General features: G+C 44.0%; 98 protein-coding genes, 2 tRNA genes and 1 pseudogene (1 of these 101 running past the window's edge). 69 read left to right on the top strand and 32 right to left on the bottom strand.

Annotated elements, in window-relative coordinates:
• Positions 1-5 precede the first annotated feature (5 nt).
• The 16 genes from amrS (at position 6) to DOZ58_RS08135 (ending at position 24,185) form a co-directional block, all read left to right on the top strand.
• Positions 6-836: an AmmeMemoRadiSam system radical SAM enzyme gene (amrS, locus tag DOZ58_RS08210; protein ID WP_371414199.1), complete on the top strand. Its 831-nt coding sequence runs from the start codon at positions 6-8 to the stop codon at positions 834-836.
• A gap of 9 nt (positions 837-845) precedes the next feature.
• Positions 846-2,360 (top strand): metallophosphoesterase, encoded by a 1,515-nt coding sequence (locus DOZ58_RS08205; protein WP_111887863.1) that lies wholly within the window; start codon positions 846-848, stop codon positions 2,358-2,360.
• Positions 2,361-2,494: 134 nt separating this feature from the next.
• The gene (locus tag DOZ58_RS08200) at positions 2,495-3,880 is read left to right on the top strand and encodes a sigma-54-dependent Fis family transcriptional regulator (RefSeq protein ID WP_111887862.1); all 1,386 of its coding nucleotides are present in this window, start codon (positions 2,495-2,497) and stop codon (positions 3,878-3,880) included.
• A 138-nt stretch (positions 3,881-4,018) separates the two neighbouring features.
• Positions 4,019-5,077, top strand: a complete 1,059-nt coding sequence (locus DOZ58_RS08195) for a 2,3-butanediol dehydrogenase (RefSeq protein ID WP_111887861.1) — start codon at positions 4,019-4,021, stop codon at positions 5,075-5,077.
• 222 nt (positions 5,078-5,299) lie between these two features.
• On the top strand, positions 5,300-5,587 hold the full coding sequence (locus DOZ58_RS08190; RefSeq protein ID WP_111887860.1) for a thiamine-binding protein: 288 nt from the start codon (positions 5,300-5,302) through the stop codon (positions 5,585-5,587).
• The gene (locus tag DOZ58_RS08185; protein WP_111887859.1) at positions 5,562-6,335 is read left to right on the top strand and encodes an ABC transporter permease; all 774 of its coding nucleotides are present in this window, start codon (positions 5,562-5,564) and stop codon (positions 6,333-6,335) included. Before DOZ58_RS08190 ends, DOZ58_RS08185 begins: the two co-directional genes overlap by 26 nt.
• On the top strand, positions 6,332-7,315 hold the full coding sequence (locus DOZ58_RS08180; RefSeq protein WP_111887858.1) for an ABC transporter substrate-binding protein: 984 nt from the start codon (positions 6,332-6,334) through the stop codon (positions 7,313-7,315). The genes DOZ58_RS08185 and DOZ58_RS08180 overlap by 4 nt, the downstream gene beginning before the upstream one ends.
• Positions 7,281-8,048 (top strand): ABC transporter ATP-binding protein, encoded by a 768-nt coding sequence (locus tag DOZ58_RS08175; RefSeq protein WP_242988644.1) that lies wholly within the window; start codon positions 7,281-7,283, stop codon positions 8,046-8,048. Before DOZ58_RS08180 ends, DOZ58_RS08175 begins: the two co-directional genes overlap by 35 nt.
• A gap of 323 nt (positions 8,049-8,371) precedes the next feature.
• On the top strand, positions 8,372-8,674 hold the full coding sequence (locus DOZ58_RS08170; RefSeq protein ID WP_111887856.1) for a DUF6506 family protein: 303 nt from the start codon (positions 8,372-8,374) through the stop codon (positions 8,672-8,674).
• 48 nt (positions 8,675-8,722) lie between these two features.
• Positions 8,723-9,091: a Lin0512 family protein gene (locus tag DOZ58_RS08165; protein WP_242988643.1), complete on the top strand. Its 369-nt coding sequence runs from the start codon at positions 8,723-8,725 to the stop codon at positions 9,089-9,091.
• An 87-nt stretch (positions 9,092-9,178) separates the two neighbouring features.
• Entirely contained in the window at positions 9,179-10,135 is a 957-nt protein-coding gene (locus tag DOZ58_RS08160; RefSeq protein ID WP_162624588.1) for a thiamine pyrophosphate-dependent dehydrogenase E1 component subunit alpha, read from the top strand.
• Positions 10,132-11,103: an alpha-ketoacid dehydrogenase subunit beta gene (locus tag DOZ58_RS08155; protein ID WP_111887854.1), complete on the top strand. Its 972-nt coding sequence runs from the start codon at positions 10,132-10,134 to the stop codon at positions 11,101-11,103. The genes DOZ58_RS08160 and DOZ58_RS08155 overlap by 4 nt, the downstream gene beginning before the upstream one ends.
• Positions 11,104-11,212: 109 nt before the next feature.
• Positions 11,213-12,214 (top strand): ATP-NAD kinase family protein, encoded by a 1,002-nt coding sequence (locus DOZ58_RS08150; protein ID WP_111887853.1) that lies wholly within the window; start codon positions 11,213-11,215, stop codon positions 12,212-12,214.
• A gap of 16 nt (positions 12,215-12,230) precedes the next feature.
• Positions 12,231-13,550: a dihydrolipoamide acetyltransferase family protein gene (locus tag DOZ58_RS08145; RefSeq protein ID WP_111887852.1), complete on the top strand. Its 1,320-nt coding sequence runs from the start codon at positions 12,231-12,233 to the stop codon at positions 13,548-13,550.
• Between the two features lie 13 nt (positions 13,551-13,563).
• Positions 13,564-14,970 carry a dihydrolipoyl dehydrogenase gene (gene lpdA / locus DOZ58_RS08140; protein ID WP_111887851.1) on the top strand — a complete coding sequence of 469 codons (1,407 nt, stop codon included), beginning with the start codon at positions 13,564-13,566 and terminating at the stop codon, positions 14,968-14,970.
• 422 nt (positions 14,971-15,392) lie between these two features.
• Positions 15,393-24,185, top strand: a complete 8,793-nt coding sequence (locus tag DOZ58_RS08135; protein ID WP_111887850.1) for a GH36-type glycosyl hydrolase domain-containing protein — start codon at positions 15,393-15,395, stop codon at positions 24,183-24,185.
• 158 nt (positions 24,186-24,343) lie between these two features.
• Here DOZ58_RS08135 and panD read toward each other — a convergent pair whose 3' ends face one another.
• The 7 genes from panD to uraA all read right to left on the bottom strand — a co-directional run bounded on the left by panD (position 24,344) and on the right by uraA (position 31,160).
• Complete coding sequence (gene panD, locus DOZ58_RS08130; protein ID WP_111887849.1) at positions 24,344-24,727, bottom strand: aspartate 1-decarboxylase; 384 nt, start codon at positions 24,725-24,727, stop codon at positions 24,344-24,346.
• 10 nt (positions 24,728-24,737) lie between these two features.
• Complete coding sequence (gene panC, locus DOZ58_RS08125; protein ID WP_111887848.1) at positions 24,738-25,580, bottom strand: pantoate--beta-alanine ligase; 843 nt, start codon at positions 25,578-25,580, stop codon at positions 24,738-24,740.
• 3 nt (positions 25,581-25,583) lie between these two features.
• The gene (panB, locus tag DOZ58_RS08120; RefSeq protein ID WP_111887847.1) at positions 25,584-26,420 is read right to left on the bottom strand and encodes a 3-methyl-2-oxobutanoate hydroxymethyltransferase; all 837 of its coding nucleotides are present in this window, start codon (positions 26,418-26,420) and stop codon (positions 25,584-25,586) included.
• A 20-nt stretch (positions 26,421-26,440) separates the two neighbouring features.
• Positions 26,441-27,298 (bottom strand): Rossmann-like and DUF2520 domain-containing protein, encoded by an 858-nt coding sequence (locus tag DOZ58_RS08115; RefSeq protein WP_111887846.1) that lies wholly within the window; start codon positions 27,296-27,298, stop codon positions 26,441-26,443.
• A gap of 489 nt (positions 27,299-27,787) precedes the next feature.
• Positions 27,788-28,711 carry a CorA family divalent cation transporter gene (locus tag DOZ58_RS08105; protein ID WP_111887844.1) on the bottom strand — a complete coding sequence of 308 codons (924 nt, stop codon included), beginning with the start codon at positions 28,709-28,711 and terminating at the stop codon, positions 27,788-27,790.
• Positions 28,712-28,715: 4 nt separating this feature from the next.
• The gene (locus DOZ58_RS08100; RefSeq protein WP_111887843.1) at positions 28,716-29,486 is read right to left on the bottom strand and encodes an NYN domain-containing protein; all 771 of its coding nucleotides are present in this window, start codon (positions 29,484-29,486) and stop codon (positions 28,716-28,718) included.
• 333 nt (positions 29,487-29,819) lie between these two features.
• On the bottom strand, positions 29,820-31,160 hold the full coding sequence (gene uraA, locus DOZ58_RS08095) for a uracil permease (protein WP_111887842.1): 1,341 nt from the start codon (positions 31,158-31,160) through the stop codon (positions 29,820-29,822).
• A gap of 182 nt (positions 31,161-31,342) precedes the next feature.
• Between uraA and DOZ58_RS08090 the strand changes: the two genes are divergently transcribed.
• Both DOZ58_RS08090 and DOZ58_RS08085 read left to right on the top strand, forming a co-directional pair.
• Positions 31,343-32,203 carry a shikimate dehydrogenase gene (locus DOZ58_RS08090; protein WP_162624481.1) on the top strand — a complete coding sequence of 287 codons (861 nt, stop codon included), beginning with the start codon at positions 31,343-31,345 and terminating at the stop codon, positions 32,201-32,203.
• Positions 32,204-32,216: 13 nt separating this feature from the next.
• A complete protein-coding gene (locus DOZ58_RS08085; protein WP_111887840.1) occupies positions 32,217-32,741 on the top strand; it encodes a shikimate kinase in 525 nt (174 codons plus the stop codon).
• Between the two features lie 61 nt (positions 32,742-32,802).
• Here the strand turns inward: DOZ58_RS08085 and DOZ58_RS08080 are convergent, their stop codons facing one another.
• On the bottom strand, positions 32,803-33,117 hold the full coding sequence (locus DOZ58_RS08080) for a hypothetical protein (protein WP_204355492.1): 315 nt from the start codon (positions 33,115-33,117) through the stop codon (positions 32,803-32,805).
• Between the two features lie 331 nt (positions 33,118-33,448).
• Between DOZ58_RS08080 and DOZ58_RS08075 the strand changes: the two genes are divergently transcribed.
• Positions 33,449-33,535, top strand: a tRNA-Leu gene (locus tag DOZ58_RS08075).
• 5 nt (positions 33,536-33,540) lie between these two features.
• A tRNA-Lys gene (locus tag DOZ58_RS08070) sits at positions 33,541-33,617 on the top strand.
• A 174-nt stretch (positions 33,618-33,791) separates the two neighbouring features.
• On the opposite strand, the gene DOZ58_RS08065 is transcribed toward DOZ58_RS08070, so the two are convergent.
• Positions 33,792-34,790, bottom strand: a complete 999-nt coding sequence (locus tag DOZ58_RS08065) for an N-acetylmuramoyl-L-alanine amidase (protein ID WP_111887838.1) — start codon at positions 34,788-34,790, stop codon at positions 33,792-33,794.
• A gap of 405 nt (positions 34,791-35,195) precedes the next feature.
• Between DOZ58_RS08065 and DOZ58_RS08060 the strand changes: the two genes are divergently transcribed.
• From DOZ58_RS08060 to yvcK, 21 genes are all read left to right on the top strand, one after another.
• Positions 35,196-36,005: a type II toxin-antitoxin system PemK/MazF family toxin gene (locus tag DOZ58_RS08060; RefSeq protein ID WP_111887837.1), complete on the top strand. Its 810-nt coding sequence runs from the start codon at positions 35,196-35,198 to the stop codon at positions 36,003-36,005.
• 373 nt (positions 36,006-36,378) lie between these two features.
• On the top strand, positions 36,379-36,540 hold the full coding sequence (locus DOZ58_RS18535; RefSeq protein ID WP_162624480.1) for a hypothetical protein: 162 nt from the start codon (positions 36,379-36,381) through the stop codon (positions 36,538-36,540).
• A 111-nt stretch (positions 36,541-36,651) separates the two neighbouring features.
• The gene (locus tag DOZ58_RS08055) at positions 36,652-37,821 is read left to right on the top strand and encodes an SAM-dependent methyltransferase (protein ID WP_111887836.1); all 1,170 of its coding nucleotides are present in this window, start codon (positions 36,652-36,654) and stop codon (positions 37,819-37,821) included.
• 140 nt (positions 37,822-37,961) lie between these two features.
• Positions 37,962-39,077, top strand: a complete 1,116-nt coding sequence (locus DOZ58_RS08050) for a DNA repair exonuclease (protein ID WP_111887835.1) — start codon at positions 37,962-37,964, stop codon at positions 39,075-39,077.
• On the top strand, positions 39,077-41,389 hold the full coding sequence (locus tag DOZ58_RS08045; RefSeq protein WP_111887834.1) for an ATP-binding protein: 2,313 nt from the start codon (positions 39,077-39,079) through the stop codon (positions 41,387-41,389). Before DOZ58_RS08050 ends, DOZ58_RS08045 begins: the two co-directional genes overlap by 1 nt.
• 117 nt (positions 41,390-41,506) lie before the next feature.
• Positions 41,507-41,857: a hypothetical protein gene (locus DOZ58_RS08040; protein WP_111887833.1), complete on the top strand. Its 351-nt coding sequence runs from the start codon at positions 41,507-41,509 to the stop codon at positions 41,855-41,857.
• Complete coding sequence (locus DOZ58_RS08035) at positions 41,854-42,270, top strand: ATP-binding protein (protein WP_111887832.1); 417 nt, start codon at positions 41,854-41,856, stop codon at positions 42,268-42,270. The genes DOZ58_RS08040 and DOZ58_RS08035 overlap by 4 nt, the downstream gene beginning before the upstream one ends.
• 18 nt (positions 42,271-42,288) lie before the next feature.
• The gene (locus DOZ58_RS08030) at positions 42,289-43,632 is read left to right on the top strand and encodes a [Fe-Fe] hydrogenase large subunit C-terminal domain-containing protein (RefSeq protein ID WP_111887831.1); all 1,344 of its coding nucleotides are present in this window, start codon (positions 42,289-42,291) and stop codon (positions 43,630-43,632) included.
• Between the two features lie 109 nt (positions 43,633-43,741).
• A complete protein-coding gene (locus DOZ58_RS08025) occupies positions 43,742-44,074 on the top strand; it encodes an AraC family transcriptional regulator (RefSeq protein ID WP_111887830.1) in 333 nt (110 codons plus the stop codon).
• Positions 44,075-44,803, top strand: a complete 729-nt coding sequence (locus DOZ58_RS08020) for a PHP domain-containing protein (protein ID WP_111887829.1) — start codon at positions 44,075-44,077, stop codon at positions 44,801-44,803. It abuts the gene before it with no gap.
• A 394-nt stretch (positions 44,804-45,197) separates the two neighbouring features.
• Positions 45,198-45,668, top strand: coding sequence for an NAD(P)H-dependent oxidoreductase subunit E (locus tag DOZ58_RS08015; RefSeq protein WP_111887828.1), 471 nt, complete (start codon positions 45,198-45,200; stop codon positions 45,666-45,668).
• 9 nt (positions 45,669-45,677) lie between these two features.
• Complete coding sequence (locus DOZ58_RS08010) at positions 45,678-46,235, top strand: ATP-binding protein (RefSeq protein ID WP_111887827.1); 558 nt, start codon at positions 45,678-45,680, stop codon at positions 46,233-46,235.
• The gene (locus DOZ58_RS08005; protein WP_111887826.1) at positions 46,235-46,633 is read left to right on the top strand and encodes a ferredoxin; all 399 of its coding nucleotides are present in this window, start codon (positions 46,235-46,237) and stop codon (positions 46,631-46,633) included. The genes DOZ58_RS08010 and DOZ58_RS08005 overlap by 1 nt, the downstream gene beginning before the upstream one ends.
• A 19-nt stretch (positions 46,634-46,652) precedes the next feature.
• Positions 46,653-48,452 carry an NADH-quinone oxidoreductase subunit NuoF gene (gene nuoF / locus DOZ58_RS08000; protein ID WP_111887825.1) on the top strand — a complete coding sequence of 600 codons (1,800 nt, stop codon included), beginning with the start codon at positions 46,653-46,655 and terminating at the stop codon, positions 48,450-48,452.
• A gap of 19 nt (positions 48,453-48,471) precedes the next feature.
• The gene (locus tag DOZ58_RS07995; protein ID WP_111887824.1) at positions 48,472-50,223 is read left to right on the top strand and encodes an NADH-dependent [FeFe] hydrogenase, group A6; all 1,752 of its coding nucleotides are present in this window, start codon (positions 48,472-48,474) and stop codon (positions 50,221-50,223) included.
• A 98-nt stretch (positions 50,224-50,321) separates the two neighbouring features.
• Entirely contained in the window at positions 50,322-52,535 is a 2,214-nt protein-coding gene (locus tag DOZ58_RS07990) for an ATP-dependent RecD-like DNA helicase (RefSeq protein WP_111887823.1), read from the top strand.
• A gap of 2 nt (positions 52,536-52,537) precedes the next feature.
• Positions 52,538-53,287 carry a ComF family protein gene (locus DOZ58_RS07985; protein ID WP_111887822.1) on the top strand — a complete coding sequence of 250 codons (750 nt, stop codon included), beginning with the start codon at positions 52,538-52,540 and terminating at the stop codon, positions 53,285-53,287.
• 109 nt (positions 53,288-53,396) lie between these two features.
• Positions 53,397-54,305 carry a UDP-N-acetylmuramate dehydrogenase gene (gene murB, locus DOZ58_RS07980; RefSeq protein ID WP_111887821.1) on the top strand — a complete coding sequence of 303 codons (909 nt, stop codon included), beginning with the start codon at positions 53,397-53,399 and terminating at the stop codon, positions 54,303-54,305.
• Positions 54,306-54,309: 4 nt separating this feature from the next.
• Positions 54,310-55,041 (top strand): PHP domain-containing protein, encoded by a 732-nt coding sequence (locus tag DOZ58_RS07975; protein ID WP_111887820.1) that lies wholly within the window; start codon positions 54,310-54,312, stop codon positions 55,039-55,041.
• A gap of 9 nt (positions 55,042-55,050) precedes the next feature.
• Complete coding sequence (gene rapZ / locus DOZ58_RS07970) at positions 55,051-55,923, top strand: RNase adapter RapZ (protein WP_111887819.1); 873 nt, start codon at positions 55,051-55,053, stop codon at positions 55,921-55,923.
• Between the two features lie 131 nt (positions 55,924-56,054).
• Positions 56,055-57,065: a gluconeogenesis factor YvcK family protein gene (gene yvcK, locus DOZ58_RS07965; RefSeq protein WP_111887818.1), complete on the top strand. Its 1,011-nt coding sequence runs from the start codon at positions 56,055-56,057 to the stop codon at positions 57,063-57,065.
• Here the strand turns inward: yvcK and DOZ58_RS07960 are convergent.
• Positions 57,053-57,310, bottom strand: a complete 258-nt coding sequence (locus DOZ58_RS07960) for a hypothetical protein (protein ID WP_111887817.1) — start codon at positions 57,308-57,310, stop codon at positions 57,053-57,055. The two genes, yvcK and DOZ58_RS07960, sit on opposite strands and share 13 nt — an antisense overlap.
• On the opposite strand from DOZ58_RS07960, the gene whiA reads away from it, so the two are divergent.
• Positions 57,294-58,316, top strand: coding sequence for a DNA-binding protein WhiA (gene whiA / locus DOZ58_RS07955; RefSeq protein ID WP_111887816.1), 1,023 nt, complete (start codon positions 57,294-57,296; stop codon positions 58,314-58,316). The two genes, DOZ58_RS07960 and whiA, sit on opposite strands and share 17 nt — an antisense overlap.
• Positions 58,317-58,486: 170 nt before the next feature.
• Here whiA and DOZ58_RS07950 read toward each other — a convergent pair whose 3' ends face one another.
• From DOZ58_RS07950 to DOZ58_RS19165, 5 genes are all read right to left on the bottom strand, one after another.
• Entirely contained in the window at positions 58,487-59,104 is a 618-nt protein-coding gene (locus DOZ58_RS07950) for a sigma-70 family RNA polymerase sigma factor (protein ID WP_111887815.1), read from the bottom strand.
• Positions 59,105-59,323: 219 nt separating this feature from the next.
• Positions 59,324-59,548, bottom strand: a complete 225-nt coding sequence (locus tag DOZ58_RS07945; protein WP_111887814.1) for a DUF2922 domain-containing protein — start codon at positions 59,546-59,548, stop codon at positions 59,324-59,326.
• Positions 59,549-59,585: 37 nt separating this feature from the next.
• On the bottom strand, positions 59,586-59,804 hold the full coding sequence (locus DOZ58_RS07940; RefSeq protein WP_111887813.1) for a DUF1659 domain-containing protein: 219 nt from the start codon (positions 59,802-59,804) through the stop codon (positions 59,586-59,588).
• 152 nt (positions 59,805-59,956) lie between these two features.
• Positions 59,957-60,352 carry a holin family protein gene (locus DOZ58_RS07935; RefSeq protein ID WP_111887812.1) on the bottom strand — a complete coding sequence of 132 codons (396 nt, stop codon included), beginning with the start codon at positions 60,350-60,352 and terminating at the stop codon, positions 59,957-59,959.
• A gap of 122 nt (positions 60,353-60,474) precedes the next feature.
• Positions 60,475-61,530 (bottom strand): PocR ligand-binding domain-containing protein, encoded by a 1,056-nt coding sequence (locus tag DOZ58_RS19165; RefSeq protein WP_111887811.1) that lies wholly within the window; start codon positions 61,528-61,530, stop codon positions 60,475-60,477.
• 559 nt (positions 61,531-62,089) lie between these two features.
• On the opposite strand from DOZ58_RS19165, the gene DOZ58_RS07925 reads away from it, so the two are divergent.
• The 6 genes from DOZ58_RS07925 to DOZ58_RS07900 all read left to right on the top strand — a co-directional run bounded on the left by DOZ58_RS07925 (position 62,090) and on the right by DOZ58_RS07900 (position 70,836).
• The gene (locus DOZ58_RS07925) at positions 62,090-62,683 is read left to right on the top strand and encodes an RNA polymerase sigma factor (protein WP_111887810.1); all 594 of its coding nucleotides are present in this window, start codon (positions 62,090-62,092) and stop codon (positions 62,681-62,683) included.
• Positions 62,683-63,798 (top strand): hypothetical protein, encoded by a 1,116-nt coding sequence (locus tag DOZ58_RS07920; RefSeq protein ID WP_111887809.1) that lies wholly within the window; start codon positions 62,683-62,685, stop codon positions 63,796-63,798. The genes DOZ58_RS07925 and DOZ58_RS07920 overlap by 1 nt, the downstream gene beginning before the upstream one ends.
• An 890-nt stretch (positions 63,799-64,688) precedes the next feature.
• Positions 64,689-67,589 (top strand): hypothetical protein, encoded by a 2,901-nt coding sequence (locus DOZ58_RS07910; RefSeq protein ID WP_111887807.1) that lies wholly within the window; start codon positions 64,689-64,691, stop codon positions 67,587-67,589.
• Positions 67,590-68,895: 1,306 nt separating this feature from the next.
• A complete protein-coding gene (locus DOZ58_RS18670; RefSeq protein WP_204355491.1) occupies positions 68,896-69,069 on the top strand; it encodes a hypothetical protein in 174 nt (57 codons plus the stop codon).
• A gap of 238 nt (positions 69,070-69,307) precedes the next feature.
• The gene (locus DOZ58_RS07905) at positions 69,308-69,517 is read left to right on the top strand and encodes a hypothetical protein (protein WP_111887806.1); all 210 of its coding nucleotides are present in this window, start codon (positions 69,308-69,310) and stop codon (positions 69,515-69,517) included.
• A gap of 1,169 nt (positions 69,518-70,686) precedes the next feature.
• Positions 70,687-70,836: a hypothetical protein gene (locus DOZ58_RS07900; protein ID WP_242988641.1), complete on the top strand. Its 150-nt coding sequence runs from the start codon at positions 70,687-70,689 to the stop codon at positions 70,834-70,836.
• A gap of 683 nt (positions 70,837-71,519) precedes the next feature.
• On the opposite strand, the gene DOZ58_RS07890 is transcribed toward DOZ58_RS07900, so the two are convergent.
• Genes DOZ58_RS07890 through DOZ58_RS07880 form a run of 3 tightly spaced genes read right to left on the bottom strand, consistent with a single transcriptional unit; the run spans position 71,520 to position 73,394 of the window.
• Positions 71,520-72,935: an IS66 family transposase gene (locus DOZ58_RS07890; protein ID WP_242988640.1), complete on the bottom strand. Its 1,416-nt coding sequence runs from the start codon at positions 72,933-72,935 to the stop codon at positions 71,520-71,522.
• Complete coding sequence (gene tnpB / locus DOZ58_RS07885) at positions 72,904-73,068, bottom strand: IS66 family insertion sequence element accessory protein TnpB (protein ID WP_162624475.1); 165 nt, start codon at positions 73,066-73,068, stop codon at positions 72,904-72,906. Before tnpB (DOZ58_RS07885) ends, DOZ58_RS07890 begins: the two co-directional genes overlap by 32 nt.
• On the bottom strand, positions 73,065-73,394 hold the full coding sequence (locus DOZ58_RS07880; RefSeq protein ID WP_111887798.1) for a hypothetical protein: 330 nt from the start codon (positions 73,392-73,394) through the stop codon (positions 73,065-73,067). Before DOZ58_RS07880 ends, tnpB (DOZ58_RS07885) begins: the two co-directional genes overlap by 4 nt.
• Positions 73,395-73,472: 78 nt before the next feature.
• On the opposite strand from DOZ58_RS07880, the gene DOZ58_RS07875 reads away from it, so the two are divergent.
• Complete coding sequence (locus DOZ58_RS07875) at positions 73,473-74,486, top strand: IS66 family transposase (RefSeq protein WP_256372220.1); 1,014 nt, start codon at positions 73,473-73,475, stop codon at positions 74,484-74,486.
• A gap of 710 nt (positions 74,487-75,196) precedes the next feature.
• Here the strand turns inward: DOZ58_RS07875 and DOZ58_RS07865 are convergent.
• The 7 genes and pseudogenes from DOZ58_RS07865 to DOZ58_RS07840 all read right to left on the bottom strand — a co-directional run bounded on the left by DOZ58_RS07865 (position 75,197) and on the right by DOZ58_RS07840 (position 78,899).
• The gene (locus DOZ58_RS07865) at positions 75,197-76,120 is read right to left on the bottom strand and encodes an Rpn family recombination-promoting nuclease/putative transposase (RefSeq protein WP_111887804.1); all 924 of its coding nucleotides are present in this window, start codon (positions 76,118-76,120) and stop codon (positions 75,197-75,199) included.
• A gap of 46 nt (positions 76,121-76,166) precedes the next feature.
• Entirely contained in the window at positions 76,167-76,565 is a 399-nt protein-coding gene (locus DOZ58_RS07860; RefSeq protein WP_111887803.1) for a hypothetical protein, read from the bottom strand.
• A gap of 266 nt (positions 76,566-76,831) precedes the next feature.
• Positions 76,832-76,993, bottom strand: a pseudogene (locus DOZ58_RS19265) (transposase); the annotation flags it as partial.
• A 39-nt stretch (positions 76,994-77,032) separates the two neighbouring features.
• Positions 77,033-77,926 (bottom strand): Rpn family recombination-promoting nuclease/putative transposase, encoded by an 894-nt coding sequence (locus tag DOZ58_RS07850; RefSeq protein WP_256372211.1) that lies wholly within the window; start codon positions 77,924-77,926, stop codon positions 77,033-77,035.
• Positions 77,927-77,937: 11 nt separating this feature from the next.
• On the bottom strand, positions 77,938-78,054 hold the full coding sequence (locus tag DOZ58_RS19085; RefSeq protein ID WP_256372210.1) for an Rpn family recombination-promoting nuclease/putative transposase: 117 nt from the start codon (positions 78,052-78,054) through the stop codon (positions 77,938-77,940).
• Between the two features lie 40 nt (positions 78,055-78,094).
• Positions 78,095-78,328 carry a hypothetical protein gene (locus tag DOZ58_RS07845; RefSeq protein ID WP_111887801.1) on the bottom strand — a complete coding sequence of 78 codons (234 nt, stop codon included), beginning with the start codon at positions 78,326-78,328 and terminating at the stop codon, positions 78,095-78,097.
• A gap of 346 nt (positions 78,329-78,674) precedes the next feature.
• Entirely contained in the window at positions 78,675-78,899 is a 225-nt protein-coding gene (locus tag DOZ58_RS07840; RefSeq protein ID WP_111887800.1) for a type II toxin-antitoxin system RelE/ParE family toxin, read from the bottom strand.
• A gap of 568 nt (positions 78,900-79,467) precedes the next feature.
• Between DOZ58_RS07840 and DOZ58_RS07835 the strand changes: the two genes are divergently transcribed.
• Positions 79,468-79,806 (top strand): ATP-binding protein, encoded by a 339-nt coding sequence (locus DOZ58_RS07835; RefSeq protein WP_305781831.1) that lies wholly within the window; start codon positions 79,468-79,470, stop codon positions 79,804-79,806.
• A gap of 93 nt (positions 79,807-79,899) precedes the next feature.
• Here DOZ58_RS07835 and DOZ58_RS07830 read toward each other — a convergent pair whose 3' ends face one another.
• The 3 genes from DOZ58_RS07830 to DOZ58_RS07820 are packed head-to-tail and all read right to left on the bottom strand — an operon-like array spanning position 79,900 to position 81,774.
• Positions 79,900-81,315, bottom strand: coding sequence for an IS66 family transposase (locus tag DOZ58_RS07830; RefSeq protein WP_242988637.1), 1,416 nt, complete (start codon positions 81,313-81,315; stop codon positions 79,900-79,902).
• On the bottom strand, positions 81,284-81,448 hold the full coding sequence (tnpB, locus tag DOZ58_RS07825; protein ID WP_162624475.1) for an IS66 family insertion sequence element accessory protein TnpB: 165 nt from the start codon (positions 81,446-81,448) through the stop codon (positions 81,284-81,286). The genes DOZ58_RS07830 and tnpB (DOZ58_RS07825) overlap by 32 nt, the downstream gene beginning before the upstream one ends.
• Positions 81,445-81,774, bottom strand: coding sequence for a hypothetical protein (locus DOZ58_RS07820; RefSeq protein WP_111887798.1), 330 nt, complete (start codon positions 81,772-81,774; stop codon positions 81,445-81,447). Before DOZ58_RS07820 ends, tnpB (DOZ58_RS07825) begins: the two co-directional genes overlap by 4 nt.
• 350 nt (positions 81,775-82,124) lie before the next feature.
• On the opposite strand from DOZ58_RS07820, the gene DOZ58_RS07815 reads away from it, so the two are divergent.
• The 4 genes from DOZ58_RS07815 (at position 82,125) to DOZ58_RS07805 (ending at position 83,936) form a co-directional block, all read left to right on the top strand.
• Positions 82,125-83,135 (top strand): Rpn family recombination-promoting nuclease/putative transposase, encoded by a 1,011-nt coding sequence (locus DOZ58_RS07815; RefSeq protein ID WP_111887797.1) that lies wholly within the window; start codon positions 82,125-82,127, stop codon positions 83,133-83,135.
• A gap of 243 nt (positions 83,136-83,378) precedes the next feature.
• Positions 83,379-83,549, top strand: a complete 171-nt coding sequence (locus tag DOZ58_RS19260; RefSeq protein WP_371414198.1) for an AbrB/MazE/SpoVT family DNA-binding domain-containing protein — start codon at positions 83,379-83,381, stop codon at positions 83,547-83,549.
• A complete protein-coding gene (locus tag DOZ58_RS07810) occupies positions 83,467-83,655 on the top strand; it encodes a hypothetical protein (RefSeq protein ID WP_371414224.1) in 189 nt (62 codons plus the stop codon). The genes DOZ58_RS19260 and DOZ58_RS07810 overlap by 83 nt, the downstream gene beginning before the upstream one ends.
• A complete protein-coding gene (locus DOZ58_RS07805; RefSeq protein ID WP_242988636.1) occupies positions 83,652-83,936 on the top strand; it encodes a PIN domain-containing protein in 285 nt (94 codons plus the stop codon). The genes DOZ58_RS07810 and DOZ58_RS07805 overlap by 4 nt, the downstream gene beginning before the upstream one ends.
• A gap of 445 nt (positions 83,937-84,381) precedes the next feature.
• Here the strand turns inward: DOZ58_RS07805 and DOZ58_RS19080 are convergent, their stop codons facing one another.
• Positions 84,382-84,627, bottom strand: coding sequence for a transposase (locus DOZ58_RS19080; RefSeq protein ID WP_256372209.1), 246 nt, complete (start codon positions 84,625-84,627; stop codon positions 84,382-84,384).
• Positions 84,628-84,808: 181 nt separating this feature from the next.
• Between DOZ58_RS19080 and DOZ58_RS07795 the strand changes: the two genes are divergently transcribed.
• The 10 genes from DOZ58_RS07795 to DOZ58_RS07745 all read left to right on the top strand — a co-directional run bounded on the left by DOZ58_RS07795 (position 84,809) and on the right by DOZ58_RS07745 (position 105,818).
• Positions 84,809-85,126 (top strand): type II toxin-antitoxin system RelE/ParE family toxin, encoded by a 318-nt coding sequence (locus tag DOZ58_RS07795; RefSeq protein ID WP_204355490.1) that lies wholly within the window; start codon positions 84,809-84,811, stop codon positions 85,124-85,126.
• Positions 85,119-85,481 carry a helix-turn-helix domain-containing protein gene (locus DOZ58_RS07790; RefSeq protein WP_111887795.1) on the top strand — a complete coding sequence of 121 codons (363 nt, stop codon included), beginning with the start codon at positions 85,119-85,121 and terminating at the stop codon, positions 85,479-85,481. The genes DOZ58_RS07795 and DOZ58_RS07790 overlap by 8 nt, the downstream gene beginning before the upstream one ends.
• 526 nt (positions 85,482-86,007) lie before the next feature.
• Positions 86,008-86,856 carry a transposase gene (locus tag DOZ58_RS07780; protein WP_162624474.1) on the top strand — a complete coding sequence of 283 codons (849 nt, stop codon included), beginning with the start codon at positions 86,008-86,010 and terminating at the stop codon, positions 86,854-86,856.
• Between the two features lie 19 nt (positions 86,857-86,875).
• Entirely contained in the window at positions 86,876-88,414 is a 1,539-nt protein-coding gene (locus DOZ58_RS07775) for a YifB family Mg chelatase-like AAA ATPase (protein ID WP_111887793.1), read from the top strand.
• Positions 88,415-88,422: 8 nt separating this feature from the next.
• Positions 88,423-89,544 (top strand): DNA-processing protein DprA, encoded by a 1,122-nt coding sequence (dprA, locus tag DOZ58_RS07770; protein ID WP_111887792.1) that lies wholly within the window; start codon positions 88,423-88,425, stop codon positions 89,542-89,544.
• A gap of 168 nt (positions 89,545-89,712) precedes the next feature.
• The gene (locus tag DOZ58_RS07765; RefSeq protein WP_111887791.1) at positions 89,713-90,309 is read left to right on the top strand and encodes a polyhedral envelope protein; all 597 of its coding nucleotides are present in this window, start codon (positions 89,713-89,715) and stop codon (positions 90,307-90,309) included.
• 72 nt (positions 90,310-90,381) lie between these two features.
• Positions 90,382-92,382: a hypothetical protein gene (locus tag DOZ58_RS07760; protein ID WP_162624473.1), complete on the top strand. Its 2,001-nt coding sequence runs from the start codon at positions 90,382-90,384 to the stop codon at positions 92,380-92,382.
• Between the two features lie 238 nt (positions 92,383-92,620).
• A complete protein-coding gene (locus tag DOZ58_RS07755) occupies positions 92,621-97,786 on the top strand; it encodes a leucine-rich repeat protein (protein WP_111887789.1) in 5,166 nt (1,721 codons plus the stop codon).
• Positions 97,787-97,954: 168 nt separating this feature from the next.
• Complete coding sequence (locus DOZ58_RS07750; RefSeq protein ID WP_111887788.1) at positions 97,955-101,611, top strand: X2-like carbohydrate binding domain-containing protein; 3,657 nt, start codon at positions 97,955-97,957, stop codon at positions 101,609-101,611.
• A gap of 322 nt (positions 101,612-101,933) precedes the next feature.
• Complete coding sequence (locus DOZ58_RS07745; protein ID WP_162624472.1) at positions 101,934-105,818, top strand: hypothetical protein; 3,885 nt, start codon at positions 101,934-101,936, stop codon at positions 105,816-105,818.
• Positions 105,819-105,998: 180 nt separating this feature from the next.
• Here the strand turns inward: DOZ58_RS07745 and DOZ58_RS07740 are convergent, their stop codons facing one another.
• The 3 genes from DOZ58_RS07740 to DOZ58_RS07730 form a co-directional block, all read right to left on the bottom strand.
• On the bottom strand, positions 105,999-106,496 hold the full coding sequence (locus DOZ58_RS07740) for a hypothetical protein (RefSeq protein ID WP_111887786.1): 498 nt from the start codon (positions 106,494-106,496) through the stop codon (positions 105,999-106,001).
• 198 nt (positions 106,497-106,694) lie between these two features.
• Positions 106,695-107,990, bottom strand: coding sequence for a glutamate-5-semialdehyde dehydrogenase (locus DOZ58_RS07735; RefSeq protein WP_111887785.1), 1,296 nt, complete (start codon positions 107,988-107,990; stop codon positions 106,695-106,697).
• 13 nt (positions 107,991-108,003) lie between these two features.
• A complete protein-coding gene (locus tag DOZ58_RS07730) occupies positions 108,004-109,101 on the bottom strand; it encodes a tyrosine-protein phosphatase (protein WP_111887784.1) in 1,098 nt (365 codons plus the stop codon).
• A 110-nt stretch (positions 109,102-109,211) separates the two neighbouring features.
• On the opposite strand from DOZ58_RS07730, the gene hemW reads away from it, so the two are divergent.
• From hemW to dnaJ, 5 genes are all read left to right on the top strand, one after another.
• Positions 109,212-110,390 (top strand): radical SAM family heme chaperone HemW, encoded by a 1,179-nt coding sequence (gene hemW / locus DOZ58_RS07725; protein WP_111887783.1) that lies wholly within the window; start codon positions 109,212-109,214, stop codon positions 110,388-110,390.
• Between the two features lie 149 nt (positions 110,391-110,539).
• Positions 110,540-111,574, top strand: coding sequence for a heat-inducible transcriptional repressor HrcA (gene hrcA, locus DOZ58_RS07720; RefSeq protein ID WP_111887782.1), 1,035 nt, complete (start codon positions 110,540-110,542; stop codon positions 111,572-111,574).
• 8 nt (positions 111,575-111,582) lie between these two features.
• Positions 111,583-112,146 carry a nucleotide exchange factor GrpE gene (gene grpE / locus DOZ58_RS07715; protein ID WP_111887781.1) on the top strand — a complete coding sequence of 188 codons (564 nt, stop codon included), beginning with the start codon at positions 111,583-111,585 and terminating at the stop codon, positions 112,144-112,146.
• 115 nt (positions 112,147-112,261) lie between these two features.
• Positions 112,262-114,091 carry a molecular chaperone DnaK gene (dnaK, locus tag DOZ58_RS07710; protein ID WP_111887780.1) on the top strand — a complete coding sequence of 610 codons (1,830 nt, stop codon included), beginning with the start codon at positions 112,262-112,264 and terminating at the stop codon, positions 114,089-114,091.
• Between the two features lie 409 nt (positions 114,092-114,500).
• Positions 114,501-115,343, top strand: partial view of a molecular chaperone DnaJ gene (gene dnaJ, locus DOZ58_RS07705; protein ID WP_111887779.1) — the 5' portion only. 330 nt of this gene lie beyond the right edge of the window; 843 of the gene's 1,173 nt are visible here — the first part of the coding sequence; the start codon lies at positions 114,501-114,503; its stop codon lies beyond the right edge, outside the window.

Genomic DNA, 115,343 nt, shown 5'->3' with positions numbered 1-115,343 from the left:
AAACTGTGAGTAAAATAGCATGTCGGCTTTGTCCCCATCATTGTAAACTGGATGAGGGTGAGATTGGGTTCTGCCGGGCCCGGATTAATCGGTCTAAGGTCATTGAGGATCTGAATTACGGTGTGGTTACAGCCATCGCCTTGGATCCCATTGAAAAAAAACCATTACGCCATTTTTATCCGGGATCAAAAATTTTGTCGGTGGGGAGTTTTGGCTGTAATTTAAGGTGTTCATTTTGTCAAAACTACGAAATTTCGATGGCCGGATTGGGAGAAGCCCATGGCCGTAAAATGAGTCCACAAGGCCTGGTAGCCAATGCTCTCAGATTGGTGGGCGAAGGGAATATCGGGCTGGCTTATACCTATAATGAACCCCTGGTGGGTTATGAATTTGTACGAGATTGCACCCAGGAGACAAGAAAGAACGGGTTAAAAAATGTGGTGGTAACAAATGGCTACTTTTGCAAAGAAATTCTTCGGGAAATCCTCCCGGATATCGATGCGGTGAACATTGATCTAAAAGCATTCAATGAAACGTTTTATAAAAAGATCAGCGGCGATCTGGAAACGGTCAAAAAAACCATCAAATTAGCCAGTCAAACCACGCATGTCGAGGTGACCACGCTAATTGTCCCCGGAGAAAACGACAGTGACGACGAAATCCGGGCATTATCCCAGTGGCTGGCTTCGGTGGGGCGAGGTATTCCCTTGCATTTGTCCCGTTTTTTTCCACAATATGAAATGTTGGATCGGAACGCCACCGATATTTCCAGGATTTATCATCTGGCTGATATTGCCAGAGAATCGTTGGAATTTGTTTATGCTGGAAATTGTTGAGGCAAGCCAATGGGAAATAAACGATCAAAAAAATCAAATCGCTTAGAAAAGCAATTAAAAGAAATACAACAACAAATCAGTCCGGTTGCGGTACCAGTATCTGAGTGTCAAATGAATTTCTTCTCCGAAAAGGAAACCTACACCTTTTTCCTGGACCCGGTGCTTGCCACCATGCCCCAGGTGGAAGACGCTAAAATCCTCAGGCACGCAAAAGATGGCTATGGGGGATGGATTGCAGAGTCGAATCAGGAACCGGAGATGCGGCTGGATCTGATGTCGGCTGACAATCAGTACCCGGCTCAAAACCAAGCGAAACAGTTGCTCCATTTTTTTGCCATAACCGATATTCACATCACCGATGCTGAGCTTCCGGCCCACGGCATCTATTCAAAACACGGCGGCGGAATCGTGTCGGTATATTCAGAAATGCTGCACTATACCACCCACGTCCTGGATGGGGCCATTCATTCAGTTAATGCCATCCACCATCAAAATCCCTTTAATTTTGGTTTATCGATGGGTGATAATACCAACAATGCCATTTTTAACGAACTGCGGTGGTCGATAGACATTTTTGACGGTAAAGAAATAAATCTGGACTTTGGGATTAATCCCAATCCCCGGATTGGTCCGCGGAGGGATTTCTACGACGATTTTATGGCTGTCGGTCTGAATCGGCAGATTCCCTGGTATCAGATTATTGGTAATCATGATCATATCTGGCCGGATAAACCTAAAGAAGCCCTGACTGATGATCCCAGTCGACGGTTTCTGTCCCGAACCGAATGGATGCAGGAATTTTTTAACACTGAAACGACACCGATTGGTCATGGGTTTAAAGCCGAGAATCTAAAAACCGGTTTTGCCTGCTATAGTTTTGAGCCCCAAGAAGGGGTTCCCATCAAGGTTATTGTGCTGGATAACACCCAACGGGATGACGATCCCAACGTTAAAGGCTATGCCCATGGCTCCCTGGATCAGGAGCGTTTTGATTGGTTGATGGGCGAACTTGAGACGGGTCAGCGTGAGGGAAAGCTGATGATAATCGCCGCCCATATCCCCATTGCAGTGGAATACCAGGAACCCTTAACGAAGCCGTTTATGTCCTGGAGCACGATTTCACCGGTGTCAGAACAGGAACTGATAAAAATGCTCCACGCCTATCCCAATTTGATCCTCTGGGTCTCTGGGCATCGTCATCGCAATACCATTACTCCGGTAATATCCCCAGATACTAATCAGCCGGAACGCGGTTTTTGGGTGGTCGAAACGGCTTCCCTGCGGGACTTTCCACAGAATTTTCGAACCTTCGAAATCCTCAAAAACAGAGATGAAACGATTTCGATTGTCACCAAAAACATCAATCCAACCATCAAAGAAGGATCCTTTGCCAGTATTTCCCGCTCTTATGCGGTGGCTGCTCAGCAAATATTTAATGGCCGCACCGAACTCTTACCCAGCGGTTCCTATAATGGCGAATTACGGGTTAAGCTAACAAAAACCATGGCCGAAACGATCGGGTAGCATCAGAGCGCCGCATTCCATCAAAAAAGTGTTTGGGCCATGTAAAAAGCAACAGGTGTCAGTCCGAAAAACGTTTGTTTCAGTTATAATGTGGCGTTTTTAGTTGAACTGGTGATTCATGTGGAGGTAAATTCATGGATATAAAGATGTTGATGGAAAAATTAAAAAACGGCGATACACTCACGCGAGAAATGCGATATGAGATTTTGGAGTCTTATAAATTAATTGATGTGGCATGGGATTCGATCCTTAACGGTTTGATAATCATTGATACTGATTTGAGAGTAAAAAAGTTCAATCACAAAATTTCAGAACTGTTTCAAATGCGTGAAGATGAAATCTTTAAGCTGGACATGAGCCATGTATTAAAAGATATAGATGTGGTAGACAATATTTTTATCAATAAACGAAAATTCGCGTATTCCGATATAACGCTTATTATCGGATCAAGAAAGATCGATTGTTTTATGGATATTACCCCGGTCGCTTTTAACGAAAAAGTAATTGGAGCTGTGCTTGTGATCAGGGAATCAAAACAGGTGCGCAAAGAAATTAATAAATTGGTGGGTTTTCGGGCCAATTATACCTTTGATAAGATAATTACCAAAAATAAAACGATGCTGGAGCTGATCAACACCGCCAAGAGAATTTCGAAAACAGACTGTTCGGTGCTCATCGAAGGGGAAAGCGGCACTGGAAAAGAACTGTTTGCTCAATCCATCCATAACGAAAGCCAACGCCGAAATGGCCCTTTTATTGCGATTAATTGTGCGGCCATTCCAAAGGAGCTGGTTGAGAGCGAGTTTTTTGGCTATGAAACGGGTTCATTTACCGGTGCCATTAAAGGCGGAATGCCAGGAAAATTTGAGCTGGCCAATGGCGGAACGCTGTTTCTCGATGAAATCGGTGAAATACCGATGGAAATACAGCCAAAATTATTACGCGTTTTGGATGAAAAGAAAGTGATGCGAATTGGCGGAAATTATCAAAGGAAGCTTGATGTTCGGATTATTGCGGCAACCAATCGGAATTTACTCAATGAAATGTCCAAGGATGCCTTTAGGCAGGATTTGTATTTCAGGCTTAATGTTATCAACCTGAGATTGTTGCCACTTAAAAGAAGGCGCGAAGATATTCTGGTGCTTGGTCAATATTTTCTGGAACAGTTAAATCAGGAAAACAGTGAGGTTAATAAATATTTCACTGATAAATTTGTAAAAAAACTTCAGGCGTACAAGTGGGAAGGAAATGTCAGAGAACTAAAAAATATTGTCCAGCGGGGTTACTATATGTCAATGAGTGATCAGATTGACGATATTGAGGCGCTGGCAAAAGAAAAAGAGGATCATTATCATAAGAGTGAAGGCGAAACGCTAAAAGATTTGGAAAGAAACAGCATTGAACACGCGCTGCTTCTTAATAAAGGAAATGCCGTAAAGGCGGCCGAAGAGCTCCGCATCAGTAAGGCCACCATCTATCGAAAAATAAAAGCCTATGATATTCATGTCCATAGTGTCTAAGCTTTTTTAAATCCTAAGATCTGGCATGATAATTGCTATAAACATAGATTCAATATCAAATGAATTCGATTGGAGGTTAAGGTTATTCAGGTTTTGATATTGGATTTATGTGAAAGATCAGATTGAAAGGAGAAAATAATGAAAGCCGCAGTATGGTATGGAAAAAAAGATGTCAGAGTGATGGATGTTCCTGAGCCTAAGTTACCGGGAGAAAATTTTGTAAAAATTAAAGTCGAATGGTGTGGAATATGTGGTTCTGATTTACATGAGTATCTTGCAGGGCCAATCTTTATACCAACGACGACACCTCATCCACTAACTGGTGGAACGGCCCCAATTACGTTAGGGCATGAATTTTCAGGCACGATTGTTGAGGTTGGTTCTGATGTGAAAAAATTCAAAGTTGGTGACAAGGTTGCTCCAGATGCCTGTCAGGTTTGTCATGAATGCAACCCCTGTAAATTAGGGAAGTACAATGTCTGTGAAAAACTGGCGTTTACTGGATTGATGACGGATGGCGCTTTTGCAGAGTATGTTGTTGTTCCGGACTATACCTTATATAAGATGCCGGATGAAATGTCTTTTGAAGCAGGTGCATTAATCGAACCACTTTCTGTTGGCATTCATGCCGTACGTTCCGGTCCACTAATTGAAGGGGAAAGTGTCGTAATTTTTGGCGCCGGAACAATCGGACTCTGTACACTTCTTGCTGCTAGAGCCGCCGGTGCTGGAAAAATCTATGTCGTGGAAGTGGCCAAAGCGAGAAAAGAATTTGCTGCAAAAATGGGCGCTCACGAAGTTCTGGATCCGACCGAAATCGATATCAAGGCCCGGATTTTGGAATTGACAGACGGAATCGGCCCAGATGTTGTTTTTGAATGTATCGGAAGCGATAAGGTAACTCCGACAGCCATTGAAGTGGCAAGAACGGGTGGGAAAATTATTCTTAGTGGGATCTATGAAAGAGAAACCAGCCTTCAGATTAATACGATTGTATTCACGGATAAGACCGTAATTGGTTCATTAGCTTATGCCGGAGATTTCAAAACAGCCATTGATTTAGTATCTGACGGGCGGATTGATATTTCGCCGCTGGTGACAGGAAGAATCGGTATTGATGATATTATTGAAAAAGGATTTGAAGAGCTCGTTAACAGAAAAGATGAGAATGTCAAAATCATTGTAAAACCATATTGATGACTGTTTACATGTTTTAACACAATTTTTTTCTCGAAATGAGATTTATGTCTCATTTCGAGAAATTTTGTGAGACAAATAAGAAGTGACAGCAAGAATAAAACCAGTAAAGAAAAAAATGTGGTAAAATAATAATTGTTGGCACGAAAAGTGCTTATTTAAAATACAACGAATCAGATCTTTGATTCGTTGTATTTTAAATATGTCATGGAGGTGAGAATTTTGGCAAAAGTGAATCTAAGCTTACAGGTTTTACCGGTGGTACCGGATTGTGAAATTTATTATGTCGTGGACCAGGTGATTGAAATGATCAGTCAGACCGGGCTTAACTATGTCGTTGGTCCCTTTGAGACATCCATTGAAGGTGAGCTCGATGATCTTCTGGATATTGTTAAGCGGGCCCAGTCGATCTGCATCAAGCACGGTGCCGAGCGGGTGGTTTCAATCGTGAAAATTGATTACAAGGAAGAAGGCGTCACAATTGATGAGAAAGTATCAAAATATCAGTGACAAGCTTATCCCCATTATTTTTATTCTGGCCATTCTGATCTTGTGGGAGTTGGTAGTTAACCTGGGTGTCGTGGAACGCTACACCCTGCCATCACCCTCGGATATCGTCAATGCCCTGATCGTCAATGGGTCAGATATTATGATGCACACCGGGGTAACCTTTTTTGAAGGGATGACCGGTCTTCTGGCGGCTGTTTTTTTAGCACTGATTATGGCCGTTGCGATGGATCAATTTCCGATGGTAAAAAAAGCAATCTATCCGGTTTTAGTGATCTCGCAAACGGTGCCAATAATCGTTATTGCACCGCTGCTGGCGATGTGGTTTGGCTTTGGAATTGCCCCAAAAATATTTGTGGTGGTGCTGGTTTGCTTTTTCCCTATTACGGTCAACCTGATTGAAGGTCTTCAAAGTGTCGATGGAGAACTCATTAATCTGGTTCGATCCATGGGTGCCACAAAAGGGCAGATCTTTGCAAAAATAAAATTCCCCAGTGCTCTGCCCTATTTTTTCTCAGGTCTTAAAATTGCGGCTACCTATAGTATTATGGGAGCGGTCATCGGGGAATGGCTGGGCGGGAAAGCCGGGCTGGGGGTTTATATGTTAAGAGCAAGGCATGCCTTTGCACTGGACCTGGTTTTTGCGTCAATCGTGGTAATTGTAATCTTGTCGATCATATTATTTTACGGCATTGCGGGGATTCAAAGAGCCCTGATGCCCTGGGAAAAATTAAAGGAGGAAGAGGAATGAAAAGAAAATTATTACTGCTGTTATTACTGCCAATAGGAATTATTCTGATTGCTTTAACAGGGTGTACACCCAAAAGTGAAGAAAAGATTACCGTGGTTCTGGATTGGGTCCCCAATACCAATCATACCGGTTTATATGCGGCAAAGGAGTTGGGCTATTTTGAAGAAGAAGGTCTGGAAGTTGAGATTATTCAACCAAGCGAAGGTGGCAGCGCCGATTTGATTGCCGCCGGACAAGGAGAGTTTGGGGTCAGCTATCAGGAACAGGTGACCTATGCCAGAACCGCTGCTAATCCGCTGCCGATTAAAGCCATTGCGGCTGTTATCCAGCATAACACTTCCGGTTTTGCTTCGCCGGTGGATCGCAACATTCTTAGTCCTAAAGATTTCGAAGGAAAAAAATACGGCGGCTGGGGTTCCCCCATGGAAGTCGCCACCTTAAAGGGGTTGATGGAAGGGGATAACGCCGATTTTAGCAAGCTTGAAATCGTTGATATCGGCGCGATGGATTATTTCGCTGCTGTTAAAGATCATGTCGATTTTACCTGGATTTTTTATGGCTGGGCCGGGGTTTCTGCCGAGCTTAAGAATGAGCCGATTAATTTTATTAAACTTCAGGATGTCGATAAAAACCTGGATTATTATACCCCGGTGATTATTGCCAGTGAAGACTATCTAAAAAGTAATCCGGAAACAGCTAAAAAATTCTTGCGGGCAGTGACGAAAGGCTACCAGTATGCGATTGAAAATCCTGAAGCGGCAGCAGATCTATTATTGATCGACAACCCTGAAATTGATCGGGCGTTGGCGGTGTCGTCGCAGCAATATCTAGCTGGTGAGTATCAGAGTGATGCCGAAAAATGGGGTGTCATGAGTCTTGACATTTGGGAAAACTATGGGAAATGGATGAATGATCAGGGCTTGCTGGAGAACCAGTTAAAAGCCGATGAGGCCTTTACGAATGAATACCTACCAGAATAATTGTGTTCTTAAAGTTGCGGGAGTAACCAAGGAGTATAACCATAAAAATATCATCGAAGATATTCATATCGATCTCAATCAGGGTGAATTTGTCTCGGTGTTGGGTCCCAGTGGCTGTGGCAAAAGCACGCTCTTTAACGTTATTGCCGGGCTACTAAAACCAGAAGCAGGGAGGATTATTATAAACGGCAAAGAGGTTACGGGGGAAACCGGTGTGGTCAGCTACATGTACCAGAAGGATCTGCTGCTGCCTTGGCGTAACGTCATTGACAATGGCATCTTACCCCTGGAAATTCGTGGAATACCCAAAAAAGAAGCCCGCGAAAAGGTGAAAGAGATGCTGGCGGTTTTTCAACTGGAGGAAGATGGAAAAAAATATCCGATCCAATTGTCCGGCGGGATGAAACAACGGGTGTCACTGCTGCGGACCACGATGTTTTCAAAGGAAATCATGCTATTGGATGAACCCTTCGGGGGGCTGGATGCCATTACCCGGCTGAAAATGCAGGAGTATCTGCTGGAAATACTAGCAAAAATCAAGGGTTCTGTTTTATTTATTACCCATGATATCGACGAAGCCATCTTCCTGTCCGATCGGATCTATATCATTAACGGATCACCCGCCCATATCGTTGAAGAAATAGCGGTGCCGGTTAAACATGCCAGTCCCGAGGTGATGATGACCTCCCCAGAATTGCGCAAACTGCGCAGCGACATTTTAAAACGATTATAAAAATCTGCGGGCGAGCATTGCTCGCCCCAACGAACCGGGGCTGTCAGATTAAACAATCCAAACAGCATCCTTTTGTAGGGGCGGTTATTAACCGCCCGTAAGAAAAGCAGTCTCAATTTTGAGACTGCTTTTCTCATTATGAGATTCAAATTCTCATAATGAGAAAAGAAACACCGAACAATTTGCGAAAAAAATCACCTGTTCTTTCAAAAAACCGAAATTAGCACCATCTTAAGTAAACGTTTAAATAAAAGAGTGGGTCAGCATTTTTGGCACGAAAATTGCTCTATATCTAAGCAACTTGAAAACAAGGAGGTTTGTATATGGCGTTAAAGGCAGCATTTATTTTTATTGCTCCCAATGCCGATCCGGCCATTCATCGGTCGACGGTTGAAACAGAAGCAGTAACACTGATTTCGGTGGGTGTCTCATCTTACGAAGGTGCAGTTGAGACAGCAAAAAAGCTGGTGGATGAAGGGGTTGGCGCCTTTGAACTATGTGGCGGGTTTGGACATCGGGGAACGGCAATGATTAGCGAAGCCGTCAAAGGAAAAGCTGCGGTTGGTGTGGTTCGATTTGATAGCCATCCTGGTTTGGAGAATAAAAGCGGGGATGATATTTTTTAGTGAAAGATTAAGCATCTGTTAAGATGCGAAGGTGAGAAAAGGTGGGAGGTGATTCGGATTAAAAAGTTCATCATTGAATTTGGAATGGGGATGGATTTTCATGGACAGGATGTCAACAAGGCGGCAGCAAAAGCCATTAAAGACGCCATTTCCCGAAGTTGCCTGATCGGGCTCCATGAGATCCATGGATTAACGGAAGAGAATCTCAATGAAAAGATGATGATTGAGGCAATTATTGGCGTATCGCGGCCCCAGGATTTGGATCAGGAAGCGCTCAAAAAACTCTTCCCGGTGGGAACGGTAACCATTGTAGCAGAGAAAGGAGGACTAACAACTGCCGGACTTTTTTTCCCCGGTTTTGGCGATGCCAATAACACGATTGAAGCAGCGATTGTGTGTGTGACAGTGAGTGTGTAGATTACCCTTGTGATTGTAAAGATTCCCAAGTAAAGCAGATAAAAAGGAGGAATTATTTTGAAAATTTCAAACGAAACGATCATTGAAATGTATGAAAAAATGGTGAAAATCAGGAAGTTCGAAAATAGAGCCATGAATCTTTTTGCTGAAGGTCAGGTTGGTGGATTCGTTCACCTTTATATTGGTGAAGAAGCAGTCGCAACAGGTGTATGTGAAAGCTTGCGGGATGATGATTATATTACCAGCACCCATCGTGGTCACGGACATATTTTAGCCAAGGGCGGTGACATGAAATATATGATGGCGGAACTCTTTGGCAAAGAGTCCGGTTATTGCAAAGGCAAAGGTGGTTCCATGCATATTGCTGATGCAACTAAGGGCATTCTTGGAGCAAATGGGATCGTTGGTGCTGGTCATAACATTGCAACGGGTGCTGGACTCGGTATTCAGTACCGGGGAACCGATCAGGTTTGTGCTTGTTTCTTTGGTGATGCCTCGACGAACCAAAGTACCTTCCATGAAGGCTTAAATTTAGCCAGTACCTGGAAACTGCCGGTTATCTTTATTTGCGAAAACAATGGCTATGGGATTTCTGTAAGCCAGGCCAGACATCAGAATATCACCGATATCTCCCAGCGGGCTGTTTCTTATAATATTCCCGGAATTACGGTAGATGGGAATGATGTCTTTGCGGTGTTTGAAGCAGTTGCTGAAGCGGTCGCCAGAGCCCGCAAAGGGCAGGGGCCAACCCTAATTGAATGTAAAACTTACCGCTGGCGTGGTCATTTCGAAGGTGATCCGACGGTTTACCGACCAGAAGGAGAACTGGAACAATGGAAGAAGAAAGACCCAATTCCCAGAGTGGAAAAATATATCCTTGAAAATAAGGTCATGACGCAGGAAGAAATGGATAAACTCAATGAAAAAATTGACGCTTTAGTTGAAGAAGCTGTTGATTTTGCTCTGGCCAGTAAATTCCCAGATGTATCATCTGCTGTCGAAGATGTTTACACCGATATAGTAGAGGAGGGACGATCAAGATGAGAGAACTTACTTACGGTCAAGGAATCAAAGAAGGTATGCGGATAAAAATGCTGGAGAATCCGGATGTATTTATTTTCGGAGAAGATGTTGGTCTTTTTGGGGGATGTTTTGGGGTAACAGCAGGTTTGTTTGAAGAGTTTGGTGAAAAAAGAGTCCGGGACACACCCATCTCTGAAGGCGCTATTATTGGTGCTGCTGTCGGTGCTGCCGCAGTGGGGTTGCGACCAATTCCAGAGTTAATGTTTGTTGACTTTGCCACCGTTGGGATGGATCAGTTAGTAAACCAGGCCGCTAAAATGCGTTACATGTTTGGTGGAAAATTAAAACTTCCGATGGTCGTGCGTTTGCCTTCCGGCGCCGGCGTGGCAGCCGCAGCCCAGCATTCCCAATCTCTGGAAGCCTGGTTTACTCATGTGCCCGGTCTTAAGGTGGTCTATCCCTCTAATGCCCAGGACGCGATTGGTTTAATGCTCACTGCCATTGATGATGATAACCCGGTAATCTATTTGGAAAATAAAACCTTGTATGCCGTTACCGGCCAGGTAGAAGATGAAGTTAAACCGATTCCTTTGGGAAAAGCGAATATCAAACGGGAAGGAAATGACGTCACCATTATTACCTATGGTAAACAGGTGTACGATGCCTTAAAAGCCGCCGAAATGCTGGAAAAAGATGGCATTGATGTGGAAGTCATCGATTTACGCTCCCTTTATCCGCTGGATACGGAAGCAATCTTTGAATCGGTCAAGAAAACCCATAAGGTTGTGATTGTTTCCGAAGAGGCAAAACGCGGCAGTTATGCGGGAGAATTGGCAGCCATTATCGCTGACGAATGCTTCTATGAATGTGATGCACCGATTAAGCGGGTCTGCGCCCTCAATACCCCAGTACCCTTTAGCGGAATTCTGGAAGCCTACATGTTGCCAAATGCCGACGACGTCGTTCAGGCAGTTAAATCGTTGTTTTAACCAGTAACATATTAACATGGCATAAGCGCCATGGTTCTGGGAATAATGGAGTGAACAGCGATGATATTATTTCCAGAATTTTTTAAAGACAGAAAAAGGTGGTGGACTTATGAATTCAATCGGTATAATTGCTAATCCTGCCTCAGGGAAGGACATCAGACGACTGGTTGCTCATGCAACGGTTATTGATAACAATGAAAAAATAAATATTGTCGAGCGCATCATTCTCGGGGCCCAGCAAAATGGGGTGGAAAAGATATATATGATGCCAGATCCTTACAATATGGGTTATCGGGTGGAGGATAAGCTTAAAACCTCCGGCGAGCTGAAATGTGAAATTGAAGTGTTCGATTTCTTTAAAGAGGATACCGTCGAAGACACGTACAAAGCGGTCAGGTTGATGAACAAAAAAAACGCGGGTTGCATTGTTACCCTGGGGGGCGATGGCACCAATCGGGCGGTGGCCAAAGACATTGGGGATATTCCGATGATTTCGATCTCCACTGGTACGAACAATGTCTATCCGGACATGATTGAAGGAACCATTGCCGGCATTGCCGCAGCAGTGGTGGCTTCCCATAAATTTGAAAAAGAAGTCTATTCAAATAGAGACAAGATTATAGAAATTTACGCAGCGGGGCAACTTAAGGACATTGCGCTCATCGATGCGGTTATTTCCCGGGATGTCTTTGTCGGTTCCCGGGCCATTTGGAAGGTTGAAGATATTGAAAAAATATTTGTCGCCCGAAGTCATCCGGCATCGATCGGTTTTTCGTCGGTGGTCGGGGGGAAAATTATTATCACCGAAGAAGATGATTTTGGTGCCTATATCAGCATTGATAAAGATGCCCCTAAAATAAAGATTCCCATGTCAGCAGGGATTGTTTTAGCGATTGGCACCAGTACACCCGTGATTTTAAAGTTTAACGAAGACTATACTTTTACCACCTATTGCCGGGGAACCATTGCCCTGGATGGGGAACGGGAAATCGAATTTCATAAGGATCAGGCCTTTACCTTTAAAATCAGTCGGAACGGGCCATGGCATGTGGATGTTAAAAAAGCCATCGAAGTGGGCCAAAAAAACGGTTTTTTTATGGTTTTGGAATAAAAAGGAGGATTGGATTATGGCTAAGTTTTTAGTGATGCCCAAGCTCGGATTGACGATGACCGAAGGGAACATTGCCAACTGGCGAAAAGTTGAAGGTGACAGCGTGACGATGGGCGAAATTATCTTTGATGTGGAAACAGATAAAATTACCAAGGAGTTTGAATCCCCGGGAGAAGGGATAATCAGAAAGATACTGGTATCCGAGGGAACCGTGGAAGTGTTAAAACCCATTGCCATCATCGGAAAAGCCGACGAAGATATATCGGCCTTGTTGGCTGAAGCAGAAAAGGCGGTAGCCAGTCCGGTAGCCAGCGCGACAAAACCAGATGCTCCCGAACCGCCAAAGGCTGAGCAAGCCCCAGTTAAACCGGCTACCGGTGGCCGGGTTAAAGCGTCTGCCCGAACCAAGAAAATAGCGGCTGAATTAAAGATTGACATCGCCCAGGTAACCGGTACCGGTCCTCAAGGCGCCATTACTGAAAAAGATGTCAATGAATTTGCCGAAAAAGTTAAAACAGCTCAACCAAAAATTTCCCCGACGGCCGGCGTGATTGCGGCCGGTTTAGGCGTCGATCCGGGACAGATTAATAAAGATGGTCGGATTATGAAGGCCGATGTGCTGGCCTTTAAACAAAACGCCGATTTCCTTAAATATGCAGATCCTCAGGAATTTACCAAGCCGATGTCAGCGATGCGAAAAATTATTGCCAGTCGGATGTCAGCCAGTCAGGAAACAGCGGCGACGGTTAACTATAACCAGCGGGTGGATACCACCGCGATGAAACAGCTTCGAGAAGAATTAAAAAGCACCGCAAAAATAACCTATACCGATATTTTGGTGAAGATATTATCCCGAGTGCTGTTGGAGTTCCCACTTCTCAACAGTGCCATTGTTGGTACTGATATTGTCACCCGAAATTATGTAAATATTGGCGTGGCCGTGGCGCTACCGGATGGCTTGATTGTTCCAGTAGTAAAGTTTGCCAATAAATTAGATCTGGGTGCCATTTCGACCGAAATCAAGGCGCTGGCTGAAAAAGCCCGAAACAATGAACTGGAAACCGATGAAATAACCGGAGGAACCTTTACCCTTACCAATATCGGTATGTTTGGCATGGAATCCTTCACACCGATTATCAATCAGCCCGAGGTGGCGATACTGGGAATCAATACCATTATTGATACGCCGATGGTCGTTGAGGGTCAGGTGGTCATTAAACCGATGATGAATCTGAGTTTGACGGCTGATCACCGGGTGGTGGATGGTTCTGTGGCAGCCCAATTTGTTGCCCGACTTAAAGAGCTGATTGAAAAACCCGGATTGCTGCTGTTATGATGGAGGTAGAATCATGAAGATTGTCATTATTGGCGGTGGCCCGGGCGGTTATGTGGCAGCCATCCGGGCAGCTCATTTAGGCGCGGAGGTAACTCTGATTGAAAACAAGTTCTTAGGTGGAACCTGTCTCAATGTTGGCTGTATCCCCACAAAAGTGCTTTTGCATACCACCGAACTCCTGGATGTTCTGAAAAACGATGCCAAAGAACTGGGAATCACAGTTTCTGGTTATGAAGCCGACTGGAAAACACTCCAGAAAAGAAAGACAAAAATTATAAAAAAATTGGTGGGTGGCGTGAAGGCCCTGTTAAAGAACAACACCATTACCCAAATAATGGGAACCGGCGTTTTTTTAAATGATCATCAAATTAAAGTTTCTTATAATATCAATCAAGACGAAACAAGCAAAGATGAAGAAGTCATCGATTTTGACTTTGCCATTATCGCAACGGGTTCAAAACCCGTAATTCCGCCGATCCCGGGAAGTGTTCACCCCGATGTGATCACCAGTGATGCGGCCTTATCACTTGAAGCGGTTCCCGAGAGCTTGTGTATCATCGGTGGCGGCGTCATTGGTTGTGAATTTGCTACCATCTACAATGCTTTTGGTTGTAAGGTTACGATCATCGAAATGTTGCCGGACATTGTTGCCACTATGGATCGGGATATTGTTAAACCGCTAAAAGATAAATTAATCAAAGATGGCGTGGAAATTTTTACCAGAACAAAGGTCGAATCAATTAAGGAAGGTCCTGACGGCTTGGCGGTTACGACCAGTTCCCAAGCGGGAGAAAAAATTGTGACAGCTCAAAAAGTGCTGCTCTCGGTGGGCCGAAAACCAGAACTTAGTACCCTGGAACTGGAAAAGGCCGGCATAAAAACGGAGCGAGGCGCAATCAAGGTCAATCAGAAAATGCAGACGAATAAGCCGCATATTTATGCGGTGGGCGATTGCAATGGCGGGGTCATGCTTGCTCATGTGGCATCGGCCCAAGGGATATTTGCAGTAGAAACCATTGTCGGAATCCGGTCACAGATTGATTTTAAAACGATCCCCTATTGTGTTTATACCAAACCGGAACTGGCTGGCGTGGGGCTCACTGAGGCCGAGGCCAGAGAAGCGGGTTATGACGTAAAGGTCGGTAATTTCCCCATGGCCGTCAATGGCAAAGCGATGATCATTGGCGAAACGACCGGGCTGGTCAAATACGTTACGGATGCTGCTACCGGCGAAATCCTGGGACTGCACATGGCCGGTCCCCGGGCCACTGATCTGATTGTCGAAGGAGCTCTGGCGATTCGCCTGGAAGCAACGGTAGCAGAACTTAAGTCCACCATCCATGCTCACCCCACCGTTGGCGAATCGCTGATGGAAGCCGCCCACGCCGTAAACGGCGAAGCGATCCATTTAATGAGATAAGTTATTAAAGTCAGATAAGTACTGAAAGAGGCTGATCCCGCTCTGAAACGAGCGCGATCAGCTTCTTTTTTTTAAAAAAAAAGGTCAGATATGGAAAAGTTTCACATTAATTTACTTTTATTTAACTTCTTTTTATTGTTTATTTGTAATTTTAAGGTTAATAAGCGATATAAGAGGTATATACTTAAGTGTAAAGATTTTTTCCTATTATAAAAATTAGCTATGAGAGACTATTTGATAAACAGATAACGTAGTACCGACAATTGTTACATCATGTTGTTTGCATCGGAGCGAACAGGCAATCGCCTGTCCGATCCCGCAGCAAACAACAGATTAACAATTGGTCGGTACGGTAGGTTTATGACAGTGTTTGACTTTATGCTTCGTAATGGGTTTTAAATCACGAAAGGATTTGTGAATCAATGGACGTTTATTTAAGATTATTAATTGAGGGCACGGTATTGATTGGCTGTATCCTGTTTTTATTATGGATTTTTTTGATGAAATCGGGGAAATCACCCCGACTCAACATGCGCGATGCATCGCTCTCAAGTGAAGAATTAGAAGGACACGCCAAAAAAATTGCCATCGAACATGCGGTATCGGTAAAGAAAAGAGCGATTAAATCGCCAAGTGTCAGGATGAACGATAACTATAAATTCATTTTGAATGTGTATCAGGATCTGAGTGCCGATCTCCAGAAAAAGATGGCCGTACCACCGGCTTCAGAGTGGCTGCTTGATAACTTTTATATCATTGAAAAGCAGGTTAAAGGAATGCGTCGGGACTTGAAAAAATCCGATTATAACCGCTTGCCGATTCTTAAGTCGGGTCCACTCAAGGGACAAATTCGGATTTTCGCGGTGGCGGTAGAGCTTGTTGCTCATACCGACGGTCAGATCGATGAAAAAATACTGACCGATTATTTAAAGGCCTACCAGTCCCACGCCGTTCTTTTTGACCGGGAAATTGTTGCGCTGCCAATGATGCTTACCCTGGCCCTGATTGAAAACATTCGGGAACTTTGTGAAGAAATAAAAAAAACCCAGAGTCAGTGGCATAAGGCTGATAAGATTTTTACTAAATGGCTGGAAAATGATGGCGATGAACCAAAGAAAACGATCAAACTCTTCGAAGACAGCCTAAAAAGCCAGGATGAAGCCAACCCCGCTTTTGTAGAGCATTTATTCTATCGGCTGAGGCGTTCCGGTCGTAGTTATGCCGAAGTTCTACGGATCATGGATGAAAACTTAAATAAACTCGGTGCCACCACCGAAGAAATCACCCAGAAAGAACATGGGGCCCAATCCGTTAATACGATATCGATGGGCAATACCATCACCAGTCTTCATTTTTTCTCTTCCCTGGATTGGTCCGAGCTCTTTGAAACGGTTAGTATGGTCGAACAAATTTTAAAAAAGGACCCCGATGGAACCTATCCTCTGATGGATATTGCCACCCGGAGTCATTACCGGACCAAAGTGGAAGAATTGGCCCTGGGATTTGGGGTCTCAGAAATTTATCTGGCCAAAGAGGCGATCTTGTTTGCCGAAGAAGCCTTTGCGGACCGGGACCAATCTCAATTGGAAAATCCCGCCATCCAGAAAACCTGGCATGTCGGGTATTATCTGATTGGCAAGGGCCTTAAAAGCCTGGAAAACAAAGAAAAAAAGATTAACAGCTTTAGACCAAAAGCAGAAAGCATGGGCATAAAAAATCCGGGCATCCTCTATTTGGGTTCCATGGGTCTGATTACGCTGCTTTTTTTATTGGCGGCCGTCCGTTACGCGACGATTACGGCATCCTCACATCTGGTCCTGTTTTCGGTGCTGGTCATTATTGCGGTGCTGATTCCGGCATCGGAAATTGCCGTGGATGCGGTCAATTGGATTGTTTCCCATGCCTTAAAACCGGCCTTTTTCCCAAGACTTCAATTAAGAGAAGGGATTCCCAAAAGCATGAGCACGATTGTTGCAGTGCCAACTCTGCTTTCCGATCAGAAACGGGTCAAGGAATTATTGGCGGGTCTGGAAAGCCATTATCTTTCCAACCGGGAAGATAATCTCTACTTTGCCCTGGTCGGAGCATTTAGCGATGCCGACAAATCGGCGATGAAAGATGATCCCGAGATTATAAAAACCGCTCTGGCGGGTATCAATGCGCTTAATTTAAAATATGCCCCGGTGGGCAGTGATAAGTTTTATTTTTTCCACCGCGACAGTCAATATAATGAAAAAAATGATAAGTGGTTTGGATGGGAACGAAAAAGAGGGGCTTTGATGGAATTTAACGACCTGATTATGGGTGCCACCGATACCAGTTTTGTCTATGCTTCGGCAAAAAAACCGCCCTTTGACTATGTCAAATACGTAATCACCCTGGACAGCGACACCATTTTGCCAATGGGAATGGCTAAAAAAATGATTGCTACGATGGCACACCCCCTAAATCAACCGGTTATCGACAAGCAGCGCGGGGTCGTGGTCGAGGGCTATGGTTTGATGCAGCCACGAATCGAAGTGGAGAACGAAAGCTCAAATAAATCCCTTTTCTCCCGCATTTTCACTGGTCAGGAAGGAATTGATCCCTATGCCACCGCTATTTCCGATGTTTATCAGGATCTTTTTGGGGAAGGGATTTTTGTTGGCAAGGGCATTTATGATTTAGCGGTGTTCCAGACCATCATGAAGGATGCCATTCCCGACAATACCATTCTTAGTCATGATTTACTGGAGGGTTCATATGTGCGAACGGGCCTGGTTACCGATCTCAAGCTGGTCGATTCCTACCCGTCAAAATACAATTCTTTTTCGGCCCGGCTGCACCGTTGGGTTCGCGGGGACTGGCAATTGGTACCAATTCTATTTCGTAAAATTTTTGACCGCCGTCACGATAAAATATTCAACCCCCTATCGCGACTGTCGAAGTGGAAAATGTTTGATAATTTAAGAAGAAGTCTGGTACCACCAGCATTGATGCTACTCGTCTTTTTGAGCTTTTCAATTCTCCCGGGAAGTATTTTTTTCTGGTTTGGCTTTTTCCTGCTACCGCAGATCTTTTCGCTGGTGATGGGGATCATTGGTTATCTTGTATCGGCCCGATTTGGCAACGACCGGATCAAGCGGTATATGCCGGTGATGTTCGGTCTCAAAGCGGTATTGATGCAGTTCTTACTGGTATTAATCTTTTTGCCCTATCAGGCCTGGCTGATGAGCCATGCCATTATGGTAACCCTGACACGGGTTTTTATTACCCGAAAAAACCTGCTGGAATGGGTAACGGCTGATGATACCGAAAAATTTCAGAAAAATTCACTGATCAGTTATGTTTTTACCATGAAGGCGGCGCTGCTACAGGCACCGATACCTGTCATTCTGGCCCTCTTTTTTAAACCGGAAGCACTGCTGCTTAGTCTGTTTTTCTTTGCCATTTGGGTTGTCAGTCCTGTTATAGCCTGGTTTATCAGTAGGGATCACCAGCAAAAGGTGCTTACACTGTCGGAGCCTGAGTCTTCTGAACTGGGCCGGATCACCCGCAAAACCTGGCGCTATTTTGAGGATTTCTCGAATGCTAAAAGTCATTATCTGATTCCTGACAATTATCAGGCTGACCCACCTAGAGGTATTGCCCAGCGAACATCACCGACCAACATTGGTCTGGGTCTGCTGGCACCACTGACAGCCAGAGACTTTGGCTATATCGGAACCGGGCAAATGATGGCGCTGATTGATAAAACCGTTGATACCATTGAAGGGCTGGAAAAATGGCAGGGTCATTTACTTAACTGGTATGATACCCTAACCCTAAAACCCCTGCGTCCGGCCTATATTTCAACGGTCGATAGCGGAAATTTTCTTTGTTACCTGGTTACCCTGAAACAGGGGCTTTTGGACTACCTTAAAAGTCCTCTGATTGATTCACGGTTTTTAAGTGGAATCCGGGATACCCTTCATTGCGTTGGAAAAACCGATTATGCTGTCGATGGGAAAATCCCTATGAGAGACAACGTAGAGACAGCGGTGGATTTAAAAAAATGGCATCATACGCTAGAGACCCTGATCAAGGCCGACGCCATGGCAGAACTGGATGAAGGTGTCTGGAAAACAAAAATCGTTGCGATGATCACCCTGTTCAACACCGAAATGACAACCTTCCTGCCGGGCATCGGGTTGCTTAATAAAATGCCGGAGCGTTTGATGGATATGGCTGCGGCCAAAAAAGAAGCAGCAAGTGATGCGGTGTTTGAGGATCTTAAAAATTTCAAAATCCGCTTAACCGATAATGCCGACCTGATTGATTTGCCAAAGCATCATCAGCAAACCGTTGCCATGGTCAACCGCTTGCTAGAAGCTGTTAAAAAATGGGACCAGGACGATTACCGTGAGGAACTAGCCTGGCTGGAAGAAACAAAGATCGCCCTCAGTGCTGCTGCGACAGCAAGTCAGGACTTTGTGGATCAGTATACCAACTTACTCAGACGGATCGATGCTCTCGTCGATGCGATGGAATTTCTACCACTGTATGACAAGAAAAAGGAATTGTTCAGTATCGGGTTTAATCTGGAAGACAATAAGCTGACCAATTCATTTTATGACCTGTTGGCCTCAGAGGCCCGTCAAACCAGCTATATCTGTATTGCCAAAGGCAAGATTCCGGCCTCACACTGGTTTAAACTGGGACGGGCACTAACGAATGTGGACCATTACAAAGGCTTGATTTCCTGGACAGGCACCATGTTTGAATATTTAATGCCCCTTTTGATTATGAAAAGCTATCAGAACACCTTGCTGGACGAAACCTATTCTTTTGTAATAAAAAGTCAGATGAAATACGGCGATCAGCGGGAAATGCCTTGGGGCACATCCGAATCCGGCTACCATGCGATGGATAAACACCACGATTATAAATACAAGGCCATCGGAGTTCCCTGGTTGGGGCTTAAACGGGGCTTAATTGATGATGCTGTGACTGCGCCCTATGCCACTTTCCTGGCATTGATGGTTAACCCGGAAGCAGCAATTAAAAATATTAGAAGGCTAAAGGCCGATGGTCTGGAAGGACCCTATGGTTTTTATGAAGCTGCTGATTATACCCCGGAACGACTGGGTTTTGAAACAAAGCGGGCATTAGTAAAAAGTTTTATGGCTCACCATCAGGGAATGAGTTTAATGGCACTCAACAATTGCGTCAATCACAATATCATGCAAACCCGTTTTCATAATGACCCGGAAATCCATGCCGCCAGATTGCTGCTTCAGGAAAAAGTCTCTTCTGATCTGATCTTTACCAAGGGAACAAAGGAAAAACTGGTGCCCTACAAGGGCAAGATCGCCAAAGAGATAAGTGCCGTGCGACGCTTTACAAAACCAAATACCATTCTACCCAAAGCCCATATTCTTTCTAACGGCAATTATTCGGTGATGATTACCGAGCGGGGAACTGGTTATAGTAAAAGCAAAATGGCAGCGGTAACAAGATGGCGCGAAGACAGCACCCTGGATCAATATGGCACGTTTTTCTATTTAAAAAATGTCGAGAGTAAAGCCGTCTGGTCGGCGGCCTATGGCCCGCTTAATCAAAAGCCTGATCAATATGAGGTCGTTTTTACTGCCGATAAAGCCACCTTCAAGCGTACTGATGGTGATATTGAGACGAAAACTGAGGTGGTTGTAGCCTCTGGTGATAACGTCGAAATCAGACGAATCACCCTGAAAAATAACGGCAAAAAAGCCTGTACCCTGGAATTGACCAGCTATTTTGAACTGGTTATGGCAACCCAGGCCGGAGATATTGCCCACCCGGCTTTTGGTAATCTCTTTATTAAAACAGAAATAGAGCATCATAGAAAATGCCTCATTGCCACCCGACGGCCCCGATCAGACAGTGATAAAAGCGTGTGGCTGGCCAATGCCATTGTGACCAACAGTAATCTAGAGGGCGAGATCCAGTACGAGACTGATCGGATGCAGTTTATCGGCCGGGGCAACAACTCCCAAAATCCGGTGGTCATCAATCAGGACAGACCTCTGTCGAGCACCAGTGGACCGGTGCTCGATCCGGTCATGAGTACCCGGATCAAGGTGACCATCGAGGCCGGAAAAACCGCCTCATTTTCGTTTGTCACGGCCTTTTGTGAAAGCAAAGAATCGATTCTTAACCTGATTGATAAATATCATACTCCCAGTGCGATCGAAGGTGCTTTCAAATTGGCCTTAACAAGGAGTCAGGTGGAAACCCGATATCTCAATTTAGATACTGACGAGTCCGAACTTTATCAGGATATGATCTCTCATCTTGTTTTTTTAAGCCCGACAAAGATGATGAATCAGGAAATAATCCTTAAAAATACCCAGGGTCAGTCGGCCTTGTGGAAATATGGCATTTCCGGAGACAATCCCATTGTAGTGATCGATTTATCTAACATCGACCAGGTCAAGTTATTGGTTGAAGTTTTAAAGGCGCATGAATACTGGCGTCTGATGGGCTTAAATGTGGATCTGGTGATCTTAAGTGAAGAGGAATACTCTTACTCACTGCCCTTATATGCCCTGATTTCTGACATGGTCTTATCCAAACAAACCCACGAAATGCTAAAAACTAGTGAGGATCTCTTTATTCTGGAAAAAAATAAAATAGCAGCGACCGACATACCTCTGCTCTATGCTGTTGCCCGGGTTATTTTAAAAGGCGGTATGGGAACGCTCCGGGAACAAATTGAATGCGTTTATCAATCCGTCGCGGCTAAACTGATTCCTGAAAAAATCGTGGCAAGCAGCAAGCCGATTAATTACTCGGTGTCACAAACTGATGAACCGGAACGTTTATATAATAATGGCATTGGCGGCTTTAAAAAGGACGGCAGTGAGTATATCATCCATCTGAAAAATGGTGAAAATACCCCGGCACCGTGGGTGAATGTGATCGCTAACCAAAGCTTTGGCTTTATGGTTTCTGAATCTGGCTCCGGTTATGCCTGGTATCAAAACAGCCGGGAAAACAAACTCACCCCCTGGTCAAATGATGTTGTCTCCGATCCCCCGGGAGAAGTGGTTTATCTGGGCGATGGCGACACTGGAGAAATCTGGACCATCACCCCACTACCGATTCGGGAAGCGGAAGATTATACCATTAAGCATGGCTTTGGCTATACTAATGTTGAACACGCCAGTCATGGTATCAAACAACGGATGATTCAGTTTGTTCCAACAACAGATGCGGTAAAAATAAGTCTGATTAATTTAAAAAATGAATCGAATCAGGAACGACATATAACCCTGACTTACTATATCAGGCCCGTACTGGGAGTCAGTGATCAGGCGACAGCCCTGCACATCAATACCGAGCAGGATAATTCCGGCGCCCTATTAATAAGAAATCCCTATAATGAAAGCTTTCCGGGCGAAGTACTGTTGCTTGATGCATCAATCGCTAAACGATCGGTGACCAGTGATCGTAAAGCCTTTTTGGGTAATGGGAATATGTCCCGACCAGAAGGTCTGGCCAATATAAGTCTTGACGGGGTTTTAGGTGCCGGCTTTGATCCCTGCGGGGCCATTCAGGTGAAAATTACCCTGGGACCTAATGAGCGGAAGGATGTTGCCTTCCTGATGGGAATCGGAAACAATCAAAGTGAGGTAGAGGTACTGAGCCAGAAGTATCGTGAGTTGCGAAATGTTCAGGAGGCGCTAAACGAAGTCATCGGTTTCTGGAAAAGCAAGTTAGGAATAATAAAGGTGGAAACACCAATAGCTTCGATCAATCTGATGTTGGATGGATGGCTTCAGTATCAGGTTATTTCCTGCCGATTGTGGGGAAGATCAGGGTTTTATCAGGCTGGTGGCGCATTCGGGTTTAGAGATCAACTCCAGGATGCCTTATCCATTGCTAATTTATGGCCGGAAATTACCCGGGCTCAAATCCTGCTCCATGCCAGTCATCAGTACGTTCAGGGCGATGTTCAGCATTGGTGGCATGAGCCCCTGGGTTTGGGAACCCGGACCCATTTTTCGGATGATCGATTATGGCTGCCTTATGTCACCGCCGAGTACATCCGCATCACCGGCGATCACCAAATTTTAGAAGAAGATGTGAATTTTATCGAAGAGCCGGAACTAGGTGAATTTGAAGATGAAAAATGCGGTGTTCCCTGGAAAATTAAAACCACAGCTTCTTTGTATGAACATTGTCTGCGGGCCCTTGAAATTTCCCTGAAATTTGGAGAACATGGACTGCCGCTGATGGGCTCCGGGGACTGGAATGACGGAATGAACACCGTTGGTAATAAGGGCCAAGGTGAAAGTGTCTGGTTAGGCTGGTTCCTGATTGCCAATCTGGACCTGTTTATGCCTATTTGTAAAGAAAAGGGCGACCTGGAACTGGCCCAAAAATATGAAAGTGTTAAAGAGAAAATGATGGCGGCCATTGAAAAAACAGCCTGGGATGGGAGCTGGTATCGCCGGGCTTATTTCGACAATGGCGATGTATTGGGGTCGGCTGGGAACAGTGAGTGTAAAATCGACTCCATTGCTCAAAGCTGGTCGGTTATTTCCGGAGCCGGAGAAGCCGGACGGTCCCTTACTGCGATGAAGTCACTGGATGATTACCTGGTTAGCCGTGAAGACGGCCTGATTAAGCTGCTGACACCGCCTTTTGATCAGTCTGAACTGGAACCCGGATACATCAAGGGCTATATTCCGGGAGTTCGTGAAAATGGCGGACAATACACTCATGCAGCGGCCTGGGCCATCATTGCCTTTGCCAAACTGGGCGATGGCGATAAAGCCTGGGAGCTGTTTGAACTGATTAACCCGATTAATCACACCACCAACATGCGGGACTATACCCGTTATAAGGTAGAGCCCTACGTGGTGGCAGCCGATGTCTATTCCACTTATCCACATACCGGTCGAGGCGGTTGGACCTGGTATACCGGTGCGGCCGGTTGGATGTATCGGGCGGGTCTTGAATACATTCTGGGTTTCCAGAAAAATGGTGAGACCATTGTTATGGACCCTTGTATTCCCAGAACATTGAAAGAATATCAAATTTGCTATCGCTACCAGGAAACAAACTATCACATAAACGTAAAAAATCCAGATGCGGTCAATAAAGGCGTTAAAATCATCTCAGTAGATGGAATCGTCTCTACCAGAAATGTTATCAACCTGGTCAATGATAAAATAAATCATGAGGTTGACGTGTTAATGGGATTATAAACTCCGGCGTTACGGAATAAACTTAAAGCGAGGTATGAAAAATAATAGCTCGCTCAGACTGTCAAAAAAAGATAACCCAGTACCGACAACAAAGCCAGGTATGATTAATCATACCTGGCTTTGTTGTCGAAACTTTATTAAGAATGAATGTTTGAGAACTAATGACTCTGGCCATGAACCTCATGATCCTTAAGTGCGGTCACATGATTGTCATCATCCAGAATTAGAACCCGAGGTTTAAAGTTGAGCGCTTCTTTCCGGTCCATCATCGCATAGGCGATGATGATCACCTTATCGCCCTTATGAACCAGTCGCGCCGCAGCGCCATTGACACAAATAATACCGCTGCTCCGTTTACCCACAATTGTATAGGTTTCAAAGCGTTCACCGTTATTGACATTGACCACCTGAACCTTTTCACCGGGAAGAATATCGGCCTGTTCCAGCAGCTTTGCATCGATGGTGATGCTACCGACATAATTGAGGTCAGCCTCAGTGACTGTTGCCCGATGGAGTTTTGACTTAAATAGGGTGATATACATAAATTACCTCTTAATCTAAAATGATATTATCAAGCAGCCGGGTTTTCTCAAAGCGAACCGCCACGGCTGCCAGGGTTGGTGATGTGATGGTCTCAATGTTTGCCAGGGTTTCAAAGTCCAGGATTTCAACATAATCAATATGAGTAAGGGGCATCGAATTGATGTGGTTGACAATAACTGCGGTTAAAACTTTGACTGAGCGTTCGCCAGCTTGATAAAGGGCCTTAGCCGCAGCCAGCGATTGACTGAGAACCAGAGCCTGTTTTCGTTCCTCCGGATGTAGCAGCACATTTCGGGAACTCATCGCCAAACCATCCGCTTCACGGACAATCGGACAGACCGCAATCTGGACAGGCAGATGTAAATCCCGAACCATTTTTTTTATCACTGCCACCTGTTGGGCATCCTTCTGGCCAAAGTAAGCGATGTTGGGGTTGATGAGGTTAAAAAGGATCGTCACCACGGTCGTCACGCCTTTAAAATGAGTCGGTCGGGACTGACCGCAGAGTTTTTTGGTGATCTCACCCTCGACTTCCACAAAGGTGGAAGCGCCCGCCGGGTAGATCTCGGCCGGATCAGGAAAAAACAATAGATCGGTTCCGGCGGCTTCGGCAAGACGGGAATCTCTTAAAAAATCGCGGGGGTAGGCATCCAGATCTTCGCCCGGGGCAAACTGGGTGGGGTTGACAAAGATACTCAAGACAGTTACGTCATTATGTGCATGCGCGGCTTTGATTAGCGAAAGATGGCCGTCGTGAAGATAGCCCATGGTCGGGACAAAACCGATCGTTTTATCGCCACCAATAGCTTCAAGATAAGTCTTTAGTTCCGTTATTGTTTTGGCAATCTTCATGGTTTATTGCTGCAATTCATTGATGATGTCATCATCAATAGTGAAGGTATGCTTTGCTTCCGGGAACTGAGTCGTCTTTACCTCGGTGACATAGCTCTTGACAGCCTCTTGAATGGTCGCATTCAGTGCCGCATAGCGCTTGGAAAACTTCGGCGATTGACCAGAGTACATCCCCAGTAGATCATGAATTACCAGCACTTGACCGTCGCAGTAGCGACCGGCACCGATGCCGATCGTGGGAACGGATATTTTTTTAGTAATCAGGGACGCCAATTTTTCCGGAATCCCTTCCAGGACAATCGCAAAAACGCCCGCTGCTTCCAGTGCCAGAGCATCATCAATGACTTTTTGAGCCTTTGTAATATCCTTGCCCTGAACCTTAAATCCGCCGAACATGTTAACTGACTGGGGCGTCAGACCGATGTGTCCCATGACCGGAATCTGAGCCTTAACAATGGCCTTGACATTGTCAACCTGATCGATACCGCCTTCAAGTTTGACGGCGTGAGCCTTACCTTCCTGAATCAACCGGCCGGCATTGCGAACGGCGTCTTCAACCGAAATGTGATAGGATAAAAAGGGCATATCGCCGACAATCAGGGCGTTTTCGGCACCCCGGGCAACGGCTTTGCAATGGTACACCATGTCGTTCATGGTCACTTCCAGGGTCGATTCATAGCCCTGAACCACCATGCCCAGAGAATCGCCCACCAGAATCGCATCAATGCCGGCATCGTTGACGATTTTGGCCATTGAATAATCATAGGCCGTTAGCATCGTGATTTTTTCCTGATTTGCTTTGGCTTGTAAAAAAGAGCTGACAGTAAATTTACTTTTCATTAGTTACTTCCTTTATTTTTTTATTTTAGTCGATTTTTCAAATGATCATAGGTGTTACCATCAATCCGTTTGTCCTTGATCATCTCAATGGTCGCTAAACCCATGGTCTGGTAGAGCGTCAGAAATTCCGGGGTTTGCGTCTTAATCGCTTCGGTGTGTTTGGCGATGGTGTTTTCATCGCCCCGAACCAGAGGGCCGGTGAGGGCATTGACCGTTCCAGATTTTTCGATGTTTTCCAGCGTAGCGGTGATCAGCGGCATAAAGGCTCGGGTGATTTCGTCGTCGGCAATTCCGGTGCTTTTTAGCAGTAAAAAACCCGAATCAATCAGGGTCACCAGATAGTTGGAGAGGATACAGGCAGCGGCATGGTAGAGCACCTTATCGCCCTTGTCAATCACGGAATAGGGATTGACGGTGAGCTTAAGGATTTTTTGTACAGCGGCCAGACCCTTGTCATTGCCTTCGAGGGTAAAAACCGTTTGCTTTAAATTTTGAGACGCCGTGAGAGGATCAGAAAAACTCATGATCGGATGAAGTGAACACAAACCGCACCCTGAAGCTGAAAGCGGATCAAAAAGATCGGTGGACAGAGCGCCGCTGGTATGGACAAGAGTATGACGCTCGGTTAAGCAGGCAGCTTGGACGAGTTGATTGATAACCGCAGGAATCTGATCATCGCCAGTGGTGATAAAAATCACTTCACTTGCGGTTATAAGGCTGGGAAGGTTGAAAAAAATAGCGGAGTCAGTCGCTTTGGCCGCGCATTGAGAGGAGGTCTCACTGCGGCTTAGGTAACCCGATAGGGTCAGACTATTTTGTGTAAAAAAAATACCCATGGCGGTGCCGACTTTACCGGCACCAATAAATCCGATTTTCATGCGTTTCACCTGTTAGTAGTATTTGGCTATGACCGCAAAGAGCAGAGAAACACATGACACGCAAACCTGTGGCTGTTGAAAATTCGGGTTGTCGGTACTCGGGTTGACAAAACCGGAAGGCAGCAGTTTAAATTTGCGCAAAGAAAAAAGGTCCTCTGCGCTGAAAATAAACAACTGCAAAAAGACCTATCATTACATTATAAAATGCAAAAAAGTATCGCTTTATTCAGTCTCTATCACCAGGGATTAGAGCAGGTTTTTTAATTTTTAATTTAGTTTTTATGCGTTATTCATGTGCAGCTCTTAATGATGCCACCATGGGGGTATGATACAACATGCCGAATAATAATGCAAGCGTTTTTTTTGACAAAGCTACCGGGCTAGAATCCTGGATATCAGTTTAGCAGATCCCGATTTTCTTAACAGCCGTCTTTCAAGATCCTGAATTATTTGGGGGAAGAGTAAATTGGCTAAAAAAAACAAGTGGTTCTAAAACCACTTGTTTTTTTTGAAATACAACAGTGTACCCATCACCACGACAACACATAAAACAATCACGAAAGGATAACCGTATTCCCAATGAAACTCCGGCATCATGATGTTCATGCCGTACCAGCCGACAATTAGCGTCAAGGGCAGAAAAATGGAAGTAACCACAGTGAAAATTTTCATGACTTTATTTAAGTTAATGTCCAACTGGGCCTGGTAGGCTTCCCGGACTTGGGTACCATAATCCCGGAGGTTCAACACATTAGTAAAGAGCCGATTGACCCGATTAGTGAGAATTTTAAAATAGCGCAGTTCCTTTTTATCAATCAGGTTATTTTCATTTTCTTCGATGGCTTCGGATATTTCAACGAGCTGTTCATAATACTGCTTAAGGTTGAGAAGTCGCTTCCGGAAGGTAACAAGATAATCAACCAGATCATCTTTAATAGAGACAATAAATTCCTCCTCTAGACTGGTAATCTCCTCTTCAATGGATACCAGTACCTCGCGATCATCAATCGTGATTTTATCAAAAAACAAATGAAAAAATTTACCCAGGCTCTGAATCTTAATCCCCTCGGTTTGGCTGGTGACGACAATGTCATTAATAAAATCAATTCGATCGGATACAAAAACCAGTAAATCCAATCGGAAGTAAATACCAATACGTTTTGGCTTATAATCTTGAGCGATGGTCATAGGAAGGTTCAGCGTAATAAAATCGTAGCCGTCGTAGCTATCAAGCTTTGATGATCGATTATTCAGGCATTCATCAACAAGTCGGTCGCTGATTCCCAGGCGGCCGCTGACTGCCGGAAGTGACTGGAAGTCAAGCAGACAGAGATGGATCAGGTGATTCTTTTTGTCGATCTGCTCAAGGGATGCCGATGTAAAGGTAGCGTTTTCAAGAAGATAGACCAGCATCAGACTACCTTTGCTTCGCTTTGTTTCGAACGACGTAATGGGAATTCTGGTTTTTGCTGGTTCGGCGGGCTTCGATTTCGAATTGATGCAAGGATAAAATTAGCGGGCGCAGTTTTGAGTGGCCATAATTCCGGGTGTCAAAATCTGGATAGCGGTTATTAAGTCGGGACCCAACCTCCCCCAGATTTGCCCAACCATCTTCATCGGAACTTTCGGTGATGATGGTTTTAAGTGACTGAATGAGTTCCTTTTTATTGGCCATGCCTTCTTTATGAGTACTTAGTTTACCGTTGGGAATGCTTTCAGATTGTTCCGCCTCGGCAGCGGTGGTGTCGGGATCACTGGCTAGAACTTCCAGATATTTAAATTTTTCACAGGCTGAGATAAAGGGGGTGGGCGTTTTCTTTTCGCCCATTCCCACTACGTACATACCCGCTTCCCGGAGTCGGGTCGCCAGCCGGGTAAAGTCACTGTCGCTGGAGACAATGCAGAATCCATCCACGTTATTGGAATAAAGAATATCCATGGCGTCAATGATTAAAGCTGCATCGGTAGCGTTTTTTCCGGTGGTGTAACTATATTGTTGAATGGGGGTAATAGAGTAGTTTAGTAATACTGTTTTCCAGGACCCCAGTTGAGGTTTGGTCCAGTCACCGTAGATGCGCTTAAAGGTGGGCATGCCAAGGTTGGAGATTTCATCAAAAATATACTTGATATATTTATCCGATACATTATCTGCGTCAATTAAGACCGCAATTTTCATATCATTTTTCATGGGTCACCCTTCTATTTCTATCATCGATTCGTTTTTTGAGTTACTTATTACTACCAGTATAATAGAAATCGCGCTTTTTTACAACCAGCAGCGGCCATAAAAAAACTGATCATCCTGATCAGTTGAAGTTGTCAATAAACTACCGTACCGACAATTGTTAATCTGTTGTTCGCCGCGGAATCGGACAGGCGATGCCATGTCCGCTCCGATGCGTACAACATGATGTAACAATTGTCGGTACTGGGTTATCTTTTGAGACAGTTTGAACTGATCATCATGATCAGTTCGTAGGGGCGGGTAGTACCCGCCCGCAAACCGTAATTTATCAGTGACCTAGGGTTGGTCATATAGGTGTTCTTCTTCGCGGTCATTGGTCAGCTTTAGTTTGTCCAGGATAAAGAAGATAAGGCTTAGAATCATCCCGATAACGGCGGCCAGAACCATGCCTTTGAGTTGGATTGTGCCAAAGTTAACAGCGATGCCGGATAATCCCACCACGAAGACCACTGAAGTCAGGGCCAGATTACGGGATTTGCCATAATCAACCTGAGCATCAACTAGAATACGGATCCCGGCAGCACCGATCATCCCATATAAAAGGAAGGAAATTCCGCCGATGACCGGGCCGGGAATGGTGGAGATCAGCATCGATAATTTACCGACAAACGAGCAAATGATTGAAATAATCGCAGCACCGGCAATAACCTGAACCGAGTAGACCTTGGTGACGGCCATCACGCCGATATTTTCGCCATAAGTAGTGGTTGGTACGGAACCAATAAAACCAGATAACATCGTCGAAAAATTATCCGCAAATAAAGAACGGTGTAAACCCGGATCTTTCAAGAGATCTCGTCCGACGACCTTGCTCGTGACAATCTGGTGACCAATGTGCTCAGAAGCAATAACCAAAAGAACGGGCAAAATGATAATAATCGCTTCTAAATTAAATTGTGGGAGCTGGAAGTTTGGTAATGAAAACCAGGGTGCCTCAGCCACCGCAGCAAAGGTAGCAGGGCCAACCACACCAGTAATCAGAGCAGCTAGGTAACCGGCAACAATGGCGATCAGGATGGGAATAACTGCCAGAAATTTCTTAAACATAACCGATCCAAAAACCGCAAAGGCCAGGGTAACCAGAAAAACAATGACATTTTCAGGAACGATGGCAGTAACCACTTGTTCATAAAGGCCGGAAGCTTCATCAAGGACATAACTGGTGCTGCTGACAATACCAGCGGTGCTGGCAGCCGTGCCGGCTAATTCCAGACCAATCAGTGCCACCACCGGACCCATGGCCGCAGGGGGGAGCACCACGTTGATCCACTCAATCCCGAACTTATAAATAATTCCAGCCAGGATACAGCCGCATAAACCAACGACCACGAAACCGCCGAGTGCATAAGAATAACCCCAGGTGGCAATAACAATGCCGGCTGGTGCTAAAAAGGCAAAACTGGAACCCAGATAAGCCGGGGCCTTCCCCTTGGTGATAAACATAAATAATAGCGTACCTACACCATTCATAAAAAGGACAATGGCCGGGTTGATGCCAAAGAGGAAGGGCACTAAAACGGATGCACCAAACATGGCAAACATATGCTGCAAGCTTAACGGCACCAGCATTTTAAAGGGCACCTTTTCCTCCACTTGTATAATTCTTCGACTCTCCAAAATATTTCCTCCGATCTTTTTTTTCCTTAGAGATTATAACACAGGAATGATGAGGCGCAAAGACTTTATCCAATAAAGGCATAATAATAAAAAAATAAGAAGAAGGATGTCTGTGATTATTTACCAGATATCCAAGCTGTGTTACAATGCAAATAAATCGAAAAGAATTAAGGAGTGCGCGAATGAAGATTTCAGTTGATACGAAAATATATGCCGTCATCGGCGACCCGATCGCCCAAAGTTTATCCCCCCAATTACACAACGGATTATTTAAAGAAACCGGTGTGGATGCGCTATACCTCCCAATTGCGGTCAAGTCTGAGGATTTAAAAAAACTGGTGGACGGACTTAGACTGATGAACTTTGGGGGATTAAATGTGACTAAACCGCATAAGATCGACATCATAGAAGCGCTGGACTATTTGGACCCCCTGGCAGAAAAAATTGGTGCGGTCAATACGGTGGTTTATTGTGATAAAAAAATGGTGGGTTATAATACCGATGGGTTTGGTTTTATCAAATCGATTGAAAAAAGAGTTAGTAAAATCCCCAAAGAGACACTAACCATTCTGATTTTAGGGTGTGGGGGAGCCGTTAAATCAGTGGCCATGGCCTTGGCCGATTGGGGAATCAAAAAAGTCATCATCGCCAATCGCACGGAAGAAAAAGCAAAAGAATTGGCAAATTTGATTAATGAGAGCTGGCCGGGGAAAGCACAGGCCATTTCCATGGCACCTGAGGCGCTAAAAAAAGCTGTCGATGAAGCGATGGTGGTGGTCAATGGAACCAGTGTGGGGATGGCAGAGTCGGCACAACAATCGCCGCTGCCTAAAGAACTGCTTAGAAAAGAGTTATTAGTTTATGATATGATCTACAGTCCACCGGTAACGCAACTGCTAAAAGAGGCGAAAGAAATCGGCGCCGAAACTCAAAATGGTTTGGACATGCTTTTGTACCAGGGGTTGCTGGCTTTTGAATTATGGACGGGGATTTTTCCAGATCCAGTCTTTGGAAAAAAACTATTATTGAAAAAAAACGATTAGAGGAAGGAATAAGATGAACAGCAAAAAAAAATCCATTGCCCTGATTGGGTTTATGGCAACCGGAAAATCCACCCTCGGCCCGATGCTGGCCCGGGAACTGGAATATGATTTTATCGATACCGATGCCATGGTGGTCGCAAATATGGGTATCGAAATAGCTGAAATTTTTAGCCAATTCGGGGAAGACACCTTTCGTGATGCCGAGCATGAAGCGTTAAAGAAGGCTTTATCCATGGAGCATCGGGTGATCTCTACTGGTGGTGGAATTATTTTATTCAAAAGAAACCGCAAATTATTGTCTGAACAGGCTTTTGTGGTAAGTCTGTCAGCCCAGCCGGAAACGATCTATGGTCGAGTTAAAGACGATAATACCAGACCGTTACTAAGATGTGAAGATCCGCTGCTACGAATTAGACAATTGTTGGCCGAGCGGCAGGCTTATTACGATGTCTGTGATTTTAAAATTTCAACAGAAACCTGGTCGACCGAAGAATGTTGTCAGAGAATAGAAAAAGCCTACTACTTAAAGAACGATTAAATAAGAACGACGAAAAAGTAGGAAAAAAATACACCGATCGGATAATCGGTGTTACAATTTATTATTTCATGGCTTTCAGATCACAAATATAGCAATCAGTCAATCGTTGAACGGCGGCGGGGTTTTTAACCGGCCAGGTGGTTTCCAGTGCCTCGCAATGCCCCGTGGAGGTTTCTTCATCAAATATAAAATCAATACAGCCGTTGCATTTTTTATCGCTTGTTTTCTTGATTAATTCAAGAACCGACTCATTTACAAACTCTCTGAATTCCTTATAAGCGATTGTTTTATGGTTTTCAAACATACTCATCACTTCACCTTGCTTTCTGGAAATAGGATTACGGGAAAGGGCATTAAGTTCTTTGTTAATAACCAATCCGCTATTTACCTATAGTACCCCATAAATTGAAAAAAACAAGATAATATTTTGTCGTGTTTTCATTTTTACAAAATAATTTAAAATTAAAAATAATGTTTGATTTTTTTTTTAAGCTGTGCTATTATGTATGACAGTGTCCTGTGAATCGCTTAGTTGAAGAGTTTAGTATTCAGAAGCAAGTTAAAAAACAGGATAATCTTTATTTTTACGCCGAAGTGATGGAATTGGCATAAGCAGAGAGCCCAAATCTGTGATTTGGCGTGAATCGCTTAGTTGAAGAGTTTAGTATTCAGAAGCAAGTTAAAAAACAAGATAATCTTTATTTTACGCCGAAGTGATGGAATTGGCAGACGTGACGGACTCAAAATCCGTTGTGAGTGATCACGTGCGGGTTCGAGTCCCGCCTTCGGCACCACTATCGCTCCCTTAGCTCAGTTGGCTAGAGCACCTGACTCTTAATCAGGGTGTCCAGAGTTCGAGTCTCTGAGGGAGCACCAATAATAGCGCATAACAGAGCCGTTTGAAGGCTCTGTTTTTTTATTTGTCAAAAAATTATCCTAAAATTTCCGAAGCTAATAGAGGTACTTTTGTGGTTTTTTTGTGGTACCTTGATAGGGCGGGGCAGAGTAGGGGAAACTAAAAAAAGACCACCCCGAAGAGTGGCCATAATTTTAAAACCAATCATAAATGCCTTGTGCAACGACCTCACCAAATGCTGAAGCATTGGTCAATAACCCGATGTCAGGACGAATACCCCCAGTCTCAAAGATGCAAGCGGTCATGCCGGTGTCGGCAACTTCCCAATCGTCTCGCTGGATCACACCACGGGTACTGAGTCCGATACGAACTTGAGCTGAAGCAATCAGGCAGTTTGCAATCTGGATTCCGTCGCCACTCCCTGGGTAGACAATTGGCAGCGTCCCGGACGGGGCTTTATTATAATCACAGTGCAGTGATACGTAAACATCAGCCCCCCATGAATTCGCCTGAGCGACACAGGCAGCAATGTTTTTGTCGTTATCAGTATCAGCATCCGTTAATACTGTAAAGCCCAGCGCTCTTAGTCTGGCTGCTGCCTCCTTCCCGATCGCTAGCATCAGACCAGCTTCCGTGTAATTCCCGTCCACGCAGCCAGAGTCCCAGACGCCGTTTGATTGGGTGCCGTGACCGACAGCAAGGTACACCTTCCCTGACTTTCTTCCCTGAGCCGGTTGAGCGGGTACTGGTTCTGGCGTAGGTACAGGGATCGGAGCCGGTGCAATCGTAAAGGTGGATCGATGATCGTCCACGCTTATCGGTTCATCTGATTTAAGTAGGCGTATTGCTTCAATTCTCAAACCACCGCCAGTTGTTCCCGCTGTTTCTCCATTTCTGGCGAAATCCAACCATCCGACATTCTGCACATGAACCTGGTAATTAAGATTTTTGCATTCAATCTCAATTGCTTCGATTCTTAAGCCCCTACCAACGGTACCGGCAATCTCATCTTCCTGAACCCAATCCATCCAGCCGATGTTCTCAACGTGGACACGATATCGCTTTACGCCCTGGATTCGAATTGCTTCGATTCGTAGTCCCTGGCCGACTGTTCCCGCTATGCGCCCTTCCTGGACCCAAGCGCTCCAACCTTTATTTTCGATGTGCACTTGATACAGTAGTGTATCTGCCATACTTACTCACCTTCCTTTCTAATTGATAAATGGAGTTAGTCGGAAAAAGATGTCACTTGTTTTAAGATTGGGCCCATTACCATGCCTGTTTCATTTTTTGAGGTGATTGAGAACCTCCCGCGTTGGCAGGTCGATTATTACCGACTTGCCAATATTTTGGCGGCGTGGGCATTTGAAAATAGCTTGTAAAAACAGGAGAATTCTCTTGTTTAGAAATATCTGAAGATAGTATGTCGCCAAGAATGTAGAAAAAGATGTGGTTGTGATCCGGAAACAAAAAGCCGCTGAAATAGGAAAAGTAGTTGAACTGAGAGAGGGATTCTAATAATTCCTGTTTTAAATTATAATTATATGCTATATAATAAACTTATCAGGTTAATGAAATAGAAAGCGGAGTGTTTTAACATGGGTATTAATAAATCGAAAGAAGAACTCAGAGAACATAAAGACGCGGCGATCAAAAAGTTGGATTTTGTATTGGAAAGTATCATTAATTCTAATAATCCGAGTAAGGCGGATAAGTTATGTTATTGGATTAAAACATATGCTAATTTTATTAATTATGAACAGCGTTTTGACCCTAAAAAACTGCGAAGATATAAGCGTGGGGAGATAATAAAAATTGATTTAGGTTTTAGGGTAGGTAGTGAAGAAGGAGGGTTGCATTATGCGATAGTTTTGGATAAAGATAATAACTTATCTTCACCTACATTAACCGTGATCCCTTTAACATCACATAAGAAAACAAAAGAACCTTACCAATTTAGAGATAGTGAAGTTTTTTTAGGCAATGAATTGTTCAATAGCTTGAACTTGAAATTATCCGAGGAAAAAAGACTAAGCGAATACAAAACAAAAACTCTTTTAGAAAATTTGGCGTTATTTGAAACATCTCTTGAAAAAGTATCCAGCCAAATATCTTTTGAGAAAATTGATGGAATTTTCAAAGATGAGATTGTCAAAATGCAGAATAAATTAGATGAAGTTAAGAAGCATGATATCTTGATTTCAAAAATTGAAAGAGAAATAGGGCGAATGAAATTGGGCAGCATTGCTCTTATTAACCAGATAACAACAATTAGTAAAATAAGGGTTTATGATCCCAAAACAAATGACGATGTGTTGAGTCGAGTTAAATTGTCAAATGATAAACTTAATTTAATAGACGACTGCGTTAAGAAATTATTTACAAACATTGACAAAACAATTAAATGAGGTATAATAATTATACAAACATAGCCGTTTACCGGCAGTATAAAAGACGCAGCCGTTTACCGGCAGCAATCATTAACGCCTCACAGAAATGTGGGGCGTTTGTTGTTTTTAGTATTTACTGTGCTGAACGTAAAACTAAGAAAGTAACAAAATAGCCTCAGTGCTACCGATACCCGGGTATAAATCACGATATAGGAAGGTGTTTGTTTACTTAAACGATTGTTTTGTTAACCATCGGCAATAATTAAAGCGTAATAAACGCTTGAGTAGGCGTTGAGTAACTGATATAATTACACGCAGCTAATATTAACCAGTTAATATTAACTAAAACGACGCGACACGATCGCGTCAAAACGAATGAGGAGCAGAGCAAATGGAATCAAAAGAAAAAAATGCATGTTCTTATTTAAACTGTGGTTTTAATGTCAGCGGACGATGTCCGGATATGGACGTATTAAAAAATCCCTACAAAGAAACCGGCTGTATTTTTTATAAAAATAAGAATATTCAGACAAACGATAGCAAAAGCGAGTAATAAAGAAAACACCGAAAGGTGTTTTTTTTATTCCGAAACAATCAAATCCAGCTATAAATTTTACCCAACCCGTGATAGGATATTGACAATAAGAAAAATATGAGGTATACAATGAACAATTTGATATCAGCAGTTGAGGCTTGTTTTAATCCCCAAATTTATAAGATCACCCTCAGCAAACCAAAGTCAAAAACGAGTGACTATAAAAAAATCGTTATTAGTCAAATAAAGGAAGTCTACCATCTGGAAAAGTTCACGGCTACCCAGGTGTTTAATGATAATCTTTCCCTTGAACAGTTTAAAGATTTCCTTGGTCAAGCCCTGGAAAATGAATTTTTGCAGTATAATGGCTGGGATGATCAGTATGAATATATCATTCAAATCAGCAAAAAGGGGCGACCATCGGTGACTAAAAAAGCCGTCAAGGAAGCTCCGGAAAAAGCCTTAACCCATAACCGCGAAAAAAACTATATTCTTTCGGAAGGTACCGTCATAAAGCCACTGGTCGATATGGGGATCTTCACCAAAGAAGGCAAGGTCGTTAAGACGATGTACGATAAATTCCGTCAAATTAATCGTTTTGTGGAAATCATCGACGACGAAATTAAAAATTTTGACCCGGGAACCGAGCTCAATGTCATCGACTTTGGCTGCGGAAAATCCTATCTGACCTTTATTTTATACCATTATCTCACCGAAATAAAAAATCTCAATGTACGCATCGTCGGCCTGGATTTAAAGCGTGATGTCATTGACCGCTGCAACGATAGTGCCAGGAAATACGGTTACGACCACCTTTCTTTTGAATTGGGGAATATCGATACCTATCAAACCACCTTTCCGGTCGATATGATTATCACCCTTCATGCCTGCGACACCGCCACTGATTATGCCCTGTACAATGCCATTAAGTGGAATGCCAAACTGATTTTTTCGGTACCCTGCTGTCAGCACGAACTAAATGCCCAAATAAAAACCGAACAACTGAGTCTGTTGACAAAATATGGCATCATCAAAGAACGGACCGCCGCCCTGATCACCGATGCCATCCGGGGCAGCCTTTTAGAAGCGTGCGGCTACAAAGTTTCGCTGCTGGAATTTGTGGATCTGGCTCATACCCCTAAAAATATCCTGATCCGGGCCAAAAAAACCACCGTCACAGAAAAACGAAAAGCACAGGCCCTCGCCGAAGTAAATAATGTGCTCCAGACATTTTCCTTGACTCCGACCCTCTATTCACTTCTCGAAAGCGATGAAATCATTAATTCTAAGAAAAATTAAATGTAACATTTGTCAAAAGATGATATAATAAAAAATCAGTTAGAAGATAGTAATCGTAAAACAAACTAAAGTAAGGTGTTACCGACAATTGTCAGAAACCCTAAAATAAGAAAAAATTTATAGATGAGGAGGCAAAGAGGATGCTGACACGCTTTGTACATACCGGAGATTTTCATTTAGGTCGCCCCTTTACCTTTTTGCAGCAAGGAAACTATTACGGTAAAAATAAAAGAAAAGAATTATGGAAAGCCTTTGACGAGATGATTGCATATGTTAAAGAAGAGGGCGTACCGCTTCTGCTTATTGCCGGAGATTTATTTGACAGTGTCAATGTTCTGACCATGGATATAAAACGAGCCGCCGAAGGATTGGCGAGTCTTGATAAAACCTGGGTGGTTATGATCAGCGGAAACCACGATTATCACGGTGACAGCTCACCCTACAAGAAAGTGGAATGGTCCAGCAATGTCTACATCTTTAAAGAAGATGTCTTTCGGTCCGTTTACATCAAAGAACTCAATACTGAAATCTATGGCATGTCCTGGGTAAAAAACGAGTACCGGGCCTTTCCCGAGCGCTCCTTTAATAGTATTAAGCTTAACGACACCCGCTATAATATCTTAATGGCCCATGGCGAAGTTGCCAGTCAAAGTCATTATCTGCCCATTGATTTAAGAATGGTTGAGAAGAAGGGGTTTGACTTTATCGCATTGGGACACATTCACAAACCGGGGCTGACACCGGGGGGCGTCGCTTACTGCGGATCACCAGTGCCCCTTAATTTTGGTGAAACCGGAGAACGGGGATTTTTAATCTCCCAGGTGGATAACGATTATGTCAACCAGACCTTTATTACCAGCAGCGGGTTTAATCCCCTCGATTCACGGAAGTATGAAACCATCGAAATTCAGATTTCCCCGGAAGATTCCTATCAGGATATTATAAAAAAAGCGATTGACTGCGATAGCGAAACAAATCGTCTAAAAAATTACTACCGGATCCGCTTTAGCGGCTACATTAACCCGGAAATCCAAATGGATTGGATCAATGATGATTTAGAAGAATCCTTTTATTACATTGAAACCGACACGGCCGATTTAGAGCCGGATATTGATCTGGAACTGCTGATCCGGGAAAATAAGCATAACCCGATTGGTCAGATTCTTAGCGAACTGGAAAAAATAGAAGAACCGGAAATCCGGAAGAAGGCAATCATTTATAGCATTGAAGCGATGATTAGTGAGGGGGTTTTATAATGCAAATAAAAACCTTGTCAATTAAGGCCTTTGGAAAATTTAAAGACCAGACACTTACGCTCAAACCGGGACTCAATCTGATTTATGGGAAAAACGAAGCCGGGAAAACAACCGTTCAGACCTTTATTCAGGGGATGTTTTTTGGGTTTTATAAACCCTACCGTAAAAAGAAAACCTACAGCGAAGAATATGAAAAATATATGCCCTGGAATCAATTTGATTACAGCGGTGCGCTGGTTTATGAGATGGATGACCGCGAAATCCGCCTGGAGCGGAATTTTCTAAGAGCCAAAGACTCCTTATTCATTTACGATAATCGTACCGGAAAAATAATTAATGATCAATTTAAATACGATGGCGTCATCCGCCAGCATCTGCCTCTGGGAAACACCGGGATGACCACCGTTGTTTACAATAATACTGTCAATATGCGTCAGAACCTCCATGACTACGAATCCGGGAACCATCAGGATGAAATCCGGGATTCCTATATCGAAATGCAGAATTCCAGCGGCATCGAAATTAATTTTAAAGGGATCGTCCGACGACTGGAAGAAAAAAAGAATCAGATTGGTCGTTCCGGTCAGAGTAAGTCAAGAATTGGTACGGCGATTAGGGAACGGGATGAACTAAAGGAATTATTAAAAGAAGCCGAAGCCGCCTATGCCAAGGTGGCCGAAAATCAGGAAAAGATTACCCGGAATCAAAAGATCATGAAACGCATTGAAGCGGAAAATGAGTATTTGAGCCAGGAATCGGTGGTTAAACGAAAAAAAGAGCTGCTGCAAAGCTATGAAAAGATCAACAAACTTGAAAAAGAAAATAATCGCCTGTCAAAAATCATCAAAGAAGACCAGGTTTTTGAAGACTACAGTTACAAGATTCTGGAGGGCTTAAAAGCCATTAAAAATCAGGGCGAACGGCTTGGCGATCAGATGGACTACATCGAAAAAGAAATGGCCGACGCCTCTGAACATCTCAAAGCGATTAGGCAGAAAGAAGCCGCAAAGCGCAGTGCTCTGGCGGGTCATACCTTAGAAGGAATTACCGAAGATTATGAGCTTTATAAAAAAGAGCAAGGTGAAGTAGAAGCCGTCGATAAAAAATCAAACATTATCATCAACATCATTGCTACCCTGGTAACCCTGGTGGGAATGGGACTGGTGGGGCTTGCTAATATGGGGTTGATGGGAAGTAACCAGGGAATCGAAAACCTGTCTTTAACCCTGGGCGTGACCCTGGCAATTGTCGGTGTAGTGGGACTGAGCTTTGGGGTTTCGGCAACCCTTAAAAAACGGCAGATTCTAAGAGAAAAACAATTAATTCCCATTCAGGATGAAATCCTGGCAAAGTATCAATTAAAAGACGGCCCCAGTTTTGACAGTTTTTATAAAAAAGTTGTTCGTAACCAGAAAGAGTTAGAACAACTACAAAACGAAGGGGAATTAATCATTGTTCAGCACTCGCGGCACCAGGCCGGTTATGAAGTGCTCTTTGAGCAACGCCGCGGAATTATGCGGGAGCTCGACAAAAAGCTGGCCCAGTATGAGGTAAAAGACATTGCCGAATATTCCGAACGCTGCGAAAAAGCGCAGCAGTTAGAAGAACTCAAAATCCGTTTTAACGGCAATTTGCGGCTGCTGGAGAATCTTCTTGAGACCGTCAATGGTGGAAAAACAGAGGATGGACAAGCGGTTTGGCACAAAGCTTCTCCGAAATCCGAAGAGCTCTTAAGTCTGGGGAAAGAAATTGCCCGGTTGGAAGGTGAGAACAATGCGCTTACCGATGGCATCGGTCTGCCGGTGGAAATCCAGGAGACCATTAAATCGCTGGACGCCCAAATTCAAACCTTTGATACTGAAATTCAGGCCTGTAACGCCGCCCTGGAAGTACTTGAAACGATCCAGCAAGACTGTCATTTAGAGTCTGCGCCGGAGCTTAATAAAAATATCGGTGCGGTTTTAGAAACCATCACCCAGCATTATAAAGGGGTAAAAATAGATGAAGCCATGAAACTCAAGGTGGTCGATCCCAAAGGTGGCGATTTTAAGGATGCCGAGCAGTTAAGCGCCGGAACCATGGATCAGGTTCATTTTGCCTTCCGCTATGGAATTGGGGAACGAATCAGTCACGAGATGCCTTTTATTCTTGATGAACCCTTTGTCCGGTATGACAAACAGCGAAAAACCGAAGCCCTTAAACTGCTGTGTGAACTGAGCAGTAAACGTCAGATCATTCTTTTTACCTGTGACGACGATGAAGAAAAGCTATTAAAATCATTGGGAGCGGCCTATCATAAAATCAATCTATAAGATCACTAAGTGGGTATGACCCAACAAAAAAATAGAAATAAAAAACCCTAAAGACCTTGCAAAATGCAAGAGAAATCCTTTACAATAAGAATGATAACGAAATAAGGAGAACCTTTGATGAAATTAAGCCTAGTAAAAGACCTTCTTGAAGCGGTTGTTTTAGCTGGTGAGAGCCATCTGGATGAAGAAGTCCAGTCCGGATTTGGCTGTGATCTCATGAGTGATGTGCTGTGCTTTGCCAAAGAAGATGCTATTTTACTCACCGGTCTTGTCAACAAACAGGTGCTAAACACGGCTGACATGGCCAATATGAACAGTATCATTTTTGTCAGAAACAAAATGCCCAGCCAGGAAATGATTGAGATCGCAAAAGAACGGAATCTTTTAGTAATGTCGACCAAGTATATCCTCTTTGAAAGTTGTGGGATTCTCTATAAAAACGGCCTAAAGGGAGCGCACCTCCGATGAGTTATGAACTCGTCTTTGACGTCAGTCGGGGGGATTTTGATACTGCCGGGGAAGCGTCACGAAAGATCAAACGGACCCTGCAGCAATTGGGTGTTCCCAATAAGGTCATCAGGAAGGTATCGATTGCCGGTTATGAAGGTGAAATGAATTTGGCCATTCATTCATCCGGAGGAAAAATTATTTTGGAAGTGGGGGAAGCAGAACTGGTGCTGACCATTGAAGATACCGGGCCGGGTATTGCCAACATTGATCTGGCGATGACTGCAGGTTGGTCAACGGCCGGGGAAGAAGTCCGGCAAATGGGCTTTGGTGCCGGAATGGGTTTACCCAATATGAAAAACAACGCCGACAATTTTGCCATTTCTTCAAAAATTGGAGAAGGTACAAAAATTGTCATGAAATTTTTAGTCTAAACAGGAAGAAGGTCACATATGGAAAAATTACTTCATTCTGTATACCTTGATGATGAAAAATGTCTGGGCTGCACGACCTGCCTCAGAAGCTGTCCGACTGGTGCCATCCGAGTTCGGGGCGGCAAGGCGATTATCAATGAGTCAAAATGCATTGATTGTGGTGAGTGTATTCGGATCTGTCCCCATCATGCCAAACTGGCAAAAACAGATCCGTTGTCAAAAAAAGATAATTATAGTTATACAGTCGCTTTGGTGGCGCCGGCCATCATCGGTCAGTTTAAACCCAAATATTCGATCACCCAAATTCTCTCGGCGATTAAAGCCCTGGGTTTTGATGAGGTGGTGGAGGTTGCCTATGGTGCAGAAGTGGTTGGCCAGGCCCTCAAGTATGAGTACCACGCCAAACGCTACCCAAGACCGCTTATTTCTTCAGCCTGTCCGGCGGTCGTCAAGCTGATTCAGGTGCGTTTTCCGGAGCTTACAGACAATATCTGCCGATTGAAATCGCCGATGGCAATGACCGCCCGACTGGTCAGAAAACGGATCAGAGAAGAAGGGAAATATAAAAATAGTGATGTCGGCGTATTTTTTATCACCCCCTGTGCGGCAAAGGCCACGATGGTCAATAATCCGGCCTCCAGTGAATATGATAAATACGATCTGATTGATGGTGCGATTGCCATTAAAGATATTTACAGCGATATTTTAAGCCACATTGGTAACTGTCCGATTCAGGAAGGTATTCATAATACCACCCCGGAATCATGCTCCTGGGCATTATCCGGTGGTGAAAGCGATTACCTTAAAAACAAAAACGTGCTTCATGTTGATGGCATTCAAAATGTGATTAGTGTCCTTGAAGAAATAGAGTGCGGTAAACTCGACACGATCGAGTTTTTTGAAGGGTTGGCCTGCATCGGCGGTTGTGTTGGTGGTTGCCTGACCGTGGAAAATAATTATGTCGCCAAAATGTACATTCAGGACCGGGCCAATAAGATGAAGCAGACCTCAATAATACACATGTCCGATGACTACGTAAAAAATGTTTATAACTCCGGGATGATGCACATTAAAGAACGGATACTACCCAGAAGTCCCGAACCCCTGGACCAGGATATCAATAAAGCCATCGAAAAAATGAAGCAGATCGAAATTCTCGAAGCCAAGCTGCCCGGGCTGGATTGCGGTTCCTGCGGTTCCCCGGGCTGTCGGGCTCTGGCCGAAGATATCGTTACCGGAAAGGCCAATGAAATTGACTGCGTTTTTGTCTTAAAAGACCGGGTCAGGGATCTTTCGGTTCTGACAAATGAATTACGGCAGGTGGAACATCCCACCGATAAACCGCTAATTAAAAAAGAGTAAAAAACCACTTAACAATTCGTCCGGGCGAGGGTCAGACCCTTGGTCATCCGTGAGCGCCTGTATTAGCAGACAAAAACGATTAATGATAAAAAAACAAAGGAGAAAATGAATGAAGGTAAGTGAGTTGTTAAAAAACAAGGAATTCAAGTGTCTCAATCCCCAGGTGGGCATTGAAGGGGTTATTAAAAGCGGTTATGTCGGCGATTTACTCAGTTGGGTGATGGCCAATGCTGGCAATGGCTGTGCCTGGGTAACCATTCAAACCCATGTTAATATCATTGCCGTGGCAACCCTGCTGGAAATGACCTGTGTGATTATTCCAGAAGGTGCAGAAGTGGAAGAAAGTACCCTGGAGCGGGCGATTATTGAAGATATCCCCGTGCTGATCACTGGTCTTACGGCCTATGAAGTCTGTAAGATTTTAGGAAACGCCGGCGTCTAAATGGAAAAGGTAGCCATAGACCTGCACATCCATTCAATCTTATCTCCCTGTGGTGAGGAGGAGATGACCCCCAATAATATCGTGAATATGGCCCTCATTAAAGAACTGGATTTTATTGCAATTACCGATCACAATTCAGCCAAAAATTTACCCGCAATTATCGCCGTGGCAAAAGAACTGGCCAAAGAAACCGAAAGTGGCCTGTGTATCCTACCGGGGATTGAAGTAACGACCAAAGAAGAAGCCCATATTTTGGCCTATCTACCAACTTTGGAAGCGGCGATGGCACTCGATGCGATCATTTATCGACACCTCCCGGATATAAACAACGAAAAAGAATTATTTGGTCCGCAGATCATTATGGACGAAAATGACCAGGTCATTGGTGAAGTGGACAAGCTGCTGATTTCAGCCACCGACATTGGGGTTGATCAGTTGTGGCAAATTGTCACCGAACTGGGTGGGGTTCTGGTTCCCGCTCATATCGACCGAAAATCTTACAGTATTATCGCATCACTTGGTTTTATCCCTCCGGAACTGGATATTAAAACCTGTGAAGTATCAAAAAAAGAGAGCTTTGAACAAGTCTTAAAGGATTTTCGTTTTTTTAAAACCTATCAGTTTATTCATGGCTCTGACGCCCATCAGCTTGAAGACATTGCCGAGCGGGAGTATTTTCTTAACCTTCCGGATATGCGGCGCCAGACCCTGATTGATTATTTAGGTTAAATTGAACAAGTAATAAATAGTACCGACACGTGTTACATCATGTCGTTTGCATCAGGGCGAACAGGTTGAAAAACCTGTCCGATCCTGCAGCAAACAGCAGATTAACAAGTGTCGCTACGGTAGCTAACCGTAAACTTTACAGGTGTTTCTTAAACACCTGTTTTTTATGTGTAAAATTATTACACTTTATTTGTAAAAAAAATAAATGAGTAGAATATTTGCATAAAAAGTCTACAAAGTTAAAGGTTTTCATAAAAATTTGAGACAAAAAGGGTAAAAAATTTATCTGTTATAAATATAACGAAATATTTCGTTCTATGTTATAATGACATTGTTAGAAAATATGCAATCATATGCGTAAAGGTTTGCACGATTTAATTAGGAGGTTTGAAAATTGGCTGAATTAATACCAGTTGAAAATTTGGACGTAGTAAAGGCAATAGTCGCCGAGCACCGCGAAGTGCCCGGTTGTTTAATGCAGATTCTGCAGGAAACTCAGGAAAAATATGGCTATTTACCGCTTGAACTACAGGGAACCATTGCAGATGAGTTAGGGATACCCTTAACGGAAGTCTACGGTGTGGCAACATTTTATTCACAATTTACCCTGACACCAAAAGGAAAATTCAAAATCGGGATCTGCTTGGGAACCGCGTGTTATGTCAGGGGGGCTCAACCAATTATTGATAAGGTTAACAGCATTCTGGGAACACAGGTTGGCGACACAACCGAAGATGGAAAATGGTCAGTTGATGCAACACGTTGCGTTGGGGCCTGTGGTTTAGCACCCGTACTAATGATTAATGAAGATGTTTATGGACGTTTGACCGTCGATGAAATTCCAAGTATCCTGGAAAAATATTAGTTAGCCGTTATGAAAGAACTGTCTCTTCATATTTTAGATATTACTCAAAATTCCATTAGAGCAAAGGCAAAACGTGTCAAATTGCAGATTATTGAATCCCTGGTAGAAAATGAGCTCACCATTATCATCGAAGATGACGGCTGTGGCATACCAGAAAATCAGCTTGCTGGCGTCACCGATCCATTTGTAACGTCCCGGACGACCCGTAAAGTAGGCTTGGGTTTATCGCTGTTTAAAGCTGCGGCGGAAGCCTGCGGCGGATCTTTTTTGATAAGCTCAACCGAGGGCGTCGGAACGAAGGTGGTTGGAAGTTTTAGGCGCGATCATATCGACCGGGCTCCCCTGGGAAATATGGCGGATACCATTCTTACCATGATAATGTCTTTTGGAGAAACAGATCTTTACTATGAACACGACTACAACAATCAACAATTTATTCTAAATACACGAGAAATTAAAGAGACCCTGGAAGTAGAATCTTTAAACGAACCGGAAATTCTTAATTGGATCAGGGAACACGTTATGGAGGGTCTCAAAGAAATTCAAGAAATTATGGAGGAAACATAATGGCAAAGTCCTTAGCAGAACTAAAAGCGATTCGTGAAAAAAAATTAAACGAAATCAATTTGCGACACGGCAAGAACGGCTATCGCGTTGTAGTTGGCATGGCAACCTGTGGTATCGCAGCAGGCGCGCGACCTGTTATGGTTAAATTGATGGAAGAAGTTGACGCTAAAGGTTTGGTTGACGTTACCGTGGCCCAAACCGGATGTATCGGGTCCTGTCGATTAGAACCAATTGTAGAAGTATATGATGCCAACAATGAAAAAGTTACCTATGTCCATATGACCGCCGAAAAGGTTGCACGCGTTGTTGATGAACACCTGGCTCAAGGAAAAGTAGTCAGCGAATACACCATGACGGTGGTTGATGGTATGATCATCGATCCATCGGTTAAGGGTTAATTGAGGAGGAGAAGAGCAGATGGCATATAAACGTTCGCAGGTACTGATTTGTGGTGGTACAGGATGTACATCCTCAGGATCCATGACATTAGTAAAAGAAATAAAAAAAGAATTAGTAAAACATGATATCCTTGACGAAGTCGAAGTTGTTGCAACGGGATGTTTTGGTTTATGTGAACTGGGACCCGTTGTTATTGTATATCCCGAAGGGACATTCTACAGTCGAGTAGAAGCAACCGATATTTCAGAACTAGTCGAAGAACACCTGGTAAAAGGTCGACCACTCGATCGCCTGATCTACACCGAAAAAGGCGACGGACATCACCCACTGTCAATTAATGAATTGGGATTCTTCAAAAAACAAAAACGTATCGCTTTAGCAAACTGTGGTGTTATTAACCCGGAAAATATTGACGAGTACATTGGTTTTGATGGTTACATGGCGTTGGAAAAAGTCCTGTTAACCATGACACCGATTGATGTTATTAATGAAGTAAAAGCTTCCGGTCTTCGTGGTCGTGGGGGCGGTGGATTCCCAACTGGTCTTAAATGGCAGTTTGCCCATGACGCTGTATCAGAAGATGGTATCAAATACGTTGCCTGTAACGCTGATGAGGGTGACCCCGGTGCGTTCATGGATCGATCCGTATTAGAAGGAGATCCTCATGCTTTAATCGAAGCGATGGCAATTGCTGGTTTTGCAGTTGGCGCAGCTAAAGGTTATGTTTATGTCCGAGCTGAGTACCCAATCGCCGTAAACCGTCTTCAAATCGCGATTGACCAGGCTAAAGAATATGGTTTATTAGGTGAAAACATCTTTGATACCGATTTCTCCTTTGACCTGGAAATTCGTTTAGGCGCCGGCGCTTTCGTATGTGGTGAAGAAACCGCATTAATGAACTCCATCGAAGGTAAACGTGGTGAACCGCGTCCACGTCCGCCATTCCCAGCCAACAAAGGTTTATTTGGAAAACCAACTGTTTTAAATAACGTTGAAACCTATGCCAACATTCCTGCTATTATCTTAAAAGGTGCCGAATGGTTTGCAGCGGTAGGAACCGAAAAATCTAAAGGAACAAAAGTATTCGCACTCGGTGGAAAAATTAACAACACCGGTTTACTTGAAATCCCAATGGGCACAACCCTGCGAGAAATCGTGTTTGAAATCGGTGGTGGTATTCCTAATGGTAAAGCGTTTAAAGCCGCTCAAACCGGGGGACCCTCAGGCGGATGTATCCCGGCTTCTTTATTAGATACAAAAATTGACTATGATAACCTGATTGCCATCGGTTCAATGATGGGCTCCGGTGGACTGATCGTAATGGATGAAGACAACTGTATGGTTGATGTGGCCCGTTTCTTCCTTGACTTTACCCAGGACGAATCCTGTGGTAAGTGCCCACCTTGCCGTATTGGGACCAAAAGAATGCTTGAAATTCTGGAGCGTATCTGCGACGGTAAAGGCGTTAAAGGAGATATCGAACGACTTGAAGAACTGGCCGTAGGCATCAAAGCTTCAGCCCTTTGTGGATTGGGACAAACTGCTCCTAACCCCGTTCTGTCAACCATTCACTATTTCAGAGATGAATACGAAGCACATATTAATGATAAAAAATGTCCCGCTGGCGTCTGTAAACATTTATTAGACTACACCATTGATCCACTAACCTGTAAAGGCTGCGGAATCTGTGCTAAAAAATGTCCCGCAGAAGCAATCACTGGCGAAAAGAAAAAACCATACACCATTGATACATCGAAGTGTATTAAATGTAATGCCTGTATTGAAGCCTGTCCATTTGGCTCCATTTCCAAGGCTTGATGAGGAGGTTATCAGAATAATGAAAGAAATTACTTTTAAAATAAACGGACAGGAAATGACTGTTCCAGAAGGAACAACCATTCTGGAAGCGGCAAGACAATGTAACATTGACATTCCCACCCTTTGTTATCTGAAAGATGTTAACGAAATCGGTGCATGTCGAATGTGTGTCGTTGAGATTGCCGGAGCAAGAGCGCTGCAGGCAGCTTGTGTTTACCCTGTTGCTAATGGTATTGAGGTATTAACAAACACGCCAAAAGTGCGAGAAGCACGTCGGGTTAATCTGGAACTGATTCTTTCAAACCACAACCGCGAATGCACAACCTGTGTGCGTAGCGAAAACTGTGAACTACAGACACTGGCAACGGATTTAGGCGTTTCCGATGTTCCTTTTGAAGGCGAAGTGTCTGGTAAACTCGTTGATGACTTATCAACATCAGTCGTCAGAGATGAATCCAAATGTATTCTTTGCAAGCGCTGTGTATCAGTCTGTCGAGACGTTCAAAGCGTTGCCGTACTGGGTAGTGTTGGCCGTGGCTTTACCTCTCAGGTACAACCGGTCTTTAACAAATCACTCGCTGATGTGGGCTGTATCAACTGTGGACAATGTATTATCAACTGTCCAGTTGGTGCATTAAAAGAAAAATCAGACATTCAACGGGTTTGGGATGCGATTGCTGATCCTTCTAAAACCGTGATTGTTCAAACCGCTCCAGCTGTTCGAGCTGGTTTAGGCGAAGAATTTGGTTACCCGATGGGAACATCTGTAACTGGTAAAATGACGGCTGCGCTTCGAAGACTGGGCTTTGATAAAGTTTTCGATACCGATTTTGGTGCTGATGTAACCATCATGGAAGAAGGCACAGAATTAATTGGTCGCATTACCAATGGCGGCGTTTTGCCAATGATCACCTCCTGTTCACCAGGTTGGATCAAATTTATCGAAACCTACTATCCAGAAGCGATTCCTCATCTGTCGAGCTGTAAATCACCACAAAATATTACCGGTGCTTTACTTAAGAGTCACTATGCTCAGGCGAACGGCATCGACCCTAAAGACATGGTGGTTGTTTCAATCATGCCTTGTACCGCTAAAAAATATGAGGTACAACGAGAAGAATTATGTACCGATGGTAATGCCGATGTCGATATTTCCATTACGACCCGTGAACTTGCCCGAATGATCAAAGAAGCGCGCATTCTGTTTAATAAATTACCAGATGAAGACTTTGACGATTACTATGGTGAATCCACTGGTGCTGCCGTAATCTTTGGCGCCACCGGCGGAGTTATGGAAGCTGCCGTTAGAACTGTGGCTGACGTATTAAACAAAACAGACATTCAGGAAATTGACTACGAGGTCGTGCGTGGTGTCGATGGAATTAAAAAAGCAACGGTTCAGGTAACGCCAGATTTAGCAGTTAATCTTGTGGTTGCTCATGGCGGTAGCAATGTCAGAGAAGTCATGGAACAGTTAAAATCCGGTGCCCTGGCAGATACCCACTTCATCGAATTAATGGCCTGCCCAGGCGGTTGCGTCAACGGTGGCGGTCAACCAATTGTTTCGGCTAAAGACAAGATGGATTTAGATATCCGGGCCGAAAGAGCAAAAGCACTTTATAACGAAGATGCCAATGTTTTAACCTACCGTAAATCACATCAGAATCCTTCTGTTATTCGTCTTTATGAAGAATTTTTAGAAGAGCCAAACAGCCACAAAGCACATCACTTATTGCATACAACTTACTCGGTAAAGCCAAAATTGGTTTAATTAAGTAAACGAAAAATAGTCAAACAAAAAAAGGCCCAATAATGGGTCTTTTTTTATGCTATAATAAATCATAATTCTACACTAACAGGAGCAAAACAATGGAAAGCATTAAGGGTACGGTGGAACACATCGTCTTTAGAAATACAAGTAACGGCTACACCGTCGCCCATTTCGATATTGATGGCGATCTGGTCACCGTGGTGGGAAATTTTGACGAACTGAATCATGGCGAATACTTAAAACTGAGTGGCTACTGGACGGAGCACAAAAACTATGGCGATCAGTTCTGTATGGAAACCTACGCTATGGAAATTCCCACCTCCACCGAAGGCATTACAAGGTATCTGTCCTCGGGAATTCTTCCTGGGATTGGCGAAAAAACCGCTAAAGCGATCGTCGCCCGGTTTGGTGAAGAGACCCTGGATATCCTGGACAATCACCCGGAACGGCTGTCCGAAATTAAGGGGGTTGGCAAGAAAACCCTGGCCGCCATTAAAGAAGTCTACCATGAGCAGCGGGAAGTCCGGCAGATTATGATTCAGATCCAGGACTATGGGATATCGGCCAACTGGGCCATGAAGCTCTATAAAACCTACAAGTTCGACACCATTTCGGTTTTGCTTAATAATCCCTATCAGATGATTGAGGATATCCGTGGGATCGGCTTTAAAATTGCCGACCAGATCGCCAATCATCTCGGCTTTGAAGCCAATAGTCCCGGCCGGATTCTGGCTGGAATCAACTATTCACTGGGAGAATGCTATAACCGCGGCAATACCTTTATGACCGAAGAAGAGCTGATTACGACCAGCTCCAAAATTCTCGGCGTGGAACAAGACGAGATCAACGCCCAATTAGGGGAATTGGTCTTAATGGGGCAGATTATTCAGGAAGAAGTCGCTAATCAGCAGGTTTACTATCCCCGAAACCTCTACGAAGCGGAAGACAACACCGCCCTGTCGATGGCCAGAATCAGCCAGATGACCTATAAGATTGCTAATGTCAATATCGACGAAAAGATTAAAGATTACGAACGGGACATGGTAATTACCCTGGATAATAAACAACGGGAAGCCATTGCCGCCGCCATGGAAAATGGGGTTATCATTATCACCGGCGGTCCGGGAACCGGGAAAACCACGATCATTAACGGGATCGTTCGGATTTTTAAAGATCTGGGTTTAAAAACAGTGCTGGCAGCGCCCACCGGTCGGGCGGCTAAGCGGATTACCGAAACCACCGGTAACGAAGCCAAGACCATCCATCGGCTGCTGGAATATGAATACAGCCAGGATGATGACTTCCCCAGCTTTTCCCGCGACGAAACCAATCAACTGGATGTCGACGCCATCATCGTCGATGAATCCTCGATGATTGATATCCTCCTGATGGACTCACTGCTGATGGCCGTCCAGCCCGGCACCCGACTAATCCTCGTGGGAGATGCCGATCAGCTGCCGTCGGTGGGCCCGGGTAATGTTTTAAAAGACATCATCGAAAGCGGTGCGATTAAGGTGCTAAGCCTGGAACGCATTTATCGTCAATCCGAAGAAAGTATGATTTCGGTTAACGCCTATGAAATCAACCACGGTCAAATGCCAGACATCAACAATGAGTCCGATTTTTTATTCCTTAATAAAAACGATGGCGATAAGCTGCTCCGTGATATTCTGGAGCTGGTTACAAACCGGCTACCAACGGCCAAGGGCTTTGACAGTATCCATGATATCCAGGTCATCTCACCGATGAAAAACGGCAAGGTGGGGGTGATTAACCTCAACCGCGAAATCCAGGCGGTCCTTAATCCCCCCCGGGAAGATCGGGCCCAGCGGGAATTTGGGATGGTCATTTACCGGGCCGGGGATAAAGTCATGCAGATTAAAAACAATTATCGGATCAAGTGGGAAGACACCCTGACGATGGAACAGGGGGAAGGGATCTACAACGGCGATATCGGCATTCTTGAAAGCATCAGCAGTCGTGACAAATCCTTTGTGATTCTTTTTAACGATGGTAAGCAGGTCACCTACGACTTCGACCAGATGGACGAAATCACCCATGCCTACGCGATGACGGTCCACAAAAGTCAGGGCAGCGAGTTCCCCGTAGTGGTTATGCCGATTGTCGGCGGACCACCGCTGTTTTTAAACCGTAAGCTCCTCTACACCGCCGTCACCCGGGCCAAAAAGCTTCTTATCTTAATAGGCAACCAGTACGTCTTTCGCCAAATGATTAAATCGGCCGAATCCCAAAACCGCCAAACCGCCCTGTGCGACCGCATCATCGCCTATATCAACCACCCAATGAGGTAACCATGAACCTAAAACAAACCATCCTGACCTTCCTCGAAAACAATCTCTTCCTCAAAAACGGCACCTGCCCGATCTGTGGTAAGGTGCTTTTTGTCACCGACCGCTTTTTGTGCCATCAATGCGAAGACGATCTGCCGCGCATTAATAACCCCACCTGTTGTAAATGCGGCCGACCGATCTTCGCCGCAGATCGGGATGTCTGCATTCCCTGTGCCAAACGCAACCTTCCATTTTCAGGCGGCTATGCCTATCTTAACTATCAAGATGGCGGGGAAAAATTGGTTGCTGCCATTAAATTTGGCGACCGTCCCCACCTGGGCATCTGGGTCGGCAGGCAAATGGGGGCGGCCATGGCGCAATGTCAATGGATCAGCGAGGTGGATTTGCTCATCCCGGTCCCGCTGCATCCGAACCGCCGGGAAGAACGGGGCTATAACCAGAGCGAAAAGATTGCCCAGGGTATTTTAGAAGGGTTAAATCAGACAAGGACTAAAGCCCCGGTACTGGCAACACAAATCCTGATCCGTAACCGCGATACTCCCCATCAGATCGGACAGGGTCGGGAACAACGGCTGTCCAATCTCACCGGCGCTTTTACGGTGGAACACGGTAAGGCCATCCAAAACAAAACCATCCTGCTGGTTGATGACGTTCTCACCACCGGCGCCACCCTGACCGAAACCGCCGCTACCCTGCTCGAAGCCGGCGCCGCCAAAGTCTTAATCGCTATCCTCTGCGCCGTCGCAGAATAGAATAAAAGATTCTTAAAAAGACCCGCATGGGGTCTTTTTTTATGGCGAATCTTAATAAATAATGGTATGATGAACACAATCTAAGCACAAAAAGTTAGGAAGTAATCAAATGAATCATACAATTAACAAACTAAAAGCCATTATGGCAACCGAAAATATAAAAAAAAATGAACCCATGAAAAACCACACCTCTTTTCAAGTGGGCGGTCCGGCAGATCTTTTTTTAATGCCCCAATCCCGAGAAGAATTAAAGGCAGTTCTGGAAATCTGCAAAAAGTCCGAAAAGCCGGTCTACATTATGGGCAATGGCAGTAACCTGATCGTCCGGGATAAGGGTTTTAGTGGTATTATTATCAATACCAAAGCACTTAATCAGGTTAAAAAAGTCGGCGAAACCTTGATTGCCGAACCAGGGATCAGCTTAAAAGATCTGGCCAAGGTGGCCCTAAAAGAAAAACTCACCGGCCTGGAATTTGCCTCTGGTATTCCCGGTAGTCTGGGAGGTGCCGTCACCATGAATGCCGGCGCCTACGACGGCGAAATGAAAGGGATCATTAAGAGCATCACCGTTATTACCGAAGATGGCAGTCTAAAATCAATTCCCGGCGATCAATGTAATTTTGCCTACCGCACAAGCATTCTCCAGCAGCACCACTGGGTTCTGGTCAGTGTGGAACTTGCGCTTAAAAACGGCGATTATCAAGCCATTGAAGAAAGAATGCTCGATTTAAATACCCAAAGAGAGACCAAACAGCCGCTGGAATACCCCAGTGCCGGCAGCACCTTCCGCCGACCGGAAGGTTACTATGCCGGCAAACTGGTTCAAGATGCCGGGTTTAGAGGTTATACCCTCGGCGGCGCCCAGGTGTCCGAAAAACACAGCGGTTTTGTCATCAACAAAGGCGGTGCCAGCGCTGCTGATATTTTAAACCTCATCGGTGCCATTCAAGCCGGAGTCAAAGAAAAATTTGGCGTTGAACTAAAAACGGAAGTCATCGTCATCGGTAACGACGAGTAAATTCATGAAAATAGTACATGATATGCACACCCATACAACCTATAGCCATGGTAAAAATACCATTGCTGAGATGGTGGAGCAGGGACGAAAAATCGGTCTGAAAGCGATCACGATTTCCGACCATGGCCGCAGTCATCCCCTGTTTGGCGTAAAAAAAGAGAACTTTGCCAAAATGCGGGCTGAAATTGATGCCCTCAATCAAAAATATGACGACATTGACATCTACCTGTCGGTCGAATCCAACATCACTGGAGCAGATGGTAGTATTGATATTGGTGACGAAGAAAAGAAACATTGCGACTGGATCTCAGCCGGATACCATTATGGTTATATTCCAGCCAGTATCAAAGACATTTTTGTATTTGCGATCCCCAATTATGCAGCCCGGGTGCTGCCATTTTTACGGAAACGGGTGGTCGGGATGAACACCCGGACTTATATCAAAATGATGGAGCGCTACAAGATCAAGCTAATTACCCATCCTGGTGATAAAATGCCGATTAATATTGAACCGGTAGCAAAAGCTGCCGCCAAACACGGCGTGATTCTGGAGATCAATCCCAGACATGATCATTTAAACGTCGACGAAATAAAAGTCGCCATGAAATATCCGGTCGACTTTGCCATTAATAGTGACGCCCACAGCACGGCGGCCTTAGGCGATATGAAAAGTACGCCCCAAACCATCAAAGCCGCGGGCATCCCAATTAGCCGCATCATCAACATCGCCGAATAAGGAGGCACCATGAAAACCATCATCATCACCGGCATGTCCGGGGCAGGAAAATCCCAGGCCATCCAGATTCTTGAAGATCTGGGCTATTTTTGTGTGGACAATATTCCCCCGCAACTCATGGTGACCTTTATCAACCTCTGCCAGCAATCAGCCACCGAAATTGAAAAAATCGCCCTGGTCACCGATGTCCGCGGGGATGTATTCTTAGAGGGGAAAGATACCCTCCTGGCTGAATACAAGCAGTCGAAGGATGATATCCGGATGATCTTTTTAGATGCCAGAGACGAGATACTGGTCGCCCGCTACCAGGAAACCCGGCGGGATCATCCCCTGACGGATTCCACCGGCAATTTGATTGAAGCGATCCGGCAGGAACGAATAAGGCTGGAACACTTTAGAGAAATAGCCGACGAAGTCATTGACACCTCCGATATTAAGGTTAGAGAATTAAAGCAACAGCTCATAAAAGTAGCAGAAGCAGATCGGGATAACTCGAAACCAAAGGTAAAAATATACTCCTTTGGTTTTAAATATGCCAGCCCCATGGGTGCAGATTATGTCTTTGATGTCCGGTTTCTGCCTAATCCCTTCTATAAAAAAGAACTTAGAAATTTAACCGGTGAAGATCAGTTAGTCAGAGATTATGTGATGTCCTTCCGGGAAGCTCAGGTCTTTTACGACAAACTGGAAGCGTTAATGACATTTGTCATTCCTCAATTTGCCAAGGTATCCAAAAATACCGTTGAAATCGCCATCGGCTGCACCGGCGGTCAGCACCGCTCGGTGACCTTTGCCTGGCTTTTAAACAAAGCCCTAAAAGAAAAAGGCTACGAAACCTCCCTCAAACACCGGGACATCAAAAGAAACCGTCTCGACCACTAAGGTAGGGTGTGAAAAGCGAAATATCCCCTTATCACACCCGGGCAACACGGTATAATTTTAGGGATGACATCATCCGTCGCGTTCCCGTGTCATGGCTAAGCCAATTAGTAATAAAAAAAGGAAGTGATCTCATGGATATGAAAGAATACATTAGGGAGTTCACCTTGAAAGACATTGTTAAAGTGAGAAACCCCAAGGTCGTCGCCATTGGCGGCGGCACCGGTTTATCCGTCATTCTCCGGGGACTTAAAAAATACACCAATAATCTTACCGCCATCGTCACCGTTGGTGATGACGGTGGCGGATCAGGAAAACTACGAGAAGACCTGGGCATCCTCCCTCCAGGTGACATCAGAAGCTGCATTCTGGCTTTGGCTGACGACGAAAACGTCATGCAGGAGCTTTTTAATTATCGCTTTCCCGGGGGCTGTATGGAAGGCCAGAGCTTTGGCAATCTTTTTCTGGCCGCGATGAATGGGATCAGCAGTGATTTTTATGACGCTGTCCGGCGGACCTCCGATGTCCTTCAAATAAAAGGCGAGGTGTTGCCCGTGACCTTGTCTCAAATGGTGCTGATGGCGACCCTGGAAAACGGAGCCGTCATCGAAGGGGAGTCGTCGATTCCCAAAGCGGCTCTCGCGCAACAGAGCCCCGTTGCCCGAATGTTTTTAAAACAGCCAAAGATCAGCCCGCTGCCAGAAACCATCGAAGCCATTAAAAACGCCGACATGATTGTCCTGGGGCCGGGCAGTCTTTATACCAGTGTGATTCCCAATTTGTTGGTGAAGGATGTTGCCCGAGCGATCTTTGACAGTCGGGCCAGACGTTTTTACATCTGTAATATCATGACTCAGCCGGGTGAAACTGACGGTTACACCCAGGAAGATCATATCCGGGCCATCGAAGCCCACCTGGACCAAGCCGAAGGCCGACTCTTTGACTATGTGGTGGCCAACACCGGCAATCTGCCTAAAAGTATCGAAGAAAAATATAAAAAATGCGAAGCCGCAGTGGTGGAAATCAAAAATCCCCTCAAACAATACGCGTATATTCTGGATGACTACGTCGTCATGGAGAATGGGTTTGTCCGTCACGATGCCGACCTCCTGGCCCGCCGCATCTTCGAAACCTACGTAAAATAAAACATCATCCCGTAGGGGCGAGGGAATAGACCCCCGTAGGGGCGATTATCAATCGCCCGGATATTTGGGCAGTCTGTAGCCGGTAGGGGCGAGGGAAGACCCCCGTAGGGGCGATTATCAATCGCCCGGATATCCGGGCAGCCTGTAGCCGGTAGGGGCGAGGGAAAGACCCCCGTAGGGGCGATTATCAATCGCCCGCCCCCCACCAACAATGAAGGAGGAGCAGCCATGACGTTTTCAGCCATCTTAAAAAAAGATCTTTCCAAGATACCCTTTGGCTCCAGAGCCAGCCAGCTGGCTGAACTGTCGGGGCTTATTGGTGCTGTCGCAACCATTGCCATTGATGGAGCCGGAGCGATGACCATCAGCATCAAGACCGAAAATCCTTCGGTGGCGGCCAGGTGCTATCGGCTGGTGAAAGAGCTTTACCAGATCAAACCCAAAATTAAAATAGAAAAAACCCGAAAGTTCAAAGAACATCGGGCTTATCGGGTGGTGCTTGACGAACCGGTCGTCGCTAAAAAAATTCTGGAGGACTGCCTGATTCTTACCTATAACACCGAAGGCCAGGCTTTTTTTGCCAACCAGGTGCCGGATAAGTTTAGAAAACAGACCAGTCAGACAAAAGCCTATATCCGGGGGGCTTTTCTGGGATCAGGGTCCGTCTCCAATCCTGAGAAAACCTATCATCTGGAACTGGTGGGGAAGAAAACACCACTGGCGAATAAAAAAATTGAGAAAAAAAGCGAGAAAAAAAGCGAACGCAGTCCCGCCGCGAATGAACAATGCGCCTACCTCCAAAGCATTAAAGCAATCCTGGATCAGTATGAAATCAAGTCAAACCTCATTCACAGAAAAGGTCATTGGGTGCTTTATTTAAAGGAAGGCAGTAGCGTCGTCGATTTTCTCAGTGTTATCGGTGCCCATCGCGGGCTTCTGGAAATGGAAAATATTCGGATCGTCAAAGAAATGCGCAATGATGTCAACCGTCAGGTCAATTGTGAAACCGCTAATCTTAATAAAACGATCGCCGCTTCCTATGACCAGGTCGCCGATATCATGTTGATAAAAGATCAGTTCGGCCTTAAAAATCTGCCCCGTAATCTCTATCAGATCGCCGAACTGCGCCTGAACTACCCCGACGCCAGCATCAAAGAACTGGGTGAGCGCCTCGACCCCCCGGTCGGAAAATCCGGCGTTTATCATCGGCTCAAAAAACTCAACCAAATCGCCGAAGACCTAAAAAGGTAGGGCATGAGGCCTATCGCCAATAGCGTAACGCATCATCCTGTAGGGGCGATTATTAATCGCCCGTACCAACGTCACCGGGCGGGTAATACCCGCCCCTACAGTCCAAAGAAACCAACCCGCGCAAAAAGGGCCAGACAGCCGAATCTCAATTCGTCTGTCTGGCCCTTTTTTCAATTCACCAGATTCATTCCAAAATATGTCCGCAAATCGGCAATCGCCCGGCGATGGAGTTTGACCAGCGAGTTGGAGCTGACCCCAATATGCGCTGCAATCTCCCGAAAGCTGCGTTTTTTAAAATAGTGCTCCTCAATAATCCAGCGTTGTCGCTCCCTAAGCTGAGGCAGATACCGCTTCAAGGCAGCGAAGTCCTCGGCCCGGATATAATCACCCTCAATATCAGTGGGATCAGCAAGGGTATCGAGCAGCGAAAAGCTTTCGCCCTCGGAGATCCCACCATCAAGGGTGTAGAAATTCTGATGAACCTTGGCGACATTGACAAAATAATAAAACAATTCTTTTTTCAAATAGCCGGAAAAAGGAACCCCCAGATCTTCATTAAAGGTTTCCACCGCGTTTAGCAGCACAATAGCCCCTTCACTTAAATAATCATCAACCGCATCCACTTCATAAATATAACGTCGAATCATCGACAGCATCAAAGGCCTGAAGCCGTCAATTAAAGCCAATTGGCATTCCGTATCCCTTTTTTTGGCGCCCCGAACCAAAAGAATCATTTCATTATTATCCACATTGTCACCTCTTTCAATAAAATCGAACATATGTTCCATAAGTAGTATAACGCATTCCTGATCAATTATCAACCCAAAACAGAACAAATGTTTGGATAGGCACAAGGTAGGCGATGACTGAGGGAGCGGAAGGGTATGAAATGGGGACGTTACGCCTGTCCGCCCGATAGGGAACAAAGGCGAAATGTCCCCATGTCATGGCCGGGCCACTTGGTAAAAAATGATAAAAAAAAGCGGGGGTCACCCCCGCTTTATCCTTTATACCGTCATCTCAAAATCATTCGTTGTGGTGCTAATCAGCTTTCCGCTGACTTTTTTGACCAGTTCACTATGATCTGGTGCAAACACATTGCGGGTCAGGATTTCATCCATTGTCGCGTTCATTTGGGTCTCGGTCACCGCCGGATCAGCATCCGGCACTGAAATGGTGGCGTTTTTACCGTCAGCCCGTGCAAAGACCATTGTAGCTTTAATTTCTGCCATAATTTTTTACCTCCTTTACTAAAATTTTTTAGGTGTCTTAAGGAATCAAGAGACTCGTCTCAATTTTGAGTACTTCTTCCATGGCCGGAACCTGCAGATCTGCAAGTGCTTCGGCGACAGCATAAAGATCATCATCGACGGCCGTTTCTTTCAGGTTGGAATAAGTCCGTGACTTAATCACTTCCTTACCATCCACCATCCCATGGTTCGAGCGAACCTGCAGCTTGTTACTGATAAAATCTGTTGTTACTGGCATTATGTGTACCTCCTTTCATCTGGTATACTGATAAATGGAACAACCAGCAAAAAGGTGCCACAAGAATTTTTACAGTTCAGGTAGGGCATGAAATGTCCCCGTGTCATGCCCGGGCCCCTCGCCTTCGTATACGCCCCGGCCCCCTCGGTAAATCAATCCTCGCTCAATTGCTTAAGCACCTGTTTTAACTGCTGTGGCATCGGGAACCCCAGTGCCGCCAGATTTTCGGTAATGCTGATCCCTTCATTAGCCGCATAAAAGAAAATAACCGCCGTTCGCAGGGCGGCACCGCCACCCAGCAGGTTAACATCCAGTAGGTGACCCAGGGCCACCATCACCAGAATAAGCATCTTTTTCATAATCCCGACAAAACCAATTTGGCTCGACACCTGCCGCTTTGCCGCTGCCAGCACCAGCCCAGTCAGATAATCAATTAAAATCAGGCCCAGCAGTGTATACAAATACCCGTCAAACCCGCCCAAAAGAAACCCGATAACCGATCCCAAAACAGCAAAACACCGTGGCAACACCGTTAAAATCGTCTTCATCTCGTTTTTACCTCCTTTCTAAAATAAAAATGGTGTGACAACAGGGTCACACCAATATAATGGAAGCCAACAAAAAAAGATGCCAAAAAAGCAAAAAAGGCGGGTTCCCCCGCCAATTAATTCTAGTATAAATTATCTTGCAAATTCTTAATCTCAACCTTGAGCTTATCGGAGATCTGATTAAGCATACTCAGTTTTTCATTAATTTCGCCCATCGCTGCCTGATGTTCGCTGATGATCTTGAAGGACTTAGATGCCTGAGATTCCACCGAGTTCATACTTAAAACAATGCTGTCAAGAATGGTTTCAATCTTCTTAGCAGAATCCACACTCATGACGGCCAGTTTCCGGACCTCATCGGCGACGACGTTAAAGCCCCGGCCAAATTCACCGGCCCGGGTGGCTTCAATGGCGGCGTTTAGTCCCAGCAGATTGGTTTGGGTGGCAACATCGCGAATAAATTTAAGAATTGAATCGGTTTCTTTTACCTTATTCTTGGAAATTGTCGAAGATTCCAGTAGTTCGTCCGATGCTTTAATCAGCGACTCAATCTGGGTTGAAAAATTATTAACCACATCGGTTACCGAGCGAATGTTTTCAAACATATCTTCAGAAATAACCTGGAATTTTTCGGTTTCATCAACCAGTAAGCGGTTGTGATGGCCCATTTTAGAAATAGAATTGGCAAAGACATAAAGCATATCGGCGGCGGCATTAATTTTTTCCCGCGGAACAATGGTGATTTTTCGCAGGGCCGCAATGTATTCATCTTCATCGACGCCAATTTCCCGGGCGATCCGGCGAAACTTATCTTCGTCGGGGGGCGCATCCAGCACCTGACCGCCGAGGATTGCGCCAATCTGCTGACCATCCACCATAATGGGCGCCGCAAAATCGACCAGTCCGGCATGGCAGGAATAAACCGCCGGCTTGCCGGTATTCCCGGATTTTTTACCGCCTTCAATATCACAGGCAACACAGCGCTTGTTCCCCTCAGTGGAGCCACGGGTGTATTTCATACAAAAATCAGTAAAATTGCTGGGTTCGGTAATCGTCCCTTTGACATTATCCACCGAAACGCTGGCCATCCCCAGGGCCTTGGCAAAACTGTCCTGAAACTGCTGCAAGACATTTAAATCAATGAGTTCATCGACGGTGTAGCTTAACTTTTTTTCCATTATAATACTCCTTCATAAAAAATCATCCCCAAGACATCACCAAACAAAGCCTGTTATCGTGTGCATTTGAAACGGTTAATTTCTATATTCCCATAATAGATACATTCTATCACGTGAACTAAAAAAAGTCACCTATAAACCTTGGCACCCCTGAGATAAAAATTCACCCGGGTACCGCAGTATAAACAGCAGCGATAACAGGCATCGGCGGTTTTAAAAACCTTCCTTAAATAACCATAAGACTACAAATTCTTAATCGACCTGTGTTATACTATAAATTAAAGATTTAAAGATTCGTGATGACCAAGGGGTCAGACCATCGCCCGCAACCGGGAAATTGCCAGTTTGATTTGCAAAATTCTTTAATATAACTTATAGATGAGAAAGAAACCAGCCCGAAGAAGTGACGCAACAAAAAAAAGTTTGGCACACACCACGCCACATCTTGCCTTTTTTCACTTTTTAGCTGATAATAGGCAGTACGTTAAAATTAATTTTAAAAAGCAATGCAATAAAACGTGATAAAAAAACGTTAATATAATGTTGGGGGTTATACCTGATGAAACTATTCCTTGCAATGGTGGTACCGGATAACACAGAAAACACACAATACGAAAAAAAAATAAATATCGATGAAGCCATTTTCACCCGGATTGCCGCAGGAGATATGGCCGCCTTCGAAGAATTTTACCGCCAGACGGAACGAACCGTCTATGCCTTTGTGTTGTCAACCTTAAAAAACCATGACGATGCCCTGGATGTCGTCCAGGACACCTATCTAAAGATTAGGGCGGCCGCCCATCTTTATAAGCCCATGGGTAAACCAATGGCCTGGGTCTTTACCATCGCCCGGAATCTGTCCGTCAGCAAAATCCGCAGTAAACAGAAAAATGATAGCATCACATTGACCGATATGGAAAACGATCTGAATTTTTCCTATGTCAGCGATGCCGAAGACCGACTGGTGCTTCAAACTGCACTAAAAATTCTCAGTAGTGAAGAAACCGAAATTATTCTTTTACACGCCATTTCCGGGTTTACCCACCGCGAAATTGCCAAAAGCCTGGAGATGAAGCTATCAACCGTTTTATCAAAATATCATCGCGGCTTAAAAAAATTGAAAAAATATCTCATCGAACAGGAGGTGATCTAATGAGCCATCATCAAAAACTAAATATAGAAGCGTCTCTAAAACGCGCAATCAGCCAGGCCCCGGCTCTGGATTTTGAAAAGCTGGCCGCCATGCCGGTACTCAAAATGACTGAGCACGACACCATCACCCGGCAAGTGGCACCCGCAACCCAGCGAAATGGACGGATACGGCTGGCCGCAAAGCCCTTATCCATGGCCTTCGCCGGAGCTCTGGTGATCTTGATTTGTATAACCACCTGGTTTGGAGAGTTTAAATCGCCAGAAAGCATCATTGCCCTGGACGCCAACCAGAGTGTCGAAATTGTGACCAACAAGCACAAACAGATCTTAGCGGTGAAAGCCTTTGACCAGAATGTTCAGGCGCTGCTGGATGAAAAACACCTCAATCAGACCAACCTGGAAGACTCCGTCGGGGTGATTATCACCACGATGATAAAAAACGGCTACCTGGATGAAAGCAAAAGCGTGGTCATGGTGAGTGTCGAAAATCAGAGTACCGCTAAAGCGGATGATCTGGCTGTATCGCTTAATCAGGTGATAAAAGACAGTGCCACCGCCGAAGACATTAACGCCACCGTGGTTAGGCAAACCGTCGTTACTGATAGTCAAACCCTTACTGAGGCCGAACAATACAGCGTTTCCACCGGTAAACTCAATGTCATGAAGGAACTGGTTATGGCTGACAGCTCCCTGACCATGGATGCGCTGGCGGCGATGTCGCTGACGGATTTACTGGAAGTTTCCAAAGAAAAATCAGTCGATCTGACCAAGGTAATAAAGAGCGACGGGTCAAAAAAAGAGACCAAAGACAAACCCACCACCCCGGACGAAGAAACCCCGGCAGTGACACCAGAAGCAGAGCCGGAAATAACACAACCCAATAATCAAACCGAGGAGATCGTTGATCCAGCCGTTAATAAAACCCCGGCTGCCACCACCGTTTCACCGACCCTCCCGGTCGAACCGGTCGAAGCCGAAAAAGAAACTGAAAAAGTAACCGAAAAAGAAACCGAAGCCGTGGACGAGGAGAAAACCCCGTTAAGCGAAACCAAACCCACCACCCCGGAAGAAGTCACAGAAGAAACCGAAGCAGTCCCAGAAGAACCATTAAGCTAGAAGCTTGGCTATGAAATGTCTCCATTTCATGGCCGAGCCACAGAGATATGTTCAATTAAAGATTTAACGTAGGGGCGATCAGTGATCGCCCGCTAGGGATGAAAGGCGAAATCTCCCCGTGTCATAGCCGAGCCACTCGGTATAGGTTAATAAGAGATAACATCTGTGTCATGGTCATGGTCATGGTCGAGCCAAGTTCGTAGGGGCGATTATCAATCGCCCGCAAAAGCAAACTGCCCCCATGTGCAAAAAATAAAAAAATAAAAAAAATAAAAAAAATAAAAAAAATAAAAAAATAAAATCCCATGCAATAAAACCCCCACCTCAAACGTTAACCAGTTGTAACAAAGAATTATAAAAATTATGTTTGAAAACGTGTATCAGTGGTAAGTACTAATAGTAAGTACGATTATAGAAGGGAGCTGATCGCTGTCATCATCGCCATTACGATTCACCATATTTATCCAAAAACCGGCAGTTGGTTTGGTCAAAATTGAAAGTATTGGACACATTGTCAAACTAAAAGACTAGAATTTGTAAGCGATGTGAGACAAAACCAGTTTTTTGGATTTTGAAAATGTTAAAATCCCGATTTTTATTTGAAATGACAACGATATTTATTGCAAAACATCATAAGAAGGTGTAAAATCATACAAGAACGCTCTTTCTCGGTTTACCGTTTCACTGTATTGGCCAACCAGCTATTTTTGTAGCAATGATGGTTCGCTAGCTAAAATTAGGAAGGAGGAAAGAGGGACAGTTAAGAGGTAAATCCAGAACCCAAATATGGAGCAAAATTAAGCTCTGGAATTTCCAGGCGATTAATGTAAAAGTTATTGCTGGGACTTCCGGATAAAAAACCCAAAATTTAACAACGGAGGAAACAAAGTATGAAGAAGATTACAGTTAGCATTTTATCAGTATTGATGATGCTTTCCATGGTATTCTCTACAAGTGTATTCGCGGCTGAAAAAACAAACCCAGTTGCGGATTTCTTTGCAGGAATATTCGGCGCTCAAACATCAGACGTATCAGATGTAGGCGTTGAATACCGTGGACACGTACAGAACAAAGGTGACTTTCCATTGGATGGTACTTGGATTCAAGGACCAGAACGATTAGGAACAGTAGGCGAAGGCCTGAGATTGGAAGCATCCTGGATTAAATTAGCAGATACTGCTCCAGCCGGACTTCACATTAAATACCAGGTACACGTTCAAAACAAAGGCTGGATGGGCTTTGTTGAAGACGGTACAATGGCAGGAACTAAAGGCGAAGGCCTGAGAATCGAAGCGATTCAGATTTCATTAGTGGATGACGAAGGCAATATAGCTACTGGTTACTCAGTAGAGTACCGCGGCCATGTTCAAAACATTGGCGATACCGAATGGTATGCTGATGGCGCTCAGTTAGGAACCACTGGTTCTGGCTTACGATTAGAAGCTCTTGAGATTAAAATCGTACAGACTAAAGCTGATATGACTGCTTATGAAGCAGCAGTAGCAGCAGCTGCAGCTTTGACAGAAACTGATTACACAGCTGAAAGCTGGGCAGCTCTTCAAACAGCATTAACAGATAATGTTGTAACTGATGCTAATACTCAGGCAGAAGTTGATGCAGCGACAGCGGCTATTAACGCAGCGATTGAAGCATTGACAATGGTTACTAGCATGACTGGTGTTGAAGCTACAAGTGCAACAACATTAACAGTTTCATTCAATACCGCTATCAGCGCAGCTGATCAAGCATTAATCACTTTCGATGTACAAAGAGGATCTACCACTACAACTATGTTAGCACCTGTATGGGCAGCTGATGGTATGAGTGTTGAATTGTCAAGAGTTTCTAATTTACTTGCTGGTACTTATACAGTAACTGCTGCAGGTATTGATTTAGGTACTGATTCTGCAACAACTGTTGTTGAAGCGCAGACAGTAACAACAGTTAATATTATTACAGCAAACGTAGCTGCTGATGCTGCTGCACAGGTAAACTACATGGTATATGACCAGTATGGCGATGAAATGACAAGAAATTCAAATGCATTCACATGGTCTGTTGTTAACACAACTGCTTCAACAAGAACAGTTGCTGCTACTGATGGTGCATTTACCTATTTAACACTTAATACTATTGCTAATGCACAGCTTGGTGATGTATTAAGAGTAACAGGCGTATTAGATGCAGATACAACAATTGTGGCTACAAAAGATATTACAGTTTCAAATATTTTTGTTGCATCATTTGGATTAGGTGAAGTAGTTGTTCCTGAGGGATCTGATCGATTAACTGAAGGAGCAGGTATGGTAGAATTAACATATGCTGCTGCAGACAACTTTGGTAATGAAGTTACACTTCCAGCATTAGGTTCTGCGGCTATGCCTCAAACTATTGGTGCTATTCAGTTTATAACTTCAGATGCTACTATTATTAACAATGTTCAGGTTGTTGATGGTGTTCTGTCAGTTAATGTTGTAAATGATGGTACTGTTGTAATTACTGCAATAAATGGGGATGCTGGAACAGTTTCAACACTTCCTATAACAGTTTATGCAACACCTGCTGCTAATACAGCAACTTTCGGAGATTCTGAAATTATTGCTGGTGATAATACTACTTTTGAATTACCAGTAGTATTTGCTGATCAGTATGGTACTGAAATGGCAGCTAGTTCTGTTGCGAATTTAGATCTGACAACACCTGGAAGTTTATTTAATGTTTCTGTTTCAGGAGCCGGAACATTAACAGTTGGTAATGTAGATGCGACTGGTGAAAATATTACTTTCACAGCAGCAACTGAAGGAACATATACTCTTACATTAGTAAATAAACTTACAGGCGCAGTTTCAACAGCAACTGTTGAAGTATTAGAAGAACGTTTACCAAGTGAGTTACAGGTTGTTACTGCACCAAGTGCTTCAATCCCATCAAGTGGTGCTACTACAACAGTAACCTTTAAAGTGGTTGACCAATATGGTGATGATATGACTGGAGCAGAAGTATTTACAACTGCAGGTTATACAGTAGATATTGCAGTTACTTCAGGTGGAACAAATTATATTGCATCAACTACAGCACTTTCTGCTGCTACATTTACTTCAACAATTACTTCTGCAGCTACTTTAGGTACTGATACAGTAACCTATACATTAATGGATGCTGCTACACCTGCAGCCGCTGTTGATAGTCAAGCATTCAACTTTACTATTGTTGATCCATTAACATCAATAGCAGTAACTACAAATGCTTCTGAATATACATCTGGAGATACCATTGGCTTAACAATTAACGCCTATAAAGGAGCTTCAGTTGCATATACAACTTATAACGGCTCTGGTGTTGCAACAATTTCTGATGGTACTGATACTTACTTAAGAAATGTAACTTTTGTAAATGGTGTAGCTACAACTACTGTACCAGCTGGTATAGCAGGTGCTGCTATTGTACAGGATGTAACATATAGCGGATTGAATGATACTGCTACTGCCGTAATTGTAAATGCAGGTGCTGCTTCTCAATTAGCATTAAGCACAAATGATTTAATTCTTCTTGATGCTTATGGTAATACTGCAGACTATGATTTCACTGGTATTGCTAATTTTGTAACTGATGGTGCAGGAACTATTCTTGCTCCAATAGATTCAGAAGGTAATAAAGAAGTTGTTATTACAGATGGTGTAGTTTATCAAACAGATGGAACAACCCCTGTAACATTCACTGGTGCATCAGCTGATGATGTATTAACAATGACATTAGCAAACGGAGACGTTTTCACATTAACAGTCCAATAACAAAAGCGCGAAACGTTACTCTATAAATTCTTACCATTAGAATGAAATGAGTGAAAAGAGTGAAAAGAGAAGCCCTATACCATAATGGTATGGGGCTTCTTCTTTTTTTGACTTTAGTCTGTTGAGCACGCAAAGCGGGCAAAACAATAAACCACCTGCTATGCGGGTGGTGGGCAAAAGGGTTATACCCAAAGATAGTAACGGTGCCTGTCACTTAACTTATTCAACTTAACTTATTGAGTTGGCGGTTGAGAAACAGAGAAATAAAACAGAGAGGCGATTCGGGTTCTTCGGGACTCGGGTCGTCTTTTCTTTTTTGAAGTGGCTGGGTCATACGGTGCCTGTCACTTAACTTATTCAACTTAACTTATTGAGTTGGTGGTTGAGAAACGGAGAAATAAAACAGAGAGACGATTCGGGTTCTACGGGACTCGRKYCRTSKYYKYWWAKYYWWYKWMRTSRMTRWKMWGKAYRKTGSSTKTRWWMWSTSKTWWRMGYTYRMKAWSAAKGYGCCYKRMAWYMRGMMCATACGGTGCCTGTCACTTAACTTATTCAACTTAACTTATTGAGTTGGCGGTTGAGAAACAGAGAAATAAAACAAAGAGACGATTTGGGTTCTTCGGGACTCGGGTCGTCTTTTCTTTTTTGAAGTGGCTGGGAAATCTGTAGGAATCTGTCTGGAAAGGATTTGGCTGGTGGTATTGATTTATAATTAAAACTGACCCACCATTAACGGTAAGCGCTTAAATACAAGGTGCCTTACATTCCGAAAAAATCCATGAGATAATAGACTCCAAACAAAACTAAAGTTTTTCAAGTTGTAGTTTTTCGAGTTTTTCAAGTGACTTTGAAATACTGCACAGGAGGTTGAGTATTCCGCTGATTTAGCCCCAGATGATCCGTTGTGGCAAAGAATCGTTTCTGAATTCCCCATAATCATCGGCGTCCCCCATCTAGACATACGGTGCCTGTCACTTAACTTATTCAACTTAACTTATTGAGTTGGCGGTTGAGAAACAGAGAAATAAAACAGAGAGACGATTCGGGTTCTACGGGACTCGGGTCGTCTTTTCTTTTTTGTGTGGTACCTTGTATTTAAGCGCTTACAGTAACAAGGTGACTTACTTTTGGATTAATTGGATTGATTCTGAAAAAATCCATGAGATAACGGTGCTAGACTCCAAACAAGAAAACTAAAGTTTTTCAAGTTGTAGTTTTTCGAGTTTTGCAAAAGTAATGTCTAAAGGTCAAGTGACTTTTCCCATCAATATTCGGAAGAAACTGAATCTGAAGAAAAGGCATACGAGTGACTTTCATCGAGAAAGATGGCTACATGGTGATTGCCAACTCAGCAATGCTTGCTCTCGAAAAGGCATACGGTGCCTGTGTCAATACAGCGGAACGATTAGATTTGAAATCTGAAGAAGACGTTTTAAAACTGTTGAAGCGATTCCGGAAAAGATGGCGTAGTGCAAAATAGGAAAAGAAGCAATTCGAATTATGCTGTAGACTAACGTTTTGATTTCTAAAAGAACTTACAGGAGTAAGTTCAGGATACAATGGATTGCAGCGAATCAAAAAGACCATCGTCTCGTTCTATCTTCCTTCGTGATTGAAGCTTTGGGAAGAGCGTTTTGAAGAACAGGCAAACAGTGGAATGACGGTCGACGCCTGGTGTACCTCAAAGCAGTTCTTCTTAACAAATATACCTACTATTATTGGAAGCAGCGGATGAAAATCTCTCCGAAATTCGGGGCGAAATGGACTATCCAGTGCTCTATGGAGCCGAAGTTGGAGAAAGGGACCACAGCACCACTGGCGATAAAGACTTTGCAGACATTGACATTGAGAAACTGGAAATGCCAACGGCTTCTGAATTTGTTGGGAAATATGTTCATGTGAGCGAATACCGGTGGCGGGGGGAATAGTCAAACTTCCCCTTTTTCAACTGATTATCCGAATAGTGGCGGGGTTTTGAGCTGGTTGTTTGTCGGATCCGAAATCATTTCCATGATATCTCTCTCATATTTGAGTCAAACGGTGCCAGTGAAACCTCCGAAAAAAGGCCATAAAAAAACACGAGTTCATAAATTGTGAATGAATATCCGACAGCTTCAAAACCTCACAGTCAATTAGTGAGTTCATTTGATGGATCGGTTTGGAAAATTCTGCGAAATAGGCATCAACAGACACTTTTGTTGCTGCCTATTTCGTCAGATTCACCCATATTTATATTGCGTGATAATGGAGCCACTGACTTCAGAAAACAGATGGATGGCCTGGCCGTCGTAATGTTAATTTTTGCCCCACGGAGTTTGACAAGCTGGATCCATTGCAAACCGTGATCGCTGACAAATGTAGCAAAACGCCTTTATCTTCTGCAACAATTATGACTGCAGTGCCAGTTGATCGGAAAAGRARTGCCMYYMAAGTTYYRSRTKAYGRTGSCAMYGGYTYYRKKCTRGCTAGCAAGAAGCTGCTCAACGRYWTRAAATYWYWSYRGCYYWSMMCMYMATCRRMRGTCMSWGAAWYAAMCSRYCACTKCARRTWCMGTRKTWSYTTSWGGGKYTTGAAATYSAGMARAWWAAARCMSTTMAAYCAKTGCAAYRATRWMRCTKRARARYTATAATAGAAGCWKMTTTKAAMSGYWWYWAAMSAGYRYRWAYAAAWTWGYAAARWGSCWKTRWWAYRGYRTTTWRAARAMTTWKYAWKCAAAAMYGAYAARKRTAGCMKKMTKAARCTAAAMAWRRTATAATAGTACCAATARARAKYAMAKGAAKRKAYWCGGAKRACAKGRCAMGAAGARYTGSTGAKSCTKMKGKCRAACACATAGAGGGTGAAATTYKGGWRKWAARACMGWWARRAGAKCKGRYCKYMWWWGWYGRMWKSRWTGSCAAMCRKWWTATYCKYMTWSAWWATWTSRTGMAGRMGMYRCWGMAARCWCSYAAAARASKRWTTGRWYMMKCSAMWSRRWMWWYGARARAYYTTGTTGRAWGGASMAYTRWMMMTGWKTRARAMAAMRSWRRRWCYCRYKRRAKMAMKSTKKGGTGAACAGCAGAAAATAACCGTCCCCCCGGAAGTCATACCCGGATCTGATTTGAGAGTAGCATTAATAAGCCCGCCAACCCGTGCTAGAGTCCGTCAGGAAATCACCCAAAAGCAGTTGGAAGAAGCAAGTGGTGTTAAGCAGCTTGCCGGTCTTCCGAAGGAGAAAGGTACAACTGATCCCCAATTGATGACTATTTGAAGAGTACTAAGATCATTGGGCCGGACCTTGATTCCTGCGTCAAGTGCGGTGGAGCAACCTTGAAACGGTCATCGGCAAACATTTAAAAAAGGCGGATCGTCCGAACCGAAGTGACCTATGAGATAAATTGATCCACCAAAACTGAAGGTGAAGCAGATTGTCCAGCAGATTGCAAAATGTACCCTTTAAAGGACTATAAGTTACTATTAACTTTTGAAAGTGTGGCAAAGAAACGGCAGTGAGAATCCATATTTGGACAAGGATCATTTTCAAGAATTGAAAGCCGAGGAGAAATTCAAGACCATACGCGTTAGTTTTGACAGCATTGAATGGTGCAATCAAGCGGATCTTGACCCTGAGTTTTTATTCGAAAAGAGTGAAGCTTGCTAAAAAAAATCAGCAAGAATAGATATACGGTGCCGGTACAGAGAAAAGAGACGATCCCGCATTCCATTGCCACTCGGGCCGTCTCTTCTTTTTTGAAGTGGCTGGAAAATATGGAGGAATCTGTCTGGAAAAGATTTGGCAGGTGGCTCAGGTTTGCAKSTWYYRKMAGTTTSCMATSGGTTGCACCAGTTTCTCTCTATCCRWRCYCWYTGAAGAATTTGTATTCTCCAAYCGTAAGTGCCTCAAAAGATGACGTATAGCAAGTTTGATCTAAACCTGATATACTGATGACATCATTATTTGAGGCACTTTTTGTAGTTATGATTGAGTCTGCACACCTCAGGCAATTCCTGAGACCATGGCAGGTATTTTTCAAGTACTTCCGGCTGGTGCAGATAGTCACTGTTGGGGATTTCTGTCAGAAGGTAATTCAGATATTCGAATACATTAAGTTCATTAGCCCGGGCTGATTCCACCAGCRTGTACAGAACCGCATTGGCGGTTGCACCTTTAGGCGAATCGGCAAAAAGCCAGGCGCGGCGCCCTGTTGCAAAAGGTTTGATGCTGGCCTCACAGAGATTGTTGGAGATGGGAAGACGTCCGTCTTCCAGGAAGGTTTCCAGATATTTCTTCTGGTTTTTGGAATAATTCAGGGCTTTAGTCAACTTTTCATTTGTCGTTGGAATGGCCGCAGTTTCGTCAACCCACGACCAAAAGGCATCGAGGATGGGGCGTGACCTTTCCAGACGCTTTTCTCTGATCTCCTCATAAGGAAGATCCTTTATTTCGTTCTCAATTTTAAAAAGCAGGTCGATGTACGCTCGTCCTTCGGCACCCTTTGAACCCGGGATTTCTTTCCCATTGCTGGTCAAGGGAATGCTGTCGATAAAATATCTACGACAGTGCGACCAACATAAGTTGCGCCGGATATTCTCGACTTGTTCATAAGCGGCATACGCATCCGTCGTTAAATAGCCATGGAATCCGGAAAGCAGCTGCCTGGCGATCTCCCCTTTGCGTGTCGGCGAATAATGAAAGAAAACGGCTCGGATTGTCTCGCATGCCGCACTACGGATCACCCACATATAGGATTCGCTGTTGGCTTTCCTGCCTTCCTCCCGGTTACACTGAATCCGTGTCTCATCCATATGCAGCACCTCACAGGTACGCAGTTCGGCAAGAATACGTTCATAAACMGARGTTWGCCATTCTTCGCTGCAGCGGTTTGTCCAGTTGGCCATGTTTGACCGGGATAGAATGAGCCCCAACCGATACCAGTCTTTTTCCTGACGGGCAAAGGGCATGCCCATGGCAAACTTCTGGTACATGACCTGAGCCACCAGAGACGGCGTGGCAATGGAATGCGGGAGTACCGGCACCGGTATGGCGGCTTTCTGAAAATGATCCTTGGGATTCTCACTGCCTTCTTTGCCACACTGGGTACATTTTGCAATCTGCTGGACAATCTGCTTCACCTTCAGTTTTGGTGGCTCATAGGTCACTTCGGTTCGGACGATCCGTTTGCCGATGACCGTAAGGGCTCCACCGCACTTGACGCAGGAATCATCCGGCCCAATGATGTACTCTTCAATCTCCTTCGGAAGACCGGCAAGCATTTCCTGACGGACTCCGGGTTGGCGGGCTTTCCGGGTATGACTGGGGACGGTTATTTTCTGCTGTTCACCTTTTCCGGTTGCAGAAGATAAAGGCACATTTGTCAGCGAATGGATCCAGCTTGAACTCCGTATTAACAACGACGGCCAGGCCATCCATCTGTTTTCTGAAGTCAGTGGCTCCACACGCAATATAAATATGGGTGGTGTCGTTGATAAACCGATCCATCATGACTGTGAAAGCTGTCGGATAAACTGTGTTGCCAGAGAGATATCATGGGGATCCGACAAAACCAGCTCAAAACCCCGCCATCGGATAATCAGTCCCGCCACCGGTATTCGCTCATCAGAAGCCGTTGGCATTTCCAGTTTTGCAAACAGTGGTGCTGTGGTCCCTTTCTCCATCGGCTCCATTTTCGCCTTTCGGATCCGCTGCTTCCAATAATAGTAGGTATATTTGTTAAGCTGCTTTGAGGTACACCAGGCGTCGACCGTCATTCCACTGTTTGCCTGTTCTTCAAAACGCTCTTCCCAAAGCTGTCTTTTTGATTCGTCCATTGTATCCTGAACCTCCTGTAAGTTCTTTTAGGTTAGTCTACAATAATTCGACCTATTTTGCACTACGCCATCTTTTGAATCGCTTACCCCTTTGCCCGTCAGGAAAAAGACTGGTATCGGTTGGGGCTCATTCTATCCCGGTCAAACATGGCYAACTGGACAAACCGCTGCAGCGAAGAATGGCTAACCTCGRTTTATGAACGTATTCTTGCCGAACTGCGTACCTGTGAGGTGCTGCATATGGATGAGACACGGATTCAGTGTAACCGGGAGGAAGGCAGGAAAGCCAACAGCGAATCCTATATGTGGGTGATCCGTAGTGCGGCATGCGAGACAATCCGAGCCGTTTTCTTTCATTATTCGCCGACACGCAAAGGGGAGATCGCCAGGCAGCTGCTTTCCGGATTCCATGGCTATTTAACGACGGATGCGTATGCCGCTTATGAACAAGTCGAGAATATCCGGCGCAACTTATGTTGGTCGCACTGTCGTAGATATTTTATCGACAGCATTCCCTTGACCAGCAATGGGAAAGAAATCCCGGGTTCAAAGGGTGCCGAAGGACGAGCGTACATCGACCTGCTTTTTAAAATTGAGAACGAAATAAAGGATCTTCCTTATGAGGAGATCAGAGAAAAGCGTCTGGAAAGGTCACGCCCCATCCTCGATGCCTTTTGGTCGTGGGTTGACGAAACTGCGGCCATTCCAACGACAAATGAAAAGTTGACTAAAGCCCTGAATTATTCCAAAAACCAGAAGAAATATCTGGAAACCTTCCTGGAAGACGGACGTCTTCCCATCTCCAACAATCTCTGTGAGGCCAGCATCAAACCTTTTGCAACAGGGCGCCGCGCCTGGCTTTTTGCCGATTCGCCTAAAGGTGCAACCGCCAATGCGGTTCTGTACACGCTGGTGGAATCAGCCCGGGCTAATGAACTTAATGTATTCGAATATCTGAATTACCTTCTGACAGAAATCCCCAACAGTGACTATCTGCACCAGCCGGAAGTACTTGAAAAATACCTGCCATGGTCTCAGGAATTGCCTGAGGTGTGCAGACTCAATCATAACTACAAAAAGTGCCTCAAATAATGATGTCATCAGTATATCAGGTTTAGATCAAACTTGCTATACGTCATCTTTTGAGGCACTTACGATTGGAGAATACAAATTCTTCAGTGAGTTTGGATAGAGAGAAACTGGTGCAACCGATTGGAAACTGACAAAAGCTGCAAACCGGAGCCACCTGCCAAATCTTTTCCAGACAGATTCCTCCATATTTTCCAGCCACTTCAAAAAAGAAAAGACGACCCGAGTCCCGAAGGGAACCCGAATCGTCTCTTTTCTCTGTTTCTACACCGTATATCTATTCTTGCTGATTTTTTTTAGCAAGCTTCACTCTTTTCGAATAAAAACTCAGGGTCAAGATCCGCTTGATTGCACCATTCAATGCTGTCAAAACTAACGCGTATAGTCTTGAATTTCTCCTCATCCTTCAATTCTTGAAAAATGCCCTTATCCAAATATGGACTGACATCGACGTCTCTTTTCACCATTTTCAAAAGTTAATAGTAACTTATAGTCCTTTAAAGGTTCTACATTGATAACTGCTAAATACATCATTCGACCTCCTATTTTAATGGATCAATTTTATATGGTAGCTCACTATTCATTGCCAGCATCCAGTCTGCAAGTAGTTCTTCCTGTCTTAACCGTATGTCACCGTATGTCGCGTAGGCACCGTATGTCGTATGTCGCGTATGTCGCGTATGTCGTCAGGCACCGTTTGAGGCACCGTTAGATTAGATACCAAGAAACCTCTTAGCGTCTTCAATATTTTTAAAGTTCTCAATATTGATATTGAATATCTGCAACATCTTAAGATCCAATGTAGCGATCTTTTCTTGAAACTCAGTCGGAAGAACTCCAAATTTCATTGCTAAACGCTCAATTGCCAAATCAAATAAGCTCTCTTTTTTTGCTTCATATCTCTCAATATCTCGCACTTCTTTTCGTCCTTGTTCTCGTAACGATTCAGCTAAAGTCATCGTAACTTCACTCCCCTCTTTGTAAGTATCTTCTAATTGTTCAATGACAAAGTCAAGTTGATCTATGGAAATTCCTGATTCTGCTTTCACAATATAGTTCATGCATATTTTAAAATACTCAGTTCCCTTTTCTTCCTTCTCCAAATCCCGCAGCGCTCTGGCGGCATTGAGAATGGTATCCATAAATTCCAGCCCACTTTTTCTAGGCATATCTCTGAAAAGTGATAATGCAATCGCCAGTTTAACCTTACCTTTGATGTCTCCATCTGAAAACTGGGATAAATCATAGAGCTGATAGCGAAAATCCGGTGTCATTTGTCTGATTTCTTCTGGTAGTGTGTCATAGTCTAAAATCAGATCACTGAGCATCGGCCCAATTCGCCATTGCGATTTTCCATGATAGATCACCATTGGAATCACCACTGGAATGTGAGTGTCATTTTCTTTATTAACTTTCTGATCCCAGATTCGTGCAATGTAAATGAATAGCTGGAGAGCAACCATTCTATCTGAATAACTCTTGTGTTCAAAAAGGAAGTACAGATAACCTTCTCGATGATTAATGGTTGTTTTAAATAACATATCTGAAGAAAACTCTTTGAGCTTCTCATCAATAAAACTATCTTTCTGAATTTCCAATGTCTCCAGATCCACCAGCTTCAAAATCGGTTCAGGCAAATAATGATGATAATGCTATAACACAACTGTAGTTGAGTTATAGCATTTAATTACTCACATCGCTATTGTTTTTTATTGAAATTAATCCTTTTGATAAATAGTATCCTATTAGTACCGGAAAAACATACAATATAACTGGTGAGTAATATAATAAACCTGGTATTGGAAATGAAGAATAAGGATAATAATGGGTTAAAGTTAAAAGTAATGCAATAATTAAACAATGTACATTAATTTTAAAAGTCAATTTTAGATCATCTAAATTTAATATATACAAGAAAACACCGACTGATGCACCTTCAATTGCTCTAATGATCCCTTCATAAAAAAATAATTGATTTTCAGAAGCTGTAAGCTTTCCATTACCAATAACTTCAATGTAAATGATAAGAATAATTATAATCAAATATGGTTTTAATGGTTTTATTTTTTTTAATAAATTCAAAACAAGATCCCCTTTTTCAAAACTCTATTAAGTATTTTCGAAATGCAACAACGAATAAACTTAGTTTAGGAAAACAAGCTTTCTATGTAATGCCTACTGAATAATTACAAATTTTTGATAATATCTATTCCCATTCAATTCCGGCATAAAAAACTGAAAATGGGCATAAAGAACCTTTCTCAGGTTCAAAACAACAATCGACAGTGCAATGGTACTGAGGCCTGTATCAGGCAAACGTGAGGCCTGTATCAGGCAAACGTGAGGCCTGTATCAGGCAAACGTGTCCAGATCAGACCCAGACCACATTTGAGTTTGGCAAGACTGAATTTTCGTTCGACTTCGACTCGTTCACAAATATCAACGTATTCCTGTTTTTTATCAATCACTGCGTTTTTCGGTGGGCGACCGAGTGCCGGACCTGATTGACAGGCACCGTTTGTTCTGGCACCGTTTATCCGTTTATCCAATCAGAGTGCCAGATATTTTCGCACATCATCAAGACTGGTGAAATCATCAATCTGGTAATTCAACATTTCCAGAGAGTTCAGATCAAGGGTATTGATTTTCTCCCGATACTCTGAAGACATGATCCCAAATTTTTTGGTCAGTCGGTTGATTGCAAAACCAATAGCCATTTCACTTTTTCCTTTTTCAATACCTTTTTCAATACCTTCTTCAAAACCTTCTTCTCTTAAAACTTCAGCCAATGTCATGGTTACTTCACTCCCTTTCTTGTAGGTTACTTCCAATTGCTTAATCACGGTATTCAATTGCTCCCTTGAAAGCCTTGGGCCGGATGTCAGAATGTAGCGCATACAGGTTTCAAAATACTGAAGACCTGTTTCCTTTTCTTCCAGTTCTGCTAAAGCTCTGGCAGCCTTAAAAATCGTTTCAAGAAATTCCTCACCGCTTTTTTTGAAAATATCTCTGGCAACGGACAATGCAATCATCAGTTCTGCCTTCCCCTTGATATCTTCATCCGAAAACTGTGATAAATCATAGAGCTGGTAGCGGTAATTCGGTATCATTTGTTTGACTTCTTCCGGCAACGAGTCAAAATTCAGGATCAGATCACTGAACATGGGACTTATTTTCCATTTCTTTTCCCCATGACAAATCACCATTGGGACAATCACCGGAATATGCGTATGGTTTTCCTTGTTGACCTTCTGATTCCAGATACGAACCATGTAAGTCAGTAACTGTAAGGCAACCATTCGATCCGGATAACTCTTGTGTTTAAACAGAAAATAGAGATAGCCATCCCGCTGATTGATTTTTGTCCTGAACAACATATCTGAAAAGACCTCACTGAGTTCTTCATCCACGTGGCTGCCATTCTGAATCTCCAGTTCGTTCAAATCAACCAGTTTTAAATCGGTTCCGGCAGATAATTCTCAACAAAATCTCTGACCACTAACGGATTTGAAAATGTATCCTTAAAAAACTTATCATGGGGATTCTGTACTTTTTTCTCAGTCACTTTCATTCGTTCACCTTCTTTGCTATTGTCTTCATTATAATCGATCTCACTTTAAAATGCTATTAAATTTGAATTGGACAAAAATTCCAACTAGATTCCCATCTTTTTTCTCCCTGAAATGCCGACAGTCGCGACAGTCCCGACAAAACTCCCTAAATCCTGCCAGGACTGTGGATATTACGGGGTGGCGGTAAATCAGCGGAATACTCACAATGGTCATTTTACTGTTTGACTGTTCTTCGAAACGCTCTTCCCATAGCTGTCTTTTTGACTCGTCCATTATATCTAAACCTCCTGAACCTCTTTTCAGGTTAGTTTACACTAATTGGATCGGTTTTTCACTACGCCATCTTTTGAATCACTTACACATTTTAGTTGCTATTCTGGGGGAGTTGATCAATAAAGTTTGTTGTGAGATTAGAGCGATCATATTTATTCGTGTTATTGTATAGATTTACAGGTGCCTGCGTTTTTCGGAGGTTTCACAGGCACCGTTACATTTAGCGCTTAAATACAAAGTGCCACACAAAAAAGAAAAGACGACCCGAGTCCCGTAGAACCCGAATCGTCTCTTTGTTTATTTCTCTGTTTCTCAACCGCCAACTCAATAAGTTAAGTTGAATAAGTTAAGTGACAGGCCCCGTACATCTGAATTCCCAAAGATCCCCTTCTAAATGTTTAACATAGGGTTCACCAGCCCTTGTTCCATTTTCACTCAGCATTTGAATATAGTCTTGTATTTTATTAAATTTTATTCGGCTGTCCTTGTCATTTTTACTTGCAAGCTCATCCAAATAATCTCGTACAGGAACATTCCCACTTTGATCAGTGTAAAAGTTTATCTTATACATTTTGCTTATTAACCTTTCTGTTATGTTCTTATTATAACTCAAAAGTTATAATTTTGCAATGATTTTGGCTATTTAAATTTTCTGACACAACCGAAAACCCTCAAAGTAATAATATGTATTTAAGATGGGGGACACCGATGATTATGGGGAATTCAGAAACGATTCTTTGCCACAACGGATCATCTGGGGCTAAATCAGCGGAATACTCAACCTCCTGTGCAGTATTTCAAAGTCACTTGAAAAACTCGAAAAACTACAACTTGAAAAACTTTAGTTTTGTTTGGAGTCTATTATCTCATGGATTTTTTCGGAATGTAAGGCACCTTGTATTTAAGCGCTTACCGTTAATGGTGGGTCAGTTTTAATTATAAATCAATACCACCAGCCAAATCCTTTCCAGACAGATTCCTACAGATTTCCCAGCCACTTCAAAAAAGAAAAGACGACCCGAGTCCCGAAGAACCCAAATCGTCTCTTTGTTTTATTTCTCTGTTTCTCAACCGCCAACTCAATAAGTTAAGTTGAATAAGTTAAGTGACAGGCACCGTATGTTCTTGTTTCCGGGCGCATTCATCGCAAACTTAAAACACTGAATAAACCCAATATCCTGATTATTGATGAAGTTGGCTATGCGGCCATGGATGATGAAGTGGCTCATTACTTTTTTCAGATTGTTTCCAATCGCTATGAAAAAGGCTCAATCATTCTGACTTCCAACAAGTCCTACGGTAGTTGGGGTGATGTGTTCGGAAATAATGTCGTTGCAACGGCGATCCTGGATCGACTGCTGCATCATTCCACAACGATCAATATCAAAGGTGACAGCTATCGGATTAGGGAAAAGAAAAAGGCTGGCTTTTATGATGTCAGCCTATATGAAAACGAATCGAACGATGCTAATGGGTAATTTTTACCGTTTATTTTGGGAAGTTTTAAAGTAAGTGCCTCAAAAGATGACGTATAGCAAGTTTGATCTAAACCTGATATACTGATGACATCATTATTTGAGGCACTTTTTGTAGTTATGATTGAGTCTGCACACCTCAGGCAATTCCTGAGACCATGGCAGGTATTTTTCAAGTACTTCCGGCTGGTGCAGATAGTCACTGTTGGGGATTTCTGTCAGAAGGTAATTCAGATATTCGAATACATTAAGTTCATTAGCCCGGGCTGATTCCACCAGCGTGTACAGAACCGCATTGGCGGTTGCACCTTTAGGCGAATCGGCAAAAAGCCAGGCGCGGCGCCCTGTTGCAAAAGGTTTGATGCTGGCCTCACAGAGATTGTTGGAGATGGGAAGACGTCCGTCTTCCAGGAAGGTTTCCAGATATTTCTTCTGGTTTTTGGAATAATTCAGGGCTTTAGTCAACTTTTCATTTGTCGTTGGAATGGCCGCAGTTTCGTCAACCCACGACCAAAAGGCATCGAGGATGGGGCGTGACCTTTCCAGACGCTTTTCTCTGATCTCCTCATAAGGAAGATCCTTTATTTCGTTCTCAATTTTAAAAAGCAGGTCGATGTACGCTCGTCCTTCGGCACCCTTTGAACCCGGGATTTCTTTCCCATTGCTGGTCAAGGGAATGCTGTCGATAAAATATCTACGACAGTGCGACCAACATAAGTTGCGCCGGATATTCTCGACTTGTTCATAAGCGGCATACGCATCCGTCGTTAAATAGCCATGGAATCCGGAAAGCAGCTGCCTGGCGATCTCCCCTTTGCGTGTCGGCGAATAATGAAAGAAAACGGCTCGGATTGTCTCGCATGCCGCACTACGGATCACCCACATATAGGATTCGCTGTTGGCTTTCCTGCCTTCCTCCCGGTTACACTGAATCCGTGTCTCATCCATATGCAGCACCTCACAGGTACGCAGTTCGGCAAGAATACGTTCATAAACCGAGGTTAGCCATTCTTCGCTGCAGCGGTTTGTCCAGTTGGCCATGTTTGACCGGGATAGAATGAGCCCCAACCGATACCAGTCTTTTTCCTGACGGGCAAAGGGCATGCCCATGGCAAACTTCTGGTACATGACCTGAGCCACCAGAGACGGCGTGGCAATGGAATGCGGGAGTACCGGCACCGGTATGGCGGCTTTCTGAAAATGATCCTTGGGATTCTCACTGCCTTCTTTGCCACACTGGGTACATTTTGCAATCTGCTGGACAATCTGCTTCACCTTCAGTTTTGGTGGCTCATAGGTCACTTCGGTTCGGACGATCCGTTTGCCGATGACCGTAAGGGCTCCACCGCACTTGACGCAGGAATCATCCGGCCCAATGATGTACTCTTCAATCTCCTTCGGAAGACCGGCAAGCATTTCCTGACGGACTCCGGGTTGGCGGGCTTTCCGGGTATGACTGGGGACGGTTATTTTCTGCTGTTCACCTTTTCCGGTTGCAGAAGATAAAGGCACATTTGTCAGCGAATGGATCCAGCTTGAACTCCGTATTAACAACGACGGCCAGGCCATCCATCTGTTTTCTGAAGTCAGTGGCTCCACACGCAATATAAATATGGGTGGTGTCGTTGATAAACCGATCCATCATGACTGTGAAAGCTGTCGGATAAACTGTGTTGCCAGAGAGATATCATGGGGATCCGACAAAACCAGCTCAAAACCCCGCCATCGGATAATCAGTCCCGCCACCGGTATTCGCTCATCAGAAGCCGTTGGCATTTCCAGTTTTGCAAACAGTGGTGCTGTGGTCCCTTTCTCCATCGGCTCCATTTTCGCCTTTCGGATCCGCTGCTTCCAATAATAGTAGGTATATTTGTTAAGCTGCTTTGAGGTACACCAGGCGTCGACCGTCATTCCACTGTTTGCCTGTTCTTCAAAACGCTCTTCCCAAAGCTGTCTTTTTGATTCGTCCATTGTATCCTGAACCTCCTGTAAGTTCTTTTAGGTTAGTCTACAATAATTCGACCTATTTTGCACTACGCCATCTTTTGAATCGCTTACATTGTATCCTGAACCTCCTGTAAGTTCTTTTAGGTTAGTCTACAATAATTCGACCTATTTTGCACTACGCCATCTTTTGAATCGCTTACATTGTATCCTGAACCTCCTGTAAGTTCTTTTAGGTTAGTCTACAATAATTCGACCTATTTTGCACTACGCCATCTTTTGAATCGCTTACTCTCCAATCAGTCCATCTATCAATTTTGATAGCATTTTAAAGGTGAATCGGTTATAATTATATCAATATCTAAGAAGGTGAACGAATGAAAAAGACTAAGACAAAAGCTCAGAATCCCCATGACAAGTTTTTCAAAGATACATTCTCGAATCCCTTAGTGACCAGAGATTTCATTGAAAACTACCTGCCAGAATCGATTTTAAAAATGGTTGATTTGAGTGAATTGGAAATTCAGAATGGTAGCCACGTTGATGAAGAACTTAGTGAATTATTCTCAGATATGTTGTTCAGGACAAAAATTAATCAGCGTGACGGTTATCTGTATTTTCTGTTTGAACACAAGAGTTACCCCGACAGAATGGTGGCATTGCAATTGCTGACGTATATGGTACGCATCTGGAATCGAAACGTAAATAAGAAACTTGATACACATATTCCGATGATTATCCCAATGGTGCTTTGTCATGGGGAGACGAAATGGAAAATCAATCCCATGTTCAGTGATCTGATCCTGGATTTTGACATCTTACCAAAAGAAGTCAAACAAATGATCCCCGATTACCGCTACCTGCTCTATGATTTATCCCAGTTTTCGGATGAAGATATCAAAGGAAATGCAGAACTGATGATTGCATTGTCAGTTGCCAGGGATATTTTCAAAAAAAGCGGTGAAGAATTTCTGGAAACGATTTTTAAAGCAGCCGAAGCTTTAGCAGAGCTGGATGAAAAGGAAACGGGTCTTGAGTATTTTGAAACCTGTATGCGCTATATTCTGACGTCCGGGCCGAAGCTTACAAAGGAGCAATTTAATACTGTTATTAGAGAATTGGTATTAACCTACAAGGAAGGAAGTGAAGTAACCATGACATTGGCCGAAGTTTTAAGAGAAGAAGGCTTTGAAGAAGGGATTGAAAAAGGCAAAAAAGATAGTCTGAGTGATTTAGCAATCAATCGATTATCAAAAAAATTTGGAATTATGCCTGCTGAATACCAGAGAAAAATTGCTGAGCTGGATCTGAAGATGATGGAACTATTGAATTATGAAATCGACAATTTCTCAATCATTGAAGATGTCAAGAAGTTTCTGGCACTCTGATTAACAAACTGTGCCTGTCACTTAACTTATTGAGTTGGCGGTTGAGAAACAGAGAAATAAAACAGAGAGACGATTCGGGTTCTACGGGACTCGGGTCGTCTTTTCTTTTTTGTGTGGTACCTTGTATTTAAGCGCTTACAATCAGATGGTGAGATTCTTTTGGATTAATTGGATTGATCTTGCAAAAAGAGATACCGGTGCTATACTGAAAGTAGGAAAAGTAGGGTTTAAGGAGGTAGCATAATGGATCTTGCAAAAGTAATGTCTAAAGGTCAAGTGACCATTCCCATCAATATTCGGAAGAAACTGAATCTGAAGGAAGGTGACAAAAGTGGTCTTCATCGAGAAAGATGGCTACATGGTGATTGCCAACTCAGCAATGCTTGCTCTCGAACAAGTGCAAAATGCCTTTGACGGTGAAGCGGAACGATTAGATTTGAAATCTGAAGAAGACGTTGTGAATCTGGTGAAGGAAGTCCGGAAAGAACGGTTTGAGGAAAAGAAGGAAAAGAAGCAATGAGAATCATGCTGGACACTAATGTTTTGATTTCTTCAATTATTTTCAAAAGTAAGATCATGAATGACTTGATTGCAGCGATTCTTAAAGATCATCGTCTCGTTCTATCTTCCTTCGTGATTGAAGAACTAAAAGGTGTGGTTGAGAGAAAATGCGAAGGAAGATCCGCTGACCTGGATCATTTTCTAACCGTTCTTCCCTATGAATATGTCTACACTCCTGACGAAATGGATGAAAATCTCTTTGAAATTCGGGATGAAATGGACTATCCAGTGCTCTATTGAGCCGTAGTCGAAGATGTGGACATTCTCATCACCGGCGATAAAGACTTTGCAGACATTGACATTGAGAAACCGGAAATATTGACACCCAATGAATTTGTTGGGAAATATGTTCATGTGAACGTGCATTGATGATGAGGGGAATAGTCAAACTTCCCCTTTTTCAATTGATCAAATGAATAGTGAAACAGATGCAAGTTGGTTGTTCTTCTGATCTGAAATCATTTCCAAAATTTTTCTCCCATATTTGAGTCAAACGGTGCCAGTGAAACCTCCGAAAAAAGGCCATAAAAAAACACGAGTTCATAAATTGTGAATGAATATTCGCAGATTCAAAACCTAATATTCAATTAGTGAGTTCATTTTATAAATTGGCTCGGAAAATTCTGCGAAATAGGCATAAACAGACACTTTTGTTGCTGCCTATTTCGTCAGATTCTCACACTTTTTATTTGCGTAATAACAAAGAAACCATCCTTGCAATATTGCAGGCTAGATTGGCCATGGTAATATGAATTTTTGCCCCACGAAGTCTGACATATCGGCACCGTTGCAAACCGTGATTTCTGACCATTGTAGCAAAACGTCTTTCGATTTTGTAACAATTATGACTGCAGTGCCAGTTGATCTGATGATGAGTGCCACCCAATCCGGATGATGGTGCCACTGGTTCCGGGCTAGGATTTAAAATCATTCCAGCTTTCCCCATAATCAACGGTCCCTGAATCAAACCATCACTTCAAATACCGTATTACTTTGTGGGTTTTGTCAGAAAATTAAAACAGTTAAATCATTGCAATAATATAACTTAAGAGTTATAATAGAAGCATATTTGAAAGGTAATTAACGAGTATGTACAAAATAGTAAAGAGCCAGTGTTACAGTATTTAGAAAAATTAGCAAGCAAAAATGACAAGGATAGCCGGATTAAACTAAACAAAATTAGAGATTACATGAAGATACTCGGAGAACATGGCACAAGAGTTGGTGAGCCTTATGTCAAACACATAGAGGGTGAAATTTGGGAATTAAGACCGTTAAGAGATCGGATCTTATTTGTTGGATGGGATGGCAACCGTTTTATTCTTCTACATTATTTCATGAAGAAGACACAGAAAACACCTAAAAGAGGAATTGAACAAGCGAAACGGTATATGAAAGATTTTGTTGAAAGGAGCATTGAAAATGAGTAAGACAAAAGTAAGTCCCATTGGATCAAGCTGGGATGAGTTTGAGAAAAAAACATTCACCCCGGAAGAAATAATGGAATCTGATTTGAGAGTAGCATTAATAAGCGAACTAATCCGTGCTAGAAATGATCAGGGAATCACCCAAAAGCAGTTGGAAGAAGCAAGTGGTGTTAAGCAACCCGTCATTGCCCGAATGGAAAAAGGTACAACTGATCCCCAATTGATGACTATTTTAAAAATACTAAGACCACTTGGCAAGACCTTGGCCATTGTGCCAATTGAAGAAAAACAACCCCGAAACATTCATTTGAGAACATTTAAAAAAGGCGGCACATTCAGGCAAAAGCCCATGAGATAAATTGATCCATTAAAATAGGAGGTCGAATGATGTATTTAGCAGTTATCAATGTAGAACCTTTAAAGGACTATAAGTTACTATTAACTTTTGAAAATGGTGAAAAGAGACGTCGATGTCAGTCCATATTTGGATAAGGGTATTTTTCAAGAATTGAAGGATGAGGAGAAATTCAAGACTGTACGCGTTAGTTTTGACAGCATTGAATGGTGCAATCAAGCGGATCTTGACCCTGAGTTTTTATTCGAAAAGAGTAAAGCTTGCTAAAAAAATCAGCAGGAATAGATATACGGTGTAGAAACAGAGTACCGAGACGATTCGGGTTCTTCGGGACCCGGATCGTCTTTTTTATTTTTTGAAGTGGCTGAAACCGACAATCTCAAAGATGATTCAGTCACAAGTCTTGTTGTAGATGAAATGACTTAATCGTTAAGATCTGTGTTATTTATTTCAACCTTTAATTGCAAACGCTTCCAGATTTTGGTAGAATATTACTAAAGTGAGGGGTGATTATTTGGGCAGAAAGCCAATGTTGGAGTATAGCGGCGGGGTCTATCATTTGATCCAGCGAGGAAATAACCGGGAATTTATTTTTAACCGCAATGAGGATAAGGAATATTTTCTGGAACTGATCCGCGAGGTTCAGATCATCATGGGGTTTGAGTGCTACGGTTTTGTCATCATGGGCAATCACTATCACTTGATTTTTAAACGACATGAGGTTTCAATCAGAGATATTATGCACCGGATCAACTCACATTTCAGCCGTTACTATAATCAGAAAAACAAACGCACTGGTCATGTTTTTGAAAATCGCTACAAAGGCTACCCTGTCAGTGATGATCGCTACCTGCTGTCACTACTTCGATACGTTCATCAAAATCCGGTGGCTGCAAAAATTTGCGGTCGGGTTTGTGACTATCGCTGGAGCAGTGATCAATACTATCGAAAAAACAATGATCTTAGTCTGGTGAACATCAATTTTGTACTGGGTATTTTTTGCGAAGAGCGCAGCAAAGCGATTCCGGCCTATTGTGAGTTTATGGATGCTGACAAACTGGAAATCCCGGTTGATTTTGAAGTACTTCCCAGAAATGAACCAGATAAAAAAACGGCTGAAGCGAACCCTCTGATTAAATCAGTCGATGATCGGGAGGATCATAAAAGCCAGTTAAGTCTGGAGAGGCTCTTAAAGGATGTTGCCGGTGATGAAGAAATATATCAGGCCATCAAATCAGGTTCCCGAAAACGGGCTCTAAGTGTTTTTAAAAAGAATTTTATCAAGCTGGCGATTAAAGAAAACTACACCATGCGAGAAATCGGAGATTTCATTTCAGTGAGTGAAGTGGCAGTCTATAAAATGTCGATAAAAGATTAAAGGGCGGTCAGGAGGCGTTATGGCATCAATTGTAAACAGTTTTGCGATTTCAGGGGTAGAGGCGTATCTCGTCGATGTTGAGGTTAAAACAATTACCGGCCAGCCGCTGATTGCCATTGTTGGTTTGGGTGATACCGCGATCAAAGAAGCCCGAGAGAGAGTTGAAGCGGCCATTAATGACAGTAAATATAAGTTTCCCCAGAAGAAGGTGGTTATCAACCTGGCTCCAAGTGATCTTAAAAAAAGTGGATCACATTTTGATTTAGCGATCGCTATCGGCATTTTGATTGAAACCGGTCAGCTGGTGCGGGTAAAAAAAGAGAAGTTCGGGATCATCGGCGAACTGTCATTAAATTCCCGGCTGCGCGCCTGCTCAGGAATCTTACCAATGGTGATTGCCGCCCGGAATGCCGGTGTTAAAAACATCATTGTTCCCCTGGATAATATCCAAGAGGCATCTCTGGTTACGGGAATACAGGTTTTTGGTTTTGATGCGCTAAAGGACGTGGTTGATTTTTTAGAAGATAAAAAAGTCTATCAGCCGAATAAAAAAAATAGCATCGCCGCCGCCCAGGATGACATCGATGGCATCGATTTTTGTGATGTCCAGGGACAGGATGGGTTGATTGAATATATTGTTGTGGCCGCTGCCGGTGGACATAATCTACTGATGATTGGATCGCCTGGCTGCGGGAAGTCGATGATTGCCAAGCGGATACCGACCATTTTACCGAGTATGACTGAAGCAGAAGCCCTGGAAGTGACAAAAATTTATAGCGTTGCGGGTATTTTAAAAGAAAAGAGCGGCTTGATAAAAAAACGGCCGTTTCGATCGCCCCATCACAATGCGTCAACCAACTCACTGATTGGCGGTGGTAAGGATGCCACTCCGGGTGAAATTTCTTTGGCTCACAATGGCGTGTTGTTTTTGGATGAAATCGCCGAGTTTGGTAAAAATACACTGGAATCGCTACGACAACCGATGGAGGATCAGCGGGTGACCATCTCGCGGGTCAAGTATACGAATACCTACCCGGCCAGCTTCATGTTGGTGGCTGCTATGAACCCTTGTTCCTGTGGTTATTATGGCACTGAACGCTGCAAGTGCACGGATTATGAAGTGATGAAATATCGTCAGAAAATTTCCGGGCCGATCATGGATCGGATGGATATTCAAAAATACGTGCGACCAGTTGATTTTATCGATTTGTCCAACGATTATCGGGGGGCTACCTCTGAAAGTCTGAGACAGCGGGTTGAAGCTGCTCGAAAAATACAACAGCAGCGATTTGCTAAAATGAAAGGGATCAACTGTAACGCCCAGATGGGAAATCAGCTGATTAAAGAATACTGTATTTTGGAAGATGACGGGAAGAAGCTGTTGATGATGGCTTATGAACGGTATCAGTACAGTGCCAGAGCTTATCACAAGTATCTCAAGGTGGCCAGAACCTTTGCCGACATGGATGGATCAGTAAAAATTCGCAAAAAGGATGTTGCATTGGCGATAATGGCCAGAGATTTAGAAAAGGATCGGGCCGGGTTGACGGTTCTGTAAGGTGAAAAATGGAATACTGGATCTGGCTAACCGAACTAAAGGGCATCGGCCCCATCACCCAGAAAAAATTACTGGACTATTTTAAAACGCCCGCTCGCATTTATGCGGCAGCTGAAGAAGAACTGCGATCCGTTCCGGGAATTGGTTCTTCTCTGGCGCAGTCAGTTTGTCAAGCCCATTCATTGGATGGGGCTTTTTCAGTTATGGATGAGTTAGCAAAGAAAAAAATGAAGGTGCTTGTATATGATGATCCCTTATATCCGGAACTGGCAAAAGCGTGGCCGGAAGCACCAATCGTTCTTTATTATAGGGGTACGATTCGAAATAATAGCATTGGAGTTGGGATTGTTGGTTCCAGACGCTGCTCGCTTTATGGCAAGCAGGTGGCAGTAGAAGCGGCTGACTACCTGGCGCATCAGGGCATCCCGGTAATCAGTGGCCTGGCTAAAGGCATTGATGGTTATGCCCACACCGCTTGCCTGAAGGCGGGCGGTTACACGATGGCATTTTTAGGAAATGGCCTGGATGTTTTTTACCCCAAAGAACATCGGGAGTTGCAGGCAGCCATTAGTGAAAATGGAGCGGTGATTTCTAAATATCTGCCTGGCACAACACCAAGGCCGGAAAATTTTCTCCAGAGAAATGGGTTGATCAGCAGCTGGAGTCAGAAACTGCTGGTGGTGGAAGCGGGGCGAAACAGCGGTGCCTTGAGCACCGCTTCGTTCGCTAAAGCACTGAATCGGGTTATCTTGGCACCGCCGCATGAAATTTATTGCGTGAGTGGCCAGGGAACGAATCAGTTACTTAAAAATGGTGCTTCGCTGTATCTAAAACCTGAGCAACTAAACTTGCAGGATCTAATGGAGAAGCCGGTTTTGACCCGAACCAATAAAACGAGTGGACAAATCGCAAATGCTACGGTCAATCATTCACAGAATCAGACGGAGAGAAAACTAACGCCCGATGAATCTAAGATCCATGCACTTTTGATCAACTCAGAAAAAACCATCCAACAGCTTGAAGCACTGACGGGAATCAATCAGGTGTTGCTGATTGAGCAGCTGGCGATTATGGAGCTGGAGGGATTAGTGGTATTATCCAGTAATGGGAGCTATTGTTTAATCAATTGATTTAAGGGGAACATTTCAATTAGAACATACGGTGCCGGTCACTTAAATTGATGAGCGGGATGGTTTAGAAACTAAAAATAGATTCTATTTGGCCTTGAAATAGTGTATAATACTAGCAATAGAGTAATTTTGAACGACGATTATTTTTAATAAAAGGCAGGTGAAATCATGACAAATGATGCATTTCAACAGATTGTCCTGGAAAAACTGGGTCAACTCGAAACCGGTTTAAATGGTATGAAGTCGGAACTCGGCGAAGTCAAAAACGATGTAACGGGTATCAAGACTGAGCTAGGCGAAGTCAAAAACGATGTAGCTGGTATCAAGACTGAGCTAAGTGAAGTCAAAAACGATGTAGCGGGTATCAAGACTGAGTTAGGCGAAGTCAAAAACGATGTAGCTGGTATCAAGACTGAGCTAAGTGAAGTCAAAAACGATGTAACGGGTATCAAGACTGAGCTAAGCGAAGTCAAAAACGATGTAACGGGTATCAAATCTGAGCTAAACGAAGTCAAAAACGATGTAACGGGTATCAAGACTGAGCTAAACGAAGTCAAAAATGATGTAGCGGGTATCAAGTTTGAGCTAGGCGAAGTCAAAACAAAACTCGATGCAGTCTGTGAGCAAACAGCGGTTTTAACAGAATTTAAGACCGATACAGCGCAGCACTTTGCCGATATCAAGGAAACCCTTGGGTTTGTGTTACATAAAGAAATCGAAAATGAACGGGAATTATATGTTTTGAAGATGAAGCAAGTAAAATAAAATTTTGTCAGTCCTTGCAAGTCGTCGTGATTCTTTTTTGCCTTGGGTGAAATGAAGGGAATTGTTATAAATATGAAAAAGAAATTATTGAGTTTGATTATTGGCTTATGTATCGTGTCTGCAGCGTTGTCAACCACTGTTTTTGCAGAGGAACCGGAGAAAACAGATGACGGATTTGGGGTTACTTATCGTACTCACATTGAGAACGAAGGCTGGGCTCAGGGGTGGATCAATGACGGCAATCTATCGGGATCAGAAGGCAAGGGACTGCGTCTGGAAGGAATCGAAATTGAATTAAACGGTAGCGTGCCCGATGATTTAGATATTCAATACCAGACACATATTCAGAACAAGGGCTGGTCTCAGAGTTGGGTGTCAAATGGTGATCTGTCTGGATCAGTGGGCGAAGGTTTAAGATTGGAAGCCATTGAAATCAGATTGATGGGAACCGACGCAGCGGATTATTCCGTTAAATACCGTACCCACATTCAAAATGAAGGTTGGAAACAGGGCTGGGTAGCTGATGGTACCTTATCTGGATCGGAAGGAAAGGGTCTACGTCTGGAAGCCATTGAAATCATGATCGTGGAAACGCCGGTTAAGGTTGCCTATGACAAATATCTTACCGTTCTTGCTCAGGTAAAAGAAGCCGATTATACTACAGTTACTTGGGCGGCCTATAAAAAAGTCGTGGATGCTAATGTGGTAACAAAGTCAGATATTGCCAACAAGATAACTGAAGCAACAAACGCGATTGAAAAAGCCCAGGAAAGCCTGGTCAAAAAGGCTGATCTGGATGTGTATTATGATGTCCTGGACACGGTTAAAGAAGCAGACTATACGCCAGAGTCATGGGCTGATTATCAAGCTATTGTTGACGCTAATGTGGTGACTACAGAGGATACCCAGGCCAAGGTCGATGCGGCGACGATTGCCATCATCAAAGCTCAGAAAAATCTGGTGAAGTATGCCGAGATGACCGCCTATAATGCCGCAATAGCCGCAATAAAGGAAGAACAGGTGAAGTCTGGCTGGTCAACCTATAAAGCAGTATTGGATGCCAATGTGGTAACACGGACAAACACCCAAACGGAGGTGGATGTGGCTACCGCAAATATTCTGGAAGCGCAGAAAATGCTGGTGCTTTATTCTGATTTAGCAGGTTTTAATGAAGCGATATCAATTTACGTGCAGTATGGTGCTGATGCGGCCAACGCACCTTATACTTTGGCGACCTGGAATGCCTACACTGCAAAATGCGAAATCTATGGCAGTTTGACAAATGGGGTGTGGGTATATGATGTGATCTCAAAAGATACCCTACAGGCGACTATTGATACAGCCACCGCTGACATAAATGATGATGTTGCAAAGCTCGTAAAAACGGCTGATCTGACCGCGTTTAATGCCGCAAAAAACATTAAAATCTCAGATGGACCCTATACCACGGCCTCGTTTACTGCTTATACAAATGATAACCAGGTTAAGGCCATTACAAGTATACCAGCTGAGACTCTCAAAGGCTATTCACAGAGTGTGGTGGATGGCTACACCGAAACCTTGCTTGCGCTTCAAAATGGCATTCTGGTTTTAGGCGCTGATCTGACCGCCTATAATGCGGCCTTACTGGCGGTTGTGGAAGCCAATTATACGGCGCCTTCATGGTCGACTTATCAGGCTGTAGTGATGGCTAATGTGATGACCGCTGATAATACCCAATCGGCAGTGGACTCCGCAACAGCAAAAATAGTTGCGGCTCAGAAAAATCTGATTTACTCCGGAGCGTATGTTATCTCCAAGGCTAAAATAAACACCTTTAATTTTGGGGTACAAACTGTGGGGGACAATATCCTGACCCGAGCGGGAGAAATGATGACCGCGGCAGGAATTGATAACGCAGATTATACCATCAGTTTTACTCGGATTGATTCGGGAACGGCAGTGATTGATCCAATAACCGGTTTGATAACGGATGTGGGCGACACCGTAGCAACAGTGACCTTTACGATCACCCCGGTTGATGGCGGAGTCGCTGCGACAACAGCTGATACAAATATATTTATTAATCCATAAACAAATTGAATCTAAAAATTAAAGCAGTGAATTCTTAGTGCAATTGTTCGGAGTAGCCGGGCAATTGCACTTTAAATTTATACTAAAATTTACTAAACAAATAGACAAGTAATGTCGATATCCTTATTGCACGATATGCAATAGAATGGATTAATCGATGAAATTCGATAATTAATGTGGTGACTTTACATAAATTGAAATAACGAACCAGAATTTAAGCAAGAAAGTGAGAGGGAAAATGAAGAAAAGACTCAAACAAAGCGTATGTCTGTTAATCAGTACGATGCTGATTATTGGTAGCTTGCCGATTGGCGTGCTGGCGGAGGAATTAAACCAACCGACCCAACCAACCCGGACAGAAAGCGTGGACAATCTGATTGAAAAGGCTTTTGAGCCAACTGAAACGGAGACGACGGCGTCCCCCGAAGCAGAAGTGCCGGAGACGGAACCAATCGCTCCCGACACGGATCAGAACGTTCCCGAGGAAGAGCCTGTTCTGACACCCCCTGAAGTTAACCAGAGCATGAATAAATCAGAAAGCCTGGCGGCGTCTGAAACCATGGAAACGATGGCGACCTCTGGTGATTATGACTATGATGTAATTGATGGTGTTGCGACCATCACAAAATACAGTGGCAGTGATCCAACGGTAAGCATCCCCGCTAACTTGGCCACTTATAAAGTGGTGGCGATTGGCGCTGGTGCTTTTAATGGCAACACAGATGTCCAGAAGATCATCGTTCCGATGACCGTCACCACCATCGCGTCTGGCGATGCAACCGCATCCTACACCTTTGGCAGTTGCAGTAGTCTTACCGAGGTAGTGATTCCAACCAGTGTAAAAACCATTGATGCTTACGCCTTTAACGATACAAGTGGGGTTAAAATCTCAGGTTACAAAGATTCCCAGGCCGAAAAATATGCCTTTGAGCATGGAATAACCTTCAATACCTTAAGCTTCGGTGCCACATTAACATCAAGTTTGCCATCGGGACAAAATATCAATACCGACATCACCCTGACTGCGGCAGCAACGGGTGGAACCGGCAGTCTGAGTTATCGATTCTCATACGATTTAGTCAAACTAGATGGAACACGCGTACCGGGTAATACCATACAAGATTGGTCCACGGTTAGCACAGCTCCGTTTACACTGTCTGAGGCTGGCATCTATACCTTTTATGTTGAGGTGGAGGATGGCGCGAATGTCACATGCAACACGATTATTGACAGCTATAAGGTAATCAACCAGCCACTTGTTGATTTTAATTCAAGCGTTTCATCCCCCCAGTATATCAACATTCCCATAAAATTTACTGCGACGGTAGCCGGCGGAACGGGACCATTTAGCTATGAGTTTTATCATACGATTGGTACCCAAACCATTGTTGATAAAACGGAAGCCAGTACATCTGCTACGTCGATGAACTGGGAAACAACGGGCCTAACCGAATCTGGCATTTATACCTTTTATGTAAAGGTAAAAGATGATCAGGGGCTTGAAACCATCAAAAAGATTACCGATTATAAAATTTATGACTATCTCAAAGTTGATGATTTTAAAGTTGATAAGGCTTCACCCCAGGAATTGGGAACCGAACTTAAACTGACTGCCACGGCTTCCGGCGGAAAAACCGAGAGCGAGTATAAGTTTTCTTATACAGTAGATGGAACAACCGAAGTGATCCAGGACTATTCAGATCAGTCCAGTATTACCTTTACGCCACCAAAGACCGGAACCTATATCTTTACAGTGGCGGTTACCAATGCTTATGGAGCGGTAAAATCGCTAGAAGTTACCGGGTATATTATCCAGGATACCCCGGAAATCGGCAACTTTACTGCCGCCAAAGATGATGGATCATTCTTCTATCTTGGCGATTCAGATGGTGTAATTCTTAACGCGGAAGCAGCTTCAGGTGGAACAGGAGCTTACACCTATAAGTATTTTTATCAAATCGGTACAGATGCCAAAACTGAAATTACCGCTGCTGATAGCACCAAGAACAGTTATGCGTTTTTCCCCCTAACCGCAGGGACCTATACTTTTTTTGTGGAAGTGTCAGATGTCAATAATTTAACTGCTAAACGACAGGTTAGCAATTATGTGGTTTATCCTGAATTAGAGGGAACACTGACCTTTGATACCCCGCAAAGCCGTGAAGCTACGGTAAAGTTCACCGCTAACGCAAGTGGTGGGAAATCAACCTACAAATACCAGTTTTTTTATAAATTAAAGACAGAAACCGACGATCAATACATTCCCATGTCATTAGAACCAACATCGACTAAAACGATGAGCAAATTTTTCGGTGAACATGGCGATTATGAGATAAAGGTGGAGATTAGCGATAGCAACGGCGTGCAAACGACAATAGAAGAAGACTTAACAATCAATAATAACCCCTTGATTAGTGATTTTAAAACGACTGGCGATGTCTTTTATGTTGGCACACCCATAGATATAATAGCTGAAGTCGATCCCGTTATTGCCAGTTCAACTCTTATTTTAACCGGAAAGATCGGGAGTAGTTTAATCACCATTCCCAATTCTGAGATTACCACGGTAGCGACTACCAATACATTTACTTTTACACCAACGACAGCGGGCACCTATACTTTTACCGTCACCCTGAAAAACCCGGATGGGACAATAGCTGATACCAAAACCATGAGTTCCATCAAGGTTCTGGCAGCTCCATCAGCCAAAGCGGTAAAGGTCAGTAAAACCAGTGGCGTACTATTGGGTGATGTGGTTAAACTGACTGCCAGTGGAACCGGTGGGAAAGCCGCGTATCAATATAAGTTTTATGTCAAAAAACCCAGTGATATTAGTCCGATAGCTATCAATACAACTTTTGCGACAGCAAAGACAGTCAATTATCCGATGACTGAAGTAGGTGAGCACATCTTCTATGTCGAAATCATGGACGCCAATAATCAACCGAGTGGCAATATCGATGAGTCAGCCAGTGTTCCGGTTAAGGTCACTAATCCGGCGGTGATTTCGGATTTCAACGCAGATAAGGTGAAAACAGACCCCGCCGACACAGCAGTTGTGTACCAAAAGGATTCGGTTCAGTTGAGTGCGAAACTGGAAAATGCCAAAGGCGATGGTGATCTGAGTTGTGTTTTTTCCTACAAACAGGGAAGAAGTTGGGTGAAGATTGGTGACACTGTCAATGTAGCAGGAACAGGAACCAATCGGGTCGCGCTGGCCAGCGCCAAATTTGTGCCACCAATGGCAGGAAGCTATACCCTGATGGTGGAAGTGACCGACCAACAAGGAACCAAGGTGACTAAAAAAATTACCAGTTACAAGGTTTTATCGCTGGGAACCGCCAAAGCGGTTAAGCTTAGTAAAACCACTGGTTTACTACTGGGGAGTACCATCAAACTGACCGTTTCAGCCAGCGGTGGAAAAACCCCTTATACCTATGACTATTATGTAACCGGACCGGATGGGGTTGAAACAGCGATTGTCAGCACTAAGGATAAAACGACATCATACCAATTAAATGAGGTCGGTAACTATACATTTTCCGTAAAAGTAACTGATTTAAACGGTATTGTACTGGCAGATACAGTAGATACAATTAGCCAGACGGCGGCCGTGACCAACCCGCCGGATCTTAAACCCTTAACCGTTGAAAAAGATCAGAGTGTTGGCTCACACACCGCGACACCAGTAGCCTATGAAAATGATACCTTAATTATTACGGCCGAGAAAAATGGATCAACAGGATTTCAGGATATTACCTATGTTTTTGAGGCCAAACAGGGACGCACTATTGTTGATAAACAGGAACAAACGAATAACGGTGTTTTTGAATTTGATAAAACTAAACCAGGAAGCTATACCTTCACGATCACCGCAACTGATAGTATCGGCTCTAAAGATGTAGTAAAAAAATCCAGTTACAAGGTTTTATCGGATGTCACCACCAAATCGATCAAGGCGAACAAAACAACCGATCTGATTGTCGGGGATATCATTAAACTGACAGCTGCTGGTAGTGGTGGGAAAACCCCTTATACCTATGAGTTTTATTATTATCTGGATGGCGGAACAGTCCCACAGGCAGTTCCCAGTAGTAATCCGAAGTCAAAAACCGTAACCTTTGCGATGCCAACCAAGGGCAATTACAAATTCCATGTCATTGTCACTGATGCCAATGGTGTGAAATGTACCAATTATGATAACCAGGATGTCAGTGCCATCGCAACGGTTGGCAATCCGCCGGTGATTGAAAGTTTGACCCCGTCAAAGGCCAAGGGTTCAGCAGTTTATCCGGGTGATGCCGTTATTCTTACAGCAAAAGTAAAGTCGGGAACAGGATTGATTGACCCGGAATTTGATTTTTATTACATGCAGGGGAGTAATCGGGTGACGATTCCAATCACCACCCCAAGTACAACAGCCGACCCTTATACCGCAGCAGCAACCTTTACACCAACGTTAACAGGTTCCTATAATATTTGTGTGGACGTCTTTGATGGAACGAATACGGCTACCTATAAAATCAGCGGCTATAAGGTGTTGCAGGGGCTGGCAGTAAAGAGTTTTAAGACCGATAAGCTTTCTGGTGTCAACATTGGAACAACAGTTAAGCTGACTGCTGCCGCTACTGGTGGCAAAAGCCCATATTCATACGAGTTTTATTATTACTATCAGGACGAAACAACTCCACAGACAATCAAAGCCTATTCAACCAGCAAAACGGTTAACTTCATTCCTCAGCAACCGGGCTTCTATAGCCTTCATGTCCGTGTGAAGGATGCGACTGGTAGAGTGTGTACAGAAGATTACGAAGGCAGTATTCTAGACTTTGAGGTCGTTGATCATCCGGTGGTTAAATCTTTTACAGCAAACCTACCATCCGGACAATATGTAGAAACCCCGATTGAGTTGACAGCAGCGGTTGTTGGCGGGAAAACACCGTACACCTATACCTTTTCTTATCAGTTAAACGGTGGAGCAGTTACCCCGATTGAGTCAACAGATAATAAGGCTGTCTTTACCCCGACACTAAGTGGTACCTATACCTTTATCGTGACCGTACAGGATGATAATGGCAGTCCACAGGCAAAGAGTAAAATTGAAAAATATATGGTTTATGCAGTGCCGAGTCTCAAGACTTTTACGGTTGCTAAGGATACCATCGTTCTAGGCAGTTCGGTATCGTTAAGAGCAACGGCTGAAGGCGGACTGAAGCCCTATAAATACAAGTTTACTTATTCTAAAGACGGCGGAGTCGAACAGACAATTCGGGATTATTCAACCACTAGCGCCATCTATTATGTTCCCAAAGAAACGGGTACTTATACGGTAAAGGTCTATTTACAGGATAAGAATGGCCGAGAAGCTGAACAAGAAGGGGATAAAACCATTACGGTTAGTTAAAACCCCGTAAACACCTGGGATATGTACAGTCGCTTGTGTTCTAAATTAAAACAAAAAAACAGTCCGTTTTAAGCTGATTTTGCAGTCGGGCTGTTTTTTGAGTGTTGTAGAGTTGAAAATGAGACTGAATAGTCATCGATAGTTATGTTGAAATAGAAGGGAGTTAATATGAAAAAAAGGAGTCTGCGAATATTAGAAATTGTGATGATGCTATTATTGGTATTTTCTGGCAATGTTATGGCTGAAAACGAAATGTCGTCTCAGACAGATTTAACCGCAAGCAAAGAGCTTCTTGGGATTACCACCAGCCAGGTAACAGGGATTACATATCGAACCCACATCCAGAATGTCGGCTGGGAAAGTAGCTGGCAGACCAACGGGCTGCGATCTGGAACCGAAGGACAGAGCTTGAGATTGGAGGGAATTGAAATCAAGCTTACCGGTGATGTACCGGATGGCGCAAAGATTGAGTACCTCACCCATGTCCAGAATCAAGGCTGGGAAAAATACTGGTCGAATAATGGCAATTCCGCCGGTAGCCAAGGAATGAGTCTGCGGCTGGAAGGCATTCGGATACGCCTGGTTAATATGCCCGATTATTCAATTGAATATCGCACTCATATTGAGAATGTCGGCTGGGAAACCATTTGGGCTAAAGATGGCGAAAGCTCAGGAACCGAAGGCAGGGGTTTGCGGCTAGAGGGAATCCAGATTCGGATTAGCAAAGAAGATGCCGATTTGACCGACTATAATAAGGTGCTGGCAGTGGCTAAAGAAGCAGCGCGTTCCGATTATACCACCTATTCGTGGTCGAACTTACAAACGGTTATCAATGTCAATGTTATGACGGTTAAAAATAACCAGACTGAAGTCGATGCTGCAACCAATGCCATCAAGACAGCGTACGACGCACTAGAATCATTGACGGCAGCCAGGGTTTATGACAGCGCCGGAACCTATGGTATAACGGGGAGTATGGAAACGGTTAATCAGGATGTGGTCATACAGGCGAGTGGGGTAACTTTGCAGAATATGCGCATCACAGGAAATCTGATCATCTCCGAAGAGGTTGGATTGGGAACCGTAACGCTAAATAATATTGTGGTTAGTGGAGAAACGTACGTTCGTGGTGGCGGGAAAAACAGCATTCATATCAATGGCGGAAGCTATAAACGGATCACCATTCAGGAAACAGCCAGTGGTCAGGTCCGAATTGTTGCAAAAAATGCGGCGGGATTGGATGTGATAATTTCTGAGGCGGCCAGCGGTGAAGAGCTGATCCTGGAGGGTGACTTTGATCAGATTACTGTAAATGCAGCTAAAATGAAGCTGTCAACCCGAAGTGGAACAACCATAGCGGAGATGACCGTGACGCGGGCTGGTGCAGGTAGCCAAATAAGTCTTGACAGTGATAGTCGAGTGGAAAGTATGATTTTTAACGGCAAGGCAGATGTCAAGGGACAAGGGGCAATTGGTGAGTCCCTGGTTAACGCCGATAGCGTAACCTATGAGAAAGCACCGGAAAAACAAACGGTGGGAAAAACAGTCAAGATTCCACCGGTATCACCGCCGATACTGGTTTCAGGCGTTACCTTATCGGCTTCTGACGGAGCCACCAGTCTTGTGAAAGGCAAAACCCTACAGTTAAGCGCAACGGTGAGCCCGACAAATGCAGCCAATAAAAGTGTGACTTGGTCAGTCATAAATGGAACTGGTAGCGCTACGGTTTCAAGTTCCGGTTTGGTGACAGGGGTTACAAATGGAACGGTGACAGTGAAAGCTACAGCAAAAGATGGTACCGGCAAAAATGGCACGTTGAGTCTGATTGTTCTGGATTCGGCTTCCGGCACGATTGAAACGGCGTCGTCGATCATTGCTGGTGCGGTTGATCCGAGTTTTGAGATCAACCTGATAAATGATACCTTTACAACAGCAGCAACCACAGTTAGTAACTGGACGATCGCGATGGGATCAAGCGGTTTATCAGTTGCTTCGATTACCCGAAATAGTGATACCCAGCTCACCATTAATACGACAGGGACAGCAGCGGTTGGATCGATTTCTTTCACGGCTAAAGCTGGGGCCTTATCAAAAAATATGGTAAGTAATGCAGTATCGATTGTGGTCAGTCCCATCAAAGTCGGCAGTATTGTTGTTATTGGGACGGGTTCAGCCACAACCGTCTCCAGTAACAGCAGTCTCCAAATGATGGCCACGGTACTGCCAAGCAATGCCGCAAATAAAAATGTGGCTTGGACGGTAACAGGCGGAACCGGAACAGCGACGATTTCGTCAACCGGGTTGTTGATTCCCGCTCAGGCCGGTACGGTAACAGTGCGGGCAACAGCAACAGATGGTTCGGCTGTCTACGGGACGGCTGTTATCACGATTCAGGCAATTAGTCCCGGAGAAATTACCAGCACCACCAGTATTTCAATTGGGGCAACAAACCCAGCGATCGTAGTGACACTGACCAATGACACTTACTCAACTAATGCTGCTTCAGTGGCATTGTGGGATATTAACGCCGGTACAACCGGGCTGACAATATCAGGGGTAACACGAAACAGTAATACTCAGGTCACCATTTCGACATCAGGTGTAGCCCAGGATGGGATCATATCAATTCAGGCCAAGGCTGCTGCGTTAACAAAAGCGGCAGCCAGTAATCCCATAACCATTACGACCGGGAAAATCACCTTAACCGGGACAACCATTTCCGGCAGCCCGGTTGTCGGAAATGTGCTAAGCTCAAACCTGACACCGACCGGGGCGGCGGCAACCTACCAGTGGCAACGGTCCGACAACGAAAGTGATGGCTATAGTGATATAAGCGGTGCAGATTTGGCAACCTATACGCTGGTCAATGCCGATGAAGGTAAGTACCTTCGGGTTACTGCAACCGGCACCGGAAATTACGCCGGTGTGGTAACAAGTGCGGCGGTTTTAGGTGTCAACCCGGCAACGGTGTCGCCAACGGTAGCAACCTTTAACAAAGCGGCACAGGCTGATATGGTGATTACCCTGACGCCCAACGGAAAAATGGTCACCAGTATCAGCGATGGCACCAATACCCTTGAAAAAGATACCGATTATACCGTCGTTGATAATACCTTTACCATAAAAAAAGAGTATCTTGAAGCCAAAATAAATGGAACTGTGACGTTGACCTTTATTATGAGCAATGGCACAAATCCCAGTGTCGCAATTACGATAACCGGGGTGTTACCGGGTGATGCAGCGGTTACACCAACGATCGCCAGCTTTGATAAGTCATCCCCGGTAGATCTGATATTTACCCTGACTCTTAGCGGACGAACCTTCACAAAGGTCAGCAATGAAGCGACCGATCTTGTTATTAATACAGATTATACGGTGAGTGGAAATGTAGTGACCATTAAAAAAGACTATTTAACTAGCAAAAATGCTGGTGACCTGACGCTAACCTTTGTAATGAGTGGCGGCATAAATCCGACCGCAACCATAACCATTAGTGAGGATTTGACAGCACCAGTCTTCGTTACTGATTATCCGAAAGCAGTGAACATTTTGACAACAAGCCTTGATTTGCAGGTTAAAATGAACGAACCTGGGACCGTCTATTACAAGGTGGTGGCAAATAATAGTACCGCACCATCGGTTGATGAGGTCATATTAGCAAATAATCCGATTACGGTTTCAGGAACCGATGAGGTTAGCCTTACGATAAATAGTGGGCTTATAGCCAACACCGATTATGATATCTACCTGGTTGCTCAGGATGATGAAACAACACCAAATAGACAGGCGAGTGTCACAAAGCTTGAAGTCACAACCGCATCATAACTAAACGGTGAAAGCAATACATTCTTCAAACAAAATGACAGAGCTAAAAACATCGTTTAGGTGGGGATATTTAGCAAAAAAAGTAAGCAATCAATTTATGGTTTTTGCGCAAATAAAAAAGGATATCTTTCGGTATCCTTTTTTGTTAAAGAAAAATAGAGTTTTGTCGATTACATAGGTAAGCGTTTATTCTTGGAGATTTAGAAAGTGCTTTTTGTAAGCAGGAAAAGTGATGCAATCATGTGATGATCTCGATCAGGGATTGCAAATGCGCTTAAAAACGTGTAGAATTGAAGTATAAAACGAGATGAGGAGTCCGCAGATGATAAAAAAAATAAAAGATAAGGATAGAGGAAAAAGCATGAAAAGAATGGGTGTCCCGATTTTATCGACGGCATTGCTGATTTCCATGGCATGTTCGTCAGGGGTTTATGCGGCTGATGGAACCCTTGACACCTCAGCGGCTTACGGCGTACAGTATAAAACGCATATTCAGGATATCGGTTGGGAAGGCTATTGGGTTACGAATGGTGATTTATCCGGGACAATCGGACAGGGCAAACGTTTGGAGAGCTTACGGGTTGAACTTGTCGGTGGCGTTCCGGTAACGGCGAATATACAGACCTATGTTCATGTTCAAAATAAGGGTAATTTAGGTCCCTTTGTCATGGGAAACATGGCCGGGACTGAAGGTCAGGGCCTGCGTCTGGAAAGCATCCGGTTGGTACTAAATAATCTTCCTGGCTATACTCTTCGTTATAATGTTCAGGTACAGAATGAAGGCTGGCTGAAGGATATTAATGACGATGCGACTTGGTTTATAAGCGGCGAAACAGCAGGCACAGCAGGAAAAGGATTGCGATTGGAAGGAATCCGGATCAAACTGGTAGCGGTTGATGAAAACATGCAGGCTTATTATTCGGCCTTGGCTGCTGTTAATGAATACGACTATACCAAGGCGTCCTGGGCGGATTATCAGGATATAGTCAATGAAAATATCGTTGATTCGGAAAATACGGTTGATGAGATTAAAACAGCCACTAGAAATATTAAGGCAGCTCAAGGTAATCTGGTCAAAGGTAAAATCATGTCCGGATATATTACTGCCCTTCAGGCTGTCAATGAAGCTGAATATACCCCTTCATCCTGGTCTGATTATATGATGGTGGTGGAAGACAATGTGGTCGATCAAGACAACACTCAAGCGGAAATCAATATGGCAACCCTTAATATTATGGATGCTCAAAAACAGCTTCAGTTTAAGGTAAACCTGACTGACTACGAAAAGGTACTGGCATCAGTCCGGGAAGAAGACTATACCGAACCATCCTGGTCAGTGTACCAGAATGTCTTGACCGCTAATGTTATGACCGAAGCAAATAGCCAGATTGAAGTGAATACTGCAGTGAATCGGATTAAACTGGCCCAGAATAAAATGGTGCGAAAGTTTGACTTTTCGGCATACAATGCACTTCTTAATGCGGTGAAGGAAGACGATTATATTGAATCATCTTGGTCGGTTTATCAGTTAATCGTTGATGATAATCAGGTTGATGAGGATGATACCCAGACCGATATCGAAACTGCGATTAAAAATATTGAAGCTGCTCAGGCGCGACTGGTAAAAAAGGCCGATCTTAAATATTATCAGGCAGCTCTTGATGCAGTCAATAAAAATGATTATACCACGGCCTCCTGGACGGAATATCAAAAAGCCATCAATACAATCATTGTAAATGTGACCAGTAATCAGGATGTGGTCAAAGCTGCGGTTGAAAATATCCTTGAAAACCAGAAAAAACTGGTACCTGCAGCGGATATGACCTATTATGAAATGGCTCTTGAAGCCGTTGGGCGTGATGACTATACCTCGGCCTCGTGGTTGGCCTATCAAAAAGTCGTCGATGCTAATGTCGTAATTCCGACGGATGGTCAGGAAGCGGTCAACCAGGCGATTCTAAATATCGAAGCAGCGCAGAAAAAGCTGGTGAAGGGTGCCAATCTTGATACTTACAAGGAAGTGCTGGCAGCGGTCAACAGTGATGGCTATACTTCGGCCTCCTGGGATAAATACCAGAAGGTAATTAGTAGAAATGTTATGACGGGAGATAAAACCCAGGCTCAGGTCGATGCGGCAACCGAAAAAATCCGGATCGCCCAGGCCGCACTAATTGAACGCGGTAGTCTGGATTTACCTGGCGGATATAACGAAACGATTGCCTCAAAAAGCGAGATTGATTATACCTCGACTTCCTGGGCAACCTATGACAAGGTGCTTAATTCCAATTATATGGATGCCGATAAATCTCAGGCTCAGATTGATACTGCAGTTCGAAATATTAAAAGAGGCCAGTTGGGTCTTAAAAAAGCGGGAGATCTAACGGAGTACCTGTACTTAGTCGAAAACAATAAGAACCTTGGAATCCCGATGGTACAAGGACAATATACATCGGCTACCTGGAATGTTTATCAGAAGATTCTTGACAAAAATGAAATGAATCGTGACAAAACCCAGACCCAGATTAATTCGGCGGTGGTAGCGATTGAACGGGCCCAGAAAAATTTGAAATTAAAGGGTGACATGACAGAATATAACGCTACCCTGGCTCTAGTGAAGGAAGCGGACTATACCGTTGCCAGCTGGTCGGCTTATCTAAAGGTGGTTATGTCGAAAGACAATTACATGAATGGCGATAATGATGAATCAGCGATAAAAGTAGCAATTGGTAATATTAAGCTGGCACAAACGACTGTGCTTAAGAAAAAAGGCAATGTCGATGATTATAATCGACTGATTGCCAAGTATGTGGGCCAACAGGATAAATTTACAACCAAGGGCTGGAATGCTTATATGGCAGTATTGGCCAAATATGTGATGACAACGGAAAATACCCAGGATCAGATTCAGTCAGCGATTACCTTTATCACTCTGGCGCAGGAAGAACTGCTTAATAACCCATCGGCCTACTTAGGCGAATACACGCGGGTGCTGGGATTAGTAGATGATGAAAGTTCCTATACGCCGGAATCATGGACGGCTTATATGGTAGTTGTCAATAAGTATCGAAGTATTACTAAGGATAGCCTTCAGAGTGATGTGGATAAGGCAACAGCGGCCATTTTAAAAGCGCAGTCAGATACCTTAGTCAGACAGAATGGCACCGAACTAAAAGCTTTCCAAAAGGTATTGGAACTGTATCAGAATAACTATCGTTCCGGTTCCGGTAATTTCTATGAGATCAATAAGAGGATCAGCAACTGGGAAATTTATGAACAGGCAGTGTTGCGCTATGCCAGCTTCTATGAAGATTACACCTGGAAGCCGTCGGCGATTACCACCCTGAGTAAGCCGGAAGAAATTACCGCGGCAACCAATGCGATTGATATAGCGATTCGGGCATTACGACCCAAGACAGAGCTAGGTTTGGATGGGGCGATTGCAAGCTACGAAGCAGTCAAAGCGGCAGCGATCCCCTGGAATAATGCGGCAATTGCAATGGAGTACACAGAAGATAGTTTTGAAGCTTATGCAACCATCTGCAGAGCTAATGATTTACAGAACCTGATCATTGATTCGACGGGAACCCTGATGACCCCAACCCTGATTAACAATGCCGCAGCAAATATTCAAGGGGCAATGGATTATAAAAAGCCGGTTCTACGGGCAAAAGATGGCGATGTTCAGAAGTTCCAGTTTGAAAAGAACTGGTACACTGAATTCAAGAAGGATTACTATACTAAGGCGCGTTGGACAGCTTATGAATCAAAAATTACAACTACGTATTATGATCTGGATCATCCGGAAAATATAGAGCAAACAAAGATTCAAGCCGATACCAACACCATTACGGCATTACGTGAAGCGTTAATCTACAATGCTTCGTACATCATGGAACAGGCGCGAATTACGGCAACCAATTTAGGTTCGTTTAGTGTTAGTGGTACGCAGAATAATGTGATTGAAAGAACAAAAGCACTGATGAGTGGTATTAGTGGTTTGGAAAACTTTAATATTGCCAACTACAGCGTGACCTATATGCAAATAACCGGTGATGGAAAGGGAACAGCAACTATTAATCCTGATGGAAGCATCGCTTCTATCGGAGATGGCAAGGCGACGGTTAAAATCAGTATTCAGGCCTTAAATGATACTGTTTCAACTGAAATTGTAACAACCGGAGAACTGACACTCACTATTATTCCCTAAGAATTTGATCTTCTTGCAAAATGATGATTCGATGATTAAACAAATTTTTGTAACAGATCTGAAGGTATACCTTCAGATCTGTTTTTTTTACTGGTAATAAGTTGGTGATGCGAAGAGTCATAAACATAAAAAGGGCTTAAAGTCATGACTTTAAGCCCTTTTTATGTTTAATTCATGTAATCACGAAACTTCGTTCACTACAACTTCCATCCCGGCCAGATCAAACCCGTCCTCACAGTAAACCGAATAGCCATAGGTTCCGGCAGTCCAGGTGGCCAGACCGGCTTTTCCGTCGTCATACTGGAATAGAACTGCCGCTCCGGCAGTAGTGGTTTTGGTCTGACTGTTACTAAACTGAGTATAAACCCCGGCGATGTTTTCCATCCCGGAGTCAGCCTTTCGAGTCGTGTAGGCCACACCGTCCAGAGTAAAATCAGCCTGAGCAAGATTGTCAGCAATGGTAAAGTATTTTACATCCGTAATCCCGGTGGGTAAGCTTTCAAAACTAAAGCCGATGGCTTCCTTAATTGCTTCCAGGGACGCCTGTTCCACCATCGGGTTGGAAATTTCAGTTTTGGAATCATCTTTTTTCTCAGCAGCTGGTGTGCAGCCGGTAAAAAGAAGGGCAGTAAGAGAAATAAGAATCAAGCTGACAAAGATTATTTTCTTTGATTTCATAGAGCACCTCTCTTTAATTATGTGATAGGGGTTCGTTTTCTTGTCATGTGATTGATAATTATTGATGGCGATTGGGAATAACCAAGGGGTCAGACCCTCGCCCCTGTGACCCAGGATTAGCAGAGTAGTAAAAATTTTAACCAGCTTAACGCATTAGTTCGTAGGGGGGGGTAGTACCCGCCCGCACACCGTAACCAATCATATCGGGCAGTCCGTCTTCTGGGCCACATGAGTAAAATGACTTTTGCCACTGGCATAATCAGCCACGCATTGGCCATGGCCCAGTAGCTTAAACTTGTAACTCAGCAGTCCATCAAGCCCCACCGGGCCGCGGGCGTGAAGTTTGCCAGTGCTGATTCCGACCTCGGCGCCAAAGCCAAACCGGAAGCCGTCGCTGAAGCGGGTGGAACAGTTCCAGAATACTCCGGCAGAATCCACCAGCGTCATAAAGGTTTGGGCAGTCGCTTCGGTGGTGGTTAAAATCACATCGGTATGACCGGAGCCATAGGTGTTGATGTGATTAATGGCAGCAGCCAGATCAGGAACAATTTTGATTGAAAGGATATAATCGAGGTATTCGGTTTTCCAGTCCACTTCGGTAGCCGCTTCCACTGGGATAATCGCCTGGGTGGCGGGATCACCCTTGATATGAACACCCTTTGCTTCGAGTGCGGTTTTAAGTGTTGGCAGTAGCGCCGCCGCAATTTTTTCATTAACCAATAGCGTTTCCAAGGTATTGCAGGCGGCTACATATTGCGTTTTGGAATCAACGATAATTGCCACAGCTTGCGCCAGATTGGCGTCCTCATGTGCATAAACATGGCAGATCCCGTCAGCATGTCCCATTACGGGGATGTTGGAATTGTTCATAATATATTGAACAAAGTGATTAGAGCCCCGGGGAATAATCAGATCAATATACTGATCCAGAGCCAGCATGGCCGTGACGTCTTCGCGGGTTTCCAAATTTTGAATCCAATTAGTGGGCAGACCTACTGAGGCAGTGGCCTCATGAATGATTTTGGCGAGAATACGATTGGTTTCCAGAGCTTCGCGGCCACCTTTTAAGAGGACGGCATTGCCGCTTTTAAGACAAAGCGTGGAAATCTGCACAAAGGCATCGGGACGGGATTCAAAAATTACCCCAATAACGCCAATCGGACAGGTGACCTTGTAGAGATCAAGACCTTCATCCAGTTGTGTTGAGAGCTTGGTGGCCCCCAGAGGATCGGTGAGCTCGATCAGGCTGTGAATGCCCTCGATCACGTCATTGATTTTGTCAGCATCAAAGGTCAGGCGTTTAAGCAGTGGGGCGCCCAGCTTTTCCTCTTGAGAGCGTTTCATATCCGCCAGGTTGGCGGCGACAATGGCGTAGGTATTTTCTTCTAGTGCTTTGGCAATGGCAAGTAAACCAGCGTTTCGTGTTTTGGTATCGGTAGCGGCCAGTAAAATGCCGGCTTCCCGGGCAATTTTGCCCAATTGTTCCATTTGCATTGGCGTTTCCTCCTTATTTCGCTAATAAATTATCACGGATCTTTTTAAAATCTTTCTCCCGTAAATCGGTTTTTTCCATTAAATAGGTTTCAACATTTCCAAAATGAGTGTTGACATAATCCATCGAAGTCTTTAGCCAATCCGGCTTGACACCGTAAAATTCCCAGAGGTGATAATTCTCGATGCCTAATTCCTCGGACATGATATTGCCCAGGAGGTTATAGCTTTCGTCGAAGGTCAGGTTGGTAAGGGTGTAATCAGAAAGGATCACATCCTCTTTTACGCCTAAAATGCTTAAAATCAGATAAGTCATAAAACCGGTGCGGTCCTTGCCGTTGGTGCAATGGTAAAGAATGGGGGATTCAGAAGGTTCAGTTAAATACTTAAGCACCTCGGCGAAGCGTTGGGCCCGATCTTCGGTCTGGAGCTTATAGATACGACGCATAAAGGCATCCACCATGCCCGGCTGGGTAAAATCTTTGTGATCCAGTCCCATATCATCGCCGGAGAAAATTGGCAACAGGTGATACTCGGCTGTTTTGGGCAGGCGGTCAACCTGTCGTTCGGCTTTGGATTTGTTTCTAAAATCAAAGACATGTTTGAGTCGCAGCGCGGCAAAATAAGACACATCTTTATCGGACAGATGGGCCAGTTCTTCACTGCGGATAACCTTTCGCCATTTTATCTTTCGGCCGTCCATTCCGGTATAGCCGCCGATATCCCGAATATTAATCGAGTTTTCGAGTTGGATCAGACGTTTGCCGAGCTGGGTTTCGTCACAGAAGATGAGGTTATTTTCATCTTTGAAGTTATATAGGATTCGTCCGTTTGGCGCAATCAGACCCGGATAGGCGTTTTTTTCCTGATCGGCTTTTGGGGCAGGATGAACCTCTGCCGGGAGAATTGTTTTAAGTTGCTCTGGATCGATGCGTGCCGCGGTTTGCTGGTTTGCCGCTTTAGAACCTGCGGCCTTGATCGCTTTAGAGGCAGGCTGAGCGGTAGTGATGGTTTTTGACGACTTCTTTTTGTCAAGCAGTTTTCGTACCAGAAAATAGGCTGGAACGATTGCAGCTGCGCCGGCAATGATGGCAATGGTGGTTACTTTTTTCATTGATGATTTCCTTTCTGTGACTTCGTTTAGTTTCTAATTATAGGTAATGACTATGTTATAATTATAGCATAAATCAAAGAAAAAAAGTCTTTAAAATGCGAGGAGAATGAATGAATACCACAAAAACTAAGGCGTTAGGTAGTCAACCCAAAAATACACTAGGTATTTATTGCCATATCCCTTTTTGCAAAAAAAAATGTGCCTATTGTGATTTTACTTCTCTTTCCGCCCAGAGCGAGGAGCGGATTGGGGAGTATTTTGATGCACTGGAAAAGGAAATAAGACGTCACAAGGAAATCAATGGTGTTTTACCGGCTGTGGACACCATCTATTTGGGGGGCGGTACCCCATCGTCGATTGCACCCGGTTATATTGAAAAAACATTGTCTCTTATAAAGGAAGTCTTTGTAATTGAGGATACGGCGGAAATCACCATTGAAATTAATCCGGGAACCTTAACAGAAGAGAAGGCCAGCCGCTATAAGAAAGCGGGGATCAATCGGATCAGTATGGGTCTGCAGGCCTGGCAGGACTTTCTGCTTCAAATCCTCGGTCGGATTCACAGCCAGTCGGATTTTATTAAATCGATGGAAATTTTAAAAAACGTCGGTTTTTCAAACATCAGCGTCGATGTGATGGTCGGTTTACCGGGTCAGAAACGATCGGATGTGATGGCGACACTGATCGCGCTGATGTCTTTTGCGCCCACCCATCTGTCGTGCTACAGCTTAATTTTAGAGCCGGGTACCCCGATGGCCAATTGGGTCGCAGCGGGGCAGCTAAATTTGCCCGATGAAGATGAAGAGCGGGAAATGCACTGGGCAGTCGATGCGTTTCTAAAAGAGCAGGGTTATGACCATTATGAGATTTCCAGTTACTGTAAGCCCGGCTATCAAAGCCGCCACAACATTAAATATTGGGAACTGGTGCCCTATCTGGGCTTTGGTCTGGGTGCCCATGGTTATTTTAATAGTCGGCGCTATGGTAACACCAATGCACTAAGTCAGTATATCGATGTCATCAAGGCCGGAGAATCCCCAGCAACATTAGAAGCTGAGATGACGCCCCGGGAAATGATGAGTGAGTGGATGTTTTTAGGTTTGCGTAAGCTTTGCGGCATTCGGGATAGTGATTTTTTTGCCCGTTTTGGCCAAAGTTATTGGGATCGATATGGTGAGGTCATAAAGCCGCTGATTGCTGATGGTTTGCTTAATTGGGATGGGTCATTTTTAAAGCTGACACCAAAAGGACAGGATTTTGGAAACCAGGTATTTATGGCTTTTCTATAGATGAAATCAGATCAAAAAAATATCTTAAGAAAACTTTAAAAGGTGAGCAAGCTATTATAGAAACTAGTTGACAATGTAGGGGGTAGGATGTTATATTTAACTCAGATGTTAGCACTCGATTATTGTGAGTGCTAATAACGAGGTGAATCATGGAACTTAACGCACGTAAAAAGAAAATACTTGAAGTGATCATCCGTGATTATATTAATACGGCCGAGCCGGTTGGCTCCCGGACCCTTTCAAAAAGATGTAACCTGGGTATCAGCCCGGCCACCATCCGAAATGAAATGGCAGATCTTGAAGAGTTAGGTTTTTTAGTTCAACCCCATACCTCTTCGGGACGGATTCCGACCCAGCAGGCGTATCGTTATTATGTGGATGAAATCATGGAGATTCAGAAACTTGAGAAGATGATCCGAACGGATATTCATCGGGGTTTTCTGGATCATACCACTGAACTGGGGCTGACGATGTCCCATACGGCGCAGGTTCTGTCTCAGCTAACCAATTACACAGCAGTGGTTCTGGCACCTCGGGTTACAAATTTTAACTGTAAGCATGTTCAGATTGTTTCATTAATTAAAAACAGGGTACTTATGGTAGTAGTGACCCAGGAGGGGATGGCCAAAAATATTGAGGTAACCCTTTCTCAGGAGGTAGACGCGATTCTGGCGCTAAAGCTTTCCAATGTGATTAATGGCTTTCTGAAAAACACCATTCTCAGTGACATGAGTTCGGAGCTTATTGATCAGATCCAGGAATTGTCACCAGCCGAGAGTAAGCTGATTCACGAAATTATCCCCCAACTTAAAAAAGTCTTGATGGAGGATGACTCGGAAGTTCACTCCACGGGGTTAACGAACCTTTTCAATTATCCGGAATTCAGTGATGTGAATAAGATTAAACAACTGATCAATATTGTTCAGGAAAAACAGGTGTTGTCGGAAATGATGACATCGAAAGACGGCAACCAGATCATCCGCATTAAAATAGGCAGTGAAAATGACAATGAAAACCTTAAGGATTTTAGCATCATTACCTCCACCTATGAACTGGATGGCGAGATGATGGGGGCCTTTGGCGTGATTGGGCCGACTCGGATGAACTATGACAATGTCTCATCGGTTCTCAATTACATACGTAATGAGTTAAATTTACATATCTCAAATTTATTAATGAAATAGGTGATTAAATGATAAAAGAAGAGGAAATCCAAACCATCGAAGAAAATGAACAAACGCTAAAAGAAGCTGACGCGGTAACCGACGAGGAATTAACAGATGACATTGACGAAACAGCATCGCCGGAAGAGGTATTAGAGAGTGTAAAGGAGGATGAGGCTGTATTGAATCGCTTGGTTCGACTTCAGGCTGATTTTGAGAACTTCAAAAAGCGAAGTCAAAAAGAAAAAACAGAAATGTATCAGTTCGCATCAGAAAACTTTGCTACCAAGCTGTTGCCGGTAATGGACAATCTGGAGCGGGCGCAAGCCGCCCTAATCGATGCCAGTGAGGAAGCCAAGGGCTATATTGACGGATTGGAAATGGTTTTTAAACAACTTAAGGATGTGCTCAAAGAAGAAGGTCTGGAAGAAATTGTTTGTGAAGGTCCCTTTGATCCAAATCTCCACCACGGTGTGGCGGTCGGTACAGATGAGCAAAAGGAAGACCAGGATATTATTGATGTTTTCCAAAAAGGTTACAAATTCAAGGGTAAGGTGATCCGACCAGCGATGGTTAAGGTTTGTAGCAAATAATATTAATTAAGACATAAACCGTCTAAAGTTGAAAATCTGCTGGTGGAAAGCACCAGTACTGAATTTTCATTTTAATAGAATAAACTAAAAAGCAAAATTACAGGAGGAAATAGATATGAGTAAAGAAAAAATTATCGGGATTGACTTAGGGACCACAAATTCGTGTGTTGCCGTTTTAGAAGGCGGTGAAGCCGTCGTTATCCCTAACGCAGAAGGAAACAGAACGACCCCATCGGTTGTTGCTTTTGCCAAAGATGGCGAACGATTAGTTGGACAGGTTGCCAAACGACAAGCCGTTACGAATCCGGACCGCACCATTTCATCAATTAAACGCGATATGGGCACCGATAAAAAAGTAACAGTTGATGATAAAAGTTATACCCCTCAGGAAATTTCAGCGATGATTCTGCAAAAATTAAAAGCAGATGCTGAAGCTTATCTGGGAGAAACGGTTACAAAAGCAGTTATTACGGTACCAGCGTACTTCAGTGATGCCCAAAGACAAGCGACCAAAGATGCTGGTCGGATTGCCGGGCTGGAAGTTTTAAGAATTATCAATGAACCAACTGCAGCCGCTTTAGCCTATGGCTTAGACAAAGATGCCAATGATAAGATCATGGTTTATGACCTTGGGGGCGGAACCTTTGATGTATCAATTCTGGAACTTGGCGATGGCGTTTTCGAAGTTAAATCAACCAATGGGAATAATCATTTAGGTGGTGATGACTTTGACCAGAAAATCATCGATTGGATGGCAGCAGAGTTTAAGAAAACCCACGGACTTGATCTTAAAAATGATAAAATGGCCCTTCAGAGACTTAAAGAAGCGGCTGAAAAAGCTAAAATCGAATTATCAACGGTTATGAAATCAGACATTAATTTACCATTTATTACGGCAACGGCAGAAGGTCCACAGCATTTGGAATTATCGCTGACCCGCGCTAAATTTGATGAATTAACTTCTGACCTGGTGAAGAGTACCATCGGACCAGTTGAAAAAGCCATGAAGGATGCCGGTCTTTCCAAGAATGAGTTGGACAAGGTAATCCTGGTTGGTGGTTCCACAAGAACACCGGCAGTACAGGATGCAGTTAAAAATATTACCGGTGAAGATGCGTATAAAGGAATTAATCCGGATGAATGTGTTGCGATTGGAGCAGCGATCCAGGCTGGTGTATTAGCTGGTGAAGTCCATGATGTATTACTCCTTGATGTAACGCCATTATCACTGGGGATTGAAACCCTGGGCGGTGTATTTACCCGATTAATCGACCGTAATACCACCATCCCAACCAAGAAAAGTCAGACCTTCTCGACCGCAGCTGATAATCAGACCGCTGTTGATATCCATGTTTTACAAGGTGAACGCGAAATGTCCAAGGATAATAAAACCTTGGGTCGATTCCAATTAACAGGTATTCCATCCGCACGTCGTGGTATTCCACAAATCGAGGTAACCTTTGATATTGATGCCAATGGGATTGTTAATGTATCTGCTAAGGATATGGGAACCGGGAAGTCTCAGAACGTCGTGATTAAATCCACCACGAATATGAGTGATGATGAGATTGATAAAGCCGTTAAAGAGGCAGAACAACATGCTGAAGAAGATAAACGCGTTAAAGCTTTAATCGAAGCGAAAAACGTTGCTGATTCCACCCTTTACCAGACCGAACAGTCATTAAAAGAAATGGAAGGCAAGATTTCAGAAGAAGATAAGGCCAAGGTTGAAGCAGCCATGGCAGAACTAAAAACAGCCAGCGAAGGCGAAGATGTGGAAGCCATTACCAAGGCTACCGAAGCTTTAAATGAAGCCTTCTATCCACTGGCTCAGAAAATGTATGAAGAAGCAGCAGCCCAACAGGCCCCAGACGAGCAAGAATCGTCTGATCAAGGTGATGATGATGATGTTGTCGATGCTGAATATGAGGAAGTAAAAGAGTAAGATTTGCCTGTAACCGGCAATAACCAGTGGCAGCCAAGGCTGCCACTCTTTTTCGTGGAGGCAACGAGCCATGTGGGAGCTTGCTCACATTTGGCGACTGCCCGCGAACGGCTCAAAACGCGGGTGAGCGTTTTGAAAAGTTTCGTGGAGGCAACGAGCCATGTGGGTTTGGTGTGCCGTACCGACAATTGTTACATCATGTTGTACGCATCGGAGCGGACACGGCATCGCCTGTCCGATTCCGCGGCGAACAACAGATTAACAATTGGTCGGTACTAATATTAAGGTTTGTTTCCAACTTTTGGGAATACCACGCTCTACGAAAAAAGGCTTTGACACGTTGCTTCAAAAAGGTATAATTAGTAGTTGGTTAGTTGGTGTTTAGGATTCAAAAGAGGTGAGAGTATTTATGAGTGAAAAAAGAGATTACTATGAGGTGCTTGGGGTCGGTAAAGATTCCAGCCCGGATGAGATAAAAAAAGCCTATCGAAAAAAGGCCATGGAGTTCCATCCGGATAAGAATCCGGGGGATAGTGTTGCTGAAGAAAAATTCAAAGAAGCGAATGAAGCCTATGAAATTTTAAGCGACGAGGAAAAAAAATCTCGTTATGATCAATATGGTCATGCAGGGGTTGACCCCAGTGCCGGCGGTTACGGCGGCGGTGGTTATAGTGGCGGTGGCTTTGGCGGTTTTGAAGATATCTTTGGCGATATTTTCAGTGCCTTTGGCGGCGGCGGCGGATTTAGTGGCAGTCGGGGCGGTCGTCGTTCCAACCGTGGGTCGGACATGAAGATCAATATCAATCTGTCCTTCCATGAGGCTGTTTTTGGTGTTGAAAAGAAGATTAAAATCAAACGTAACGAAGAATGTGGAACCTGTGGTGGCACCGGGGCTGAAAAAGGTTCAACGTCAAAAACATGTGATCAATGTGGCGGCTCTGGTCAGGTTTATGTACGGCAGCAAACACCTTTTGGAACGGTTCAACAGGTTCACACCTGCGACAAGTGCCATGGTGAGGGAAAAATCATTGATAAACCCTGTCCGACCTGTCATGGATCTGGCCTTGAATCCAAGGAACGCACCATCAGCATCAAGATCCCAGCCGGTGTATACGACGGCTCGATTCTACCACTAAGAGGTCAGGGTAATGCCGGGCCAAACCATGGTAGCACGGGCGATTTGCTTGTTTATATCAGTGTTCGGGAAGATCCGTTGTTTAAACGGAGCGACGATGACATTTACTATGAACTA

The sequence above is a fragment of the Acetobacterium sp. KB-1 genome (assembly GCF_003260995.1).
In the GTDB taxonomy this organism is placed as follows: Bacteria; Bacillota; Clostridia; order Eubacteriales; family Eubacteriaceae; genus Acetobacterium; species Acetobacterium carbinolicum.
Note: the sequence above shows the minus strand (reverse complement) of the source record. Positions and strands in the feature narration are given on the sequence as shown.

Excerpts from the sequence above, each read along its gene's own strand:
- DOZ58_RS08205 (WP_111887863.1), top strand. The coding sequence starts at position 846 with ATGGGAAATAAACGATCAAAAAAATCAAATCGCTTAGAAAAGCAATTA.
- DOZ58_RS08200 (WP_111887862.1), top strand. The coding sequence starts at position 2,495 with ATGGATATAAAGATGTTGATGGAAAAATTAAAAAACGGCGATACACTC.
- DOZ58_RS08195 (WP_111887861.1), top strand. The coding sequence starts at position 4,019 with ATGAAAGCCGCAGTATGGTATGGAAAAAAAGATGTCAGAGTGATGGAT.
- DOZ58_RS08185 (WP_111887859.1), top strand. The coding sequence starts at position 5,562 with ATGAGAAAGTATCAAAATATCAGTGACAAGCTTATCCCCATTATTTTT.
- DOZ58_RS08180 (WP_111887858.1), top strand. The coding sequence starts at position 6,332 with ATGAAAAGAAAATTATTACTGCTGTTATTACTGCCAATAGGAATTATT.
- DOZ58_RS08175 (WP_242988644.1), top strand. The coding sequence starts at position 7,281 with ATGAGGCCTTTACGAATGAATACCTACCAGAATAATTGTGTTCTTAAA.
- DOZ58_RS08170 (WP_111887856.1), top strand. The coding sequence starts at position 8,372 with ATGGCGTTAAAGGCAGCATTTATTTTTATTGCTCCCAATGCCGATCCG.
- DOZ58_RS08160 (WP_162624588.1), top strand. The coding sequence starts at position 9,179 with ATGTATGAAAAAATGGTGAAAATCAGGAAGTTCGAAAATAGAGCCATG.
- DOZ58_RS08155 (WP_111887854.1), top strand. The coding sequence starts at position 10,132 with ATGAGAGAACTTACTTACGGTCAAGGAATCAAAGAAGGTATGCGGATA.
- DOZ58_RS08150 (WP_111887853.1), top strand. The coding sequence starts at position 11,213 with ATGAATTCAATCGGTATAATTGCTAATCCTGCCTCAGGGAAGGACATC.
- DOZ58_RS08145 (WP_111887852.1), top strand. The coding sequence starts at position 12,231 with ATGGCTAAGTTTTTAGTGATGCCCAAGCTCGGATTGACGATGACCGAA.
- lpdA (WP_111887851.1), top strand. The coding sequence starts at position 13,564 with ATGAAGATTGTCATTATTGGCGGTGGCCCGGGCGGTTATGTGGCAGCC.
- DOZ58_RS08135 (WP_111887850.1), top strand. The coding sequence starts at position 15,393 with ATGGACGTTTATTTAAGATTATTAATTGAGGGCACGGTATTGATTGGC.
- panD (WP_111887849.1), bottom strand. The coding sequence starts at position 24,727 with ATGTATATCACCCTATTTAAGTCAAAACTCCATCGGGCAACAGTCACT.
- panC (WP_111887848.1), bottom strand. The coding sequence starts at position 25,580 with ATGAAGATTGCCAAAACAATAACGGAACTAAAGACTTATCTTGAAGCT.
- panB (WP_111887847.1), bottom strand. The coding sequence starts at position 26,420 with ATGAAAAGTAAATTTACTGTCAGCTCTTTTTTACAAGCCAAAGCAAAT.
- DOZ58_RS08115 (WP_111887846.1), bottom strand. The coding sequence starts at position 27,298 with ATGAAAATCGGATTTATTGGTGCCGGTAAAGTCGGCACCGCCATGGGT.
- DOZ58_RS08105 (WP_111887844.1), bottom strand. The coding sequence starts at position 28,711 with ATGCTGGTCTATCTTCTTGAAAACGCTACCTTTACATCGGCATCCCTT.
- DOZ58_RS08100 (WP_111887843.1), bottom strand. The coding sequence starts at position 29,486 with ATGAAAAATGATATGAAAATTGCGGTCTTAATTGACGCAGATAATGTA.
- DOZ58_RS08090 (WP_162624481.1), top strand. The coding sequence starts at position 31,343 with ATGAAGATTTCAGTTGATACGAAAATATATGCCGTCATCGGCGACCCG.
- DOZ58_RS08085 (WP_111887840.1), top strand. The coding sequence starts at position 32,217 with ATGAACAGCAAAAAAAAATCCATTGCCCTGATTGGGTTTATGGCAACC.
- DOZ58_RS08065 (WP_111887838.1), bottom strand. The coding sequence starts at position 34,790 with ATGGCAGATACACTACTGTATCAAGTGCACATCGAAAATAAAGGTTGG.
- DOZ58_RS08060 (WP_111887837.1), top strand. The coding sequence starts at position 35,196 with ATGGGTATTAATAAATCGAAAGAAGAACTCAGAGAACATAAAGACGCG.
- DOZ58_RS18535 (WP_162624480.1), top strand. The coding sequence starts at position 36,379 with ATGGAATCAAAAGAAAAAAATGCATGTTCTTATTTAAACTGTGGTTTT.
- DOZ58_RS08055 (WP_111887836.1), top strand. The coding sequence starts at position 36,652 with ATGAACAATTTGATATCAGCAGTTGAGGCTTGTTTTAATCCCCAAATT.
- DOZ58_RS08050 (WP_111887835.1), top strand. The coding sequence starts at position 37,962 with ATGCTGACACGCTTTGTACATACCGGAGATTTTCATTTAGGTCGCCCC.
- DOZ58_RS08045 (WP_111887834.1), top strand. The coding sequence starts at position 39,077 with ATGCAAATAAAAACCTTGTCAATTAAGGCCTTTGGAAAATTTAAAGAC.
- DOZ58_RS08040 (WP_111887833.1), top strand. The coding sequence starts at position 41,507 with ATGAAATTAAGCCTAGTAAAAGACCTTCTTGAAGCGGTTGTTTTAGCT.
- DOZ58_RS08035 (WP_111887832.1), top strand. The coding sequence starts at position 41,854 with ATGAGTTATGAACTCGTCTTTGACGTCAGTCGGGGGGATTTTGATACT.
- DOZ58_RS08030 (WP_111887831.1), top strand. The coding sequence starts at position 42,289 with ATGGAAAAATTACTTCATTCTGTATACCTTGATGATGAAAAATGTCTG.
- DOZ58_RS08025 (WP_111887830.1), top strand. The coding sequence starts at position 43,742 with ATGAAGGTAAGTGAGTTGTTAAAAAACAAGGAATTCAAGTGTCTCAAT.
- DOZ58_RS08020 (WP_111887829.1), top strand. The coding sequence starts at position 44,075 with ATGGAAAAGGTAGCCATAGACCTGCACATCCATTCAATCTTATCTCCC.
- DOZ58_RS08010 (WP_111887827.1), top strand. The coding sequence starts at position 45,678 with ATGAAAGAACTGTCTCTTCATATTTTAGATATTACTCAAAATTCCATT.
- DOZ58_RS08005 (WP_111887826.1), top strand. The coding sequence starts at position 46,235 with ATGGCAAAGTCCTTAGCAGAACTAAAAGCGATTCGTGAAAAAAAATTA.
- nuoF (WP_111887825.1), top strand. The coding sequence starts at position 46,653 with ATGGCATATAAACGTTCGCAGGTACTGATTTGTGGTGGTACAGGATGT.
- DOZ58_RS07995 (WP_111887824.1), top strand. The coding sequence starts at position 48,472 with ATGAAAGAAATTACTTTTAAAATAAACGGACAGGAAATGACTGTTCCA.
- DOZ58_RS07990 (WP_111887823.1), top strand. The coding sequence starts at position 50,322 with ATGGAAAGCATTAAGGGTACGGTGGAACACATCGTCTTTAGAAATACA.
- DOZ58_RS07985 (WP_111887822.1), top strand. The coding sequence starts at position 52,538 with ATGAACCTAAAACAAACCATCCTGACCTTCCTCGAAAACAATCTCTTC.
- murB (WP_111887821.1), top strand. The coding sequence starts at position 53,397 with ATGAATCATACAATTAACAAACTAAAAGCCATTATGGCAACCGAAAAT.
- DOZ58_RS07975 (WP_111887820.1), top strand. The coding sequence starts at position 54,310 with ATGAAAATAGTACATGATATGCACACCCATACAACCTATAGCCATGGT.
- rapZ (WP_111887819.1), top strand. The coding sequence starts at position 55,051 with ATGAAAACCATCATCATCACCGGCATGTCCGGGGCAGGAAAATCCCAG.
- yvcK (WP_111887818.1), top strand. The coding sequence starts at position 56,055 with ATGGATATGAAAGAATACATTAGGGAGTTCACCTTGAAAGACATTGTT.
- whiA (WP_111887816.1), top strand. The coding sequence starts at position 57,294 with ATGACGTTTTCAGCCATCTTAAAAAAAGATCTTTCCAAGATACCCTTT.
- DOZ58_RS07960 (WP_111887817.1), bottom strand. The coding sequence starts at position 57,310 with ATGGCTGAAAACGTCATGGCTGCTCCTCCTTCATTGTTGGTGGGGGGC.
- DOZ58_RS07950 (WP_111887815.1), bottom strand. The coding sequence starts at position 59,104 with ATGGAACATATGTTCGATTTTATTGAAAGAGGTGACAATGTGGATAAT.
- DOZ58_RS07945 (WP_111887814.1), bottom strand. The coding sequence starts at position 59,548 with ATGGCAGAAATTAAAGCTACAATGGTCTTTGCACGGGCTGACGGTAAA.
- DOZ58_RS07940 (WP_111887813.1), bottom strand. The coding sequence starts at position 59,804 with ATGCCAGTAACAACAGATTTTATCAGTAACAAGCTGCAGGTTCGCTCG.
- DOZ58_RS07935 (WP_111887812.1), bottom strand. The coding sequence starts at position 60,352 with ATGAAGACGATTTTAACGGTGTTGCCACGGTGTTTTGCTGTTTTGGGA.
- DOZ58_RS19165 (WP_111887811.1), bottom strand. The coding sequence starts at position 61,530 with ATGGAAAAAAAGTTAAGCTACACCGTCGATGAACTCATTGATTTAAAT.
- DOZ58_RS07925 (WP_111887810.1), top strand. The coding sequence starts at position 62,090 with ATGAAACTATTCCTTGCAATGGTGGTACCGGATAACACAGAAAACACA.
- DOZ58_RS07920 (WP_111887809.1), top strand. The coding sequence starts at position 62,683 with ATGAGCCATCATCAAAAACTAAATATAGAAGCGTCTCTAAAACGCGCA.
- DOZ58_RS07910 (WP_111887807.1), top strand. The coding sequence starts at position 64,689 with ATGAAGAAGATTACAGTTAGCATTTTATCAGTATTGATGATGCTTTCC.
- tnpB (WP_162624475.1), bottom strand. The coding sequence starts at position 73,068 with ATGATGGATCGGTTTATCAACGACACCACCCATATTTATATTGCGTGT.
- DOZ58_RS07880 (WP_111887798.1), bottom strand. The coding sequence starts at position 73,394 with ATGGACGAATCAAAAAGACAGCTTTGGGAAGAGCGTTTTGAAGAACAG.
- DOZ58_RS19085 (WP_256372210.1), bottom strand. The coding sequence starts at position 78,054 with ATGAAAGTGACTGAGAAAAAAGTACAGAATCCCCATGATAAGTTTTTT.
- DOZ58_RS07845 (WP_111887801.1), bottom strand. The coding sequence starts at position 78,328 with ATGGACGAGTCAAAAAGACAGCTATGGGAAGAGCGTTTCGAAGAACAG.
- DOZ58_RS07840 (WP_111887800.1), bottom strand. The coding sequence starts at position 78,899 with ATGTATAAGATAAACTTTTACACTGATCAAAGTGGGAATGTTCCTGTA.
- tnpB (WP_162624475.1), bottom strand. The coding sequence starts at position 81,448 with ATGATGGATCGGTTTATCAACGACACCACCCATATTTATATTGCGTGT.
- DOZ58_RS07820 (WP_111887798.1), bottom strand. The coding sequence starts at position 81,774 with ATGGACGAATCAAAAAGACAGCTTTGGGAAGAGCGTTTTGAAGAACAG.
- DOZ58_RS07815 (WP_111887797.1), top strand. The coding sequence starts at position 82,125 with ATGAAAAAGACTAAGACAAAAGCTCAGAATCCCCATGACAAGTTTTTC.
- DOZ58_RS19260 (WP_371414198.1), top strand. The coding sequence starts at position 83,379 with ATGGATCTTGCAAAAGTAATGTCTAAAGGTCAAGTGACCATTCCCATC.
- DOZ58_RS07805 (WP_242988636.1), top strand. The coding sequence starts at position 83,652 with ATGAGAATCATGCTGGACACTAATGTTTTGATTTCTTCAATTATTTTC.
- DOZ58_RS19080 (WP_256372209.1), bottom strand. The coding sequence starts at position 84,627 with ATGATTTTAAATCCTAGCCCGGAACCAGTGGCACCATCATCCGGATTG.
- DOZ58_RS07790 (WP_111887795.1), top strand. The coding sequence starts at position 85,119 with ATGAGTAAGACAAAAGTAAGTCCCATTGGATCAAGCTGGGATGAGTTT.
- DOZ58_RS07780 (WP_162624474.1), top strand. The coding sequence starts at position 86,008 with ATGTTGGAGTATAGCGGCGGGGTCTATCATTTGATCCAGCGAGGAAAT.
- DOZ58_RS07775 (WP_111887793.1), top strand. The coding sequence starts at position 86,876 with ATGGCATCAATTGTAAACAGTTTTGCGATTTCAGGGGTAGAGGCGTAT.
- dprA (WP_111887792.1), top strand. The coding sequence starts at position 88,423 with ATGGAATACTGGATCTGGCTAACCGAACTAAAGGGCATCGGCCCCATC.
- DOZ58_RS07765 (WP_111887791.1), top strand. The coding sequence starts at position 89,713 with ATGACAAATGATGCATTTCAACAGATTGTCCTGGAAAAACTGGGTCAA.
- DOZ58_RS07760 (WP_162624473.1), top strand. The coding sequence starts at position 90,382 with ATGAAAAAGAAATTATTGAGTTTGATTATTGGCTTATGTATCGTGTCT.
- DOZ58_RS07755 (WP_111887789.1), top strand. The coding sequence starts at position 92,621 with ATGAAGAAAAGACTCAAACAAAGCGTATGTCTGTTAATCAGTACGATG.
- DOZ58_RS07750 (WP_111887788.1), top strand. The coding sequence starts at position 97,955 with ATGAAAAAAAGGAGTCTGCGAATATTAGAAATTGTGATGATGCTATTA.
- DOZ58_RS07745 (WP_162624472.1), top strand. The coding sequence starts at position 101,934 with ATGATAAAAAAAATAAAAGATAAGGATAGAGGAAAAAGCATGAAAAGA.
- DOZ58_RS07740 (WP_111887786.1), bottom strand. The coding sequence starts at position 106,496 with ATGAAATCAAAGAAAATAATCTTTGTCAGCTTGATTCTTATTTCTCTT.
- DOZ58_RS07735 (WP_111887785.1), bottom strand. The coding sequence starts at position 107,990 with ATGCAAATGGAACAATTGGGCAAAATTGCCCGGGAAGCCGGCATTTTA.
- DOZ58_RS07730 (WP_111887784.1), bottom strand. The coding sequence starts at position 109,101 with ATGAAAAAAGTAACCACCATTGCCATCATTGCCGGCGCAGCTGCAATC.
- hemW (WP_111887783.1), top strand. The coding sequence starts at position 109,212 with ATGAATACCACAAAAACTAAGGCGTTAGGTAGTCAACCCAAAAATACA.
- hrcA (WP_111887782.1), top strand. The coding sequence starts at position 110,540 with ATGGAACTTAACGCACGTAAAAAGAAAATACTTGAAGTGATCATCCGT.
- grpE (WP_111887781.1), top strand. The coding sequence starts at position 111,583 with ATGATAAAAGAAGAGGAAATCCAAACCATCGAAGAAAATGAACAAACG.
- dnaK (WP_111887780.1), top strand. The coding sequence starts at position 112,262 with ATGAGTAAAGAAAAAATTATCGGGATTGACTTAGGGACCACAAATTCG.